Origin of the sequence: Salibacterium aidingense DSM 18341, from assembly GCF_000429685.1 — a bacterium.
Taxonomy (GTDB): Bacteria; Bacillota; Bacilli; order Bacillales; family Marinococcaceae; genus Salibacterium; species Salibacterium aidingense.
Genome location: NZ_AUCI01000011.1, coordinates 1 through 115343, shown reverse-complemented (window position 1 = coordinate 115343; position 115343 = coordinate 1). Strand labels below are relative to the sequence as shown.

The following is a 115343-nucleotide window of genomic DNA, read 5'->3' as shown; positions in this document are numbered from 1 at the left end:
AATGGGATAATTTCTTCTTCTATTCTGTTATTTGTGTCATCCGCCCTTTTGGAGCAGGAGTAGTATTGATATTTCCGCATCCGAATAATAACAGCATTAGCCTGATCAGTAGAACTGTCCATTGCTGCAAGGCCGTAAGATCAAGGCCTCCTATTGCAACAACCGATACCGCTTTTTTCCATCTTATCACAAGAATTCATTCTATTTCGTGTTAAAATATAAACATTGATAAATATAGAGGAGCACATAGTGTGATTGCAGAAATGTATAAGCGACGGGAAAATTTGGGGTATGTCTTTTTAGGGTTCATGATATTGGTTTTCGCAGGGTGGCCGTTGTTTCAGCCACCCGAGACAACAGGAGAATGGCTGGAAATGCTGGTGTTTCTGTTACCACTTGGGTTGATTTTCTCCATCATTTTCACAAGCCGTTCTCATTACAACAAAGTAAAGGGGTTGGACATTCCCAATTCGAAGCAGCTGCTGCCCGACTTAAATCATGTAGTGATCAAAAAGGATGCGGGGCTTATCCCACGGCTTCTGCTTTTTGAGAAAGACGGGAAATTTATCGGAATGATGAAGCCGCTGCACGTTTCATGGTGGATGTTACCTTTTGGCATGTTTAACGAATCACTATTTCGCCTCTTTCCATTCACATACGGATTTATCTCTCATGATAGTACAACCCAATTCACTTTCCGAAAAACAGGGTGGTTGAAGCAGGTGACGTTAACGATTTTAGACCGCGAGAATAGAGAAATCGGTACATACATCCAAGAAGAACTGAAGGCGCTGTTTCGTATTACTGGGAGGTTGTTAGACGAAAAGCAAGAGGAGATTATGACCATACAAGCGTCGGGTTTTTCCGGAGATTTTAGATGGAAGATAAAGAAGGAAATCAATGGGCTTATTTTTATAACGGCAGGTTTCCTCACGAATACACCAGCCTTTTCAGAGGTACACATAATGATATTGTCGAGTTGTCGGATCAACTATCCTATCAGAATAAAATCCGGCTTCTTGCGGTGATTGGGTATTTGTTTACAGCCCGGGTGAACCAGTGAGACCATGCGGATATTGCCTGCAAATGCCCTGTTTTCGATCGTATTCGACATGAATTCGCTCGTAATTGAACGCATGAAAGGAGGAACATGATGAAGGTTTTAATTGTTGGCGGCGGTATTGCCGGTCTAACCCTGGCCGATTGTCTGCTTCGCTCGGGACACGCCGTGACCATCGTGGAAAAAGCATCGGAGCTTCGCACGGAAGGTTATATGATCGACTTTTTTGGACCCGGATATGAAGCCGCCGAAAAAATGGGGCTGCTGTATGAACTCGAGAAAATTCACTACCCAGTCGAATCGTTGAAGTTTTTGAGCCCGAATGGGAAAGAAAAATCATCCATTCCCTACCAGTCCCTGCGAAATATGCTGCAGAACAGGCACTACAACTTCATGCGCGGAGACTTGGAACGTCTTTTATACAATCGCATCAAAGAGCATGTGGATTTTCGCCTCGGAACCACGGTTCAATCCATTACCCAGAGTCCCGAACACGTGAATGCTACACTCTCTGACGGTTCATCCCTCCCCTGTGATCTGCTGGCAGGGGCCGACGGCATTCATTCCAAGGTACGTTCGTTAATCTTTGGAAACGATCCATCTCCTCTTCATTTCCTAGGTTACAACACCGCTGCCTTCATTTTGGAGGAGCAAAGAATAGAAAAGAAATATCGTCATTCCTTTAATATGTTGATACGTCCCAATCGGCAGGTTTCGGTCTATCCCATCAGTGAGGGAAGACTGGCCACTTTTTTCTTGTATAAATCCCCTCGATTGGAGAAACCGGTGACCAGAGAAGTCATTGCCCGGGAGCTGCGGTCCCATTATGGCGATCTGGGATGGATTATACCCGAGCTGCTCGATGCGGTCGAAACAGCGTCGGACCTGTACTTTGACGAGGTTTCCCAGGTTCAGATGCCTGAATGGAGGAGAGGGCGCGTGACTTTGATAGGAGACGCCTGCCAGGCGGTTTCGTTAATTGCCGGTCAGGGGGCTTCCATGGCCATGGCCGGAGCGTGGGTTCTTTCCCGCGAAATTGAAAAAGAACCGGATCTTTCCACTGCCCTCCAACATTATGAGCGACTGATGCGGCCTGCCATTGCTGACATTCAACAATCCGGCCGCCGATATGCAAAATGGTTTGCGCCGGAAAATCATATAACCCTTTGGATCCGGGAGATCGGCATGCGGCTGGCTCTCACTCCCCCTTTCAACCGGTTCGTTAATCTGAACAGAGCAAAGCTTCCTGAATAATAAAAATTTAAATGGTTAATCCGCCATCCACGCTTAAAACCGTTCCTGTCACAAATCTCGCTTCTTCGGAGGCCAGGAAAAAATAGGCGTTAGCTATGTCTTTAGGGTCTCCGATGTCATGTAATTCGGACTTTTCCTTCATCATGCTTACTACTTCCTGCGGCATGTCTTTCACCATGTCGGTTTTTACAAAGCCGGGGGCTACAGCGTTAACACGAATGTTGTAGCGCCCGAGTTCTTTCGCCCACGTCTTGGTCATCCCATTGATGCCGGATTTGGCAGCCACATAATTGGTCTGCCCAAAATTCCGTAAAGACTGACCACAGAAGAAGCATTTAATATCACGCCGCTTTTTTGCTCTTTCATCCTCGAAGCCGCAGCCTGGCTCATGAGAAAGACGCCTTTCAGGTTAACATCTATCACGTTATCCCACTGCGCTTCCTCCATTTTTAAAACTTGCGCATCCGCTGTGATCCCTGCGTTATTTATTAAGATATCCAGGGAGCCGAAGCGGTCTATGGTGAATTCAACCGCTTCCTCCACTAAGGATTTATCGGTGACATCGGCAGCAATTCCATCTATTTCTCCCTGGTACTCTTCTAAATCAGCGACGGCTCGTTGAACATCCTGTTGATCCAAATCAAGGATGACGACATTCGCGCCTTCTTTTTTTGTGTAAGGCGGATTCGCCGTTAGCTGAAAAACAATCCATAGAACCCTCTGATTTGTCGGATCAGCATATAGTAGAGTATAGCGGAATCAACTCGAAAAGGATAGTTCGTAAATTTTTCAAAGACCATAACACCTCCATGAATTCTTTATTTGAATCCAATCAATTTGAAATTATTAAAAGAACAATTTCGGAAGGCATTGCCATCAGTTTTATTAACGGCCTCCTATTACGAAATGAACCGCGTGTTTTAAATGGAAAAATTGTCCCTCTGCCTTTAAAAAATTTCGACGACCTGGAGATCTCCTACGGATGGCTTCGTATGAAAAACACCTACTTCTCCCCTGTCGCTAAAGAATTTTTGAAATATCTAAAAAAACAGATCGAGGTTGGCGATTATTAATCCCTTCCCATTACTCTTCATATGCAACTTTTTGGTTTCTTATCATTGACAGCAACCTAATGGTTGCATATACTTGATCTATGAACGAAAACAAAGATGCTGTATTCAAAGCACTCGCCGACTCAACCCGACGTCTTATGTTAGACGAACTATCTGAACGAAATGAGCTGACATTGTATGAACTATCAGCACGGCTCATAATGAAGCACGATCTTTCCATTTCGCGGCAGGCGATCGCTAAACATCTCGCTTCCTTAGAAAACGCAGGGCTTGTCCAATCAAAACGCATAGGAAAATACCGCGTGCTTGTATTTCACAACGAACCACTGCAAAACTTACTGAAAGGATGGATAGAATAATTTGGCAGGTATTAGACCAAGCGTCATAATTAAACAAGGGAGGCAAAGAAAAGATGAAAATCATTGTTACCAGTATATTCGTGCAAGATCAAGCCAAAGCTCTGGAATTTTATACAGAAAAGCTTGGTTTTGTAAAAAAGGAGGACGTCCACGCCGGTGGAGCCAGGTGGTTAACGGTTGTATCACCCGATGATCCAAATGGTACCGAGCTTTTACTTGAACCGAATGAACATCCTGCCGCCAAAGAGTATCAGGAGAGATTAACTGCCGATGGGATCCCGGCAACCATGTTCGGCGTGGACGATATTCATGAAGAGTACAAGCAATTACTGGCAAAAGGCATGGAATTTACGATGGAGCCGACCGAAATGGGCGAGGTCACCATCGCTGTCTTCGATGATACATGCGGCAACCTTATTCAGATTGTGCAGAAGTAATGTACCCGTGAAACCCTGGTCTATGTTTAGGCCAGGGTCTATTATTCAAAACTGAAAGGATTGACATATTATGTGTCCAGATATATTATAGACATTATAACTCCTTAATAGAGGTGAATGCTCTATGAAGTATTCAAAAGCCACCAACTATGCTCTTCATACTATGCTTTATCTCGCTGTAACCAGTCCAAAGCAGCGTGTTGGCGTGCAGCCGATGGCAGAAAAGCTTGAGGTTTCTCCTACGTATTTATCCAAAATCCTGACACAGCTCGTCAAAGCCGGGATGATTGAATCTTCCCCCGGAGCGGGCGGCGGATACAAGCTGCCTTCCAATTGGGAAGAGATTTCGTTTTTGGATATTATTCATGCGATTGAAGGACCCGTCTCTATGTTTGACGGCTGTTTGAACCATAACCCCGGCTGCCTGATTCAACGTGTCATGGACGATGCGGAGGGTAAAATGGAAGAAGAATTGAAGCAGCAGAAAATTTCTGATCTTGCGGAAAAAGCACCGTCCGTTCTTTAAGCCGGTGCTATTTTTCCCACGTATTATAGATATTAATAATCTATAAAATCTATTATATCTTTATTTCAAAGGAGGAGGACCATCGTGGAGGTATTTGACTGTGCCATTATCGGAGCCGGACCTGCGGGGTTGGAGGCCGGCTTGACATTAGGGAGAGCACGGAGAACCATCGCTTTATTTGATGACGGAAGGAACAGAAACCGTGTGACTCAGGAATCTCATGGATTTATCACTCGGGACGGCATCAAGCCGGCAGAGTTCAAAACTATTGCGCTCGAGGAATTGAGGAAGTATCCATCGATTCATTTCTATCAGAAAACAGTGACCCGCGTTGCGAAACAATCAGATGATGCCTTTTTCAAGCTTACGACATCGATAGGGGAAGAGCATCTCGCAGAACGAATTATTTTAGCCGCCGGGATACAGGAAGAATTCGCGCAGATTCCGGAAATAAGAACCTATTACGGAAAAAGCCTGTTCAGCTGTCCATATTGTGATGGATGGGAATTAAGAACCTCTACTTGTCATCGCAGAAAAGGAGGAGGCCGCGCACCATATGGGAAAACTGCTTTATAATTGGTCAGAAGATTTGGTTGTGGCCACCAACGGAAGGGAAATGTCCAAATCGCTCAAAAACGATTTGGAACGCAAAGGAATCATCGTCAAAACCGAACCGATAAAAAGTTTGGATGGAACAAATGGAAATCTCGAAAAAGTGATGTTTGCTTCCGGTGTTGAAATCCATAGAAAAGGTGGATTTATTGCCCCCTCGTTTTACTTGGCCGAACCTATTTGCCGAACATCTGGATTGTGATATCCACGAGAACGGGCGAATTATAACCGACGAGCTGGGGCGCGCCTCCCAAAGAAATATTTATGCCGCCGGGGAAGGTGCCCAATTAGCTCCTTCTTCCTTAATGATAAGTGCTGCCGAAGGAAATAAGGCGGCGGGAGCAGTAAACATGGACATTACCGATGAAAGATTTTAAAAACAATGGAAGGATGCCCAATGAATGAAGAAGTTACTTTCACTTCCGAAGCAGCTCATGCCTATGAGGAAAACACCCGAATCTCGCTTCCCAGCTATGATTCGTTGTTTTCCATGGTTCAATCCTATTTCCGCGCTCACCTGGGCGAAAACGAAGCTTCCCTGCTGGTGGCAGGCGCAGGCGGCGGCAACGAACTCGCCGCCTGGGGACCGTCCAATCCGCCATGGACCTTCACCGGCGTCGATCCTTCGGAAGACATGCTGAAAACCGCGGAGGAAAAAACGAGGCAGTTGGATATAGAAAACCGTGTCCGTCTCCTACAGGGGACGGTCGACGATGTGGCGCTGCAGAACCCGCCCTTTGATGCAGCAAGCTGCATCCTCGTGCTTCACTTTATTCAGGATGAACAAGAGAAACAAAACCTTCTCACCTCCATCAGGTGTCGTCTGAAACCAGAGGCTCCGTTCGTCCTCGTCAGCGCAAACGGCGATCCCGATAGTGCTGAGCTTCACAACAGATTAAACGTCTGGGAAAGCTTCTGGCTCGATGCCGGACATGAGGCAGAACACCTCGATGAAATGATCACGAAACTCAAGAAGCATGTTTCTTTCCGGACGGACGCGCAAATCGAACAGCTTTTAACGGAAGCCGGATTTACAAATAGCAGTAAATTTTATTCCACCGGGATTATGGCGGGATGGATGTGCCATGCAACGTAAGGTTTAACCGGCAGTAGAGTCGAGAATCATGTTCTGTTAAACTCACAATAGTACTACTTAATATTGGAGTGAACGTCATGTTAGTCGGTCAAATTGAAGAAATTGTTCGTCATCCGGTCAAGTCTTTTCGCGGGGAAAGTGTAGATCAAACGAAAATCATGGAGTATGGTTTATATGGAGACCGGAGCCATGCTTATTTAGATGACACAAAAAAAGGAAATTTCTTAACCATCACGCATTTCTCGGAAATGGTCCGATATAAGGCAGAATTTATTGGGGAAGAATCAATGGACGAATATCCTGAAGTCAATGTGACGACACCGGAGGGGAAGGTTGTCGATTGGAAAGACCCTGAACTAATAGAAGAAATCGAAAACAAATCGAACCGAAAAATCTCCACCATCGATTATTCACCTTCCCATGTGCCTATAGGTCCAATTGCAGTAGAACACATTCTCCTTGCAACCGATGCATCCTTAGATCAGTTGAAAGAACTATGGGGAAAAGAAGAAGTTGATTCGAGACGTTTTCGACCTAATTTATTTATTTCATTACAGGAGAAAGTTCCTTTTATTGAAGAAGAATGGATTGGCCGGCGTATTAAGATAGGAGCGGATGTAGAATTGGAATTCGTAGGTCATTGCAAACGGTGTATGATTATTACGGTGAATCCTGATAACGCCGAACGAGATTCGAGTTTACACAAAACGGTTATACAAGAAAGAAACAACAATTTCGGGGTGTATGCTTCTGTGATAAAAACTGGGGACATCCACGTTGGTGATGAAGTTCATATTCTGAATTGAATGGTATTCAATCCTCTCAGGCCTGATAACATTCTTCTCACAATAAAAAAGCAGCCATAAGTAGGGTTCCATCCTGCTGTGGCTGCTTCGTTCTTTATCATTCATGGCTCTTTTATTCCGGAATATAAGGCAGGTCCCCGTCTTTTGGAATGTTGATCACATGGGTATCGGTGTAGGCGAGCAGACCTTCTTTTCCGTATTCCCGCCCGATGCCGGACTGTTTTACGCCTCCGAATGGAAAGCGCACATCGAGCCCTTGCACGGCTGCGGTGTTGATCATGGTTGTGCCGGCCTGGATGCGTTCGGCTACTTTTACAGCATGGTCTTCTTTTCCCCATACCGAGCTTGTCAGGCCGTATATGCTGTTATTGGCCAGTTCGATGCCTTCTTCATCTCCGTCAAAAGGCAGGATCGGGACGGTCGGGCCAAACTGCTCCTCTTCCACGATCGGATCATCATCATCCACACCAAGTACCAGTGTTGGATGAAGATAATAACCTTCGTTAAACACGTCCTCATCCAAAATGGTTCCCAGCTTCACAACCTCGGCCCCTTTATTTTCCGCCTGATCTACCAGGCTTTGCACATGGTCAGCCTGGTTTTTATTGTTCACAGCACCGATGGTCACGTTTTCGTTAAACGGATCCCCGACTCTGATCCATTTATTGGCAGCCTCAATATACTTGTCCACAAACTGATCATAAATCGAGCGGTCCACATATATTCGTTTTGCAATCATGCAGATCTGTCCGGCGGTTAAGAAATTGGAAATAACCAGGCGCCGCATCGCTCTTTCGTCATTCACATCAAAGTCATTCAAAACAACAGCTGCGTCGTTTCCGCCCAGCTCCAGTGTCATTTTTTTAATCGTATCTGCCGCAGCCTTCATAATATGCTTAGCCGTTTCTGTGCCTCCGGTAAATGCAATTTTGGCAACTTTGGGGTGAGAGGTTAGCTCTTTTCCGACCTCCGCTTCCCCGTGCACGAGGTTCAGCACGCCGTCCGGCATTTCTTCTGCGATCATTTCCACGACTTTGCTTACAGCAAGCGGTGCCAGCGGGCTTGGCTTGAGTACCATCGTGTTACCAGCTAACAGGGCCGGTGCAATTTTTATTGTAGAAAGGGATAAGGGATAGTTCCATGGAGAAATAGCGGAAACGACCCCGATGCCATCCCGGGCGATGATGGTTTTCCCGTTTTCGTCTTCTTTCACTTCATTTTTAAGGACTTCCTTTGCGTTATCGCAGGCAAATTCCATCCACGCCAGGGAGACACCAATTTCTCCCTCTGAATCATACAGGGGTTTCCCGTGTTCTCTCGATAATAATTCTTTTATCTCCGGCGTGGCATCCTTTATCTTTTGTATTGCCTTTCTCATCCGCTCTATTCGTTCATCCATGGCCATGTTTGTCCATGCCGGGAAGGCGGCATGAGCCGCATCAATCGCGCGGATGGTGTCCTCCCGGGTGTTGAGCGGGAAAAAACCGGCGGTCTGGTCAGGATGGGCAGGGTTTTCGCGGGCCTCATGTTTTTCCGATGTTATTTTCTCTCCGTTAATGATGGCCTCCACGGTGATTTCCTTTTCATACATTGGATGTCTCCCCCTTTGTGTCTGTGTATTCCTTCCCTTTATCAAAGGGTAAACTCAGTTTATACCGAGCATCCATTTGTTTCAATTCATCCGCCTGACGGTAGAAAACCATGGAATGACAAATATGAATGCCTTTTTTAATATACCCTTCCCCTGCCATTGTATAACCCTTTGCATTCCAAATCCTGTAGTAGAACTGTCAAAAATTTTTCTTCATAATAATTCTGTTATTGTTCAGGACATAATTATTCTTTAGATAAAACCGCTCTGCCGGTCCATCTCTTGACGTAATCAAGTAAATGCCAGACACCTTTTCCAACCGAAGTTTTTCTTCCAAAGCGTCTGTCAGTACTGATCCGGCGCCTTGGCCCTGGGCGGGACGGGCAATGCAAAGTTCTGCAATATAAAACACTACACCCTGAGGCGTTTGCTTTTTGTTTCCCCCGATAAAACCAGCTGGGTTCTTTCCGTCATATAACGTTAAACCACAGAATTTTGGTGTCATGTACAAATCACGCAATCGTTCTTCCGCTATTTCGTAGGACCACTCTTCGTTCCATGGTTTTGCATTAAACACGTTGACATAAAGCTCGGTACAAGGAGCGATATCGGCACGCGTGAAACTCTTTATCGTATGGTTCATCGAATTCCCCCTCTACGCTTCCTTAAGATCAATTTCTGTTAACGCTGCTTCCACGCCGTTTACGAATAACGCGATGCGGTGGATGCCGGGGTAATGTTTCCGGGTGGAAAGATCGGCCCAGTGGTGCGTCCGTTTCCCTTTTATAACTGCGCCGCCCTGGACTTCTTTATCGGTGAGCAAAAACAGTTTACGGGAGGTATTCCCCCGCGATTTCACAAAATAAATGCCGTATTCGATTCTGACTTTCACCGGCCGGCCGTTTGGAATTTTGATTTTGTAGTGAAGGGTGCTGTCTTCTCCAATGGATAGTTCGTCTGGGGTCATGGTGATGGCAGCATCCTCCGTCTCCACTGCAGGATATCCAAAAAGCTCCATGATGGCAGGGTTTGCCTGACGAATCAGGGTCCGGCTGCCGTGCCGTAAAATCCAGTCCGTGCCGATGCTCGTATGTTTCCACTTCCGCACCATCTCCACCACCACGTCCGGGTTATCCTTCGCAATATCATTAAAGTTGTTGGCAACGCTTTTCTTTACGTAGGAGGAGCTGTCGTCGAGCAGATTTTCAAGAATAGGCAGAACAGGCTCCGGATTCCGTTTGAACATCGGCAGGGCCTGTCCCCACGGAAGCCGCGGCCGGCACCCCTCGCTTGCCAGCCGCCGCACATGTTCATCCGGATCCCCAGCCCATGTCTTCATCTGCTTCATCATACGTTCCGGATCTTTCAGAATAAAAGCGCGTACTGCAAACTCCGCCGAAGACCTTTTCGTGAACCGCTCGAGCGCTGTCATTGATTCCCTCCAATTTTCTTCTGCCAGACCATACACTTCCACAAAGTCAGGAAAAAATAAATACCGGAGGCCGGTGCATTTTTCATCGATTAGGTAAAGCACGTTCAGAGCTTCTTTGAAATCAGACGGCAGATATTTTCCTAAAACCGTGCTGATGCGGCGTATTCTGTTTTTAAAGGCAAGATCCTCCCACCCGTTTCCGGTAACGTCCTCTACAAATCTCCCCGTCTCAAACACAGGATAGACACCGTGAACTTTTTTTCCGAAATTCTCGATGAACTCCAAGCTGAACCCATCTTTTAAATCCGCCACATTGCATTCTCCTCATCCTATTTATGTTTGCATGTTATACCTTCGAGTGATTCCCTCCAGCTAATAAGGGCAGGGAGCAATAATTCACGTCCGGTGCACCATTTCATTGAACATTGCTTAATGACAGGGCTTTCACCGGCTGTTACATACGAAAGGTATGCTTCATTTCACCAGCACCGTTGTTTTTTTCATTATAAGGAACGTTTGTTCTTCTTATTTTACCAGACTCCAAAAGGAAAAGGAATCCTAAAGAATTTCCCCTCCTTGTTTCTAAATGGAGTCTTCTCGCCTGAAATGATAAATTGGATACAAAAAAGCTCCCTCTAACGTCGTCAGATGCGACAAGGGAGCTTATCTTATTGCGTGGGGAATGAGTGTTATTCCGCAGGTTCAAGGTCTTCAATAGAATCGATATCCATGTACGTTGGTACAGCCAATCCGGTCTTGGCCCCTTCCAGATTGGGACCAAGGTCTTCAAAGTTTTCTTCGTGTTCTTCATAAAAGCTGGCGTGGGTTTTTGGCATCCATGGTGCCGTTGATCCATCGGCATCTCCGGAAGCAACCGCTTCGAACACCACAGATGGATCGACCGGCGTGAGCGTTACCTCATACCCTTTTTGTTCCAGTGCGAGTTTTACAACTTCTGAGGACGCCCGTTCGGAATCCCAGGGAGTCAGTGCCAGCTCAATGGACTTCCCATCCACAGATTCTACTCCGTCTATCCATTCATCTACTTTATCCTGATTGTTATCCACCCACTGCTGGGCAACTTCAGGGATCTCCATTTCCTGGGCCTCAAGCAGGAAGGACTCGGAATCTTCAAGCGTCCAATTGAATCTGTCCAAAATAGTATAGGCGCCAGGCATGTCTTCTTCCAGCCCCTGTCTCGCAATAGTTCTAATTTCCTCAGCATCTCCGTAGACATTCTGCGGGTCTTCCAAATACTTCAGATCCCATTGGGCGAACTTATAGTGGGGATTCCATCCGGTAATGATAATTGGTTCCTCATTTTCATACCTGGTTCTTAGTTCAGATAACATGGCGGCCGTTGATGCAGTATTTTGTTCCCAGCCGGAGAGGCTGTCATATTCCGATATCGCATTTTCCGTTGATTCAGTAATGCCGGCCCCCGGCTCAATGCCAGTGATGGTATAATCAACTTCTTCTCCAACACCGGCGGCAGATTCATTCTGTTCTTCCGCGCTGTCCCCTGCATTATCGTTTGTATTATCATCAGCACTATTTTCTTCCTCTTGCTGTCCACACCCTGCTGCTGCAATAGTTAGAGATAATCCAGCGGCAGCGATTATTTTTTTCCAATAAAACCTATTCACTCGTGCAAACACTCCTTCTGGGCGGTTGAGTCCTTAAATTTTTGGTAACAGAAATAATGGATCCATTTTTTATTATCTGTTAATAACTATTTTTAAATTCTAATGAATTTTCCAACCTCACTCAAATCGTGCTTGCGAAGAAATTTGTCTGTATTTCCCGTGAATCTCAGACTTTATCCAACCTTACGAGATATACGAGGAATATCTTCATTTTTTCCTCTTTATAGCCGGTACCAGTGGTTTTATTCATCCATGTCTTAATAAATGGCAGGCTGTATCATCCAGCTTTTATAAAGAGGACCCTGTCCATTCTCCTATTCCTTATCAAAAAATTTCATATGTGTTTTTTCCTGCTTGTAGTAGTCCAGTCTATCCCTCAGAGTGCCGGTATGAAATTCAAATTTATGGCCGTCCGGGTCTGTGAAATATATCGATTTTTTATCCCTTGTATCTCTTGCACGCCCCGGCAGGATGTTAACATTTAATTCTTTTAATTTTTCATACATGCTGTCAAACTCCGCTTCGTCAATCGAAAACGCGATGTGAGTATAAGAATGGTGGATGTCACGGCGAGGGATATCTTTTTCCACATTGAGTGCCAGCCACATGCCATTCAAGTCAAAATAAGCAGTGTTTCTCCCCTTTACCAGCAACTGTGCATCAAAGACATTTTTGTAAAACGCGATAGACGTTTCTAAATCTGAAACGGAAAACAAAAAGTGGTTTAATCCTTTTACCGGCACTTCAATACCCCCTCGTATCTTATCTATTTACTGTCCTTTTGCTATGTTTTCTTTCATTTCTTCTACACTTTCCACCTCAAACCCTAAGTCGGACAGCATCTTGTGATCCTCGGTCTCCTCCTGGCCGCCCGTCGTTAAGTAGTCTCCGATAAAAATGGAGTTCGCTGCATAGAGGCCAAGAGGCTGTAAGGAACGGAGGTTCTCTTCTCTTCCCCCGGCCATGCGGATTTCCTTTGCCGGATTCACAATACGGAACAGTGCTAAGGCTTTTAAACAGTAAAGCGGGGTTAATTCATCGACGCCTTCCAGCGGCGTTCCATCGATCGCATGCAAAAAATTTATCGGTATTGAATCTGCGTCCAATGACTTTAAACGATAGGCCATATCGACAACATCCTGTTTTGATTCTTTCATTCCAATAATAACCCCGGAACAGGGAGAAATTCCAGCAAATTTTGCTGTATCGACGGTATTTATTCTGTCTTCAAAGGTGTGGGAGGTGGTTATATTGGAATGATTTCTTTCGGACGTATTAATATTATGATTGTACCGATCTACCCCTGCTTCTTTCAGCCGCGATGCCTGTTCCGGTTTTAACAATCCTAAACAGGCACAGATTTTCATGCCATAGGCTTCTTTTATTTCTGCCACCGCGTCCACAACATGGTCTATCTCTTTATTGGAAGGGCCGCGGCCGCTGGCAACAATACAATAGGTACCAATATCTAAATCATATGCCCGCTGTGCTCCTTCGAGCAAGGTTTGTTTATTCACCATTTTATATGTATCGATGGGAGCTGTGGAAATCGACGACTGCGCACAGTAGCCGCAGTTTTCCGGACACAGGCCGGATTTGGCATTCATGATCATATTCAGCTTTACTTTTCTGCCAAAATATCTTTTTCTGATTTGAAAGGAAGCATGCAGGAGTAAAGGAACATCTTCATCCGGGCACTCCAGAATAGAAAGAGCCTCCTTATTCGTAATCGTTTCCCCCTCTAACACCTTCTCCGCAAGTTCGCTCCATTGATTCATTCCATCTCCTCCAATGTATCACTTAAAATGTAAACCATTTATAAAAAATAGTAAACATTTAAAATGATAGAATTGTTAACCTGTATTGTCAATGTATTAACGAAAATTTATTTTTATTTAAATATTCTATTTAAGGAATATTCTCTTTGTGGTATACTTCAAGTATGCAAAAAGTATTTCAAGCTCTTTCGGAGTCCAACCGTTACGACATCGTTGAATTATTACGTCAGCACGGCTCCTTGACGGTAGGGGAGCTTGTAGATAAAACAGACCTCCGTCAGCCCCAGGTATCCAAACATTTACGCATTTTACATGAGGCCGGAGTGGTGGAGATGCATCCCGACGCCAACCGGCGTGTATACAAACTGCGGCCTCAAGCTTTTACAGACTTGGACCATTGGCTGGCATCCTATCGTCAGATATGGGAAGACAGGTTCGATCAATTGGACGATTACCTGAATTATATTCAGAAAAAGGGGGATCGCAAGTAAGCTTCATCAAAAAATGATGGATATTCATTTCTGGGAGGGATTTCATGTCCAATCAAAAAACAGTGTCCAAGGTAGAAGGAAAAGATCTCATTCTTGAACGTGTATTCGATGCCCCGAGAGAACTGGTGTTCAAGGTTTTTACGCAATCGGACCATCTCGCCAATTGGTGGGGGCCTGAGGGGTGGACGACAACGAATTATCAAATGGATGTAAGGCCTGACGGTGTCTGGCACTTTTGCATGCGCTCCGAAGCAGGAGAAGAATCCTGGGGTAAAGTTATCTATCATGAACTTACGGACCCGGAAAAGCTGGTTTATACGGACGTCTTTTCGGACAAAGAAGGCAATACCCTTGAAAATATGCCCCAGGTACTCGTAACCCTGCACTTTGAAAATCATGACGGTAAGACAAAGCTGATCAGCCGCGCCCAGTTCCCATCCGAAGAACAGTTGAACCAAGTGCTTGACATGGGTATCATCGACGGCATGATCAGCACCTGGGATTGTCTGGAGGATTATTTGAAGGTTACTCAGTAAAGAGTATCAAAAGCACAGTTCTCAGGGAAAAGGGAACTGTGTTTTTCCCTTTCATGTCGAGGTACAAAAAAGAATTTGATATTGGCAGCTGTTCCTTTCTGTCCATCCAGCAGAGTATGTAATAATGGCGTGGTTTCATCAGACATTTCCATCGCCCTTTCGGCGTTTGCGCTTATTATATCAAATCTTCTGCCGCTCATTTTGCAGTATTGTTTTTCCCCTAAATTTTCTTTTCTGATATCCTCAACCATCATTCAGAGAATGTTAGTTGTTAGTTGTTATTTTCAGCTCTGTTTTTTAATTTTTGTGCACGGGACACAATAAAATTTCTCATATATTTCTCCAAAAACACGTGGTCGGCCAAACGTCCAATCGGTCCAAAAGGGGACGTATACTCCAACCTATCTATCATCAGGGTCCCCTCTTTTTCTTCTACAAATTGATGAGTATGGTGCAAAGAGCGGAAGGCTCCTTTTACCATAACATCTACAAACTGAACGGGCTTTTCCATTTGTATCACTTTTGCTGTCGACCTCTGTTTGATCCCGAAGTGAACAACTTCCCAGGTAACCATATCCCCTTCTTCCAGCAGTCCCTGTGTTACGCCTCCCACCGCTTTTTCCTTTGTTTCAGCTGTCGTTTTTGTATGGACCTCTACGCCTCTTGCAAGGTCAAAGCATACATCTCTGGATGCCTGGATCCATTGCTTATGTTGAATAACAGGCATCAATATCCTCCTTTCCTAAAGCAATCTGTTTGATAAGATCCGGTTAGTAACAGCTCTGGTGCTCCTTTAAAACAGCGGGGGCCGGTGCGGGCTGGCGATCAGCTGCAGCCGTTTTTCGATCATTGCATAAGTAAGCAATTGTTCTTTTTGACTCTCCAGCCATTCTTTAGTTTCTTGATGCTCCGGGTGATTTTTATCTGCTATAATTTTCAAATACTCTTCAAATCCCCCTTCTCCACCTATATCCTCGGGAGGTCTTTCCCCATTTCCATCCAGGTAGAAAGCTCTCAGCTCGTTGGATGTCACAACCTTTTCCTTAGTGATGATATGCTCCCAGGCATCTCCAAAATCATACTCATACATTGCCTCATTATTGCTGGATAAAATATCTTCCAGTGCTGTAAACCGTTCCTTCTGTATCTCAAAGGCCTCTTCATTTAGGAAATCCATCGTAGCCGGATCGTCATCCATCACGATGTTGATAGGCTTCTTTTTCTCTCTGTTCACAAAAAATTGGTGCAAATGCTCGTCCTGCCAGTTAAACACGATCTGGATGACATGATGAAGGTGTTGAAAAGAGAGCGTGGAAGGCACCTGCACACGTCTCCAAATGTCATGCTCTTCCAGATTGAGTTGAATCTTCAACTGATACAGCTTAACCTCCAGCACCTCTTCCCAGATTTCATTTTCAGCCGCTCCATAGACACGACCCAGGCCCTCAAGCAATCGCTCCACCGGATAGAAACCATCGTTTTTTCCTTCCAGCTGTACCCTCCGGCCCATCTTCATGCTGAGAAATGGCTGGATATTTCTGTCTTTATCTATATACCTCTCCAAAAACTCTACTTCACGCACCGTATTATTCATTTTTGAGATCATACTCCGATCCGCTGTTTTAGAAAAAGAAATTTCTCCGGCTTGTCTCATGTAGTGTTCGATCACTTCTTCCCGAACTCCCTCTATCCGTAAAATCTTCCGGACCGCTTCATCAATCAAACTCTTTATTTTAGAAAAATCTTTTTTAAGCATGCCATAGATTACGACAGGATACCTTGTTTCATTATTTATTAAAATAACGACGCTGCGTTTATCCATCGAGACAACATTGGCATGCCACGCCATAAAACGGCTGGGGAATTCCTGATAATCCCCAGGTGCGGCCAGTTCCCCGTCTTTTATTCCAATCTTTTCACGCAATGCTTTCGTGCATTGAATCAACATTCCTATCCCTCCATTATCGATTTTATTTACTTGTTTTCATGAACGTGGTATTGACAAATTTCGCTTTACATCTTCAAGCATCAAAAGACTGTAACAACTTTGTTGTGTCTGTAGTACTGTCCGGGATGATCTTCTTTTACGATTCATTCTTTATCATTTCCACCATAACATAACTTATTTCTCCCTATGCCACCCGTTACTTTTTTCACCTTGTTTATCACTATGTAGGCAGCCCGTGCGCCCCTTTTAAATATACCTCTGTATGTAATGTCTCATAGTGAACCCATAATTTCATCATTTACAACTAAATTAATAGAATAACGGCTACTTATGTTAAAATGAAAAAATCAAAGATTGATTTTCTATACGCGAAACATCTCAGGAGTGAACTTACATGGAAAAAAAAGACATAGCAGCGATACGCAGGCAATTGAAAGTAGATAATGATTTACTACAGATCTCCGACATCTTCAATGTATATGTTATGAAGGAAACGACAGAGATTTATCACCATCAGAGTCAGCCGTTTGAGATGCTTAACCGGGACCAGCAGGAGCTTTTCATGAACAATTTTAAAAAAGTGCTGACCGGTCAATTGGATGAAAAATTATTTGAACTAAAATTTCGGCGGGACGCGGAACATTCCAGCCAGCTGATCTTACATAAAGGACTTTTGAGCAGGGACACGGAGGACTGGAAAGAACAGATGCTGCATATGACGCAAAAGATGATTGAAGATCATCCGTATGAAAAGGATATCGTCATTACCTTCATTCGCGCGGACTACTTAAAGCCAACAAAACGTCGGAATGAGGAATCCGAGGAAAACGAGCGGGATGCGGTTTATTCGAATCCTTTTATTCTTTGCAGCATTAATAAAACAGAAGAGCCAAAAAAAGAAATGCAGTTCGACTATATCGAGAAGGAGTTTAAGTACAACATTGAGGTAGATCCGGTTATTGATCTCCAAAACCCAATGGCAGGCTTTCTTTTTCCCTCCATTACAGATGGGGCTTCCGATGTGAACCGTATTCTCTATGCGGCAGGGAAAGCAGGTGACCCGGACTACCGATTCATCGAAGAAGTCTTGAACGGAGAAGAGATCATGACAGCAAAAGAGGACAAAGCGGTATTCGATGAAGTCATAAAAGATGTCGTAGGAGAACAGGTCAGCCCTTCCACCCTCGCAACGGTATATGGAGAAATTAACCGCGTTGTTGAAGAAAATGAAGAAGAAACGCCGCCCACTCTCGATTACAAAGACGTCGAGCAAGTACTGAAACAGAGCGGGGAACAAGTCGATTCCGAAAACGTGAAAACGGCGTTCCAGCGGGCCGCCGATAATGAAACCTACGAACTGAAAGCAAGCAGCATCGTCCCGAAATACAAGTCAAAGTCGATCAAGATCAACACCAAAATAGCCAACATCTCCATCAGCCCTCAGGACCTGGAGTACGTCAGACAAGTTAACTATAAGGGGAAACGCTGTATTATGATTGAAGTGGATGAGGATGCAGAGGTGGACGGTTTTAAAATGCTGCCGGAAGCTTTTAGTGAATGAACTGTTACTGAATAATTGTACAGTTATGTATAAAAAAGCAGTGTAGAAATCTGATCCGCCCCTTTCAAGATTTTCTTATTGAAAATTTTAAGTTGCTTTCTTTAATAAGGCATACATCTTTAGTTTTCCATTATGGAACGAACCACACCTTTTAATTCCTCTTTGTCGACTTTCGTGCCGCCTACATTAAACATGGCATCCTGATATATAAAATAAAAACGATCTGCTATCTTAGGAGATTCTGTTGACTCAAAATAAAACGTTACATTATCAAAGGTTTCTTTCTCCAGGTCTTCTTTATTTGGGGGGAGGCTGGTGCCAGGACTCTGAACAATATAGAGTTCTCGCAGTTCGTCATCGTTGGAAGCATATTCCGTTTCAATGTATGACAGGTCTTTGTTATTTAACGAATCCCCTTCCTTAAGATTTGCTTCGGTGGAATTGAGACGTTCCTCTCCATTCTCTGAGATCTTATGGCCTTGGGTATTTCCCTTTTCATCAATCCCTTGAGGAAGGTCTTCTCCATCGGGAAGCAATACGGTGTTTTGGGATGTTTCTTCGTCATCGTCATCCACTGTATTATTGGCTCCATTTGTATTTTCATTTGTGTTTCCTGCTTGTTTTGGTAGGTCATTATCAGATATTCCATCAGGACTTAAAAGAAAAATCCCTGTCATTACCACAATAATTCCACCAATAATACTTGCTGCCAAAGACCTATTGGAATTCAAAGCAAACCCTTCCTTTCTATTCCTTTAGATATATTGCTTTATATAATCTCCAGTTCACTATGAATCATCACTGCATCCATTTGTCTCTCCCTGCCAAGCTTCGGAGGATTTGACATTTATGATGGAATGTAAATCTTTTATGTTTTTTTGTTTCCGTTTTTTACTATTATGGGCGATGCGTTTCTTGATACAATGCACAAAAAGAAACCAAAACCCTCTCCCTCCCATTCTTTTTCTTTACTATGTCTTCAGGACAGCATGATAATTCTATGCTTCGAATTTTCTTTCTCTCCACTGCTTGGATGAAACCATCGAAATATCAGAAAACCGACAACATTGAAGAGAAAAATGATCGTTCCCCAACGCCAGGCAGAGGCATTTTTATGGTGGACATGAATAATTCCCCATAGGAAAAATAGGATCCAGTACAGCAGGATACCTGTATAGAAAATCAAGGCAGAAAGCTCATAGAAGGTGTTTATATCCGTTTCTATTTTCCAATTCATATTTTGCTGCGCGGTAATCCCTCCCCTAAGAAAAACACTGCCTATCCCTGAAGGTTCCTGACTGAAAGAAAAACGCGGTTCTGTTTCAACCACTTTTTTTGATACAGCATCGTCAATCGGTTCTTCATTGACATGATATACGGAGAGTTCTTGGAGATAAGGGCTGTCTATTTCCTGATGAATTTGCCATTCTACCTCATCGGAAATTTCCTTGTGTTCGTCTATGATGATGTTCATTACATTGCTTGCTATCCTTGATTGTTCCATGACCATATGTTCACTGTAGTTGGAAAGACCAAATCCCCCGACGATGGAAAGGAAAAGTATCACAATCCCAGCGTATAACAGCTTATTCGCAAAGGATTTCTGCTGCTTTGAAACTTCATCCAGGATACGGGGAATAACAGTATCTCCTCCAAATCGTTGAATGGCTAATTCTTCTGCTTCTTCCTGAGAAAAACCTTTCCGCTTGATATCTTCAGCTGATTCATATAAATGATTTTTCATTTCATTCTGCAGATCCAGAATTTCCTGTTTATCCTTATTCCGTTGTTGAAACACTTGTTCTACATATGTATCAATTTGTCTCATAGGTCTGTCACCCCGCTCAAACAGCCATTCATAATGTCACTCATCAAGCCCCATTCTTTTTTCTTTTCCCGCAGTGTTTTGCAGCCCGCATTCGTTAAGGTATAATACTTTCTCCGCCCGCCTGCGCCCTGCTCATCTCCCCAATAGGAGCGTACCCACTTTTGGTTTTCAAGCCTTTTGAGAGAAACATAAAGGGTTCCCTCTTTCAATTCAAACTGGTCCATTGTTTTAATGCGAATATACTTGGCCAGTTCATACCCGTACCTATCCTGATCATGTAACAGAGCCAGAATTATCGTATCGATATTTCCCTTCATCAATTCTTTCGAAATCTGCACCAATATCGACCCTCCCTTTGTTATTTATTGTAAAAAATAATACCTCATAATACAAGGTATTTATTAATAAAAAATACATGCTTCTGCATGTTTTTAAGCTAAGTATTAAAAGACTTTGTGCTTACAAATTTTTATTTAAGATACTAATCTTGCTATAGAGTTATCGAACGACGATACTGAATAAAAGCATAAGCTCCCTATCCGATGGAAAAATAAATGCTCATATGTTCATTGATATAACAGGGGAGGGGTTTTCCAGTTCCTCCTTTTTGAATATATCTATCCCTTTTCACTTGATAAACTATTCTATGTTTTCAAATGATCCTTATGTTTCTTATAATTTGTGATTCCGAGCATAATTCCTAAAATTGTTCCAATCAGGAGGAAAGTTCCGCCAAAAATAAAATAGAGAAGAAGAAGAGCTATTCCCACTCCAAGGATATAAAGATCGATTCTCAGCTTAAGAGATAAAATTGAATTTACGTTCTGTGATAGGCTGAATCCAGCCAATAAACCAGCGATCCCAGTAACCATATGGGAGTGGGGAAGACGTTATGAACGCTTCGAAGTGATAAAGTCACCCTACTTTTGAAATAAGCACAGTAATGATAATGAACAAGGCAGGCCAAAATTCATAAATTTATAGACTACTCCTGGGACACATTCCCTTCGTCCCAAGAATAGCCTTAGAAAAATGGAGGTATAAATCTTTGTCTTGATGGCGATTATGGAAAAAAAGAGACACGGAGGGAAACACATGAAGATTAAGATGTCTGAAAAAGAGGCGAAAAAGGAGGCCGTAAAAATAAAAAAACTGGCTGACAAATATCATCTCTCAAGGAAAAAGAAAAAATAACATGGGGCTATAAATTTTTGTTACATGGTATGGAGCCAACTAAAGGGATGAAATTGTTAGTACCTAAGAGAAATTTTATACATGTAGGGGGCTAGTCTACTAAAGATTTATATAACATCCCATTATAAACGGACAGAAAGGAATGATTATCCACTTTGTTGCTGCCTGGAAAGCCAAGTGATCAATTGCTTCCGGTCAATCAGAGTGACTTTATTCTTGTAGGCTAAGCGATAGGCGTTGGATGTATAATGACTGTTAGTGATAACCCACGCTTGATCCGCTTGATAGTAATCCATTCCACTTCGGACTTCCTGGACAGCTTTCACCCCTACATTGGATTGGTATCGCTTCGCCTGAACGGCGATGGTCGTATTACCCTGCTCTAATAATAAATCCACCCCGTAATCTGCCCCCTGCGCTGTTCGTTTCACTTTATACCCTTCCTGTTTCAGCCGTTCCTCCAGGAATAGTTCAAACGTTTTCCCTTTCATGCGATCTACCCCTTTAATGCCGGAATGTCGAATCCGTTTTCTTTTGAGCACCTCCATTCCAACGATGAAAACCATGATCAAAAAAAACGCGGTAATACCTGCTGCCACCGACAACCCAAAGGACCCTGTCTGCCATAAGACGAATAGAAAGGATCCAATAACAACAAAACCTGCTAATGATTCAATATCTTTCTCTTTCAATTTTCTCCACCTGTTCTACAAAAATTTCTCATCATCGTCATGATCCATAGAGGACCAGCTTTTCGCGTCAGGATATTTAGGACCAAAAAAGTATCCTATAAACCCCCAAGCCACTTGAATATCTCTGTGGGTTACGCCCAACGTGTCCGCTTGTGCTATGTAAATATCAAATATGTCGGGATGATTATTGACCAGTTCAAGAACGTTTTTCGTGGGTAGTTGTAGGGGTAAATGCAAAATTCTAGCTATCTCACACTCTTTGAAACATGGTACACGGATTCTGCAGCAAGGTCTATTTTTGGTTAAAAAACAAAAAAAAAGAGAGCTAAAAGCTCCCTTTTCTTAACGCTCAATGTATTCAACCATTCCTCCGTTGTCTGCTAATTTAACTTCTAATCCATTCGCTGTTTCCAAGAAAAACGTACCTTGCAGCCATTCATCTTCCTCTTCTCGTATCACATCACCTTCAAGGTCCATGACTGTCATTCCGTCCTGCCTGGTGACGACGAGCTTATCCTCCAAAATGGTCATTTTGTCAATTTTGCCAGTGTACACGGTTTCTTCTTCTTTACTTAACATATCAAAGGCGACAATGCTGTTTCCATCTCGGAAAAATATTTTTGAACCAGCAAAATGTAATTGGTCACTAGAAACTTCTATGATCTCTTTCACTTCATAATTGTAATCCCCAGGAGAATGTACTTCGTCTTTTAACACGCCGTTTTCTATGAAATAAAAATGGGTGTACCCATCTTCCACGATAACGTAATTTAGATTCATACTACTGCGAGTTCCTATTATTTCTCCGTTTTTAAGCGTATATCCGTCCGTGCCTTCTTCTGTTGTAATAGGAACAGCAATATTTCCGCTGCCAAGTCCAACGCGCAAGTTAGAATCCATATCAAAATTTATCAGCTTTCTTTCTTCTTCGCTCGATTCTTTGTAAACCTCTGTATCCTCAATAGCATAGCTTTCTACTTCTTCATATTCACCGTTCTCATTCTTTTGGTATGCACTTAATGTAGAAGGATCAGACACACCATATAATAAATCATCTTTGACAACGTACTTCCCATAATCTCCTGCCATTGGATCAATAGGCTCTCTGTCTGAATCCTCGTCTGTGGATCTATGGAGAAACGTGACAAATTGCGCCCTTGTCGTTGCTTCAGAAGGTGCAAACGTTCCGTCATCTTTACCGCCTGTAATACCGCTATGTGCCAAAGCGCTTATATCTCCATAGTTCCAATAGTCAGGCTGTATGTCCGTAAAGAAGAAATTTTCATTATCTTCTAGGTCTAATGCTCTTGTCATAACGGAAGCCATTTGTGCCCTTGTCAGGGGTTCATATGGTCTGAAGTTTCCGTCTGAACCTCGCAAAATACCTGTTTCATCCATCACGTCTATGACATCCATTTGTGGGAAGTCATCTGGAATATCATTAAAGTCTCGGACTTCATCATCTTGCCTTTCTAATCCTAATTCCTTCTTAATCATAGAAGCTGCTTGAATTCGTTTTACTGGCTCATTCGGCCCGAATCTTCCGTCAGGAAAACCGCTCATGGTTCCTCTGTCTGATAGTTTATCAATGGAATCATACGCCCAAAAATCTGGTGGAACATCTGGAAATTCAACCGCCGATACCGCCGATGGAGCAATTAGTAAACCTGATAACAACGCCACCCCTGCTATTTTTTTCATATTCCTCATCCTCCTTCTATTTTCACAGTCATTGTACAAGAGAAAGATAACCTTTGAAATGTTTTTTCCCTCGAAATGAAAAAAGGCTGCTAAAGTATGTACCCTATTACAGCCTTTTGGTCTATTATACTAGTTTGCATGTTTCATATCGTTATCTTCTTCCTCTTTATCATGTAAAGAACGCCTAAACTCACCAGCTATATAGAAATTGCTAAATTCGTCTTTTATTCGGCAACCCTCTGTGATCCGCTGTTCTCGTTTTCATTCGTTTTCCGCACTCATGACAATTGACATATACCATTCCTTTTGGAACAAAATGCTTATCTTTATTTCCACAGTCGGGGCAAATATAAAAAAGTTGATACCGCTTTTCTCCTTCTATTATTTTAACGCCATATTCCCTTTTTACTTCTGGTGCATTTTCATATTCTGATGTAGGATGGTGCAATCCTTTTTTTCCATTCTCGAAAGTCTGATATCCTAATTTTGGACTTTCAAAGTCATCGCTGGACGATTCTTTCTCTTCTACTTCGTCTTGATTTGGAACGCTTTCTCTTGCAAACCGTTCCACAACAATTCAGCAATGAATTTAGAAGTGTGTTCGCTCAATTCCTGCAAACATAATTCTACTTTTTTCTCTCCGTTTTCTAGTTTCATTTCTATCTTTCCAATACAACTCACACTCCCTTGAACACCCCAACCGCCATATTCTCCTTGATACACATAGTTGTTATCTGTTCTCCAACCGTAAGTGGTACGCCAAGAAGCAGAATCGTTCGATTCCCATGTAGCAACGAGTGTTCCGGTATCAGGCGGTTCATCGTTTGGATCATCCCGATAGATACGGATACCTAATCTTCTGTCGCATGAACCCCCGTATATAGACCACCATCTGTCTCATTGAATTGTGCTGTATCCCCTCTCGCATACGTACCAGAACCAGCTACAATAGAAGCACCGCTAACACGAAAGGCATAAGCACCACCACGACCTTTCCCATCGAATACATCTACTCTTGATCCGTAAAGTGAACCAATACTAGCTGCGTCTCCGTCATGGGTATTGCAGTTACTCATTTGCAGATAAGAGTTATACGATAGAACGGTATATCCCATGTTTCGGTCAATACCGCCTTCAAAGTAACTGTTATTTACATCAACATGCGTACAACCTCTAACATAAAGACAGGACTCACGATATTCTGTGCTTGGATACGTGTACGGATTTTTGGAATAACAGTTGTTTAATACAATGTCATTCGTGCAGGAAAACACATTAAAATGACCATTTAAGAAGTTCCTCTCTGTTTGCATGTCTATTTCTATTATTCCGCCGCCGAAAAACCCTTCTATGACAACATCCTCAATATACGGTACTGTCTACGCCTTCGTCGAATATAACCACAGTCACACGTCCATTATTAAATTTCGGGATACTACTTACTGCCGCTTGAATCGTCTGCTTTGGAAAATCAAGAGAACCGTCATTATCGTCGTCACCTGTTTGCCGAACATAAATGGTGTAATCTTCTTCATTTCGATAAACAATATCGGGGCTATTAATTGTACCGACGGTGATTTCAGAGAAAGCAACCGTATCCTTATTGATCTCGGCTATATTTGTTTCATCATTTTCCATAACTAATAATGAACCGTCTCCGTGTGAACCGCCGCCTAACGTAAGTGTTCCGCCTTCTAAACGGTTGAGCAGCATGGTTCCTGCCGTGATGACACCTGCATTGATACCAGCACTATCAATCATGTTTGTGGTGATGGAACCAGCCGCTATCTTTTCTGCAATGATCGCTCCTTCAGAAGAACGCATTTATCAGTCTCTGTACCGTCCCTACTGTAAAAAATGGGTTTATTATGATTCGATGATAAATCACAGAGTATATCAAATGTATAAAATGTTTCCTCCAGCTACAGTAAACAATAAAGCTATTTGTATTAGTGGTGTTGGGTCTAATAAAGAATTTTCCGCCATTATTACCGACACTCTTCCAGACGTACAACTACAAAGTAACGGGCAATGTTTTGCATTCTATCGTTATGAAGAGAATGACTCAAAAGACACTCTTTATTTAACTCATGAAAACATTACCGATCAAACATTAAAAAGATTTAAAGATGCTTTCCCTAGTGAGAAAGTAGACAAGGAAGATGTTTTTTATTACATATACGGAATACTACATTCTCCTGATTATAAGGAGAAGTATCAAGCGAATTTACAAAAAACGTTGCCTAGAATTCCTTTAGTACAACAATTTAGGGAGTTTAGTAAAGTAGGTAGGGATTTAAGTCATTGGCATTTAAAGTATGAAGAAGTCGTGCCTTATTCCGTTGACGAAGTAGTAACCGGAACACCGGATTATCGTGTCCAAAAAATGAAATTCGGACAGAAAAAAGATAAGTCTAAAATCATTTACAACAACACCATTACCCTCGAAGGCATTCCGGAAAAAGCGTATGAATACCAAGTGAACGAACGCTCCGCTATCGAATGGATTATGGATCAATACCAAGTGAAAACAGATAAAGCCAGTGGTATTGTCCAAGATCCCAACGAGTATTCGGATGATCCGCGCTATATCCTGGATCTTTTGAAGCGGATTATCACTGTAAGCCTTAAAACATGCGAAATCATGGAATCGATGCCGCCATTAGAAGAAATCGATACAGAAGACAAAAGTTGACCCCATGACAATCATGGGTTCTTCTTATTGAAAAGTGGTCTGCTTAATCTTAGCTGCTGCATGTTTCGGAACGAACAGCTCGTTCTTTTGTATCCCCCACCGGATAATCCCTCCAAATAACCAAAGTAATCCCTGGTACACTTTCCCAACGTCCCACATCTATCTTCATCTATATTGGAGTGGGGAAGACGTTATGCCTCTTAAATAAGATATCCCATGCCGTGCTTTTCCTGTTGGTGCATTTTTAAAATATCCTATTGTAAGTGCCATTCTATTGCTCTGGACAAATAGATAACCGTCCCTTAACTCTGGGACACTTTCCTACGGTCCCAAGAATAACTGCATGTTTAAACCTTTTATGGATTGGCGAAAATGGAGGAAAAAGACGAAGTACGGAGGGGAAAACACGTGAAAGTTAAAATGTCTAAAGAAGAAGCGAAAAAGGAAGCAAAGCGAATAAAGGCTTTATCCAACAAGTATCATCTTCCATCTCAAAAACAACAGAAAAAGAAATAATGATACCGATACCACTGACGTGTAAAGGGAGCATACAAATAAAAAGGCAGGGACAACGTATTTGCCCCTACCCTATTTGATCCAATGTAAATAGCCCTTTAACGAGGGCAACAAGACTGAATGATATTTGAAACCCCAACCTTTTAGAGAGTTGCTGCTCTAAGGATGGGATTTTATTTGTTGTCTGAAAGCGATAAACAATACAGTCAGTATCACCACTATAGTCTGGTAATCAGACATTCTCCCATTTTTATTCGGTAGGGGGGTTGCCCATCCCAAAGGAGCATGTAGATTAAACACTTTCTTTATGTCTAACTAACCATGAGATGAGTTTTTCTCTATCAAATAATCGAACGTTACTTGAGATTAGGTACATTACCTATTATCATCTCAGTCATGATTCTTGAAATCTTTGAAACACTTCTTCCCCAATTTGAAGAGAACCTGTAGCTGCAGGGGATGGGGCATTACAAACATGAAGGCTGTGCTTGCCTTTTACAATGTAAAAATCATCAACAAGTTTACCGTTTAATCTTAGAGCTTGTGCTCTCACTCCTGCTGGTGCTTTTTCAATGTCATTTTCTGTGATCTCAGGAATTAATTTCTGCAAACTTTTGATGAATGATTTTTTACTGACAGATCGCACCATTTCCGCAGTACCTTCCCTGATATAAGACGAAGCCAATTTCCAAAATCCGGGGAACACCAAGACTTGTGTTAAGTCTTTGACATTCCAATCCATTTTAGAATAACCTTCCCTTTTTAATCCTAGCACTGCGTTTGGTCCTGCTTCCACTCCTCCATCAATCATTCTTGTGAAGTGCACGCCTAGAAATGGGAAATCCGGGTTGGGAACTGGATATATTAAATGTTTAACTAAATGGCGGGCTTCTTCTTTTAATTGATAATATTCTCCTCGAAAAGGCACAATTTGCATATCCATATGATAACCGGCTAATTTGGCAATTCTATCACTATGAAGTCCGGCACAATTAACCATTTTCTTGCCATTTATAGTTTGTTTCCTTGTTTTAATACTTACCTCATCATTTTCGTTAATACTGATTACTTGTTCATTAAAGAAAATGTGGTTGCCCTTCTCCTGAATTAGTACTGCTAATTTGTCACTTACTGTTTTATAGTTCACAATTCCCGTGGAAGGTACTTCGATACCGGCGACCCCCTTCACGTGTGGTTCGCGCTCCTTTAATTGGTCCTCTTCCAACCAATACACAGTTAGTTCATTGTCCTGGGCTCGTTTATATAAGTTCTGTAAGGAGGCCATTTGTTTCTCTTCTGTCGCCACTATTATTTTTCCACACTGCTCATATGGAATTTCATGTTCTTCACAAAAAGTAATCATGGAACGATTTCCATTTTTGGCGAACGCAGCTTTAAAACTTTTAGGGGGGTAATAGATCCCGGAGTGAATAACCCCACTATTGTTCCCAGTTTGATGAAGAGCTGCTGCTTCTTCTTTTTCTAGTACAGCAATAAAGGCATCAGGTTGTTTTTTTTGAATAGTATACGCAACTGATAATCCAACGATCCCTGCACCTATGATGACATAATCATACATCCACGTTATCCTCCTGATAGTACATCAAGTTTTTTATCTTTTCAGCTTCAGCTTAAAATCCATTATATTTTAATTTAAGAAATCAGATTCTTCTTTTAGAACTCGATCATACATCGGATTAAATTAATCACGCCTGCTTCAGGAAACACCACTTTAGACCAGGTTTTTCTGCCTGTGTTTCACTTAAAACCGCTGACGATTGTGAACGGATCATACAAATCTGTTTTTTGTTGTTTCTTTTTTTATCGTATAAATCGTAGTCGGGATAGGCCGGTTTTTCTATGTATATCCATGACAGAAACACCATTTTCTAATGAACGTATAACTTCATCATACGCCAATTTATCTCTACCTTTGGCACCGGGATGATATCGTTTATTTCCGCCTTTATACTTTCCCTGCTGCTACGCAATAACGATGCCTTACCCATGGGCGGTTTTTATACTTTTTCATTCTTCTTCCACCATTTAGGATAGAAGCGACAGGACAATATCGGAAACTAGCTGTCCGACGCCCTCTATTCTTCAGTTATTATATAAAAACCCTTAATAATTCCAAAGGCCAAGCGAGACTTGATTTCCTAAATTCAAAGGTGAAATGGATATTTATGTAAGTGGATATCGATGATAAAATAAGAGTAATCTGATTCGTGTCTGTTGGAAGGAGGGGGTAGCATGAAAAATACCATTATTGGCTTGTTCTTATTGTTTTTGAGTGCGATTCTATATAGTTCTACACTAATTGCTGCATCGGTCTATTCGCAAACGTTAGCAGGTAATGATGGTCAAGGATGGAATACAAATCATGGAGTTTTTGGCACGGCTATAAGAGAAATAGGAGGAGTTCCGATAACATTATCTATTCTATCGGGATTAATAGGCCTAACCTTTTTCGTTTTGTCGTTTGAAAAGGGAAAAAAATTCTTAAACACATTTGCAGCTCACAGTTTCAATGCATTCGGCAACTTGGACAATTAATACACCCAGCCTCTACTTTGCTTGAATATTTTCCATACCCGTTCCCAAGAGACCAAAGAGAAGGGTAATCCATATCATAAGAATATTTTTAACATAAAGAGAAAAAAAGAATGTGAATATTGGTTAATGTCGAAAGATAAAGGGGGTTAGGATGTGTCAAGGGGTACTCGCTTTTTATTTTCGTCCCCCCTCGAGATCCTTCTTATTGTGTCTTCGCCTCTTTTTGTTTTTTTAATTTAAACACTATAAAGTCAGCACATCTAAAATCCTCTTCAAATGAAGGGTATTTTTTTAACATTTCATTTGATGGCATTGGTTCTTCCATGCGCTCTATAATAAAGCCCGTTTTGATTAGAGTATTTATGTAACTAGTTAGTGTTCTATGGAAGAACAGCATTTTTTCTTTATCACCTAAGCCTTGTTCGTACGCACCTTCGTAAAAATACCTATCTACTCTCCAATATAACTTTTCGCCGCTTTCTGTTTTTTCCCACCCACATTCTGGAGTAACAAAACAAGGATGTAGTATTGAAAAAATAAGACTGCCACCATCTACTAATAATCGGTTCATTTCCTGAAATGCTTTTTCATAATTCGCAAGGTCCTGTATAACCATATTAGACACTATTAAATCAAAGCTTTTATCTTTTAAAATATTTAAGTCCTCACAATTGGCTTTTATGTACCTAATTAACAAATCATTTGGTGTTCTTTCTTTTGCAATTTCCACCATTCTTGAAGAGTAATCTACTGCTGTCACATTCGCGCCAAACTTAGATAAAATCCTGCTTAAATACCCTTCCCCGCATCCCGCATCCAATACTTTTTTATTCCTTAAGTCTTCCATAAATGAAAATAAAACAGGATTTAAAAAGATTTCTTTATGAAGGTCTCCTTGTTCGGTATGATTTTTTGAATAGGTATCTGCATATGCATCCCATCTTTTAATTGCTTCTTCGGTACCTGCCGTTTTTGACATTTAAATCCCCCCACACAAGTTAAATCTGTTCATACGATATCAACCCTTTATATGTTAATCGCTTGCAACCGGCTGGGGGCCTGATAACCATCGCACTGGAAACCGTCTATCGACCCCTTCTTTCCAACACTCTGTCAGATGTTTGTTTGGTTACCCTTCCATTAAGTACAGCTTTCGCATTCATACAAGTGGTCCTGCGTGGAGACCGTCTTGATGAAATGCAGGATTTCAATTTCTTCCTTCTCTGCGAATTCCACATCGGCTACGGCCTCCCGGATATTCGAAGCAGCTTCCTCCTCAGAGTTTGCAGGGATGCTGAATGTACTCTCCACTTCGGTCGAAAGATTTTTGTACGCATAAAGATAGCGCTGCATGTTCCCCCTCCTTTCATATTTTACTAGGCTTTGTTGTTTCACATAAAAACTCTATATCTCCATCATTCAATTATATTCCTCATCAAACGATGTACAATGTTTAACCTTTGTTCATTTGTGTGACTTCAGATTCAAATGCATCATACGATATTTTGCCTGACACTAACTCCATGCTTTTTATATACATCTTCTCTGTTTTGGTGTGGGTCCTCTCATGAGTATGATTTACCCGCTCCTCTTCGTTCATTAATGGCTTCCATACATGCTGCTTATTATGAAAGGCTTCAAAATATCGTAAGCCGAATTTCCTTTGGGAGATGGCATCCATATGAATACCATCAGGGTTAGAGGTTAAACCTGAAGCCGTGACAAAGTAACAATTCGCTTCGTTTAACGCAAATCTTTGTAACTCTTTATTAATGAGGGGATATTCCGTACAGTGTTTTCCAAATCCTTCCGCTCCTAAAAAATCTCCCAAACCGCCAATAATGAGGGGAACATCCGGAGCATGTAATTCTTTTCTGAGAGCCTCAATAATGGAATGTAATTTGTTGTAATAGTCTTTGTAGTGGCCATTCAAACTATCGCTTTCTCCTTGGTGCCATAGAATCCCTGTTAACTCACTGTTCTGCATCGCAAATTCTGCTTCCGTTACAGCATGTCTAAAAAGGGATTGATCTACAGCCCATTCATCCAGGGAGCTTCCCCTTCGGCACAAGGAATCAAGCCAATCGTATCTTCTTGATTTTGTCGGCACCATGCCTCTGCAAAGGAACCGGCCGGACTTATTCCTGCAACAGGACGGTCATAATTGATGGGCTCCGTCATCATCTGCCATCTCCCATTTCGCAGCATTTGTATTCGTTCATTATAATTGGAGATACATCATGAATAAACCCTCGTCCTGCCATATTCGACTGTCCTGCCATTAAAAACGATTTTACCATAGTCTTCCTCCTTTCGTTTTGTTCCATATTTACGAAGCCTAAAAAAACAGGAACCCTCCCTTTTCCCCCGCTTCTTTCAAACGCTTCTTTTAGATCTTTTTTCCAACCAGGTCACAGACTCTATATGATTCGTCTGCGGGAACATATCGACGGGCTGGATTTCTTTTGTCTCATACCCGCCGTCTTCGAGAATATTCAGATCCCGGGCGAGCGTCGCCGGATTACAGGAGACGTAGACGATTTTTTCCGGCTGCATGTCGATCATGGTTTGGAGCAGTTTTTCGTCGCAGCCTTTGCGGGGCGGATCGACAACGAACACATCGGGCTGGAGGCCGTTTGCTTTGTGCCACCACGGGACGAGTTCTTCGGCTTCTCCAACAGCAAACGTAGTGATGTCATCGAGTTTGTTCAGCTTCGCATTCCGTTTAGCGTCGCTGACGGCTTCCGGGATGGCTTCGACACCGTACACGTGCCTGGCTTTCTGGGCAAGAAATAGAGAAATCGTGCCGATGCCGCAATAGGCATCAATAACGGTTTCGTTTCCGCGGAGTTCCGCATACTCCAGCGCTTTGTCGTAAAGTACCTTCGTCTGAGATGGATTGACCTGGTAAAACGAGCGTGCGGAAATGGCGAATTTGATGTCGCCGATATAATCGTAAATATATTCGTCGCCCCAGATGACCTCTGTTTTTTCGCCGAAAATGACATTTGTTTTTTTGCTGTTGACGTTGTGCACGATCGAGGTGACATTCGGCATCGCTTCGCGGAGGTCATGGATAAGATCTTTTTTATGCGGCAGGTCCGGGCCGTTGGTCACGAGAATAATCATCAGCTGCTCGGTGGAATTGGCCTGGCGGGTAACGATATGGCGGAGCGTGCCGCGGTGCGATTCTTCGTCATAGGCCTTGATGTTGTAATGATCAGCAATATTTTTTACGATCTGCACGGCTTCGTCGTTGGCTCCCTGCTGGATGATACAGCTTTCCATATCGATGATGCGGTGGGAACGTTTTTGGAAGAAGCCGGCTTTGAGATGACCGTCGTCGCGGGTGCCAACCGGAACCTGCGCTTTGTTACGGTAGCGCCACGGGTCTTCCATTCCGATGGTGGGATGAACAGGTACATGGTCGAGACCGCCGATGCGGGTGACGGCATCCTGTACCTGTTTGTGCTTAAATCGGAGCTGCGCCTCGTATGTCATGTGCTGGAGCTGGCAGCCGCCGCAGAGATAATAGATCGGACAGGGGGCATCGGTGCGGTCTCTGCTTTCTTCTATCCGTTCGAGCATTTTTCCAAAGCCGTAGCCTTTTTTCGTTTTGAGTACTTTGATTTTGGCGGTTTCGCCGGGGAGACCGTATGGCACGAACAGGGCGTACCCGTCCACCTTTGCGACACCCGCTCCTTCATGGGTAAGGTCCTCAAATGTTGCGGTAATGATATCATTTTTCTGTACCGGGGCGTTGTTGTTTTGATTCTTTGCCATCATTGTTGTCCTTTCTCCTAACCGTTCCATTCTGCTATCCGCCATTTTAACACAAAACCCTGCCATTTAACCGGTGCTTTGCCGCTTCCTCCTAAGTATCTGGTCTGATGCTAATTACCAGCACCACCCGAGTATAATGGTATTTTTTCTTTCACTATTTCCTCTTGTTCTGTATCCCACCATTCTATCATCATATAAATAGCGTTTATGTCACCGGCAGTCAAAAAACTGTCGTTATTGTAAAAACTTGTATCTTCTTCTATGTTTCCCGTTTTTTCTTCTGCTATATCAATAGCTGCCCCCGACACAGACTTCGAATGGATTCTCCTTTTTTTATTACCGTGAACAACATACGTATCAAAATTAAAAAAATCCGTATTGTATTCTTCGGTGTTTTTCATTTGCAGGGTGCCGCGTCCTGCGGTTAATTTCTTCGGTACAATCTCTATAACGTAATCCTCCAGCTTCCACGTATCACTTTCTTTCGTGATAGACCATGTATAATGGTAATCTGCCTCGTCCTCCCTGTTACAGCCGCAAAGAACTACTGCACTGCACACGACGACAAGCAGGGATACAATACGTTTTTTCATAGTAAACATCCTTCTCTATTGTCGGGGCATCTTTCTCATCCATATTATTCCAAACCTATACCAATTGTACCATCCATTCTCAGGTCAAAAGAAATGGGTGGAGAGACTATACGGGGGTTTTTTCATTAACGCATGGGGAAGGCCCGCTCTTTCGTAAGGGAGGATTGAAAAAAGAGGGGAAGCGCTGCTTTTATTCCTTCAAGTGAAATGCTTTCTGGTAGTGTTCTCTAAGCTCTACTGCGTTGTCTTTCCATTCTATCGGTTCTCCATTAATGCATCTGGCTCAGGACATCGAGGCATCGGTGCCATCCTGCTGCCACATACATAATCATATCCTCGTCATCAAAGGTATGGATGAAAATCAATCGGCATCCTTCCTTTTCATCTTGCAAGGACATCTGGAGGTAATCATCGACTTCGCGAAAAGCAAAGGTATGGGGCTCGTCCAACTCTGTGATGACCGCTTCATAAACAGTCCCTTCCCCATCATCAAAGGCAATCTCCCCTCCTGTACGAAGGTCCATCTCCCCGGTAGCAAACGGATACCATTGAACAAAATCGTCAGGATTCGTTACGATTTGGAAAACATCTCCCGGAGAATACGGAAAATAACGTTCAAACCTTAAAGCATACCGTCCATTATCCTCATGCAGGGTTCCATAATCACTCATCTATTTTCCTCCTTTTCAGTAGTCCCAAACTAATAAATAGGTGCTTCTGCTGTCTTGCCACCGGTCAGCCGACAATATCGCTGCGGCGTTCATATAATTCAACATCGCGCCAGACACCGTTCAGCTTTCCAATCCGTTCGCGTGTCCCGACTTTACGGAATCCGGCAGCTTCATGGATTTTAATGCTTGTCCGGTTTTCCGGAAAAATACCAGCCTGGAGCATCCAGTAGCCTTCTTCTTCACTCACCCGGATCAGTTGCTTCAGCAGAGCAGTGCCGACACCTTTACCTCGTACATCGCCTCGTATGTAGATACTTGTCACGCCTACACCTGCATAGACTTCCCGGTTGGAAAACGGGGACAGCGCTGCAAAACCGAGCACTTCCTCTCCTTCCTGATCCATGACCACCAGCCGGCAGATAAGGTCATGCGTAGCCGACCAGATTTCCCATGAGGGAGCTTCGGTTTCAAAGGTAGCAATCTCTGTTTCTATTCCCATCTCATAAATTTCTTTCACCTGCGGCCAATGTTCTTTATGTAATCGTAGAATCGGATAATCCAAAAAACCACCTCCTAAGATTTCACGTCCATTTCGCTGCCCAGAGCTTCATTTCCTTCGTAATTTTGTGCAGTTCCTGGCCTTTTTCCGTTAGGGTATATTCTACTTTGGGCGGGACTGTCGGGTACACCTTGCGAGTTAAGATGTTATGTTCTTCGAGGTGGCGGAGGGTGTCCGTCAAAGCTTTTGGGCTGATCGTAGAAATAGCCCTTTTTATCTCGTTGAACCGCCGTGTTCCTTCAAATAATTCTTTCAATACAAGAAAGGACCATTTGCCGCCGATCACATCCAAGGCTTTTTCAATCGAACATTCGACACCGGCAAGTTCCGGATCCTGTGTAGCCATGAGGTTCCCTCCTTTTCTATCTCCTTTATACTAACTATAAAAATAATACTAAGTTCATTTCCGTTCATTATATATAAAAAAATTCACTTCTTCAAATGTTACCGCTTTCTCTATAAGATAAAAATAGAAAAGGAGGTCGAATCGTTTGAGAAAAGTTGTTATTACCGGAGGAAGCGGTTTGCTTGGCCCTTCTGTGGTGCAGGAATTCCTGGACCATGAGTATGAAGTCATAAACGCAGAGAGCATCAAACCGGATCAGCCCCTTTGTCGCACCGTCATTACTGATTTGACGGATCTCGGGCAGGTTTACGGAGTGCTGGAAGGTGCTGATGCGGTCGTCCATCTAGCTGCTATTCCCGTCGCCTATTCCCATCCCAACGAAGTGACCTTTCAAAATAACGTCATGGCCACGTACAATATACTCGAAGCCGCGGAACATCTAGGGATCCGCAAAGCAGCTATTACTTCGAGCGAATCATCGTACGGCATCGTTTTTTCTAAGAATGGCCTGGAGCCGCAGTATGTTCCTGTCGATGAAGATCATCCGCAGCTTCCCGAGGACAGTTACGGCCTCTCTAAAATAGTCAATGAACAAACCGCTGAAGCCGTTCACCGCCGAAGCGGGATGCAGATTGTATCACTGCGTCTCGGCAATGTGATTTCTCCAGTGAAGTATGAGAACTTCCCGTCCTTTATACATGATGCTTCTAAGCGCGCCCCCATCCTCTGGAGCTACATTGACAGCCGGGATGCGGCATCAGCCTACAGGCTTGCGGTGGAGAAAGACGGTCTCGGGACGGCAGCACTGAACATTACTGCCGACGACACCAGCATGGATATTCCGAGCAAAGAACTGATGACAAGCCAATTTCCCGAAGTGACTGATATCCGCGGGCCGATTGATCAGTATCAGACCTTAGTAAGCAATGAAAAAGCCAAAAAATTGCTTGGCTGGAAGCCTGTTCATTTTTGGCGTGATCATGTATCGTTACAATAAAGGAGGAATCTACCATGCAATATCGCAGACTTGGAAACAGCGGTCTCAAAGTAAGTGAAATCGGGCTCGGCAGCTGGCTGACCTACGGTTCGACGGTGGAAGACAGCAATGCTGCCGATATCATCCGCACCGCCTACCACAACGGCGTTAATTTTTTCGACACCGCGAATGTGTACAACCGCGGAGAGGCGGAGAAAGTCGTCGGAAAAACGCTTCAGGAGTTTAAACGTGACAGCTATGTGCTCGCGACCAAAGTTTATTTCCCCATGGGCGACGGTCCCAACGATAAAGGTCTCTCCCGCAAACATATTATCGAACAGTGCGATGCCAGCCTGCAGCGTCTGGGAGCAGACTATATTGACCTCTACCAGTGCCACCGCTATGATACAGAAACGCCCGTCGACGAAACTTTAATGGCGCTCGATGACCTGGTTAAGCAGGGGAAAATACTCTATTACGGTTTCAGCGAATGGTCCGCCGCGCAAATCACCGATGCGGTACACACTGCAAAAGACCGGAACTTGAATCCTCCGGTATCTAATCAGCCGATTTACAATATGATTCGGCGCTATATTGAAAAAGAAGTCCTTCCGGTCAGCCAGAAATACGGCCTCGGCCAGGTCGTCTTTTCCCCGCTCGCCCAGGGAGTACTCACCGGTAAGTACAAGCCCAAAGAAAAATACCCGGCCGACAGCCGCGCCGCACATGAAGACATCGGAAAATTTGTCAGCGGGTTCCTCGCTGAGCCGATTCTTGAACAAGTCGCCCGGCTCGAAAAAATCGCCCAGGATGAATTGAACATCAAACTTTCCCAGCTTGCCCTTGCCTGGATTCTGCGCCAGCCCGGAGTCAGCTCCGCCATCGTCGGAGCCAGCCGTCCGTCCCAGCTCGAAGAGAACCTGAAGGCAACAGAAGTCGAGCTGAATGATGATATTCTGGATGAAATCGAAGAAATTCTGAAAGAGCTGGAAGAACTGAAACTGTAACGCTGTCCCAGGCGGACATTTATTCCGTTATTTCTCCCAAATTCCGGTTTTTTAAAGGTGTTTCGGACATCTATTCCTCTAATCGGCAAAAACCTGTTTGTATTTGTTAAGAAAAAAGCAAATAAGGTATTAAATGTCCGAAAGTTGGTTAAATACAGGGGGATTTCCTCATATAACGGAACAGATGTCCGCCACCGCCAATCTTCAAAAAAAGGATGCCGGCTTCCTTTATCCGGCCTCCTTCTTTCTCCTCACCGCTTCCAGGGGTCCCCTGTCCCAGAGGTATTATATACTTGTTGTTCTCCATCTGCTTCCTTCGTCTCCGACACTCTTTGCACAAGGTCCGGACGTTGAAAGAATTCTTTTCTTAGTTCTATACCGTGGCCGGGCTTTTCCAGTGGTTGAATATATCCCTGTTTTACTTCAGGAATTTCTGTCACAACCTCCGTGTAATATGTCTCATAAAAAGCTCTTACTGTTTCCATCATCCACAGATTCGGAATGTTGCAGCAAATATGAGTGTTGACCGAATGCAGAACGGGACCGCCGCAGTTATGAGGAGCAAACGGCAGATGCTGCACCTCGGTCATTGCCGAAATTTTCTTGACCTCACTAATGCCGCCGGTCCATGCCGGATCAGCGATGACGATATCAGCGGCACCGGTTTTCAGCAGTTGATCGTATTCAAATCTTGTAAACAAACGTTCACTTGCAGCGACAGGAAGCGTCGTCGACTGCTTCAGCTTTTTTATCGTTTCCAGATTATCCACCAAGGTTAAATCTTCCAGCCAGCATACCTGATAGGGTTGTAATTCTTCTGCAATACGGATGGCGCTGGGGAGGTTCCACCTGCCGTGTCCTTCCAGGGCCAGCTCGATGTCCCCGCCAAACGCATTTTTGATTTTTCGAAACGGCTCTGCCCCCTTTTTTACAGACGAAGGGGAAATATAATTTCCTTGATATTCTTTGCTTAATTCATCGTAAGGCCAGATTTTTAATGTGTTTATCCCTTTTTCCAAAAATTCCTCTGCTAACGTTTCCGGCTCGTTTATAAACCGGTCTCTATCCTTATTATTTAAATAACCGACACAAGTGTTGTATACTTGTACTTTTTTCCGGGAAGCCCCGCCGAGCAGTCTGTAAAGTGGAAGATGGCTCACCTTACCCAAAATATCCCAAAGGGCGATATCTATCGCACTGAGGGCTCTCATTTCTGATCCAGAGGATCCATGATGGTTAAACGTCTGGTAAAAGGAAGACCAAATCGCTTCAATATCCAGCGGATTTCTGCCTAGAAGCAGATCGGCACCAATCGTATGAATCATCTCCTGCACTGGAGACGGTTTAGCATTTGTTTCGCCAAGTCCGGTTATTCCCTCGTTCGTGTGAATCTGTACGAGTAATTCTCTTGGATGACCGGTCATCCGGTACGATTCTATCTTCGTAATATACAAACGATTCCCTCCTCTGCCTTACAAAATATAGTGCAGGATGGACACATACATCATTCCGGCCGCATACATCGAAGCAATATACAGCCCGTTCCACCGTAACCCCACGGTGAGTGTACTTCGATGAACCACGTTGGATATAAAAATGGTAATGGCGTTGAACGGGCTGATAATCGCTGCCATAAACCAGGCAAGTAATAAAACGACAATTAGTGAAATTGGGTCAGTTCCGAGTGTTTCCGGGGTGATCTGCATAGCCAGAACAGGCACAGTAATGATCTGATGAACACCGATAAAGGCTAAACCAATAACTAACAGGATGATGAAGGTGGCCACCAGCAAAAAGGAAATCGAAGAAACGGCTTCAAACATTTGCTGAATAACGTCGGAAAATGGAGAAGCGGCCACAGCGGCCCCGAACAAACCGGCACTTAAAAACAACACCGTTTCTGTATTAATGCTGTGATCCATATTCTTCACAAACGTTTTAACATGACTGCAGAAAAGCTTCCACTTCCGGGTTATAAGAGCCCACAGCATAGGAATGATTACCGACGTCAAACTGACTAAAAGCAGCATGGAAAGCTGGGTCCATGACTCGATCCAGACGAGTGTCCCAATTAACGCAGCCAGTAACGCCACTATTTTCAAAAGCAGAGCCAGCATTGGTTCCGAACGCTGCTTTTCCTCAGCCTGCTTTTCTTTCTGTTTATACTGAAATAAAAAGAAGATAAGATTTCCCACCGCCAGCTGAAGACATGCTAAAAGAAGACCAAATAAAATATAACGACTGAATGGTATTTCCAAATAATATAAAGACAGGGCAACGGAACCGAAATAAGGAGACCACACCATCGCTGTAGAAAAGCCGACAAAATAGGCTCTTGCCAGAAACGCTGGTTCGAATTTGTTATCCTGCAGTATTTCATGAAGAATGCGTACAGAACCGAGGCTTAAGACAGGAGTGATGAGGAACAGAACAGAAGTTAAGCCTGTAAATAGTTTGTGGGGCGTGTCTTTTACCTGCTTTAAATAACGCTGAATCGAATCAATATATCCACTGTTTTTTAAAGGGATCGCTAATAAGGGAGAAAGCGTCATTAATACCAGCAAAGGCAGATTTTGCAGCATTTCTCCCATCGTGCTGATTACCGCTTCTCCATTTACTATGATGTTCATTACAATCCCGGAAACAAACAGGATACCGCCCATGACCATCGTCTTCTTATCTACCGTGGTGATCGATAATAGAAATGTTATGCAGACAATAAAGATTAAAAGCGTGTGAACGAGAGAGGAAAGGGAAAAGGCATCTATAAAATAAACAAAACACATCAGTAATAGAAAGCCTCTCTTGATACGTGCCATCGTTTGTACCCCATTTTCATCGAAGATCTATTCAAAAGGAGAGCACTGTTCCCCTTTAACGGAAAACAGCGCTGTGTCATCAATGGTACTCTTCTATATTTACTCCACACTCCTTTCCCGTTTCATTTAATGCTTCGTATACTTCTTTCCCAATATCAAATCCATGCTGTTTCCGTTCCAGCTCGGTTCTGCTTTCTATTTCCCCGGGTAAAAATATTTCTTCCACATTTTCGGCTTTGGTTGTTTCTTTGATTTCCTCTATCATTTGATCGACTCTTTGTTTAAACTGCGCTGCGGGCATAAAGGCATTAACATCTATGAACTGGAAGAAGTGCCCGACATTCTGGGGAGCTTCATAATCGCCATAAATATGACGGACCCGGGGGCCGAACCCTGCACCTGATAATACCCCACTCATGATATCAATCATGGCTGCCATCGCGTATCCCTTCGGTCCGCCAAACGGCAGTACGGTTCCCTCCAGCGCTTCTTTCGCATCTGTCGTAGCCCGTCCCTTTTTATCAATAGCCCAGCCTTCTGGAATGTCTTCCCCCCGTTGTTCTGCGGAAATGATTTTACCGCGGGCCACCACGCTGGTCGCCATATCAAAAACGATTGGAAAATGTTTGGAAGCTGGGATGCCGTAGGAATAGGGATTGGTGCCGAAATAGGGAGTTACCCCGCCCCAAGGCGCCATATTGGCAGGGGCATTGGACATAGCAAAGGCTATCACATCTTCCTCCAGTGCCTTTTTGACAAAATAACCGGCAGCGCCAAAGTGTGTCGACCTTGTCACAGCGATGTTGGCCGAACCATGTTCTTTTGCTTTTTTCACTCCTTCCGATACCGCTTTTTCTGCCACGATCTGTCCCATGCCGTCATCACCGTCTATCAACGTAGCGGCATTTGTTTCTTTAATCATTTTCACATCCGGATTCGGGGTAACAATGCCGTGTTTAAGCCTTTTAATATAAATTGGTACTCTCGTCACCCCATGCGAATCCACGCCCCGAACGTTGGCAGAAACCAGGCTTTCTGCCACAATGTAGCTGTTCGCCGCTGATAGATCAACGGTTTGAAGTACGTCCGAAACAAAGCTTACTAACTGATCGGGATAAAATTTCATTTGTTCCTTCCTTTCTTCCTGCCCCTTCGATTACTGCTTTCGAGAGTACGTTTTTTATTGTTCGCTATTTTCATAAATTTCCTGATACCGTTTCTGGGTTTCAGCAATAAATTCTGAAGCTTCTTCCGGTCCCATATATTCAGGAGATACGACATGACCATTAATTTCTTCTCTATACTCTTCATTTTCGGTTACCACTGTTTCCATCGCTTCAGAAAAAGTGTTCACAATGTTTTCAGGAGTTTCAGGCGGAAAAGCCCAGAAGAAAATTTTGTCAAACTGAACATCATATCCCTGCTCGGTAAAGGTAGGAACCTCCGGAAATTGTTCCAGTCTCTCTTCCGCCATAACGCCGAGGCTTTTCATTTCACCAGATTCAATGTATTCTCCGACAAGACCAATTTGAGTAGGAACGACATCTACCTGCCCGCCAAGCAGGGCCGTGATTTTATCGGAGGCTCCGCCGGCATCAACAATATTAAATTCCACACCCGCTTCTTCCTGCAGGGCCAGCAGCTGTAAGTGAGTGAAAGAACCCGTTTCGGTGGCTACTGCTAATTCCCCTGGATTTTCTTCCGCATACTTCACCATATCTTCTAAACTATTAAACTCTGATTCACCGCTTACCAAAAAGGAGTTCCCTTGATCGAGCACACTGATACCCGCAACTTCAAAATCGTTCACTTCATAATCGGTCAGCCCAAGCAGTTTATTAATAAGGGCTCCATCATGATACGCCAGCACTCTGTAGCCATCCGGGTCGGCATTTAAAATTTCACTCGATCCGGTACTGCCCCCAGAACCTTCGACATTCTGAACAACAAGGTCCACACCCAGCTCCCCTTCAAGATGCTGTGTTAATGTCCTTGTATTTCTGTCTGTATCACCGCCTGCCCCGGCTGGGACGACAACTTCAATAGATTCTTCTGGATAACTGCTGTCATTTGCTTCTGCGTCTTCACTATCTGTGCTGTTGTCCTCAGACTCAGCGCTGCTTCCACCTGTGTCTTCTGCGGTGTCCCCTCCGCATCCGGCCATGAAAGCAATCATACCTGCAACTGCCAATACCATAAAAAATCTCCACTTATTTACCTTCATTTACGTACCTCCTAAGGATTTTTTTTGATGATAGTTTTTCCAGCCTTTCAGCACTACAGAGAGCAGTGCGATTATCCAGAATACCGCTGCGATCGGTTCCGTTAAAAACGGCCAAAAGTTCTCCTGAGTCAACTGCAGTCCCCTCCGCAAGTTCTCTTCAGCTATCGGCCCCAGAATAAATCCTAATATCGCAGGAGCTATAGGGAATTTACCTTTAAGAAATAAATATCCAAGTATCCCAAAAAATAAAAGAGCCCAAATATCAAACAGACGATTGTTTTCTGCAAAAGCTCCCACCGCACAAAGGACTAGAATAATAGGAAGTAATATGTGCTTTGGAATGCTCAATATTTTTACGAATAATCGTATTCCCATAGAAAGAAACAGAAACATCGCAATATTAGCAATAATTAATGCTGCGAATATACCATAAACGATATCGGTATCATTGGTGAAAAACAACGGCCCCGGCTGGATACCATGAATGACAAGTCCGCCCAGCAGCATTGCTGTTACCGTGTCTCCCGGGATACCGAGCGCCATTAATGGAACAAGCGCTCCTCCAATCGCTGCGTTATTCGATGATTCCGAGGCGACAACGCCGTCTGGGATTCCGGTTCCAAATTTTTCAGGGTACCTGGATTGGTTCTTAGCTGTTGCATAAGCGATGATGTTAGCTGTACCACCTCCTATTCCTGGTAAAATACCAATGCCTACTCCCATTAAACTAGAGCGTAAATAATTCCAGCCCTGACTGAAAAATTCCGAAAGGGAAAATCCAAATCCCTTCATTTTAGGGGGAGGGGTGTTCCCTTTTGTTAAGGGACTAATTTTCCGTTCCGAGATATTTAATATCTCCCCCACAGCGAATAACCCTATTAATGCTGGGAGTAAATTGAAACCAGCATCCAACTGCCCCATGCCAAAGGTAAACCTCGGGAAGGAATCAATCGGGGCCGACCCCACCATAGCAAGCGATATACCAAGTAAAGCACTCAGCATGCCTTTTACGATCGATCCCTCGGATAAACTTGAAATCAGCGTTAATGCGAACATCGTAATAGCAAAGTATTCAATTGGGCCGAATCGTAAGGCAAATTCAGCTAATGGGGGAGATATTAAAATTAAAGCGGTAATGCTCAATATCCCACCAAGAAACGAAAAAACAAATGCTAGTCCAAAAGCTTTGCCTGCTTCCCCTTTTTGAGCCATAGGGTAGCCGTCAAATGTACTTGATATCGACGAAGGGGTTCCCGGCAGTTTTAATAGGATGGCTGGAATGAGCCCGCCTGAGACGCCGCCAATGTATAATCCCATTAACAGCGCCATGCCGGAGCCAGGATCCATCGTAAATGTGATCGGAAGACAAATCGCCACCGCCATTGTCGCTGTTAAACCGGGAATTGAACCAAACACCAGTCCCATGGCCACTCCTGTTACAATTAACAGCATGTTATAGGGAGTGAACATCGAAGAAAAACCTGCTATTAAATCAGCTGCCATATCCACACCTCCTTATCCTAAGATTCCATCTGGAAGCCTTAATTCAAATCCAAACCGAAACACGTAATACACCACAACTGCTGTGGTCACAGATAAAAAGGTGAACAGCAGAAAATTCCAGGTTTTTTTCTGTCCTAATAAACAAAACTGGACAAATAGATAAACCGTTGTGGTTATAAGGAAACCGAGTTTAGGCATCAGATAAATGTAAAGAAGAATAAGTCCGGTTGTTAAGGCAACATTCCGGTATCTTTCAACCTTTGGAGTATCTTCTTCAACGACTTCGGCCTGTTCCTGCTCGGCGTGGCCCTCTGTAACCTTCCCGCTGTTCTCTTTTTTCGCTCTTTTCCAGTCCAGCAGAGTCTGGAAAAGAAGAACAAGACTTAAAACAAAAATTCCGCCCGCTGTCAGTCTGGGGGCAAAATCCGGCCCAATCTGGGACACGGTCAATCTTTCAAAATTAAAGGTCATGAGATACATCGCAATGGAAAGTATCAGTAATAAGACCGCAGCAATTAAATCTTTTATTTTTAACAGCCCAGGCATAAAGCGAGAACCCCTTTCCACGCGTTTTTTTGCAAGCGCTTACTTTTTTAAGTAAAAATTCATTTCCGCTGCCCTGATAGGGGTGTGTTCCTTTCAGGACAGCGATTTCTTATTTCACTAGTACTGTCTTGATAGATGTAAAAAATTCAATCGCTGCTTCTCCTTGTTCTCTTGAATGAGAGCTTGACCGTTTCATGCCGCCAAACGGAGCCTGCAGTTCAACGCCGGCACTTTCTGCATTCACTCTTACCAGACCGGCTTCAATTTCATCGATAAAAGCTAGAGATTTTTGAATATTGGTGGTGAACAGCGAAGCGCTCAACCCATACTCTACGTCGTTGGCTGTTTCAAATGCTTCCTCCAGGGTGTCGACTTTCATTAAAGCCAGGACCGGTCCAAAGATTTCCTCCCTGGCAATCGTCATGTCCCTGGTCACATCGTCAAACACCGCCGGGGTAATATAGTACCCTTTTTCTTCCGGAAACGTTTCCCCTCCGGTAAGAAGTGTTGCTCCTTCTTCTTTGCCTTTTTCAATATATCCGGATACGCTATGAAACTGATTTTCACTCGCACACGGTCCCATCCAGCTGTTTTCGTGCTGCCCGTCCCCCACTTTAATACCTTTTACTTTTTGGAGCAGTTTTTGGCTGAATTCTTCATAAACTCCTCTTTGCACGATGACCCGGCTGGTGGCTGTACATTTTTGTCCTGTGGATTTCAGTCCCCCGCTGATGACAGCATCCACGGCTAAATCAATATCTGCGTCGTCAGCCACAATGACTGGATTTTTACCTCCCATTTCGAGCTGGTATTTTGCTCCTCTTGCCAGCGCCCGCTGCCCAATGTCCCGGCCAACCTGTTCCGATCCGGTGAAGGTAATGCCATTTACTTTGGAATGATCCACCAGGCCTTGTCCTATTGTCGATCCTGAGCCTGTGACAAAATTAATAACACCTTCAGGCAGTCCTGCCTGTGCCAGGCATTCTACAATTTTTGCCGCCGTTACTGCCGCTTCCTGTGCCGGTTTGAAAACCACGGTATTCCCATACACGAGGGCAGGGGCCATTTTCCATACAGGAATGGCAACAGGGAAATTCCAGGGGGTGATGACTCCTACAACCCCAAGCGGATCCCGTTTTGTAAACATGAGCGCCTCTTGATCCGTAGACGGAATCACATCACCAGTCTTGCGCATGCCTTCTCCAGCATAGTATCTCAAAATAGCCGCACCGCGCATGGTTTCTCCTTTTGCTTCCGGAAATGTTTTTCCCATCTCTCTCGTCATGGTCTCTGCTATTTCTTCGACATTGGATTCCAGAATATTCGCTGCTTTATATAAGTAACTTCCTCTTTCCGGAGCTGCCTTTTTTCTCCATTCTGTTGAAGCTTCCTGCGCCGCTTCCACCGCCTTATTCAAATCCTCCTCTGTGGAATATTGATAATAGCCGACGACTTCCTCCGGGGCCGCTGGATTGATGCTCGACCGCTGATCCCCTGAAGCCGCCGGCATCCATTTTCCTTTGATTAAATTTAAGTATTCCTGCTTTTGTACAGTAACTCCCACGCTAACCCTCCTGTTTATTTTTAAGTGGATATTTCTCCATTGCTGTTTTCAATACGTTTTCCAATTCCGTATAGTGTTCTTTTTCCACCGGTACCAAAGGCGGTCGTACCGCTTGGCCCACCGGCATTCCCATGATTTCCATCCCCGCCTTGATTAAAGATACGGCATATCCCTTTCGTTTTTTGCGAATATGATTGATCGGCAGAATCACGTCTTGATACAACTGCTGAACCTTGTCGTGCTGTTCTTTCTTTAATGCCTCAAAAAATATCCGGGAAATATGAGGAATGTAATTGGAAATAGCAGAAGAATACGTCTCGAATCCCAATTTGTAGTAGGCCGGCATCGTGACTTCCGCAAACGGCATGCCGTTCATCCATTCCAGCCTGCTGCCAAGCGTCTGGGTGATTTCGACATTCAGCTCCATATTGCCCAGCCCATCTTTCATGCCGATAAGCTGCGGAAATGCTGTTAAGCGTTCTACTGTGTCTACATCCAATACCGCATTATTTCTCTGATAAACAACAGCATTTAATTCCGTACTGCTGATAACGGTTTCAAAATAGTGATAAAGACCCTCCTGTTCTCCCTGGATCAAATAGGGCGGCAGCATTAAATATCCGTCCGCGCCAAGCTCCTCTGAGACTTCTGCCTGTTTTACTGCTTCCTTGATATTTCCCCCAACGCCTGTATAAACAGGAACTTTATTTTTGGATCCATGCACTGCTGCTTCTATTAACTGCCGGTATTCCTTTTCCCCTAAAGACTGGAATTCTCCTGACCCACAACCTATAAACAGAGCTGATACGTCTTCTTTTACTAAAAAATCAATATTTTGTTCCAACGCATTTTGATCGACTTCCCCGCTTTCCTTAAAAGGAGTTACAGGAAAACCCAATATTCCTTTTGGAAAAGATCTGCTCCCATCCTGACTCATTTTTTCCTCCTCCATTTATCATGTAGTATCATCAATTAATTTGTTTTATTGTAATTAATTTTAATTGTAAGACAAATTAAAAATTAGGTCAATTAAAAATGTTAAGATTTTTAAAATTATATCGTTTTTACCATGTATTTAAAGAGACCGATTTTTTCATTTCATTGGTGGAGTTATTACCCATTCTTTACTACATTCTCTGGTTCTTCTCCATTCATGACATTTATAATGGCATCTGCGCATGTTACGGCCATATTCTCCATCGCCTCTTCGGTCAACGCTGCCATGTGCGGAGTGACAAACACATTATCTAATTCCCACAATGGATGATCCTTACCTGGAGGTTCCTTTTCAAATACGTCCAGACAGGCCCCACGGATTTCTTTTTCTTTCAAGGCTTGTATCAGCGCTTTCTCTTTCACGATTTCTCCCCTGGCTGCATTCAGTAATATCGCTGAGTCCTTCATCATGGAAAATGCGTTCTCATTCACCAAATGATGAGTAGAAGAAAGATATGGCACGTGGAGCGTAACAATATCAGCGTTTTTAAAAATCTCGCGTTGATCCTCCGTTTTATGGACAAAGGCCGGGATGTTCCTGGCATCCAAATATGGATCATAAACGTTGACCTTCATACCAAGGCCATAATACGCTTTTTCGGCAATTAAATGTCCTATATTACCAAATCCTACAATTCCCAAGGTTTTTCCCTTCAGCTCTATTCCAAGAATTTGATTTCGTATGCTGAAATGGCCCTTCCGCAGTCCCTGATCGGCTTGAATAAACTGCCTGGCACCGGCTATCATCATTCCCATCACGTGTTCTGCCACTGCATTGATATTGGCACGGGGAACATTCGTAACATACACCCCCTTTTTTAATGCGGTATTGACATCAATGTTGTCCAGTCCGACCCCGTGTCTTGCAATAATCTTCAAGCGGGGAGCTTGTTCTATTATTTGCGAAGATAACTCCATGGTTCGAATAAGAACTGCATCGCAATTTCTTATGGTTGATACAGACAACTCCTCTGAGACGGCATCGGGAATAATTACTTCAGCACCCGCCTCTTTCAACCGTTGAATCCCTTTCTCTGCAACTGGTTGTGGAATGGCTACGCTAAATCCCATCTAACTCCCCTTCCTTTTTTGATAATTGATATCTGATATATCAATAATGATGTAAAAACTGCCTACCGCACAAGACAAGGCGTTTTACTATCAAACGTCCAGCCTGGAATTAAATACTGCATAGCTTTTGAATCATCCCGGATTCCAAGCTTCTGGTCCTTGTACAGGGTATGAGCCTCTTCTATTTTTTCTCTGTCTATGTCGATCCCCAGCCCGGGTTTATCAGGGACACTTATCTTCCCATCTTCAATGTCAAACGGTTCCTTTGTTAACCTCTGTCCATCTTGCCAAATCCAATGCGTATCGATAGCTGTAATTTTACCCGGCGCCGCAGCTGCAACATGGGTAAACATAGCCAGAGATATATCGAAGTGGTTATTGGAATGCGACCCCCAGGTTAATCCCCATTCATGGCAAAGCTGGGCAACTCTTACCGACCCTCTCATCGTCCAAAAATGAGGGTCTGCCAGCGGGATATCTACCGATTGAAGCTTCATGGCATGATTCATCTGACGCCAGTCCGTTGCTATCATATTGGTAGCGGTCGGAAGTCCTGTTGCCTGCCGAAACTCAGACATTATTTCCCGGGCGGAAAACCCTTTTTCTCCCCCACATGGATCCTCTGCATAAGCCAGGACGTCATGTTTGTCACGGCATAAACGTACAGCTTCCTCCAAGGTCCATCCTCCATTCGGATCAAGAGTAATTCTTGCTTCCGGAAATCTTTCTGCCAACGCGGTGACAGCCTCTATTTCTTCTTCTCCACTTAATACGCCGCCTTTTAACTTGAAATCTTTAAAACCATAACGCTTATAGGCGGCTTCCGCCAAATGTACTATTTTATCTGGAGTGAGCGCTTCTTCATGCCTGAGACGAAACCAGTCCTCTGTTTCTTCTTCTCCGCTTTTATAAGGGAGGTCTGTTTTATTCCGATCCCCTATATAAAATAGGTACCCAAGTACTTCCACTTCTTTTCGCTGCTGTCCGTCTCCGAGTAATGCCGCGGCCGGAACATTCAGGTATTTTCCCATTAAATCAAGCAACGCAGCCTCCAATGCTGTCACCGCATGAACTGCGATCCGTAAATCAAAGGTCTGTTCCCCGCGCCCGGCATTATCTTTATCTACAAACTGACGGTATACCAAATTAACCAAATTGTTATATTCGGCAATGGATTTTCCGACGATCCAGCTTTCAGCTTCTTCCAATGTTTCGCTAATCTGCTTTCCTCCAGGAACTTCTCCGGCCCCCGTACGACCCGAACTGTCCGTTAAAAGAACAATATTTCTTGTGAAAAATGGACCGTGTGCACCGCTTAGATTAAGCAGCATGCTATCGGTTCCTGCAACTGGAATGACCTCCATCTTGCTTACTACTGGCGTTTTATCAGCCATTGTTCCACCACCTTATTTCGAATAATATCTGCTTTTTGAAATCGCTTACGTTATTGAGTTTTATAATCTATTTGAAGAAATACCGTATCATTCCTCCTTTGTTTCTGATTCCGTCTGGCTTTGATAGAGCCGCTCTCTAACATAATTGAGATGTTGATACATGCTGGTATATGCCTGCACTGGATCCCTCTGCTTCAGCGCATTCAAAATCTCCTCATGCTGACGAATGGTGGTATCTGAGTTTCTGTAACTGATTGGAATCTGGGACCATGTTTCATCAAATAAATTCAATAAAGGTTCAGAAATGGATTCAAGCAAGGGATTGCTTGCATTACGGGCAATTATTTCATGAAACTCTCTATCGATAGACTGGTAATTTTCCGTATTCTTCATTTCCTGTAGTTTCTCTTCCATTAGCTCCAATTCATCATCTGATATTTTTTCAGCCGCCAATGTGACCAGCCCAAGTTCGAGGGAAATTCTTGTTTCAATAATGGATTGAATATTCCCTGCAGATAAAGCGAGGATCATCGTAAAGGGTTTGCTGTTAATTTGATCAGAAAAAAATGTTCCATTTCTTGTTTTTCTATTCACCACCCCGACTGCTTCTAATGATGTCAACGCTTCACGCATGACAGGACGGCTCACATCAAACATTTCCATCAATTCCACTTCAGAGGGAAGACGGTCCCCGGGTTTTAATTCCCCACTCATCAGTAAGTGAACAATTTCATCAATCACTTGTTTTGACAATGTTTTTCGATCAATTGTTTTAATGTTCACGTTTTTCACTTTCATCGCAACCTCTCTATAACGGTGTAAAGTTTTTATGAGTTTTTTTAAATTGTAAGACAAATTAAATAGAATGTCAAATTAGAATTTATGTAAAATTTATGTTTTATTCCTATCTCATTTATTTAAAACAAGAAGCATAAATGGTAAAATATAGTTTGAAAGCGATTGCAAAATTGGATGCTGGAAAGGAGCTGAATTTTTTCTCGTCTATTCGAAAACGGTCATGAATAGGTTATGGACAGGTCATTATCTCTAAATACGAAAGGGGATATCATTATGCGGTATGATGCACCAAATTCACCCGGAAGTTTCGTACAATTCAAGGATCGTTATGACAATTTTATAGGCGGGGAGTACCAGGCTCCGGCAAAAGGAGAATACTTCGAAAACGCTTCCCCTGTGACCGGAGAAGTGTTCTGCCGGATCGCCCGCGGCACGGCTGACGACGTGGAGGCGGCAGTGGATGCCGGGGAAGCAGCACGTGATGCGTGGGCGAGGACATCTCCGGCAGAGCGGGGAAATATTTTAAATAAAATTGCCGATCGTATTGAAGAGAATGCCGAAATGCTGGCGGTGGCGGAAACATGGGATAACGGGAAAGCCGTCCGGGAATGCCTGAACGCGGACATTCCACTGGCAGTGGATCATTTCCGTTATTTTGCCGGCGTAATTCGGGCTCAGGAAGGTACGATCAGCCAAATTAACGACGATACGGTGGCCTATCATTTTCATGAACCTCTCGGCGTGGTCGGCCAGATTATTCCGTGGAACTTTCCGATTTTGATGGCCACCTGGAAAGTAGCTCCCGCCCTGGCAGCCGGGAACTGCATTGTATTGAAACCGGCGGAACAGACGCCGGCTTCCATCCACGTTCTGCTGAATCTGATTAAAGATCTAATTCCGGCAGGTGTGCTGAATATTGTGAATGGTTTTGGGGTTGAAGCTGGAAAGCCGCTGGCGTCCAACAGCCGCATCGCCAAAATCGCGTTCACCGGAGAAACAACAACCGGACGGCTGATTATGCAGTATGCGTCCGAAAATATTATCCCAGTGACGCTCGAGCTTGGCGGTAAATCTCCGAACATTTTCTTTTCCGATGTCATGAAGGAAGATGATAAATTCCTCGATAAAGCGATCGAAGGGTTCGTTATGTTCGCCCTCAACCAGGGGGAAGTCTGCACATGTCCATCCCGTGCTCTGATTCATGAATCCATCTATGATAAATTTATGGAAAAAGCGCTGAAACGGGTGGAAGCGATCAAGGCCGGTCATCCGCTTGATACGGAGACGATGATGGGCGCCCAGGCTTCCCAGGAGCAGATGGAGAAAATCATTTCCTATCTCGATATCGGAAAACAGGAAGGTGCGGAAGTTCTTACCGGAGGGGAAGTTAATAAACTGGATGGAGAAATGGCCGGCGGCTATTATGTACAACCGACGATTTTCAAAGGGAACAATAAGATGCGTATTTTCCAGGAGGAAATTTTCGGTCCCGTTTTGGCGGTAACGACGTTTAAAACAAACGAAGAAGCGCTGGAGATTGCCAATGATACATTGTATGGTTTAGGAGCCGGGGTCTGGACCCGCGACATTAACACAGCCTACCGCTTTGGGCGTGAAATTCAGGCCGGCCGCGTCTGGACGAACTGCTACCATGACTACCCGGCACACGCGGCATTCGGCGGCTACAAAAAATCCGGCATCGGCCGTGAAAACCATAAAATGATGCTTGATCATTACCAGCAGACGAAAAACCTGCTCGTCAGCTATGGAGACAGCGCCCTCGGTTTCTTTTAAGTCATGATACAGAAAGGGTGGATCTCATGAAGGTAGAGAAAGTGACAGCAACAGAATCAGCCCTGGAATTCATTGAAAAGCTGAGAGAAAAACACGGCCCGCTGATGTTTCATCAATCCGGGGGCTGCTGCGACGGCAGTTCGCCGATGTGCTTTCCTGAAGGCGAATTCCGTGTCGGAGAAAGTGACGTATACCTGGGGGATATCGGAGGCATGCCGTTTTATATGTCAAAAGACCAGTATGAGTACTGGAAGCATACCCAGCTGATCATCGACGTGGTGGATGGCCGCGGCGGCATGTTTTCCCTCGAAGGACCAGAAGGCAAACGATTTCTTACCCGTTCCCGCATGTATACCGAAAAAGAACGAGAAGCCCTGAAAAACGAAGCATAACGAAAAAAACGGATGGGCTGTATACCTATCCGTTTTTTACTCCACAATAAATACCAAGCGTTCGCTTATTGCTCATTGATTTTTTTTCGGAATCATACTATTCTTGATAGTAAGTGTAAGTTCACCGATTACTTAGGAGAAAGGAGCTTCCCTCATGCCGCATTGGTTTATTATCTTCACTATTCTAGTATCTATTGGAACAGGGATTTGGTCTTTCTTTAATATTCGCAGAGGGTATTAATCCCTTGCCTGCATAGGGATAAGAACAACGCAAAACCTTTCCTCGTATATTTTCTTATCCGCGAAGAAAAAAGCGCCGTGACGGCGCTTTTTTAACAATGTAAGAACAGGAGGACGATGCAGCTTGAAGTCATTCGCCGTGCTTATATTAGGAGCCGGCCTTCTCTCTCCTTTTTCTTCTTTTTCATTTCCTAATGATTTGTTCTGGAATAAAGAGAAAGACACTCCGCCTGAGACAGAAACAACATCGGAGGAAGAATGGGAAGAGACCTGGAGTGAAGCTCAGCAGGAAGCCGAAAAAGCGGCTGAAGACAACCGGACAGAAGAAGAAAAACTGGAAGATTTTGATGAAGAGTGGCGTTCTTTTGAATCGGAGTCTCCGTTCCCAGATTTAGAATTCCTTGATTTTACTAAGTTTGGGGCGTTTGGAGACACCCGCTTTTCCGCTCCTGCTTCGGATACAGGCGCTGAAGCAGAATCATCCTTACATCATGATCCCTCTTCCTTTGAAGAAAAATGGGATCAGTTTGGAGAAACGTTTGAGGACACCTATGAAAATGAAACAAACGATTCCTTTGATTGGGAAGACTCTTTTGACAGCAGCTCGGGGACCTATGAGAAAACTAACTAGATTTCTTGGCACTCATTCTATAGTCTGGACCCAGAAAGGCGTAGCTATGAAGACAAAACCCTTGAATCTATTTGATCCCTTTCCTGAACTGGAAACCGATCGGCTTCGTTTGCGAAAATTGCTTCAAGACGACCTCCATGACGTATATAACTATGCTTCCAACCCGGAAGTGAGCCAGTACATGCTTTGGGACACCCACCAATCCATACAGGATACCCAGCAATTTTTTAATATTGCTTTTGAAAAATACAAAAAAGGAGAGCTGGCTCCCTTCGCGATTGAATATAAGTCGACCGGCCGCGTCATTGGCACGATTGATTTTGTATGGTGGGAGAGAGAAAACGCAACAGCCGAACTCGGTTATGTTCTTACCCCTTCTTACTGGGGACAGGGGTTGATCCCGGAAGCTGCCCAAAAACTTGCGGCTTTCGGCTTTCAGCATATGAATTTATTTCGGATAGAAGCACGTTGTTATGCAGATAATGCGAAGTCGATCCGGGTAATGGAGAAACTCGGCATGTCCCGGGAAGGTGTGATGCGAGGACGCCTGCAGGTGAAAGGAAGTCGCCGGGATGTGACCCTCTACGCTTTATTAAGGTCCGAGTGGGAAAAGACAGATTCTCCTAACTAAATACAAAACGGCCTGGATACTTACTTCGGCCGTTTTTTTCTGATTGTTGCCCTATTTACGGACAGAACATGTGAAGATGATGATGAAGATTCACAAATTCTGCCGGGAGAACTCCCCCGTATTCCCCATCCAAATTCAGCTCCATGTCCTCTTCCACATCAATTTTTATCCGGTTTGCCTGCATGTACATAATTTTATCATGATGCAGGTGTTCTCCATTCAAGGCCTGGCTGCCAATACGGATCAGTTCAGGGATGTTTGTTTTTTTAATCACAATCATATCAAACATGCCGTCGTTAAATTGGGCGTTTGGAACCAGCTTTTCAAATCCGCCGACGGAATTCGTATTGGAAATAAGAAACATCATGATTTCTCCTTCAAACAGTTTCCCATCGTATTCGATCCGGGCGTATTTTGGTTTTAAGAAACGGAGCTTTTCAAATCCTTTAACATAATAGGCAAACTGCCCGAGCATCGTCTTGAGCTTGCTTGGGGTGTCATACGTAAGCTCTGTCAGCTTTCCCCCGGCAGCAATATTAATGAAATATTGGTCGTTCACTTTGCCGATGTCGATCGGCTGGCTGTGGTTAGAGCAAATCACATCACATACCGACTCAATATCATTTCGATGAAGGCCAAGGGCGCGGGCCAAATCATTTGTTGTACCAGCCGGGATGATTCCTAATTTGGGACGCCTCTTCAACTCTGCCAATCCATTGATAACTTCAAAAATGGTGCCGTCGCCTCCCGCTGCCACAACGACATCAAATCCACTCTCCCCTGCCCGTCTCGCTTCATCTCTCGCTCCACCCTCGCGTTTGGTCATATGAGCGGAAGCTTCGTATCCCTCGTTTTCCAGACGGTCCAATATATAGGGAAGATGTTTTTTCGTTTGCTCTTTTCCAGACGTCGGGTTGTATATTACTCGTGCTCGTTTCATGACGGTTCTCCTATTAGTAAATTCTTGTCTCTCCCTATCCTACACGATTCCAAAAGTCCTGGCGAGTCTTCTGTTTTATTCCTGCGAAAGCTGAACTAGGATAATAATATTTCCATATAAATCTTTGACATGGACCGCCTGGTGTTCCGGGGTATCCATGATTTCCCCCATGGCTTCCGCTCCCGCCTGTTCTGCCTGCCTCAGTGCCTGTGTAAAATTGTCGGTATACAGAACCAGGGCCGGATGCGGGGTGGTCTGGTTCCCTATTTTTTCTTTCTGCTCCGGAGTGTCCGCTTTTAAAAACCAGAGACCGGTATCATCTTGTCCCGGGAGGCCTAAATGCAAAAACCGCTGCCCGGATTCCTCCCTATCCACCAGTTTTTTAAAACCAAAAGCCTGTTCATAAAAGGCGGATGCTTCGTCATAATCGTTTACCAGTATAATCATGCGGCCCAGCTTATTCATTTGTCTCCCTCTTTCTTGTTATTGTCCCCGTTTTACATTCTACAAGGAGGCAGCTGTATCCTCTTTTAGTTTTTATTCAGGTCAAAATGGGAATAACTTACTAAGGAACATAGAAAGGGAGGGGTCCTTCTGACACGTGATATTTTTATTTCAGATATACATGGTCAATTTAAAACCTTTACGTCGCTATTGACAAAACTGGAGTATGATCCGGAACAGGACCGCCTGTTTTTGCTTGGGGACTATATTGACCGCGGGCCGCAGTCGTTTCAGGTCATCCGTTACCTCCTGCAGTTAAAGGAACTGGCGGGAGATAATATTACCTTTTTGATGGGAAATCATGAAGATATGATGCTTCATGCGTTTCAACAGGAAGACAGCACAGATATCTCGCTGTGGATGCAAAATGGGGGAATGGAAACGTTAAAAAGCTACATTGGCGCAGAGCTTGTCGAAAGCCCATTTGATGAAATTGAACATGCCATCCGGCAGGATTTCCCGGAACATTTGGATTTCATAGAAAACCTGCAGCTGTATGAAGAGACACCGGAGCATATTTTGGTTCACGCCGGTATAGATCCGTATGAAGAACATTGGAAGGACGCCGCGGCTCGTACGTTTGTATGGATCCGTTCTCCTTTTCTGGAAAAACAGCATTCGGCGGACAAAACGGTAATCTTTGGCCATACACCGACCCCTACACTCCATCAGGATGCTGGAGTTTGGTTTCAGTCTGATAAAATAGGCATTGACGGTGGAGCCGGCTTTGACATGCAGCTAAACGCCCTCATTTTCGAAAACGAAGAGTACCATGTCGTCTCCATGCCGGTAGACAAGTGAATAAGAATTCTGCTCGTCTTTTGGAGATTAGTGCTTCCCCCTTTTCTTCCCGGATATGGGTTCAGAGCCGCCTCCCCAGCGAAAGAAAAGCTGCTTTTCTACAGATAGAATTCTGCAGGAAAGCAGCTTTTTGTACACTAGGCGTCCATGCCTTCGAGGATTAATTTGTTTACCATCTGCGGGTTGGCTTTGCCTTTTGTTTCCTTCATGACCTGGCCGACAAGGAAACCAAGGGCTTTGTCCTTCCCATTTTTATAGTCTTCAATCGACTGTGGATTATTTTCCAGGATTTGATCGACAATCTGCTTAAGCTCTCCTTCATCCGAAATCTGAACGAGACCTTTGTCTTGAACAATCTGTTCCGGGTCGCCGCCTTTTTCCATCAGATCGCTAAAGACAGTTTTAGCAATTTTAGTGGAGATGGTACCTTTTTCGATTAAGGTAATCAGCTTCGCCAGTCCTGCCGGCGCCAGCGCTGTGTCAGCAAGCTCCAAATCGTTGGAATTCAAATAGCCGTTCACTTCCCCCATCAGCCAGTTGGCAGCCTGCTTCGGATCTGCTCCTTCCTCAATGGTCTCCTGGAAGAAGTCTGCCATATTTTTAGACTGCGTCAGCACGGCCGCGTCATAGGCGGGAAGTTCAAATTCCTGCATGTACCTTTCCCGGCGCGCGTCCGGCAGTTCCGGTATCGTTGCTTTTACGCTGTTCTTCCAGTCTTCATTGATGTAGAGAGACACGAGGTCCGGTTCCGGGAAGTAGCGGTAATCATCAGAGCCTTCCTTCACCCGCATCAGCGTCGTTTCTTTCTTCGCATCATCCCAGCGTCTTGTTTCCTGAAGAATTTCCCCGCCGGAGAGCAGCTCCTGCTCCTGACGCTTTTCTTCAAAGGCCAGTCCCTTCTGAACATTGGCAAACGAGTTCAAGTTTTTCAATTCTGTTTTCGTTCCGAATTCTTCCTGCCCCGCCGGTTTCAGTGAAATATTTGCATCGCAGCGGAGAGAGCCTTCTTCCATTTTGCAGTCGGAGACTTCCGTATACTGCAGTACAGCCTTCAATTTCTCAAGATAAGCGTAAGCTTCTTCCGGTGTTTCGATATCCGGTTCGGATACGATCTCAATCAACGGCGTCCCGACCCGGTTAAAATCCACCAGACTGTGGTCGTCAAACTCGTCGTGCGTCAGCTTCCCGGCATCTTCCTCCATATGAATACGAGTGATCCCGATTTTCTTCGTATAGCCTTCTACTTCAATTTCAAGATGCCCGTTTTCTCCAATTGGCTTATCAAACTGGGAAATTTGGTAAGCTTTTGGGTTGTCGGGATAAAAATAGTTTTTCCGGTCGAATTTCGTTTCGCCTGCAATCTCACAGTTTAAGGCCAGTGCTGCTTTCATGGCGTATTCCACGGCGCGCTGGTTCAATACGGGCAGCACACCGGGGTGGCCGAGGCAGACTGGGCACGTATGCGTATTTGGCGGAGCTCCAAATTCCGTTGGACAGTTACAAAAGATTTTCGTATCAGTTTTTAATTCAGCATGGACTTCAAGTCCAATGACAGTATCAAATTTCATCATTTTCCCCCCTTACAGTTCCGGCTTCGCTTGATTGTGTTCGGCAGCCTGTTCGTAGGCATGAGCCACGCGGTAGACGGTTCCCTCTTCAAACGGTCTCGATATAATCTGCAGTCCGACCGGAAGCCCCTCTGAAAATCCGCACGGTACAGAAATGGCCGGAACTCCTGCAAGGTTTACTGGAATCGTCAGAATATCGTTCGCATACATGGTTAACGGATCATCCACTTTTTCTCCAATCTTAAAGGCTGTCGTTGGAGCGGTTGGCCCGATAATAACGTCATATTTCTCCAGGATTTGATCAAAATCTTGTTTGATGAGTGTCCGTACTTTCTGGGCTTTTTTGTAATACGCATCGTAGTAGCCGGAGCTGAGAGCAAAGGTGCCTAGCATAATGCGGCGTTTTACTTCATCCCCAAAGCCCTGGCTTCTTGTTTCCTTATACATGTCAATCAGGTTATCCGCATTTTGTGCTCGCACGCCGTAGCGGACACCGTCAAAGCGGGCCAGGTTGGCAGAAGCTTCCGAGGAAGCGAGCAGGTAATAGGCTGCTACAGCATACTGGGAATGCGGAAGGGATACTTCTTCCCAGACAGCGCCCTCGCCTTCCAGCACTTTTAATGCTTCAAGTAAGCGGTTTCTCACGTCTTCATTGACGCCTTCCCCGAGATATTCCTTCGGAACGGCAATTTTCAGGCCTTTCACATCTCCCGTCAGCGAAGAAAGATAATCTGAAACATCGACATCTGCCGACGTGGAATCTTTTGTACAATGACCGGCAATCTGGCCAAGAACGAGAGCATTGTCTTCTACATTTTTCGTAAGCGGGCCGATTTGATCCAGAGATGAAGCAAAAGCGACCAGCCCGAACCGGGAGACACGCCCGTATGTTGGTTTCAGACCGACTACGCCGCAGTAGGAGGCCGGCTGGCGGATGGAGCCGCCGGTATCGGAACCAAGCGAGAAGCTGACTTCTCCAGCCGCTACGGATGCTGCTGCTCCTCCGCTGGAACCGCCCGGTACATAATCGGTATTCCAAGGATTTCTTACATTTTTGAATCCGGAATTCTCATTAGATGAGCCCATCGCGAATTCGTCCATGTTTAACTTTCCGATAGTGACCGCTTCCGCTTTTTCGAGCCCGTCCATCACGGTGGCATTATGAACCGGTTCAAAATTGGCCAGCAGCTGACTGGCGCAGGTGGTACGCAGACCGCTCGTGACAATATTGTCTTTTATCCCTGCCGGCAGCCCGAAAAGAAGGCCTCTCGTATTTTCCGTTCCAAGCGCTTCATCCATCTTTTTTGCCTGGTTTTGGGCGGCTTCTTCATTCAAGGTAAGAAACGCCTGGACCTGCTCGTCTACTTCTTTAATACGGCTGAACGAAGCATCGACAAGCTCGGACACTTTCAGTTCTTTATTATGAAGCTTTTTATGTATCGATGAAAAGCTTTCTTCCAGTATCGACATTCTCTAAAGTCCCTCCTTTACTCTAAAACCGATGGTACTTTCACCTGTCCGCCTTCCTGATCTGGTGCGTTTTTCAACGCTTCTTCTCGATCCAGGGACGGGCGTTGTTCATCTTTACGCAGCACATTGTGGATATCAAGTACGTGCGTGGTCGGTTCTACATTTTCGGTCTCGAGTTCATTCAGCTGTTCTGCGAACTCAATAATAGCATCCAGCTGTTCCGTAAACGTAGCTGCTTCCTCTTCCGTCACCGACAGTCGGGCCAAATGCGCCACATGCCTTACTTGCTCCTTTGTAATACGTTCCATTATCCGTCACCTCCGTTGCGTTATCTTCACAATACCTAGATGATACCAAATAAGGAAGCGCCGGGCAACGCATGAGCGGCACCGGCTTTCCTTCTTAATAGACGTGAATATAAGGCTCTTCGCCTGGTTCTTTCACAATCAATGCTTCTGCTCCCTTGGAAGAGTTGATTTCTACTTCGACGCTGAGATCTGGAAACCGCTGTTCCACTTTATCTGTTACATGCTGGGTGAAAGCAATGATTTCAGTCTCGCTGTAAAAAGTAATTGGTATTTCCACTGACAACTCACGCCATTCTCCATTCTGATAGTAGCCTTCTCCCACCACTCCAACAAAGTTCTCGAAAAAGTCATTGACTTCGTCCCTGAACTGGTTAAATGCTTCCGCGTCTTCGCGTTGTTTTTCCGTCGCCTCAGAGGATGGAAACAGCAGATGGTCTTCATTTAGATTCTGCCAGTTGTTCACCTCTTCTTCCGGCTGAGCGGTGCCGGTCGCAATAAAGTTGCCGGGAACACTGGAATCTCTGGGAGCCTCACGGAAAACCGCAAACATGATCGGCACGCTGCGCAGCGCACCATTTTCCCTGTCTTCCCTACGCAGTCTTTCCAACACCTGCGACGCAATTTCCTTCGCAGCTTGCAGGCTTTCCTCCCTGCTGATAGCTTCCTGCAGCCAGGGGCCATAGGTGCCGTCTTCATTGTGCTTGCGGAAGTAATAAATACTGTTCATCGAGAGACCAATGACAATTCCGCCGACCTGTAGATTTCCTTCGTTATTTTCAACAACATAATTGTGTTCAATGATATTAGACAGGGGCCGGGGCTGAGAACTTTCCTGTTCTTCAAAACCTCCTTCTCCTAGCGGAGGATTGAGTCCGGCTTCGTTATCTCCTGACTGTCTCCTCACCCAGTTGTTTAATTCACTGCCGCCGATAAACTGGCCTTCCCGAAAGAAGTAATCCTCCTGATTGAATTCTTCTGTCGCTAATTCCTGCATCCCGACTTCTATTCGTTCCAGGTCCATGCGGTTATACATAACATCCCGGTGAAATTCTCTGGCTGCTCCGCTGATGTATTCTCCATCCTGCAGGATACTTCTATAATAGTTGTCAAGACTCGGTATCTCAGGGCTTACTTCTACCTCTCCATCTTCTGTTGTTTCTTCTTCCTGTTCAATATCCACGCCTTCTTCTCCATCATCCGGTTCCCATCCAGGAATACACCCGGCCAGAAGGAGGAAAGAAGCTGATGCCAGTATTGCTGATTTCCTCCACATTCTTCCATCTCCCCGTTTGTCAGAGCATTACGAATCTACTCTCATTTCTATCATAGAACGTCTGCCTTCCATTCTCAATAACATAACGTGAAACTTCCGTCAGGATTGGGGATAATCGGACAAATGACAAGTCCTATCTTATCTTCCCGCCTCAGTCTCTTCCAGAAATCTAGGTTCCTCCCAAATGTCCACTCCAAGTTCTTCTGCTTTTGTCCGTTTTGAACCTGCATCTGCTCCTGCGACAACAATGTCCGTATTTTTGCTGACGCTTCCGGTTACCTTGCCGCCAAGCGCTTCTATTCGTTCTTTAGCTTCTGTTCTTGTGAGGGCTTCCAGCGTTCCGGTTAAAACAACTGTTTTTCCGCTGAACGTAGTGTTTTCAGAGATGTCCTGTTTTTTCGGGCCTTTATATTCCATATTTAGTCCGAGCTTTTGCAGCTCATCAATCAGTTCATTAACTTCCTGCAGCTCAAAATAACGGACAACTGCTTCCGCCATTTTATCCCCAATTTCATAAACAGCCGTCAATTCTTCATACGTGGCACGGCGCAGACGATCCATTGTATCAAATTCTTCTGCCAGTGTCCGCGCTGCTTTGGCACCGACAAAACGAATGCCAAGGCCGAAAATAAGCTTTTCCAGAGAATTGGCTTTCGAAGCTTCGATGGCCGATAGCAGGTTCTGAACCGATTTTTCCCCCATTCGCTCCAGCTTCAGCAGTTCTTCTTTCTGCAGCTTATACAGATCGGAAATCCCGGCAATTAAATGGTGGCGGAACAACTGCTGAATGACTTTTTCGCCAAGGCCGTCAATATTCATCGCATCGCGGGAGACAAAGTGGATCAGCCCTTCCTGGATCTGGGCCGGACATTGCGGATTAATACAGCGCAGCGCCACCTCTTCCTCCAGGTGGACCAGTTCGCTTTCACAGGCTGGACAGGTGGAAGGCATGGTGAAATCTTTTTCCCTTCCATCCCGTAATTCTTCCAGGACCCTTACAATTTCAGGGATAATGTCCCCTGCTTTTTTCACAACGACCTGATCGCCGATTTTAATATCCTTTTCCCGAATTAAGTCTTCGTTGTGAAGAGACGCCCGCTGCACCGTCGTCCCGGCTACCTGGACAGGGTCAAGAACGGCAGTCGGCGTCACCGCTCCGGTTCGTCCAACGGATAAAATAATATCCTTGAGGGTTGTTACCTTTTCCTCGGCAGGAAATTTATACGCAATCGCCCAGCGCGGACTTTTAGCGGTGAAACCGAGTTTTTCCTGCTGAGCCAGGCTGTTTACTTTCACAACGATGCCGTCGATTTCATAATTAAGGGAGTTGCGCCGTTCCACCCATCCATTTACAAAGGAAATGACTTCTTCAATATCCCTGCAGTATTTACTTTCCGGATTGGTTTTAAAACCTAGTTCTTTCATATATTCGATCGCTTCATAATGGGTGGCTGTTCTCATTTCTTTATCGTTGCCGATCGCGTACGTAAAAATATCCAGATTCCGGTCGGCGGCAATTTTTGGATCCAGCTGCCGCAGTGATCCGGCCGCGGCATTACGAGGATTGGCAAACACTGTCTCGCCCGCCTTTTCTTTGGCTTCATTCAGCCGTTCAAAGGAGCGTTTCGGCATAAAAACCTCTCCACGTACTTCGATGTCGACCGCTTCTTTTAAACGGAGCGGAATCGAACCGACTGTTTTTAAGTTGCTTGTAATATCTTCGCCTGTAGTCCCGTCTCCCCGGGTGGCACCGCGGACAAACCGGCCGTTCTCATATGTGAGCGAGACGGCCAGGCCGTCGATTTTCAATTCACATACGTAATGGAGTTCTTCTTTTGTCCCCTGTCGCGCACGGCGGTCAAAATCGCGCAGATCCTGCTCGTTAAAGGCATTACCAAGACTCATCATCGGAATCTCATGCTGGACCTTCACAAATGCATCGAGCGGTTCCCCGCCGATGCGGACCGTAGGAGAATCTGCTGTCTGCAGTTCCGGATATTCCTGTTCGAGGTTTAATAACTCCTGCAGTTTCTCGTCGTATTCTGCATCCGGGACAATAGGATCGTCCAGCACATAATAATAATATCCGTATTTCTCAAGCAGGCTCCGGAGCTCTTTGACACGCTCTTCCGCTTTCGATTGATCCATTTCCTTCTTCGTCCTTTCTGTCCCATGCTACACTTTTGTGATGGGCGCAAACTTGGCGTAGAGCCGTTTTATCCCCTCTGTGGGAAAGGCGATATCAAGCTCTATTTCTTCGCCTTCTCCTTTAAGACTGACGACTGTGCCGGTTCCCCATTTTTTATGCTCTGCTTTGTCTCCAACCTGCCAGTCATAGCTGCCGGCCCCATGTGCGGTCGAAATCGACCGTCCGACAGGCGGGGCCACGGCTGCCTGCCTGCGGCGTTCAAACGGCGAGCTGTTCTGGCTTGTCCCGCCGGCCTTCATCCACTCCGGCTTATCTTCTTCCTCTTTATCTATCACATCCGCAGGAAGCTCTTCGATAAAACGTGACACCGGGTTGACCTGAGTGCGGCCGTACAACTGCCGCATATAGGAATGGGTCAGATGCAGCTCCTGCTCCGCTCTCGTAATGCCTACATAGGCAAGGCGCCTCTCTTCTTCCATTTCTTCATTCTCAAAGAGCGACCGGCTGTGAGGAAATATACCTTCTTCCATCCCGACCAGAAATACAGCAGGAAATTCGAGTCCTTTCGCGGAATGAAGGGTCATCATAATCACAGCACTCTCTTCTTCATCCTCATCGGCTTGATTCATATCCGCAACCAGGGCCAAATCCGTTAAAAACGCAATCAGCGAGACATCATCGTTTTTCTTTTCAAAATCCTTGGTTACCGACATGAATTCGTCAATGTTTTCCAGCCTGCTCTGGGACTCCAGAGACTTGTCTTCCTTTAAGGCATCGCGGTACCCTGTTTTTTCCAGAAGTTCTTCTACGAGTTCTGTCACCGTCAAGTATTCCTGCATTTGGATCCAGTTCCCCATTTGTTCCGCAAACGACTGCAGTTTCTTTGTCGGCCTTGGTCCCAGTCCGATCTGCTCAGCTTCCTGCAGCGCAGCAAACATGGATATATCGTGGGCATTCGCATATGCGGCAATTTTATCTACAGTTGTCGCCCCAATCCCCCGTTTCGGTACGTTAATAATACGAGATAGGCTGATATCATCATCCGGATTGGCCACGAGACGCAAGTAGGCAAGAACATCTTTAATTTCTTTACGGTCATAGAACTTTGTTCCGCCGATCATATTATAATTGATATTGGATTTCAGAAACATTTCTTCAATAATCCGCGATTGGGCATTCGTGCGGTAAAGGACAGCCATATCAGAAAAATCAAAGCGGCCGCTCTGGACAGCTTCCTTTATTCGTTCCACAATATACGCCGCTTCATCCCTTTCATCAGCGGCACGGAAATAATGAATCTGTTTCCCTTCCTCATTATCGGTCCAGAGCTTTTTCGGTTTTCGTCCCATGTTATTTTGAATGACTTCGTTAGCTGCTTTTAAAATAGTCTGAGTCGACCGGTAATTCTGTTCGAGCAGAATAGAGCGGGCTTCTTCATAATCATTTTCAAAGGAAAGAATGTTCTGGATATCGGCGCCCCGCCATTTGTAAATAGACTGATCGGAATCTCCGACTACACAAATATTGCGGCGGCTTTCCGCAAGCAGATTAACGAGGATATACTGAGCCCGGTTGGTGTCCTGATACTCGTCCACATGAATATATTGAAACTTGCGCTGATAGAAAGAAAGGACCTCCGGTACCTGCCGGAACAGTTTAATCGTCATCATAATCAAGTCGTCAAAATCCAGAGCATGATTGGAACGGAGCCGGCGCTGGTATTCCTTGTAAACGTCGGCTGCGATTTCTTCAAACGGACCGTCCGCCCGTTCTGTAAATTTTTCCGGCGTTTCGAGAACGTTTTTGGCGGAGGAAATCATCCCGAGAATACCGCGGGCATCGAATTTTTTGGAGTCAATATTTTGATCTTTCAATATCTGTTTAATCACCGAGAGCTGGTCCGAGCCGTCCAAAATTGAAAAATTCCGATTGAATCCAATACGGTCAATGTCGCGCCGCAGAATTCTTACACACATCGAGTGGAATGTGGACATCCATATGTCTTCAGCTACCGGGCCGACCAGTTCAGCGACCCGTTCTTTCATTTCCCGTGCAGCCTTGTTCGTAAAGGTTATAGCAAGAATCGAGTACGGAGGAACTCCTTTTTCGCGGATTAAATACGCAATGCGGTGCGTCAGTACTCTTGTCTTGCCGCTTCCGGCCCCGGCCATAATTAAAAGAGGGCCTTCCGTATGCTGAACTGCTTCCCGTTGTTCCGGATTCATCCCGTTAAGCATTTTTTCCACGATTTGTTTTTGCAATCCATCCACCACCTGTGAAACGTATGTTCGTTCCTTTCATTATACGTTATTTCTTTCATTGTTTCCACTATTTTTGACAGCCTTCACGGTTGTCAAAGCTGCGTTTATATCCTCGTACACAATATTTCCGACAATAACCGTATCCGCAATTGCTGCCATTTCCTCCGCCTGTTCCGCATTACGGATACCGCCCCCATAAAATAACCGGGCGTGCTGAAGAGAATCCGCAGCGGCCTTTACCATAGCAGGGCTGCCATATGTTCCACTGTATTCCAGGTAAAACACCGGCAGATGAAATAGGCGGTCAGCCATTAAAGCACTGGCTTTGACATCTTCTTCATCGTAAGAAACATCTGCTTCTGTTAATGATGCTACTTTCGCGCCTTCATTCAGCACACAGTAACCTTCCGCGATAATGTCTTCCCAGTCCATCATTGTGCCGTATTCTTTCAGGGCTTTTTGATGCATCCCCGTAATCCAGCGGGTATCACCAGCATTCAGTACCGTGGGAATCAGAAAATAATCAAATCCAGGTGTGATCGATTCAAGCGTCGAAATTTCCAGGGCACAGGCGACCGAATAACGACGGACCCTCGATAACAGCGACAGGGTATTATCGAGCGTCACATTATCACTGCCGCCTACGATCACTGCGTCCGTCCCTGATTCACAAACCTTCTCCAGCGAGTCCTCATCAATCTCCTTAGCCGGATCCAGTTTAAACGCGTGCTGCCATTCTGTATATTCAAGCATTGCTGCTCCTCCATCAAGTCATAGTGCATATCCAACGTCTAATTATAGCAAAAACAATCCTGTGCCTCAAAAGCCCGCCGGCTCTCATTCTATCTTTTATTCCCCGGTTTACCGGTTTTTCTTTGATTCCCGGAAACTAAAATAAATTTCTTCAGCGGGGGTATTCCAGTAAATCTGCGGGTTCCTCAGAATCTACGTGAATATCTCCGATTTCCACATAAGAAAGCCTTTCGTGCGTGTGTTCCTTTGTAAAAATAAGAAATATATCCTGTGATTCCCGTTGATACAACGCTCTGATCTCTCCCGTCCGGGCCTCTACATTTAACCGGTCGGGACTGCCTATCTGATGTTCAATATCCTCCAGCGGCGGCTGCCACTCCGTCATTTTTCTTCCTGCCGCATATATGGTTCCATTTTTAGCATATAAGGAACATTTTTCATCTGGATAAATAACCGTTTCTTCTGCCGGTCCGTTCTCGGTTTCTATGGTCTCCCCTTTTTCAATAGCTTCACACCCCGGGATAACCAGGCTGCTGTCAAGATCCGCTGTTTCCACTTCTTTCAGCCATGTGATCCAGTCTGAGTTTTCCATATCTTGTGCTGCTCCGCCATTTTCCCAGGTGGCGGCTTCCGGCTGGTCTTCTCTATACCACATCATCACCAATACAAGAGCTGCCAGTAAAACCACCGCTGCTCCCGACATCCAGATAGAACGGTGTTTCTTTGACGGTTGAAGCGGTGGGACAGAAGCTGTATCGGCCTCATCGAGGGGTTCGTTGTACTGCATGAGGGATACAATATCATCTTCGTGTTCTTCATTCGGTTCAGATAAAGCAGGTCCCGGAGGGCTTATCCTTTGACTCTCCTCCCGGACGGCGGGACCTGCCTCTTTTTCTGCTTCAATGACAGGCGGGGAAAGCGGGGAAGGCACCTCCTCAAAAACAGATTCTCTCCGTACCGCCATCACCCATGTATGCAGAGCCCACCTGGTCAGAGAAACAGAGGAGGACCCATTTTCTGTCACTCTTTCTATCCAGTCTGCCAGAGCGGGCTCGTCCTGCAGATCAAGGTGTTCTATCTTTTCCACCGTGCCATCTTCAAGCATTTCTGTTAATAGAATGATATCTTCCCGGTCATTTCCATAAAGCTCCTGGAGGGCGTTTTTTAAATGATGATTACGTCGGCACCAATTCAATCCAAAATGAGATACAAAGGACTGGACACTATTTGCAATATAATCATTCATACTCTTCCCTCCCTGCTTTCCTATTCCCTGTTTCCTCAGGATTCGATCCTGTAACCTGAATTGTTAAAAAAGCAGCCCTGTCTCCAACGGCGGCCAGTGCTTCCTATTTCTTCCGAACGGAAAAAAACTGCCTCCAAGATGGGATGCCGCCCATCTTGAAAGACAGTGTTCTCCTACTGCTGCTTTTCCTGTTTTTCCTGTTCCCGCACCCGTTCCAGTGTCATTTGATAGCTGTCGTTACCAAAGTTGAGGCATCGTTTCACTCTGGAAATGGTAGCGGTGCTCGCTCCTGTTTCTGTTTCAATCTTATGGTAAGTATGTCCGTGCTGCAGCATCCGTGCTACTTCCAGACGTTGAGCCAGGGATTGAATTTCATTGATGGTACATAAATCATCGAAAAATTCATAGCACTCTTCTACATCCTGAAGAGACAATATGGCTCGAAACAGCTGGTCCAATTCTTTGCCTCTTAATTTATCAATTTGCAATGCGTGAACACCTCTTTTTCAGCAGATACTTGAATGGCTTTGTTGAGTAAAGGAGCAGTTTATTCGACGCCTTGTACGCTGCCTTCGATTCCTGATGAAGAAGGGATCACATTAATCCAGGTTTTCCCCGGAGCAAACGGAATGTCCTGTCCATCTTTGACTGGAAGAATCCGTCCCTCTTCCTTCTTCCATTGTACCGTTAATGCTTTACCATTTTGAAGCAATAAACCTTCCCCGCCGCTTGATAAGTCGATCTCCCGGCGTCCTTTATCATCTATCACCCGATGCGGTGCTTCCACAATAAAAATATTTTTAACAGCCGTCTGTTCGTCAGTCGCTGTATCTATGGCGGCCGTATTGTCACTGGAGCGTTCGTATTGCTCCTCCTCTTCATCATATGAAAATTTTACAACATATTTATCCCGATACCAAATGGAGACATCTTCCGCCTCCGAAGCGGTTGAATCAGAATACCCTTCTTCTTTAAAGTGATTGGGACTAACATCCTGCTCCATCTCATACCCTTTACTGCTCAATCCCTGTAAAGCATCTTCAAATGTTATGTAGGAGTTATGAGGCGCCTGTCTCTCCGAAGAACGTTGAAACAGGGTGCCGTCATGAAACAAACCGTTAAGATAGGGAGCAGCTCCGCTCTGCAGCATCTGTTTTGCCTCCGGACTCCACCCATGAGCTACAAACAATGAATCGTAACCGGCTGCCAGATCGATAAAGTAATCTCTCGCACTGCGGACAGGACCCAGCTCTTCCGGCTGTTCGCTTTGATAAACCGCCAAAAACCTTGTCATGTCTCCTTCGGTCAACACTTCATACACAATATCTGCTTTATTAATGCCTGTCTGAGGACGCGCTTTCGGATGATTGTTAATCATCACAGCCACCGGCCGGTAAGGAGACACCTCATCTGTCCCCTCCCCGGTTAACGGCTCTGTTTCATCATACTCCTCTTCTTCCGGTTCTTCCCGGTCTGCTGATGAATTCTCCACCGTCTTTTCTTCCGGTTCGGCCTGGACAGGCTCATGATCCGCACTATCCTCCTCAGCCGGAGCCTCCGTGTTCTCTTCCGGAGAGCAGGCACTGCCCAGAAGGAAACAAAACGAACAACCGATTAGAGCATACTTTTTCATGCGTATTTCATCCTTTATTGTTTAAAATATCCTTTTACAGTTTAACGCATAATCGCCGGAAAGAGTACCGATTTTTTATGCACATCAAAAATTCCTTTTTGCGTGATGCGGATATAAGGCAAATGAGTCGAGGAGAAAAACAGCAGACTGTATATCGGATCCTCGTGCGGATAGCCCCTGTCTTTCAACGCCTTTTCCATTCTTTCATGCTGTTCGATGACATTCCCCATCGGTTCTAGCGACATCGCTCCGAAAAGTTTTAACGGAATGCTTTCGATCAACGTTTCATCCTCCACCAGAAACAACCCGCCGTCATGATTTTTGAGCTCTTGAAACGCTTTGACCATATCCCGTTTGCGTTTACCGATCAATACAATATCTCCAGTATTGGAGAACGTTGTCGCGAATCCGCCGATATTGGTCCCAAATCCTTTAATTACTGTATTGATCCGCCATTTCCCAAAGCGGTCGAGCATGACAAAGAAACATTCGTTATGTTCTTCTGTGAGTTCCTCAGTCGTGACATCAATACTGACCTGATACGGTTTTAGAATGACAGAGTTAACAAGCTCCAGACCCATCGGCATCGAAAAGTGCAGGTCATCTTCCTGCAGGTGCCAGTCAATCATGAACGGATGCACCCCGTAAGAAGACCATTTGAAATCCCGCGGCGGATAACGATTCTCTCCATCCTTCAATATCCACTGTCCTTTCGCCAATACAGCTTCCGGCACCGGATTCTTTGAATCTTCAAGGATATTCAAATGAGCCACCCGTCCCGGCGCAATCATGCCGATCTGATCATCGATTCCAAAGTGACGGGCACTGTTATAACTGGCCATTTCATAAGCCTCGATTTCCGGGACCCCTTTTTCCAGAGCGATGGCGATGGTTTTATCAATGACCCCCTGTTTGTAAAAAGAAGGGGTAGAGCCGTCTGTGTTCAATGTGAACCGGCTGTAATCGGTGATTCCCGCTTCCAGCAATTCTTCCAGAATCTGCGGCAGATCAGGCCGGATTGAAGAGTAACGGAGGGAAGTGGTCATACCCGCATCCAGACGCCGAAGGGCTTCTTCCCCGGTCATTGCCTCATGATCACCGTTCACGCCAAGCAGAGACATTTGATTAACAGTCCGGGCGGAGGCACCAGGAAGATGGCCTTCAATCGGCTTATTCAATTCCTTTGTATACTGCATCCAGTGAAGAACGGTATCATCCCCGGTCATCACCTTCGGCCAGGAGGTAAGCTCTCCCCCCTGGAGTACCAGCGGATGTTCAAGCCAGGCTTTCATATCAGATGGGGAAAAAATAGCATCTTCTTCTTCCAGTTCCGTTTGAGCGTCATATCTTGCCCACCAGAACATGGAGGTCGGCAGCTCATCAAGATCCTCAATAAGTGTAAGCGCTTTCTCTTTTTGAATATTTAAAAAGAAGAACATGTTGTCATTAACCAATGTGGTTGTTCCCCGAATCGATGCATATTCCGCAAACGTGTGGGGATTATATAATTGAAATGGATGAGCATGGGGTTCAATATAACCCGGCACGATATACTTTTCACTGCAGTCCACAATTTCTGTCCCTGTGGTTAAGGCCGGCCAGTCTTTACCGGCATATACGATCCGATCTTCATAAATCCAGATATGACCCTCAAGCCAGGCTTTGCGGGCACTGCTTAAGTACGTCGCGTTTTTCAAGACCTTCGTAGGGGCGGTTTCTCCCCGGATGACGGAAAGCTGCCTTCTTAACGTCTCTTTATTCCAGGGAAATAATTGTTGTGCTGCCAACATCATCACCTGCTTTCTGTCAACGTTGCTTATTTATTTTATTATTTCCATTGTATTCCGTTTTAATCTTGGTTTTACCTCTTTATTTTACCACATTTTAACCCGTTGCTCTATGAAAGGAAAGTGACAACAATTTTAACTATTCTAAAGAAAGGAGGGTTTTCCTTGCGTCCTAATATAGGGATCGTTAACGCGTTGCTTCGCATCACCTGTGGTCTAACTCTCATCTGCTGGGCCAACGCAAGAGCAAGCCGTATGCGCTGGAATGGCGGGAATCACCTGCTCTGCACCGTTCTTGGCGCTATGAAAGTAGCGGAAGGTATTACACGGTTCTGTCCCATGACTAAGGGAATTCAGGCCATGGTGAACGAACAGCATCATGCAGAAAACACACCGGACTATCATAACATGAATCAGACATGAGTCAAGCGGCTTTTTCAGTATAGCAGCAAGAATAATGCAGCGGTAAAAATTTCGTAAATAATCTCACACGTTTTTGGGGGGACAGTAGTTATTGATTTTATTTTATCTACTGTCCTCCATTACTATTTAAGAGGACATGGCATCAGGGCATTTTTCACTGAATTGTGTTTTCCAAATGTCCTCGAGGCTGTGCTACAGCCGCTTTCCATTATGTAGTACCTCCTGGAAGGGGAGGCGGAAAAGCAGGCTGCTTCTCGTTCTCTGCTGCGGTGCTTTTCGCTATGTTAAGTCGCGGAGTTTATAGGTAGTGTACCTCGTGGACATATATTCCGTTAAATGGCAGAGCTAGCGGCCTTTGGCGGTTTTTTCGGACATTTGTTCCGCTATCTGGACTTTGGACCACTTCTTTTGCGTAGAAAAGGGGAAATAACGGATTAAATGTCCAATTCCCCCTTCAAAACGGAAAAAACGGAAGAAATAACGGAACAAAAGTCCGCACGTTTTAGTAATCGTTAGAAAAGGGACGCCCCCAAAAAAAGCTCCAGCCACAAGGAACAGTACCTTGGCTGGGGCTTTTTATCAGCGGGAAATAATATGATGCCCGATATCTTTTCGGAAAAACAGGTGGGAGGTATCCAGTTCCTCCAGTTTTTTGTATACCGTAGTCTGTGCTTCTTCCAGGGTGGCTCCTTTTTCTGCCAGAAGGAGCACTCTGCCGCCGGCGGTGACATATCTGCCATCCTGCTCGCCGACTCCGGCAAAGAATAATAATTCCGACTCCGGAACACTGGAAATCGAGGCCCCTTTATCGTAGGGCCCGGGGTACCCCTTTGATGCGGCTACGACGCCAAGGACCGCTTCGTCCGACCAGATTAATTCAGGCGCCCCGCCCTCCATAAGCTCCAGGATAACCTCCGTCATATCCGATTCCAGCCTGGGCAGCACCACCTGGGCTTCCGGATCACCAAAGCGGGCATTGAATTCAATGACTTTCGGGCCTTCCCCGGTCATCATTAATCCGGCATATAGAATTCCGGTAAAAGAGCGGTCTTCGGCTGCCAGTCCATCAGCTGCCGGCTGCAGAATATCACGGACAGCACGATCTACCTCGGCCTCGTTGAATTGCGGAACCGGGCTGTATGCTCCCATGCCTCCCGTATTTGGGCCTTCATCACCATCATAGGCGCGTTTATGGTCCTGGGCGCCTGCCATTGGGAGGACGGTGGTGCCGTGCACAAACGCCATCAGCGACAATTCTTCGCCCTGCAGGTATTCTTCTAGTACAACCCGGGCCCCCGCCTCACCGAATGTATGATCCAGCAAAATACGCTGAAGGGCCTGGTCCGCTTCTTCCTGCGTAAAGGCAACCGTTACCCCTTTTCCGGCAGCAAGTCCATCGGCCTTAATCACAATCGGAACACCTTCTTTTTCCACATGGCGTACCGCTTCCTCATAATCTGAGGTGACTTTGTATGTACCTGTTGGGATGTTGTGACGCTGCATAAACGCTTTCGCAAATGATTTGCTTCCTTCGATCAATGCCGCTTCTTCTGTCGGGCCAAACACCCGCAGCCCGGCCTCCTCAAATCTATTGACCATACCGGCAAGCAACGGGGCTTCCGGACCTACTACGGTCAAATCGACCTGAGCGTCTTTGGCAAATTGAACGAGTCCATTAATATCGTCATCCTTGAGCTTGATGCATTCCGCCGTGTTTTTCATGCCGGGGTTCCCCGGGGCGGCGTACACTTTCTCCACCCGCGGGCTTTTGGAAAACGTCCAGGCCAGGGTATGTTCCCGGCCGCCGCCTCCAATGACAAGCACATTCATGAATGAGACTCCTCCTTCCCCAACTTCTCTTAATGTTTAAAGTGGCGCATTCCTGTAAAGACCATAGCAATCCCAAGTTCATTCGCTTTTTCAATCGATTCTTCATCCCGAATTGAACCGCCCGGCTGGATAATGGCACTGACTCCAGCCTCTCCGGCCACTTCCACAGTGTCTTTCATCGGGAAAAAAGCGTCCGAACCCATCGCACTCCCCCGGGCACTGGCTCCGGCTTGTTCGATTGCAATTTTTGCCGAGCCGACCCGGTTCATCTGACCTGCTCCAACTCCTACCGTCCGTTCATCATTCGCCAGCAGAATCGCGTTGGATTTTACGTGTTTGACTACTTTCCAGGCAAGCTTCAAGTCCTGCCATTCCTTTTCCGTCGGATCCCGATCCGTGACGACCTGAATGTCCGCATCGAGGAAGCCTTTCCGATCTTCTTCCTGCACAAGGGCGCCGCCGTGAACAGTCGTAATTTTAGAACGCTCCTGGGGTGTTTCTTCTTCCAGAGCTATCGTGAGTAAGCGGAGATTTTTCTTTTCTGTCAAAATATCAAGAGCTTCCTGCGTAAAAGAAGGGGCAATGATAATTTCAAGAAAAATTTCCCGCAATGGACGAGCGGTTTCCTCATCTAATTCCCGGTTAAAAGCGACAATCCCTCCGAAAATGGAGACCGGGTCCGCTTCATATGCTTTTCCATACGCTTCGTTGACTGATTCCCCGACTCCGACTCCGCAGGGGTTCATATGTTTCACAGCCACAGCAGCGGGCTGGCCGAATTCTTTGACGATCGATAGAGCGGCTTCTGCATCGTTGATATTGTTGTAGGATAACTCCTTGCCATGCAGTTGGATGGCGTTGGCAATGGAACTCATCGGACCAATCGGCTCTCTATAAAACGCGGCCTGCTGATGCGGATTTTCTCCATAACGGAGATCCTGCTTTTTTTCATAAGTGACCGTGTACGTTTCCGGGTATAATTCTCCGGTCCGGCTGGTTAAGTAATTGGCGACAAGTGCATCATAGGAGGCCGTATGCCGGAATACTTTGGCGGCCAGACGTTCTTTCGTCTCCTGCGGCACGTCGCCGCCTCCTTTGATCTGTTCCAAAATTATGTCATAATCTTCCGGATCGGTTATGACAGTTACATGTTTATGGTTTTTTGCTGCTGCCCGCAGCATGCCCGGACCTCCAATGTCGATATTTTCAATGGCTTCTTCAAAAGAGGTATCTGGTTTTTCGACTGTTTCCTTGAATGGATAGAGGTTGACAACCACCAGATCAATAGGTGTAATGTGATGTTCCGCTAGCTGGGTCATATGTTCATCTTTATCCCTCATGGCAAGCAGACCGCTGTGAATGTACGGATGCAGGGTTTTCACCCGGCCATCTAAAATTTCCGGAAAACCGGTAACGTCTGAAATACCAAGGACGTCCACACCGCCTTCGCTTAGTACGCGGCTTGTGCCGCCGGTAGAAACAATCTCCACTCCTTCGGCCTGCAGCTGTTTGGCAAAGGGGAGAATCCCTTCTTTATTCGATACGCTGATTAATGCTCGTTTGATGCTCATTGTAAGTTGGGCCTCCTTGCGATAGTCGCTCTTTAAGTAAGGACTGAATAGTATCCGGGTACAGGCGGTGTTCGACCGCCTGTACCGCTTTTGTCAGAGAAGCAAGGGAATCGGTTGGTTTCACGGCCACAGCTTCCTGGGCAATAATCTTCCCCGAATCCATCCCTTCATCTACATAATGCACCGTAACCCCTGTTACTTTGACTCCTGCTTCCCATGCCTGTCCAATAGCGTCCAGACCGGGAAACGCAGGTAGAAGAGAAGGATGAATATTAATAATATGTTCTGGAAAAGCGGCAAGCAGTGTTTCGCCGATCAGCCGCATATATCCTGCCAGCACAATCCAGTCTACCTCTGCCTCATGCAGCCTGGCAGTGATTTCTTTCTCAAACGCTGCTTTGTTGTCATACGCTTTCGGGCGGAAGCAAAAAATCGGAATATCGAGAGCCTCAGCCCTTTTGACCACATACGCATCCGGCTTATCGCACACCAGTAGGGAAACTTCTGCGTCCAGCCTGTTTTCCACCACGGCGTCTGCGATAGCCTGAAAGTTAGACCCGCTGCCTGAAGCAAACACAGCCAGCTTCATAATGCTTCCCCCTTTACCAGCTTCAGCTCTCCGGTATCGGTTACCTTTCCGATGCGGCAGACCGCTTCTCCTGCGCGCTGCATCGCCAAGACAGCATCCTCCGCGTCTTCCGGTGCGACAGCAGCCACCAGGCCAATTCCCATGTTAAAGGTTTTAAACATGTCTTCTTCTGTAAGGTTACCATGCTTCTGCAGGAAAGAAAATACAGCCGGCTTTTCCCAGGAAGACAAGCTTACTTCCGCGCCAAGGTGCGAGGGAAGCATTCTTGGGATGTTTTCATAAAACCCTCCGCCGGTAATATGCGCCATTCCTTTCACTTCCACGGCTCCGCGTAAGGCCTGGACGGCTTTCACGTAAATGCGGGTCGGCTCCAGCAGTTCTTCTCCAAGCGTTCGCTGAAAAGGATCATACGTCTTCTGTAGATCCAATCCTGCGTCTTCAAGGAGCACTTGGCGGACAAGCGACAGGCCATTACTGTGAATACCAGAAGATGGCAGGCCAAGTACCACATCTCCCGGCTCGATCTTTTCCCCGGTTATCAGGGAATCTTTTTCCGCAGCACCGACGGTGAAACCGGCAAGATCGTATTCGTTCGCCTCGTACATGCCGGGCATTTCAGCCGTCTCCCCGCCGATAAGCGCGCAGCCTGCTTCTACACAGCCATCGGAGATGCCTTTTACAATCGCTTCGATTTTATCCGGTTCCGTTTTCCCACACGCCAGATAATCTAGAAAATAAAGCGGTTCGGCTCCCTGCACGGCAATATCATTGACACACATGGCCACCGCATCTTTTCCAATCGTATCGTGTTTATCCATCGAAAACGCGAGCATTAATTTTGTTCCTACGCCATCGGTCCCTGAAATCAGCACAGGATTTTCAAAGGGGAGCGCCGATATATCAAACATGGCGCCGAATCCGCCCAGAGCCCCCATTACTTCCGGCCGCAGCGTTCGTTCCGTATGCTGCTTCATCCGCTCTACAGCTTCGTATCCGGCTTCCACATCGACACCGGCATTTTTATAAGCGTCCGACATACGCTTCGTCCCTCCTTGATCGTAAAGTCTTTTAGCCATTGATTACTTTGTCATGTGGATGAAGCGTATCCTCATAGATATCCGTGGGATAATTTCCGGTAAAGCAGGCAAGGCACTGGCCGCAGTTTGACTCTCTGCTGCTGCGTCCGATGCCGGAAAGCATCCCGTCTATGCTGATGAAAGAGAGCGTATCAGCCCCCATCTCCTCCCGCATTTCTTCCACCGTATAGCTGGCGGCGATCAATTCTGACTTGGTCGATGTATCAATGCCGTAAAAGCAAGGATGAGTAATGGGCGGGGAGCTGATCCGCACATGCACTTCCGCAGCCCCGGCTTCTTTTAACATTGTCACAATGCGTCGGCTTGTAGTACCTCGTACAATGGAATCATCCACCATAACGACCCGTTTTCCTTCGACAACGCCGCGCACTGGTGACAGCTTCATTTTCACGCCCTGTTCCCGCAGTTCCTGGGAAGGCTGAATGAACGTACGGCCAACATAGCGATTCTTAATCATCCCCATTTCATAGGGAATCCCGGTTTCCTCCGCATAGCCGATAGCGGCGGAAATGGAAGAATCGGGCACACCGGTAACGATATCCGCTTCCACCGGCGCTTCCTGAGCCAATTTCTTTCCGAGGTTTTTACGGGCGGTGTGCACATTAATCTGATCAATATTGGAATCAGGACGGGAAAAATAAATGTATTCCATGCTGCACATCCGTCTGTCCTGCGATTTGGCATATAGTTCCGAATGCATGCCGCTGTTGTCAAAGGTGATGATTTCTCCGGGCTGCACTTCCCTTTCATACCTGGCGCCGATAACATCAAAGGCACAGGTTTCCGAAGCAACAACATACGAGTCCCCCAACTTTCCGATACTGAGAGGGCGGAGGCCGTACGGATCCTGGGCCACAAGCAGTTTATCCTCGGTCATCACCGCGAGCGCATAAGCCCCCTCCACCATTGAAAGCGCATCGCTCAATTTATCTTCCATCCGCGGATAGATACTGCGTTTGATCAAGTGGGCGATCACTTCCGTGTCCGATGTGGATTGAAAAATACTGCCCTGATCTTCCAGTTCAAGTTTCAGATTGTGTGCGTTCACAAGATTGCCGTTATGGGCGATTGCCAGGCTGTCTGTTTGGGAACGGAACATCAGCGGCTGACAATTATCAAGACCGCCGCCGCCTGCTGTAGCATAACGGACATGCCCGAGGGCAGCATGCCCCTCCAGTTCCTCCAGATTCCCTTCTTTAAACGCATCATTCACAAGACCGAGCCCCTTATGAATCAACAGCTTTTCTTCATCGCTGACTACAATGCCGGCCCCTTCCTGGCCGCGGTGCTGCATGCTGTGCAGGCCGTAGTAGGCAAGCTGGGCCGCTTCTTTATGGCCCCACAGGGCGAAAACACCGCACTCTTCATTTAATCCCTTGATTTCACCAAGCATGGAATGGCTCCTTTCCAGGCACGTTCTAATTGTTCTGCCGCTGCCTCCAGTACTTTTTCACCTGATGGCTGATACACGTCAAGTTTTGGATCATTTGTTACCTTTCCAAGGAATGCCGCGTCCGTCACGATTGATTCAAAAGCTTCTATTTTTTCCTGCGGGACAGAAACAAGAAAACGAGACTGCGTTTCCGCAAACAAGGCTGCCGCTGTTTCTTCTTCCTGCACCGTCACACTTGCCCCAAGACCGCCTGTGTCCATCATACTCTCTGCCAGTGCGACCCCAAGTCCTCCTTCTGCCAGATCATGGGCAGAACGAACGTAGCCTTGACGGATCGCTTTAAGCAGCTCCTGCTGCCGCCGTTTTTCCACTTCCAGGTCAAGTGTCGGCGCCGGTCCGGAAATGTCACCGTCCAGCAGTTTCTGCAGTTCACTTCCGCCAAACTCCGGCTTTGCTCCGCCAATGACATAGATGGCATCCCCGGCTTGTTTAAATGACTGCGTCGTAATGTGGGCCAGGTCTTCAATTAAACCGACCATACCGACCACGGGGGTCGGATAGACAGCACCGGCCTGGGTTTCGTTATACAGGGATACATTTCCGCCGATTACCGGGGTATCAAGAGCAGAGCAGGCTTCGCTCATGCCGTCTGTTGATTTTTCCAGCTGCCAGTAGATTTCCGGGTTTTCCGGGCTGCCGTAATTAAGGCAGTCTGTCAACCCGAGCGGAGTTCCACCTGAACAAACGATATTACGAGCCGCTTCAGCTACTGCGATTTTCCCGCCGGTCTCGGGATCGAGATAAAGGAAGCGGGAATTGCAGTCCGTGGTCATGGCGAGAGCTTTGTTCTTCCCGCGCACCTTAAGAACTGCAGCATCTGAACCGGGCCGCACTGCAGTGTTGGTCTGAACCATGTAATCATATTGATCATAGACCCATTCCTTGCTTGCAATCGTTGGCTGCTGCAGGAGATCAAGCAGCGTCTGCTTCGGATTATCCACGTGAAAACGAATATCTTTGATCTGCTGATTTTTTGGGAACGCCCGGTGTTCAATGGAGTCCGGATGATATACCGGTGCTTCTTCCGCGAGGGCATCGGCTGGAATGTCCGCTGCGACTTCCCCTTGAAAAAGGAGACGGAGCTTTTGCTCCTCAATGACATGCCCTACTTCCGCAGCATACAGTCCCCAATGATCACAAATGTCGCGGATTTCCTGTTCGTGTCCTTTTTTCACCACGAGAAGCATACGTTCCTGGGACTCGGAAAGCATCATTTCATAGGGGGTCATATCCTGCTCCCGCTGAGGTACTTTATCCAAGTTCATTTCAATGCCGTAGCCGGCCTTGCTTGCCATCTCCGACGAAGAAGAGGCAAGACCGGCAGCTCCCATGTCCTGTATGCCGATCAGTGAATCAAGCTGCACCAGTTCCTGGCAGGCCTCCATCAAAAGCTTCTCCATGAATGGATCGCCGACCTGTACGGAGGGCCGTTTGCTTTCTGATTCATCACTTAATTCTTCTGATGCGAAGGTGGCTCCGTGAATCCCATCTCTGCCGGTACTAGCTCCAACATACATCACCGTATTGCCGGTACCTCTGGCGACACCTTTTTGGATATCTTCATGATTAATCAGGCCGACACACATGGCATTCATCAGTGGATTGCCTTCATAACATGGATCGAATTGGATTTCCCCGCCGATCGTTGGAACGCCGACACAATTGCCATAGCCCGCAATTCCGGCAACCACTTCCTCAAACAAGTAACGGCCCCGGGCCGTCTGTAGTTCGCCGAAACGGAGGGAATTCAAAAGGGCAATCGGCTTGGCCCCCATCGAAAAAACATCACGTAAAATGCCGCCGACCCCGGTCGCCGCCCCCTGATACGGTTCAACCGCGGAAGGGTGGTTGTGGCTTTCTGCCTTGAACGCCACCGCCTGGCCGTCCCCGATATCAATGATTCCAGCTCCTTCCCCCGGTCCCTGCAGCACCTTTTCACCTTTACTCGGGAATTTCCGTAATAATACCTTCGAATGCTTGTAGCTGCAGTGTTCGGACCACATAACGGAAAAAACGCCCGTTTCTGTATAGTTTGGAAGGCGGCCGAGAATTTTTTCCGCCATGGCAAATTCTTCCTCTGTCATTCCCATTTCCTGATAGAGTTTGTCGTCTTTAATTTGCTGCGGTGATGGCTCAAGGAGCAAGGACATGTGATTCCCTCCAGTTTTTTAACATCGATTGAAACAGCTGCAGACCGTCGGCACTTCCAAGCAGATCGGACATGGCGCGTTCCGGGTGGGGCATCATGCCGAGTACATTGCCTTTTTCATTAATGATACCGGCGATACCAGCGGCCGACCCGTTGATATCCGTCTCATACGTGAAAACAACCTGATTGTTGGACTTCAGTTTCTCCAGGGTTTTGTCGTCGCAATAGTAATTTCCATCTCCGTGTGCTACGGGAATCGTTACATTCCTGCCTTTTTCATATTCCGTTGTAAACATGGTGTTATTACTTACTACGTTCAGGGGAGTCGGACGGCAGATAAACTTTAAGTTCTTGTTTCGCTGCATCGCTCCCGGGAGCAGGCGTGCTTCCAGCAGCACCTGAAATCCGTTGCAGACACCGAGCACCGGTTTACCTTTTTCCGCTTCTTCCATGACGCTTTCCATTACCGGGGCGAACCGGGCAATAGCGCCGGAGCGGAGATAATCCCCGTAGGAGAAGCCGCCGGGAATCAGAATCGCGTCATACGCCGCGAGACTCGTTTCGGTGTACCACACTTTCTCTACCTCTTCCTCCAGGCCGTCCTGAATAGCATAAAACATGTCATCGTCGCAGTTGGAGCCCGGAAATACAATCACCGCGAATTTCATGAAGAAACCGCCTCCCCGATCGTATAGGTGTAATCCTCTATCACGGGATTGGATAATAGTTTTTCGCACATTTCTTCAATCCGCTGTTCCACATTTTTTGTGTTTTCCACTTCCAGCTCCATGTATTTACCAATGCGGACATTTTTCACTTCTTCATAATTCATCGCATGAAGAGAATTCGTTACGGCACTCCCCTGCGGATCCAATACTCCTTCTTTCAACGTCACATAAACGTGGACTTTTATCATATTCAGGCCCCTCCCAGTCTTTTTAAAATTTCGGTATAGCCTTCCTGCAGCGACCCAAGGCCATAGCGGAATACATCTTTATCAAACTTTTCCCGTGTTTTTTTATCCCACAGGCGGCAGGTATCTGGAGAAATTTCATCTGCCAGCAGCAGGCTGCCTTCTGCGGTGATACCGAATTCCAGCTTGAAATCCACAAGAAGCAGCCCGTGAGTATGAAAGTGGGTTTTCAATGTTTCATTAACAGCGAGCGCCTGTGTTCTCATCTCTTCCAACTGGTCCGGCTCAGCTGCTTCCAGCATACGGATGTGATCGTCATTAATGAGCGGGTCACCTAGTTCATCATCTTTATAGTAAAATTCCACAATAGGCTGATCGAGTTCGATTCCTTCCGCCACTCCGGTTCTGCGGTGAAGACTTCCGGCCACGATGTTGCGGACGACAACTTCAAGTGGAATAATTGTTGTTTTACGGACGAGCTGCTCGGTCTCTGACAGTTTTTTTTCAAAATGACTGGGGATATCCGCTTCAGACAGCGTCCGAAACAGCATGGAGGAAATGATATTGTTCAGACGGCCTTTGCCGGCCAGCACTTCCTGTTTTTCGCCGTTAAAAGCGGTGGCGTCATCTTTGTATTCCACCCACAAGAGTTCTGGATGTTCTGTGCCGTAAAGTTTCTTCGCTTTGCCTTCATACAGCAGTTCCCGCTTTTCCATTCCGGGCTCCTCCTTTTTATGTTTCTAAACCAGTGCGCTGAAATACCGTATCAATTTCGCGCAGGTGATGGTTGTAGTCAAAACAGCCGTCGAGTTCTTCCGGGGTTAACGTATCGGTAATACGGGAATCCTGCTCTACGATGGAACGGAAGGAAACCCCTCGTTCCCAGGCTTCCATCGCTTTCGGCTGGACAAGATCATAGGCTTCTTCTCTTGCCATCCCTTTGTTGATAAGCGTCAGCAGCACCTGCTGGGAATAAATCAGTCCGTAGGTGCGGTCCATATTGGCTTTCATATTTTCCGGGAAGACTGTTAACTGTTCTACAATTCGGGCAAAGCGGTTAAGCATATAATTGAGAGCAATCGTCGCATCTGGGAGAATGATTCGTTCCGCAGAGGAATGCGAAATGTCGCGTTCATGCCAAAGGGGAACATTTTCGTACGCTGTCATCATATGGCCGCGGATCACCCTGGCAATACCGGTCATATTTTCCGAGCCGACGGGATTGCGTTTATGCGGCATCGCAGAGGAGCCTTTCTGCCCTTTAGCGAAAAACTCTTCAACTTCCCGGGTTTCGCTTTTCTGAAGGCCGCGGATTTCGACGGCCATTTTTTCAATAGATGTAGCAATCAATGCCAGCGTACTCATGTAATGAGCATGACGGTCCCGCTGCAGCGTCTGGGTGGAAACTGGAGCCGGCTCCAGGCCAAGTTTTTCACAGACAGTGGCTTCAATGAAGGGAGGAATGTTAGCGAATGTACCGACAGCCCCGGAGAGCTTACCGACTCGTACCGTTTCGGAGGCTGCTTTAAAACGTTCAATATTTCGTTTCATTTCCTCATACCAGAGCGCGAGTTTCATGCCGAACGTGGTCGGTTCCGCATGCACACCGTGGGTCCGGCCCATCATAACGGTGTATTTGTGTTCCTGTGCTTTGGCCTTCAACACCGCCAGGAAGCGTTCCAGATCCCGGAGCAGAATGTCATTTGCCTGTTTTAAAAGATAGGAGAGAGCTGTATCCACTACATCCGTGGATGTCAGACCATAGTGCACCCACTTTCTCTCTTCCCCTAGAGTTTCCGAAACAGCCCGGGTAAAGGCCACTACATCGTGGCGTGTTTCTGCTTCTATTTCATGAATCCGCTGGACATCAAATCCAGCATTTTCGCGGATTTTTGCGACATCTTCTTTCGGAATCTCTCCATATTCCGCCCACGCTTCACAGGCGGAGATTTCCACCTCCAGCCACGCCTTAAAGCGGTTCTCGTCTGTCCAGATGGCGCCCATTTCCGGGCGCGTATACCGTTCAATCATGCGATTTCCTCCACTCTCTATCGATTATTCAGTGTCCATTCTTTCTCTCCACACTTTTTCTGTTGTTGCCATGGCCTCGTTTCTTGTCGCACCCAAGACGGTCCAGTGCCCCATTTTCCGGCCGGTTTTGGCATCCTGTTTCCCATAAAAATGAACATGGCCTTCTGCAAACTCTGCAAGGTTGTCCAAAACGTACGAAACATCCTCTCCTAAAATATTAGTCATCACCACCGGCTTCAGAAGTTCCGTGGAACCAAGCGGCCAGCCGCAAACCGCACGGACATGCTGATCGAACTGCGACGTCGCGCACGCTTCTATCGTATAATGGCCGGAATTGTGCGGCCGCGGCGCCACTTCGTTGACGTAGACGGTTTCTTCGTCCAACACGAACATTTCTACCGCCAGCGTACCTACAAGTTCGAATTTTTCTGCAAGCCTGCAGGCCATCTCCCGGGCCCGTTCTTCCGTTTCCGAAGAAATCGAAGCCGGGACGATCGTCTGGTGCAGAATATTATTTTTATGTATATTTTCCCCTACCGGGAATACGGCCGTTTCTCCGTTAGTACTTCGGGTGACAATAACAGAAATTTCTTTTTCGAACGGGATCCACGCTTCCACTACCAGATCTGTCGTCTGAGCAGCCAGTTCCTGAAAGGCTTCCTTTATCTCTGTGTCTTCATTAATAACGACTTGACCTTTACCGTCGTACCCGCCCTGACACGTTTTCAGCACAGCCGGACAGCCGATGTCCTGCAGTGCATTCTCCAGAGCTTCCACGGAGGATACAGGCCGGTAAGGCGAAACTTCCACTCCGGCATCCTGGACCGCCTGTTTTTCACGAACCCGGTGTTTCGTCGTATAAAGAAGCTTGCTTCCCTGCGGAAGATACATCGTATTTTCGAGAAAAGAAGCAGTATCGGCATCGATATTTTCAAATTCATAGGTGAGTACATCACAGTGTTCTGCCAGCTGTTTTGCCGCTTTGCGATCATCGTAAGCCGCTTCCACGGATACATCAGCGATCTGGGCGGTCGGGGCATCCGGTTTTGGTTCGAGGACCGCAATCCGGTATCCCATTTCGCGTGCGGACAGGGCCATCATCCGGCCAAGCTGGCCGCCCCCCAGAATTCCTATGGTTTTTCCAGGTTTGATCAAGCTCGTCATGACAAATCCCCCGTCTCCATTACTTTTTGACGCATATCTTCCCGGTGCTGCTGCAGCCGTTCCGCTACTTCTTCGTCGAACGCTCCTAAAAACCGGGCAGCCAGAAGACCGGCGTTAACAGCTCCGGATTTGCCGATCGCCACCGTTGCAACAGGTACTCCACCAGGCATCTGGGCAATGGACAAAAGGGAATCCATCCCATCCAATGCCTTCGACTGAACAGGTACTCCGATAACCGGAAGGATTGTTTTCGCCGCGACCATTCCAGGCAAATGGGCTGCCCCGCCTGCTCCGGCTATGATTGCCTTCAAACCTCTCTCTCTGGCGGAGGCTGCATATTCAAACATTAAATCCGGCGTGCGGTGGGCCGACACGACTTTTTTTTCATAAGAAATATTCAACTCCTCCAATACATCCACCGCGTGTTTCATTGTTTCCCAGTCCGATGTACTTCCCATAATGACGCCTACTTGTGCACCCATGTTCAGACCTACTCCTTCCATTGAACAATAAAAATACCCCGGACTTGAGCAGTTTCTGGGTCAAGAGAAAGCTGTTCCTCAGCCGGGGATGATTATCTTATCCAGTACCATACAAACAGGACAAATGACCTTCCGGCCGCCTGTCTGTCCACCGGTTCCCTGCCATACTTTCCCTCATAGTCCGGCCATTTACGGTCGCCGGGTAGAAACTATCAGGCCTTATCCCTGATCATATATGAGGCTGTTTTTTCGTATCATTACAAATACAGCTTAACAGGATGTCATGAAATCTGTCAATTAAAAATCGAACATTTCCAAGTGAAAAACAATTAATGTTCGGTTATTGAGGGTTTGCCTCAAATATAATCTGTTGTTTCACTGGAATTCTTTCCGTTTTTCCGTTTTGCTTCACTTCCTGGAACACAGGTTTTTCCATGCGCCGCACTGGAATATAGCCTTCAGCTTTCATGCGGGCGAGACAGTCTGCAATCGTTTCTCCTTCTTCCACTTCGAACCGCTTCTTTTTCGCCATGCCTCATTCTCCTTTCTTTATCCCGGAGGCAGCGTCTGCAAAACTCCAGCTTCCTGTAAGCAGGAGATAAGATCATTGAGCCTCTGCTCCTTATTATATTGGGATCTCCCCCTGCTGAGGGAAAACCCCCCCTCTATTTTCGGATACCTTTTACCCAGAATCCGCCGAAAAATGCTTTAGGTTCATGGGAAATAATAAAGGCTTTTGCATCCAGTTTTTTGACGCTGTCATACAAATCAAACTCCGAGCGCCGGGAGGTGAGGATTTCCATCATCAGACGCTCCCCTTCCCTCCCGTAAGCAATCCAGTTTGTCACCCCATAACCTTTATCCCGAAGCGCGTTTGGTATATCCGGTTCATATTCTTTTGTGATAACATTTACCGTAATATAACCTAAAGCCAGCTTTTCTTCAATTTTCATACCGACGACAATCCCCAGCCCAAACCCAATCGCATAAACGAGCAGATTCAAGATGTTGTCAATGTTATCAAGAACCAGTCCAAGGCCTGCTACATAGATGATAATCTCGACCATGCCGACACAACCTGCGGTGTAATTCTGCCCCTTCAGTGTAAAAATCATTCTAAGCGTAAACAACGAGACATACACAATATTAATGAAAAAAATAACAAGCAGCATGGACCAGGCATTCTCAAGTAACAGATTCATCATCTTTTTCACCACCGCTTTCCTTTAATCATCGCATGCAGCAATTTTCGAAAAAAATATATCACGATTCTGAGGAAGGGGGAAGTAGTAATCATTCGCCTTTTTTCGTATCCTGCCCCGCACTGACAGGGAGGGAATAACTCGAAGCATGCGGCTTGAGAGTTTATCTTTCATTTGCTAGGATTTACTTAAACGATGTTACTTTTTGGAAGAGTGAAAAAGGGGTCTTTGTCATGAATTCAATTGGACTGGTGCTCGAAGGCGGAGGCATGCGCGGGGTGTATACAGCCGGTGTTCTGGAGTATTTTTTGGAACATGATATCCATTTTCCATATGTACTGGGCGTTTCTTCCGGAGCATCGGTGGCCTGTTCTTATTTAGCCAGGCAGAAGGGACGGAATAAAAAAGTAAATATTGGCATGGCCGGAGACTCGAGGTTCCTCAGTCTTCGAAATTTATGGCGGGAAAAAAGTCTGTTTGGGATGAACTTTTTATACGACGAAGTTCCGAATCATCTTGTACCGCTGGATATGGACCAGATGAACAACAGCAGCCAGACATTTGTTATCGGCACTACAGATATTAAAACAGGCCGGCCTCATTATATCTATCACCAGAAGGAGGAGGATGTGCTGACGGCCGTACGCGCCTCCAGCAGTCTCCCCATGCTTGCCCCTGTCGTCCATTATAAAGGATTTCAGTTGTTGGACGGCGGCGTTTCCGATCCTATTCCGATCCACAAATCGATTGCAGACGGCTTTCCTTATAATGTGATCGTTCTGACCCGGCCGAGAGGCTACCGTAAAGAACCTTTTAAACTTGGAAAACTGGCACGAAAATATTACAAAAACTACCCCGGGTTCGTTCAGGCCTTAATAAATAGACCAGCTCTTTATAATAAAACGATGGCGGAAGTGGAGAAACTGGAAGAGGAGGGCCAAATCAAGGTACTGCGGCCCGGTGCTTCCCTGCATGTGCACCGCACCGAAAAAGACCCGGTGAAGTTAAAAGAAATGTATCAGGCAGGGTTTGAAGACGCCTCTCATCTTCACCACGAATTTCCGGACTGGCTGGACAATATGTATTCGTCTGCTACATAAGCCCCGCTGTTAAGGGACACCATACTTTCTGCATTATAAAGAAAAACAGATCTTGGGAAAACCCAGGATCTGTCCTTTTTTTAATGAAAAGTTTCTGCTTAACAGGGGCGATATCAAAAGTCTGCTATAAGAAAAAGACCGGACCCTTGTGATTCAACTCCGGACGCTGGCTTGGGAAAATCCGGCCCAAACTCCGTTTCATTTTATTCGCCGACAGATAGGATGGTTTTATGGAGCAGTGCTGCGCCGTCCAGGCAGTCTTTCAACTCCGTAAATTCCTCCGGGCTGTGACTTTTTCCCTGAACACTCGGCACGAAAATTAAACCGGATGGTACATATTTCCCAAGAATCATAGCATCATGCCCGGCTCCGCTTGGTAAATGAAGGTAGGGAAGATTCAGCATGTCAGCAGAAGCTTCCATTTTATGCTGGATCCACTCCGGAATAGGAACCGGCGGTATCCGGATCTGTAGATTGGTTTCGACATGCAGCCCTCTGTCGGCTGCTATTTGACGGGCTGCTTTTTCTATTCTATCCAGCATTTCATCTCTATTTTCTTCCTTTATATCTCTCACATCAACAATCAAGTCGGCCCGCCCTGCGATGACGTTGGAACCGTTTGGACTAAGGGTCATTTTACCAACAGTAGCAACTGCCGTGGAACTAATTTCGGGTGGAATCTTCTCAACAATGGTCATCCATTCTGCGGCTGCTGCGGCGGCGTCGTGACGCATGGTCATCGGCGTATTGCCGGCGTGGTCCGTCTCTCCTATGAAGGCCACTTCAATCCAGGAAGGCCCGGCGATGCCATTGACAATTCCTACACTCTTTTCGTACTGTTCAAGCTGTTTTCCCTGCTCCACGTGTACTTCTAAAAAAGCTTTAATCGATTCCGGAGGCAGGTAGCAGTGTTTCAGTTTATTAGGGGAATATCCCTGCCGCTTCATCGCCTCGGCCGCTGTCGTATCGTAATCATCCCTCATCTGGAACAAGTCTTCTTTTGTGACTTCCCCCATCACAATCCGGCTTCCAAGCAGACCGCTTCCAAAGCGGGACCCTTCTTCATCGGTAAATACCACCACTTCAATAGGATGAGTGATTCTTCCCTGCCCTTGTATAACAGCTTCCACCGCCATTAATGAGCTCACACATCCCAGTGCTCCGTCAAAAGCTCCCCCATTAGGCACTGTATCCAGATGAGACCCCGTCAATAAAACGGGAAGAGCCGGATCCGTTCCTTCCAGACGTCCGAAAAGGTTGCCGGCATGATCCTCCCGCACGGTTAGACCTGCCTGCTCCATCCATGATTGAAACAGCCGTTTTGCCTGTTCTTCCTCGTTTGTATAAACAAATCTCGTAATGCCGCCCTCTTCTGTTTTTCCAATTTCCGCTAAAGCAGCCAGCCGTTCTGCGAGAATATCTGGATCCAACGAAGGGTACTCTCTGCAGTCAGGTTTCGAAGCAAGCAGTCTCTCTTTTGTAAAGATATTCATCTTTTTCCCCCATACTCCGCTTAAGTTTTACCGTTCCACATAGTGTAGTAGAAAGGACGGTACCCTTCAACCCTATTCTATAGAGAATAGAAAATGGAAGGAGGTCCCCTCCATAAAAACAATTCATAAACGTCAGCTCCACGAATCTGGTGACAACGTCGAACGGTCCCACAACGCGCACCTCCGGGCAGCTGGGCGGTGAAGCTGAATTTCGAAAAAACCAAACTTCTACCCTTTTTATCCTCTAATAAAAAACGGCGGTTGAGAAATTTGCTCAACCACCGCCCTTATCATCGTAGAAGTTGACTGCTTTTGGAACGCCTCCGCTGCAGACGGGCAGTTGGGACGCCGCTTGTCCCCAGCTGTCCTTCGTTACAGGGTAACTACCTTTCTTCCCTGTACCTGCCCCTGTAAAATTTGATCTAGGGCTGAAGGAAGTTCCTGCAAAGAAATATAGCTTGCGATCTGTTCCAGCTTTTCCGTGTCTTTCATATCGGAAGCCAAACGGTTCCAGACCTTAACCCGGCGCGGCATCGGGCAGTTCACTGAATCAATTCCGGCCAGCGTAATACCACGCAGGATAAACGGAAATACGGTGGCCGGTACTTTGGTTCCTGCTGTTAATCCACTGACAGCCACAGCCCCGTCATACGATAAAGAGCTCAGTACATACGCGAGGGTTTCGCCTCCGACAGGATCCACAGCTCCAGCCCAGCGCTGTTTATCCAGCGGCCGTATAGTTTCAGGCTGCACATCTTCACGGGTAAGAATGTGCGAGGCACCAAGCTGCTTTAAAAAACCATGCTCCGACTCTTTCCCGGTGCTGGCCGCCACCTCATACCCGAGACTGGAGAGCATCGCAACTGCCATACTTCCGACGCCGCCTGTCGCTCCTGTGACAAGGATCGTCCCGTCTTCCGGCTGAATCCCTTCTTCCTCCAGACGCATTACAGAAAGCCCTGCCGTAAAACCAGCTGTACCGTAAATCATCGCTTCTTTCAAGGTCAGGTTTTCCGGAAGCGGCACCACCCAATCGACCGGTACACGGGCATATTCCGCAAACCCTCCAAAGTGGGAAACACCCAGCTCATAGCTGGTGACAATGACGTGATCCCCTTTGGAAAACCGGGGGTCTTTGGACTCTTCCACCACGCCGGACAGGTCAATCCCCGGTACCATCGGATATTCATTAACGATATTACCGTCAGCCATCGCAGCCATCCCATCCTTAAAGTTTACACTGGAGTAGTGTACCTTTACCAGAATTTCCCCTTCCGGCAGATCCTCCAGCGACAGATGGCGGATTTCCCTGGAAATATTATGTTCGCCTGCTTTCTCTACCATTAATGCCTGAAAACTGCTCAACGAAACAACCTCCTTTAATAAACGATACCATTTCCATTTTCCCATTTCTCCTTTCCTTCAATCCAATGATTTGCCTTCGCGCAGATGGGCAATACTAAAAAAAGCATAAGAAAAACGGATTTTTGGAGAAGTCTCCCATGTTCCATCCTTTGCACTCATCTGTTTTCCCTACTCCCGCTTTTACTCTCAGCATCCGCTTCAAACAGGACGCTATCCGCGGGCAGCAAACCAATACGATGAATGGACTGGAGTTATGCAGGAAAACTGGAGGACATTATAGTGTAATTTCTTAGACCTCACAAGCCCCATGGAGAGGTTGGAGGCCAGTAGGTTTCTTCCCTTTTTTGCTCGCGGCCTCCAAAAGCATTTGGGGGCCGATCCTCCCTCTTTTCTACCTGCCGATGGGTTCCGAATCTAATTTGGAGAACGATAAGGGGTTCGTTTCAATCATTCGTGTCCTCCACAACTATGACCGGCTCTTGAGGTGTGCCTATGAACCTCCGGCCGGAACTGAATATCAAAACGTAACATCTTACGAATGAGAAAACATAGCTTGGAAAACCGCCTGGACTAAGGAATATACTGTACGGCCCAGTCTCCAGGCGTCCATTTTCCGTTCAGATAAACCTTTTAAAGTTTCATCATGATTCACAAACACCTTCCGATATTCCGCTATGGCGGTCATTATTTTTCTAAATCTGGAAGAAAGGAGCACCATTCTATGAGACAGTGGCTGCACGGCCTGCGTTTTTCTAATTTCCTGATTATTACGCTGGGTGCTTTTATTTTTGCTTTTGGGATTATTCATTTTAATTTACAAAATGGACTGGCCCACGGGGGATTTACCGGGCTGAGCCTGATTATTTATTATCTTCTCTCGATACCCCCCTCGGTGTCCAACCTGGTGTTAAATGTACCGTTATTTATTATTGGCTATAAACTGCTGGGGCGGAAGGTTTTTATCTACAGCCTTTATGGGACGGTTATGGTTTCTGTTGCCCTTTCCTTTTTTGAAAATTACTGGCATGCCGACGTTTTTCTACAAAACGATATGATACTTGTTTCTTTGTTTGCCGGCGTATTTGCTGGTTCCGGTCTTGGCATCATTTTTCGGGCAGGCGGCACCACGGGCGGCGCGGACATTATTGCCCGACTCGCTGAGAAATACTTAGGCACCGGAATTGGCTCCGCGATGTTTTTCTTTGACGCCTTTGTTATTACCTTCTCGCTTGTGCATTTAACACTGCCGCAGGCGATGTATACCCTGGTCGCTGTTTTTGTGGCTGCGCGTGTGATTGACTTCATCATTGAAGGAGCCAATGCCGCAAAATCAGCAATGATTATCTCCAATCACACGGATTCTATTTCAGATGCGATTATTCAGCGCATGCGCCGTGGTTCCACCGTTTTAACTGGAAAAGGAAGTTTCACAAAAGATGAACGTAATGTTCTGTATTGTGTGGTGAACCGCAACCAGCTCATTCAGCTGAAGTCGATTATTTCCGATGTCGATCCTTATGCGTTTGTCTCTGTCCACGACGTGAAAGAAGTAGCCGGAGAAGGTTTTACCTACGATCCGGAATAACATAATTGATTTTTTGCTTGACCTATTTGTATATACAAGTTAAACTTTAAGAGAAATTAAATTTGTATATACAAGTTAATTTGCAAGCGGTTATTTTTTTATTATTTATTCCGCTCTTTTTCTTTTCATCATTTGAAAACGTTTGCAAGGAGGTGCCTTTTGTGGCCAAAGTCAGCAAAAAATCTGTCGAACACATTCTGGAGGCCATTGGCGGGCAGGAAAACATCAATTCGGTTACACACTGTGTAACGAGACTGCGGTTTGCTCTTCACGATGAAAGTAAAGTAGATCAGGAAAAGCTGGAAAGTATCGACGTGGTCCGTGGTGCTTTTTCCACCAGCGGGCAGTTCCAGGTGATTATCGGACAGGGAACCGTAGAAAAAGTATATAAAATCTTAACCGATATCACCGGGATCGAAGCATCTTCCAAAGAGGAAACGAAAGAAGCCGCCCAGCAGAATATGAACCTGCTGCAGCGGTTTGTCAAAATGCTCGGTGACATTTTTATTCCGATTCTGCCCGCCATCGTAACGGCAGGGCTGCTGCTCGGTATTAACAATATTTTAACCGGGCCTGACATTTTTTATGATGGACAGTCCGTGGTGGATGTGCATACCCAGTGGGCCGATTTTGCCAACATTATTAACGTCATTGCCAGTACGGCATTCACCTTTCTCCCTGCTTTGATCGGCTGGTCAGCGGTCCGTCAGTTTGGAGGGAACCCGCTTCTTGGTATTGTCATGGGTCTTGTTCTCGTTCACCCTGAGCTGTTAAGTGCTTACGGCTATGCAGATGCCAAAGAAGCAGGGGACGTCCCGACGTGGAACTTATTCGGACTGGAAATAGAAAAGCTGGGCTATCAGGGCCAGGTTCTGCCGATGCTTGTGGCTTCGTATATTCTCGCAAAAATTGAAATCTTTTTATCGAAACGGGTACCTGATGCCATTTCTATGTTAATCGTTGCTCCCGGCGCGCTGTTAATCACTGGCTTTCTCGCGTTTGTTGTCATTGGACCGGTAACGTTTGCGCTCGGAAATGTGATTACGGACTTTTTCATTGCTACCTTTCAAAGTTTCTCCGCCCTTGGCGGTTTATTGTACGGTCTTTTATACGCCCCGATGGTTGTTACCGGGCTGCATCATACCTTCCTGGCTGTCGATATCCAGCTTATCAACAGCGACCTGGAAGGAACGTTTTTGTGGCCGATTCTCGCTTTGTCCAACATTGCCCAGGGCGCGGCTGCGTTTGCAATAATGATGGCCTCCAAAGATGAAAAATTACGCGGGCTGTCGTTTTCTTCCGGCATTTCCGCCTTTTTAGGAGTAACAGAACCGGCAATGTTCGGGGTGAACATCCGCTATCGTTTTCCATTCATCTGCGCCATTATTGGTTCGGCTATTGCGGCTGTTTTCATTACAATGAATGATGTACTCGCCACCTCCATCGGGGTCGGCGGCGTTCCCGGTATTTTCTCGATTTATCCGCAGTTCTGGTTTGTATTTGCCGTCGGCATGGGGATTTCCATTGTCGTACCGTTTGTTCTAACCTATCTTTATGTTAAATTTAAAAAGGTTGAAGTCTAAAGGGGGAGTTGGGCTGACCCGTAGGAAAAGGCGCGGGCCGGTCCATTTCCCTTATTTCTCAAGGAGGGGTGTGTTATGCAGGAGTGGTGGAGAAAAGCCGTCGTCTACCAAATCTATCCAAAAAGCTTCAATGATACGACCGGCAGCGGGACTGGCGATATTCAAGGGATCATCAACAAGCTGGATTACATCAAGACACTTGGTGCCGATGTCATCTGGCTTACTCCCATCTATGCTTCCCCCCAAAAAGATAACGGCTATGATATCAGCGATTATTTTTCCATTCATGCCTCCTTCGGTACGATGGAGGATGTGGAGCGCCTGCTGCAGGAAGCTCATCAGCGAAGCCTAAAAATTATTATGGATATCGTAGTCAATCATACATCGACCGACCATCCCTGGTTCCAGGAAGCCAGAAAGGCGAAGGATAATCCATACCGTGATTATTATATCTGGAAGGACCCTGTCAACGGGGCAGAGCCGAACAACTGGGAGTCCAAATTCGGCGGTCCGGCCTGGGAACATGATAAACGGACGGAGCAGTACTATCTTCACTTATTTGATACAAGCCAGGCTGACCTGAACTGGGAAAATCCAGAACTGCGCCAGAAGTTGTATGACATGATGAATTTTTGGTTTCAAAAAGGAGTCGACGGGTTCCGACTGGACGTCATTAACCTGATATCCAAACACCAGGATTTTCCGAGTGATGACTACGGCAGCGGAAAAAAATTCTACACAGATGGGCCGCGGGTGCATGAATTCATGCATGAAATGAACCGCCGGGTGTTTTCCCGCTATGACATTATGACCGTTGGGGAAATGTCCTCCACGACCATCGATCATTGTATTAAGTACACAAGACCAGACCGCCGGGAGCTGAATATGACATTTAACTTCCATCATTTGAAAGTAGACTATCCTGCCGGTGAAAAATGGGCACTGGGCGATGTGGATTTTCTATCATTAAAGAAAATACTGGCAGAATGGCAGGAAGAAATACAGAAAGGCGGCGGCTGGAATGCCCTGTTCTGGTGCAACCACGATCAGCCCCGTGCCGTATCCCGATTCGGCGATGATGGGGAGTATCACGCGGAATCAGCGAAAATGCTCGCCACTGTCCTGCATTTTCTTCAGGGAACCCCTTATATCTACCAGGGGGAAGAAATCGGCATGACCAATCCCGATTTCGCAGACATTGATCACTATAGAGACGTCGAAACCCTGAACCATTACCGGCAGCTGCTGGATCAGGGCATGGACGAATCCAAAGTGATGGCCGTGATTCAGCAGAAATCCAGGGACAACGCTCGAACACCGATGCAATGGACCGCGGAAAAACATGCCGGTTTTTCTACAGACGAGCCCTGGATTCCTGTCTCCTCCAATTATGATAAAATTAATGTAGAAACCGTCATGAAACAGCAGAATTCGATTTTTCACCATTATCAGGTCTTAATCAATCTGCGAAAAACCCAGGAAACGATAACGACCGGCCGCTTTGAGCTTCTGCTGGAGAACGATCCCCGGCTTTTTTGTTATGTGCGTGCCGGGGACGGCGAAGACATCCTGGTGATCAACAACTTTTATAAAGAAGAAACCGCTTTTCACCTGCCCGCGTCTCACGCCTTTCTGGCCGAAAAACAACCGGAACTGTTAATTTCCAACTACGAAGATACAGCCGGGCGGATTGATCAGCTTCCTCTGCGGCCCTATGAGTCTGCCGCTTATCTTCTCAAGTAAATGAATCGGTGATGGATAATGAAAAAAATATATTTGAGCATTTATGAAGACATTGCGTATAAAATCGAAGGCGGAGACTACCAGACGGGGGACATTCTCCCTTCGGAACACGAGCTGCTTTCTATTTACCACACGTCACGTGAAACCATCCGGAAAGCGTTGAATTTATTATCCGAACACGGGTACATTCAAAAAATCCAGGGAAAAGGTTCCGTGGTGCTGGATATTAACAAGGTCTCCTTCCCTATTTCCGGGCTCGTCAGTTTTAAAGAACTCGCCGGCAAAATGGCAGGCCCTGTGGCCACTGCCGTGCAAACCTTTCGGGACATAACACCCGGCCGGGGGATCCGCACCAAACTAAAGCTCTCCGGAGAAACCCCGGTCTGGGAAATCAAACGAGTCCGCCGCATCGAAGGAGAAAACATCATTCTCGATAAAGACTATATTATTAAAGAGACGGCACCGGGATTAACGGAAGAGATATGTCAGAATTCCATCTATGAATATATCGAGCATACACTCGGCTTGACCATCAGCTTCGCCAAAAAAGAAATTACGGTCGAGGAACCGACACAGGAAGACCGCGACCTGCTGGATCTTGAGGACTTTTCCAGTATTGTCGTCGTGAAAAACGATGTCTACCTGGATGACACGACTCTCTTTCAATACACTGAATCCCGCCATCGTCCGGACAAATTTAAATTCGTCGATTTTGCGAGACGGAACCGGTAACAGCCGCCGTCCTTTTTCTTTCAGCTTCCGGACATACAAAAGCCGCTTCCGCTCGAGTTCGGAAGCGGCTTTTCTGTTTTAAACTCCTAAAAACGCAAAATAAAGGATAAATACAAAGAAGAGAATATACATAATCGGGTGAATGTCCCGGGTTCTCCCCTTTAACAGCATGGTGATCGGATAAAAGATGAAGCCAAGCGCGATCCCGGTAGCGATACTGTAGGTCATCGGCATGGCGATGACGGTTAAAAATGCCGGAAGTGCCATTTCCAGGCGGTCCCATTCAATCAGCCGGAGGGAGGAAGCCATCAGCACGCCGACAATAATAAGAGCCGGGGCTGTCACTTGATCCGTCACTACCACAAGAAGCGGTGAGAAAAACAGAGCGAGAAGGAACAAAACCCCTGTAATAATGGAGGCAAACCCAGTACGTCCACCAGCTGCCACCCCGGAAGAAGACTCAATGTATGCGGTCGTGGTGGAAGTTCCCAGTACCGCTCCTATGGAAGTGGCGGATGAATCTGCCAGCAAGGCCCGTCCGGCCCGGGGAAGTTTGTTGTCCTTCACAAAGCCAGCCTGATTGGCTACCGCATAAAGCGTCCCCGCCGTATCAAAAAAGTCAACAAATAGAAAGGTAAGCACAACAATCAGCATCTGGCCGAACATCTGCCCGGTCCACTCTATTTCACCCAGAAAGGTAAAAGCAGAGCCGAACGTTGGAGCCAGGCTTGGAACAGACCCAATAACAGCATCCGGAATTCCAATCAAACCAAAGATGATACCAGCAGCTGCTGTAATGGCCATCCCATAAAAGATTCCTCCTCGATAGCCGAGTACCATAAGCACAGCCGTCACGACCAGGCCGAAACAGGCCAGCACCGTCGTCGGTTCTGTCATGTCCCCGAGAGCTACAGCAGTGGATTCATCAGGAACCACGATGCCGGCGTTCTGAAGACCAATAAAGGCAATAAATAAACCAATACCAGAGGCTGCTGCGTATTTCAGCTGAGCCGGGATCGCGTTAATAATTTTTTCGCGGATTCCAAGCAGTGTAATAAAAATAAAGATAAGACCTGAAAGAAATACACTGAACAGAGCCAGCTGCCACGGAATCCCCATCGTTAGTACCACCGTGTAGGTAAAAAAGGCGTTTAACCCCATTCCAGGTGCCAGCGCAATCGGATATCTGGCGAGAAGGCCCATAATTAAGGTACCAACTGCGGCGGAAACAGCTGTAGCAGTAAAGATGGCCCCTTCATCCATCCCGGCTTCCGCAAGGATACTCGGGTTTACAAACAGAATATAGGCCATGGCCAGGAAAGTGGTCAATCCGGCCAGACTTTCCTGTTTATAGCCTGTGCCCCATTTTTTAAATTCAAAATAACGCTCCACACGTCATTCCCCCATTTTAGATTTAATAAGCATACGGATGTTCCTATGCATCCGCTGCAAAAGCGACGTTCTACATGTTTCTGTCTAATAAATAACTCCAGACAGTTTTTTCCACCGTCTGGAGCTTCTACACCAATCCCCGGCGGGGAGAAGCCTTCTTCCCGCCTCGATTATCGTAGTCAAGCTATTTACGGCAGCCTGTAGAAACTAGCGGACCTTATTTCCGCTATTATACGAATTGCTTGTTGTATTTTTCTTGTACCAGCAGACCTTTATTCCGTTATTCCCTTGGGAACTCCGAATGAAAGCCGTCACCCGGACAAATAGAGGAACAAACGTCCGATACCTCTGTGAAAAACCGGTATTCCTGCAATTTAGCGAGAATACATGTCCGAAAAAAGACCATCCGCACCACGGCTCCCCGTTTTACTCCCACTCGATGGTGGAAGGCGGCTTGGAGGTGATGTCGTACACGACCCGGTTTACATGCTGCACTTCGTTTACGATACGAGTGGAAATTGCCTCAAGCACTTCATACGGAATCCGTGCCCAGTCAGAAGTCATCCCATCGACAGACGTTACCGCACGAACGCCGACAGTGTAATCATACGTTCTCGCATCTCCCATGACGCCGACACTGCGCATATCAGGAAGCGCTGTGAAATACTGCCAGATTTCACGGTCCAATCCGGCATTTTTAATTTCCTCCCGCAAAATCGCATCGGACTCCCGGACAATCTCCAATTTTTCTTCGGTGATTTCTCCTAGCACCCGGATCCCAAGACCTGGTCCAGGGAAAGGCTGGCGCCAGACAATCTCATCCGGAACTCCCAGTTCTGTTCCGAGCTGGCGGACTTCGTCTTTAAATAATGTATTGAGCGGTTCTATTAAATCCATATTCATATCTTCCGGGAGCCCGCCAACATTATGATGGGACTTGATCGTCTGCGCTGTATCCGTCCCGCTTTCAATCACATCCGTATACAGCGTGCCCTGAGCGAGAAAATCCATGTTTTCCAGCTTTTCCGCTTCTTCTTCAAACAGGTAAATAAACTCATTGCCGATGATTTTGCGTTTCTGTTCCGGGTCCGACACGCCGTCCAATTTTTGAAGGAACCGGTCCTGGGCATCAATTTTTACCATATTCATATTAAAATCCCCGGCAAAGGTATCCATTACACTGCGTGCTTCGCCTTTTCGAAGCAGGCCGTGATCAATAAACATGCAGGTGAGCTGGTCCCCGATGGCACGGTGGATCAACGCCGCCACCACAGAAGAATCCACGCCTCCGCTTAACGCGCACAGCACATGTTTTTCTCCTACCTGCTCGCGGATAAAAGCCACCTGCTCGTCAACAAAATTACTCATCGTCCATTGACCGCTGCATTCACAGATGGCAAATGCAAAGTTTTTCAGCAGGTCGTCACCGTATTCCGTGTGCCGTACTTCCGGGTGAAACTGAACGCCGTACATTTTCCGCGTTTCATTGCTCATCCCGGCAACAGGGCAGGAAGCATTCCCGGCATCCGTTTTAAATCCGTGCGGAGGAGCTGTGATCAAGTCGCCATGGCTCATCCAAACGGTCTGCTCGTCCGGCAGACTTTCATAGAGGGCGGAACGGTTCTGAACCTGCAGGGTTGCTTTGCCGTATTCCCTGTGATTCGAAGCTTCCACTTTTCCACCAAAATGCTGGGTCAGCAGCTGCATCCCGTAGCATATTCCAAGAATCGGGACTCCCAACTCATATATTGCCGGATCTGCGGATGGAGCTCCTTTGGCATAGGCGCTCCCGGGTCCGCCGGAAAAAATAATACCGGCAGGAGCCATCTCTTTGAGCTGCTCCGCTGTCGTCGAGCCGGGATGCAGCTCACTATAGACGCCGAGATCCCGGATCCTGCGCGTAATCAATTGATTATACTGTCCTCCGAAGTCAAGCACGACGATCCTTTCATTTTCATTGGCCATGTCCTCATTCACCTTTCTCCTCATAATAAAAAACCCGGAACCCCTCCCCGCATGAAAACGAAGACAAATTCCGGGCACCCGCAACTCCCGCCTGCTCGCCTTCGTAGTCCAGTCTGAGGCAGACCGGGTAGAGACTCTTCTTAATCGAAGATATACGAAGCATGATGTTTCATTTCTTAAACATGCCTATCATTTTAGCAGTCGCTCCTGAGACGGTCAAGCTTTGATACGGTTCACCATATTCATCCAGATACTTAAAGCATTCGACCAGTTTCCATCCTCTTTTAAAGCCCCGTAATGGATTTTTTCGTATTCATATACCAGGGTTGACATTTCCTCTGTCTCAAACACCTCATCCATTCGCATGCCATACTCCCGCAGCGTTTCTCCATTTTTACGTCCAAAGCCCGCATAACGGAGAAAGGTTAATAGAGAAAGAAAAGCTTTTGTAAAGGCGGCCGGATCACGCACATGTCTAAACCGAAATATCATGGCCCGTTTAATGAGAGGAAAACGCAGCATATAAGCAATGCCCAGGAAGACAATAGCTCCGCTGAGATAAATCGGCCACCCCGGAAGGCTGAAACCAGCTGCCGACGCTTCACTGTCCTCTTCCTGCTCCTCTGTTTCCTCTTCCTCTGCCTCTTCTTCTTCCTCTTCTGTTTCTTCCTCCGTTTGTCCCGCAGTTTCCTCATTGTTACCGGACTCTTCTGCGGCATACGTATAGTCAAACTCTGAAGTAAACCCTCTGGTAGGCTCAAAGGGAACCCAGCCTACATCAGGAAAATATACTTCCACCCAGGAATGAGCGTTGGCACTGGTTACTTCATATACTGTTTCTTCCTGATCCACACGGGTTTCATTTCCTTTCGTAAAACCCTTCACCCAGCGGGTAGGAATATCCAGTGTACGGAGCATTACGGCCATAGAAGTAGAAAAGTTATCACAGTATCCCCGTTTGGTGTCAAACAGAAACTGTTCAACATAATCTTCCCCTTCTTCCGGAACTGCAATGTTGGACGTATCATAAGTGAATTCCGGACTGTTCAAAAATCGTTCCACCGCCCGGACTTTATCGTACCGGTTTTCCTCTTCAGCGGTAATATCTTCGGCAAGCTCCCCGATCGAGGTAGGAAGATCCTCCGGGAGTCCGAGGTAATGATTAGTAACTTCTTCCGGATCCTGCGGCGAACGCTGCTGCATGGCGTCAATCGGAAATTCAGGATACGCATAAGTAAGGGAATACGATGAAGCTTCATAAGGGTCCCCATCAGCTACCGCAGCTGCTTTTCCCGAATAACGATCCACCTGCAGGCGGACATCTTCTTCCGGCACCTGAATATCTTTAATACTGCCCGGGTAAAAAGCAAAATCAAAGGCATGGGAATCCGCGATCTCTACGTCTACTTCCTGTTCCTCCACAGGCACTGCCTCGTCAAAAAAGTCACTTTCCGGACGGCTTTCGTCCGGGGTATCCGATGTCCAGCCCTGCCCGGTATAAACATTTTTCGAATCTCCGCGCCAATAGCCGACTTCACCGCCCGACGCCGTAAACACCGGGGTTTCATCCATCTCAAAACCTCCGCCCAGCTGTTCGTCATTATCCCCGTATCCAATTTTGCGGACCGTCTCATTACCAATGCCGGACGTGCCCTCAATTCCTGCCGCCGCTTCCATATACGGAAGCGGATCGGGCCACTGCGGTTCTGCCTTCGGTGCGAGCATGCCTACTCCCGCTGCGGCAATAAGGAAAATAACAGCCAGCACTGTCCATCGCAGCCACACATATTTGTGCTTCACGGCTCCGGGAAAATAGCCGGACAGGCGGTCCCACTGCAGCAGCGCCATCAGGACAAATCCCAGAATAAAAATACGCACAATCGCAGAACTTCCATCATAAGGAAAAAAAGTATCAATCACTCCGACATATAACACCGTGAACAGAAAGAAAAACAGAATACGACGGGCGTGTACAATCCAGAAGTAAATTAGATAGCTCATAATCCCAAGGAGCATCAAAAATAACAAGCTCCGAAATAAATCGCTTAAACCATACCATTCCCCTTGAAACATGTGGGTCAGGTTCATGTTAATTTCCGCCAGGAAGGCCCCCCACCATTGTAAACTGAGAAATGTATGCTCTATAAAGATCGTATGAATTCCAAACAGCAAGCCTCCACCAATAAGCAGCAGAGACGCCCACCACGGAAACTGAAAAAACATCACCAGAAAAAAGAAGCCCGAGGCCGCCATAAACACAGGGACATATCCAGTCTGCGTAATTTCCGGAAGCGGAATTAACCACTCCATTAACAGCAGGTAGCCGAGCATATACATAAGAAAAAGTTTTGGCGTCTGCGGCGACGTTTGCATGTGGGACCTCCTTTCATGAAGTTAAATCAAAAGCAGAGTCACCCGGCAGAACATACATAATATCTGCCCCCTGCCTACGCAGCATATCCAACTGCTCGCGATGGATCTCCTCTGTCTTATCATACCTGCACATGGCTATTACCAGTTCATTCCGCTGCCGTAACAGACGCAGCAGTTCCTCTGCCCGCTGCGGCGACATGAAGGAAGTAATATAGACGATCGAGGAGCGGCTCTGCGGCTGTCTGAAATACAACGCGGAATCAAAGGTTCTTTCCCTTATTTCCAACTTGGCTAATTCCTGATATATTTTCTGGAAGTGCGTCCGTTTTGTCCCCTCTTCCAGTAATGTTTCTTCCGCTGTCGACACGCCGAACCCAGCTGGGATTGCCTGCTTATAACAATGATCGATCAACGAGGCCGCAAATTCCACCATTTCTTCAAAGGCCTCGCGCGGCTGTTCCCTTGTATTATCCATAATAACGGTCCAGCCCTTTCCTTCCTGCGATTCAAATTCCTTCGTGACCAGCTTTCCTGTCCTGGCACTTATTTTCCAGTCCACGCTCGTCATTTTATCTCCTGGAATATAATCCCTGACGCCGGCAATCGAAAAGGTTTCTTCCATCATTTTAGCAGTGACAGGAACCGTTTCCTGCTGATCATTCCATAGAGCGTTCCAGCGCTTAAGGGGGCGGAGGCGAGGTAATACGGTTAACGATTGGGGAAGATGCACCTGATATTCTTTTTGAAAAAAACCGAACAAATCCCCGGTCCTCAAGGTTACCGGAGCGAACCAATATTCCCCCCGCCTTCCTCCTCTGATTTCATAAGAATAGGTCAAATGCCTGGAGCCTGCCATAAAATAAATCGTTCCGGGAGCCTGGCCCATTCCTTCCAAACCCGGCGGAACTTCGTCTTCAACACTTAAGAAAAGGAAAGGAAACGGAAGGTTCTTTTTCACGTGTAAGGTCACGTTCAATTTTTCATTATAGGAAAGCATCTGCCGGCTGCACTGGCGTTCGACAGTTAACCGCCGCAAGGGATAGAGAACGAGCAGAATGTTACATACCATGACGAACAGAACACTGTAAAACAAAAACCAGCTGACAAACCCTCCCTGAAACATAGCATAGGCGTATAACGCTGCCATCAGGCCAAGCAGTATCATCCCTTTTCCTGTTTTGACAAGCAGTCGGCCCAGCTTCATCTACTGCACCGCTTCCTTGTTGGATAATGGTACACGCAAGGTGGAGACGATTTCGCGGATGACGTCTTCCCCATCCTTTTCTACCATCTGCAGATCAGAACGAAGAATAATACGATGAGAAAGCGTCACCGGGGAAAGATGCTTTACATCATCCGGAATGACGTACTCCCTTCCCTGAAGGAATGCATAGGCCTGCGAAGCCTTCATCAGCGCAATCGAACCACGCGGGCTGACGCCGAGCTGAACATCGCGGTGGGTTCTTGTTTCGTTTACGATCGAAATAATATACTGTTTTACTGCGTCATCTACGTAGACACCTGCTGTGTTCTTCTGCATCTCCAATATATCAGTCAGCGATAATACTTCGGCCAGTTCCTCAATGGGATGCTTCTGCTCTACCCGATTTAACACATCCAGCTCTTCCTCATAAGACGGGTACCCCATTTTCAGTTTAAAGAGAAACCGGTCCAGCTGCGCTTCCGGGAGCGGATACGTACCGCCATACTCAATTGGATTCTGTGTTGCCATCACAAAAAACGGTTCTTCCAGCTTGCGGGTCTGGCCGTCTATCGTCACACTGCCTTCTTCTAAAGCTTCCAACAGCGCCGATTGGGTTTTTGGCGACGTCCGGTTAATCTCATCAGCCAATACGACATTCGACATAACCGGTCCTGCGCGAAATTCAAAGGATTGGGTCTTCTGATTATAAATCGAAACACCGCTCACATCCGACGGAAGCAGGTCCGGGGTAAACTGGATTCTTTTAAAATCGGCTCCTATTGACCGGGCAATGGCCCGCACCATCATCGTCTTCCCCACTCCCGGCACATCTTCCAGGAGTACATGGCCTTTGGCCAAAAGCGCCGTCAGGCTTAGTTCTATTTCTTCGCGCTTGCCTACCACAACGCGTTCAATATTTTCTATCACATTATGCAAAACTGAATGCTGCTTTTCCACTTTCATTCCTCCCAAAGCTGTACCCACTCATTCCTTTTCATATTATCATATATTGAGATGATTTGTGGGAACGACAGCTCTTTTCCATCTTTTGTATATTTCATGAGTCTCTCCATCCATCATTTCTGCTTATGGGTGGAAATTTTATCATCATTCCTTCCTACTATTGGTTTTCATATCGATAGTTTTCTGGTAGCATTTTCCTTGCGAGAATTTTCAGGAAAATAAGAGAGAGGAGAGATCGTGTGGAATACTCAACACGCAGCTGGTATCGTCCGGGAATGATTTCCCTTGTCACTGCTCTTGGTCTGACGTGGGCAGCCTCCGCCGAAGCACAGGAAAATTCAGCAGCGGAATCCCAGCAGGTCATTATCAGCGAAGAAGGAAGCAGTGTTTCCGAAACGGGGCAGGAGGATGCCGTAAGTATGCGGCAGGCGGACCCGGAGGAAGCGGATATCTCCGAACAGGAAGCCATTGAAAAATTACAAACGGTACTGCCTGTACTAAAAGAAGCAGAAGCAGATCAGGTGGAATTAAGGTATAATTCCCAGCCGTCTTCCTCCGGAGAAAAGCTTGTCTGGTCCATTCATTGGAATTATCAAAAAGCCAATACCAGCTATGGTTTTTCAAGTGAAGTGGATGCGAACTCAGGAGATATCCTGCATGCAAGCGTGCACGGCCCGCTGATGGAAGAAGAGGACGCTTTTTATCCACCCGAGATTTCTGAGGAAGAAGCGGTAGAAAAAGCCAAAAAAACCATTAGAACTGCAGCCCCATCGGTTGATATGGAAGAATTGGAGCTGGATAACAGCCAAGCCTATAATACCCAGTCGCTGTTCGGAACAGTTGGTTACAGCATGAACTTCGTGCCCTACATAGACGGGGTCCCTGTTTCCGGGGAAGAGATTCGTGTTGAGATGACCGGAGCAGGAGAACTCACCAGCTTTCAAAATAGGCTGCAGCAGAATGACTATCCATCCGCAGAACCCGAAATAAGCGAAAAAGAAGCCGTAAACAAATTTAAGGAAGATGTAAACCTGACTCTTTCGTATTTCACCATTAATCAGGGCAGGGAAGAAAAAGTGTTTCTTGGCTGGAAACCGGATGAAAATACCTCCTCTATGTATCTTGATGCTGTGGAGAACGAATACCTGAATAGCGAAGGGGAGCTGTTAGAATCCGGAAATTCAGGCTATGAGGAATTGGAAAAGGAAGCAGCCTTTGAACCAATCACTCCCGGTGAAAACGGCAGAATATCGGAAGAGCAGGCGCTGGCAGCGGTAACGGAATATACAGACATCGAAGAAAACGACGAACCAGATAACGTAGCATTTCGGGAAAATCCTAATAATTATGAAGATCCCGTCTGGGAATTAAGGTGGCATCCGCAAACGCCTCAGGATGGAACGGTGCAGGCAACCGTTAATGCACAATCAGGACAGATTCTTTCCATCAACCAATATTCGCCAGGGGTGAATGCAGACGAGGAAGAATCCCAGGAGGCTAACAACGGCCTCTCCAAAGAAGAATTAAAGGAAAAAGCCGTATCATATCTGGCTTCTCTCTATCCTGATGCCGGGGATCACTTTAAATTAGCCAAAAATAATACAATGACGTATTTGGCAAACAACGGCGATTCTACTTTTGAGTTTCAGCGTTTTGAAAGCGATATCCCTGTCCAGAACGACCGCGTCTATATGACTTTAAACGGGGAGGGGGACATTACGCAATACAGGGTTAATATCACTCCCGGACTAACCGATAAAATAGACGGCTTAAGGGATGAAATCGGAAAAGAAGCAGCAGCAGCTGAATTTGATAAAGAAATAAAGGCTAAACTCCAGTTCCAAGCTTTCCCTCTTACCGCAAGTATGGGAACAGAAGAGCCAGAATTAAGATTGACCTATCTCAGACAGATTTCAGATCAACGTCCTGTCGAGATGGTTCTGGATGCGGAAACAGGAGAATGGAGATCTCCGGTTGGGACCTCTTTACTGCAAAATCCGCAGCAGCCGGAGCGCAGCCCGGAGGATATTGAAGGCCACGAAGCAGAAGACGCTCTGCAGACCTTGGTAGAATACAATGTACTGGCCCCGGATTCTGAAGGAAACATCCATCCCAATGAAGAAATCACCTACGGAAACTGGCTGCAAATAGCAGGCCAGGCCGTGTCTCCTGACTACAATAGAGTACTCAGTAATCAGGAAAACAAAGCAGTGAAAAATTTAGAACCAGACGAAGAATATTATAAAGCTGTTCGATTTGCCGATGAACAGGGATGGCTCGATGAAGAAGTCGAGGCAGTTGATGTCGACAGCACCTTAACGAAAGAACAGCTTCTTTCCTCTATGATCCGTATTCTCGGCTATGATCAGTTTGCCACGCATATGGAGGAAGAACCTCCATTTGATGATGCGGCTTCGATAGAGAACAAAGGCGCGGTAAACACAGCCTTACAGCTTGGTCTTATTAATAACGACGGCTCCTTCCATCCGGAACAGGAGATCACAAGAGCGGAGGCAGCGGTTCATATGATGAACCTCGTGGACATTCAGGACAGTATCGATCAAAGAATTCAGGGAAATCGATATCGCTAGCATCATAAACCAAAGACCTAATCTGCGGACACAAGATCCAGCCCGGACTCTGTGTCCGCTTTCTCCTCTGTTTTTCACCTGAAAAAATAAACCCGGCAGCCTGTGACCAGCCTGCCGGGTATCTTCCGCTTTTATTCCATTCTTTTTTCCCATTCCCCTTTAATATCAACACCGGTGGCTTTAGCAGCGTCTTCCAGCTTCTTAATATCCTGTTCAGTTAACGTCACGTCTGCAGCGGCAGCAGCTCCATCCACATGCCGTGGTTTGGTCACACCTATGATAGGCACCGTCCCTTTGGCAATCGCCCAGGCTATCGCTACCTGTGCCGGTTCCACGTTGTGCGCCTCTCCGATGGTACCCATCATCTCAAGCAGACTGTCCAGCTTTTCCATTACTTCCACGTTAAAGGCTTCCCCTCTTCTAGTACCGGACTGGAGAGGGTTGCTGGCGCTGTATTTTCCTGATAATGCACCCTGCTCCAATACCATATAGGAAAAGAACACCACCTCATGCTGCCGGCACCAGTCGATAATACCGGCCTCTTCCGAAGAACGATAAAGCAGACTGTAATGGTTCTGCACCGCTGACAGCTGCAGTCCTTCTGCTTCTAAAATCGAAGCTGCCTGCTTCACTTCCTCTAGATTATGATTAGACACCCCCGCGTGTTTTACTTTTCCGCTTTTCATGAGGGGGAGCAGCTCTGACGTCCACTTTTCTACATCATTGGGATTATGAATCCAATAGATATCGGCATGCTCCGCTCCCAGACGGCTCAGGCTTTGATCCAGCGATGCCTCCATCGGTTCCTCACTGACCCCCGGCGTAAATTTAGTCGAAAGAAAGATGTCGTCCCGGCCTTTAATACATTGGCCTACTATCGTTTCGGAGGCTCCCATTCCATAAACAGCCGCTGTATCCCAGAGGGTAAATCCAGCATCTGCCGCCCGTTCGAAAATAGGCTGCAGCTCCTCTTCTGTCAGATGGTTCCCGAAAATATCCTCGCCGCTGTTGGCCCCGGTTCCCCACGACCATGTCCCGAATGCAATCGAAGGAATCTTTTCCTGCTTTAATGAAATAGCTGTCATATGTAACGCTCCTCTCTTAACATAAGAATTTAATTTCGATGTGCCAATGTACCACTATCTAAAGCTTATCTCAAGAAAAACAACTTGTGGTCGGGACGGGGGCAGTTGATATAGGGGCCTTTGATTCATAGGCTGTCCATTAAAAAAATGGTTATTATTTTTTCATAGATAAAAGAAAAAGACCTTATCTCCCAGGTCTTGAAAAGGTTTCGGATATCCCTCTGGCAAAGTCTTCTACATTTTTATTTCTAAATTCTGCTGTTCCTTTCGGCGTCTCGATCTTCACTTTCCTATTCGCTCGAACATTTCCCTTTTCTTGCTGGGCGGCATGCTGGAATAACCGTTTTAACTGCCTTTCATACAATGCAGCTTCTCTTGGAGAAGAAGCATGATTCATTCTATGACAGAGGTACTCGGCTTTTTTCAGCTCCCTTGGGCTTAAATGTTCCGGATTGATGGACTGATTAAATGTCATTACCTTCTCTCCTCTCCCCGTTTATTTGACTGCCTTCTGTATGGATATTCCTGTCAGGATTCTGTTATTCAGGGAAAATACACGAGGACAAACAGTTTTATCCTTTTGATGCCGCCTGCATCCCTCCCCGACTCGAGCCGGCTTTTCTTTTTCCTCTACCCGCTGTTTCATTTCTCCACCGTCACAATAACTCCGCCGACGTTGTCTCCGGAAATGGCATAATCGCCATCCTCCGGCAGATCAATTGTTTCGGTTTGAGCGTCAGGGTAATAGGAGACCGTATATTTTTTATCCTCCACTTCCGCAGTAATCGTCTTTTCTTCCTGCAAGTATTCGAGATACTCTTCCAGCACCATTTTTCGGTCATACATAATCGCGCTATGCGGAAGACCGACGTATCGGATATGCCATGGTTCATAGGAGATTCCCGTAATTTCCTTTTTATCCTTAGGATAACGTAAGACAAAACCGTGTTTCCAAGCGTTATTTTCGATCCATTTTCCTTCGGGCGCTGTTCTCATTTCTCCCTGAGACGACCCGACATCGAGGGATAAACCGAGGTTATGTTCGCTGTGTCCTGCCGGCAGTGCATAATCTGAGGCCATTTCTTTATATAATTGCCCCTGCTCTTCAAAACTTCGATACCCGCTGCTGATTAAAAACCGATGGACCCCTTCTTGCTCTGCAGCAGCCACCATAGAAGAGAATTTTTCGGCTATCTCTGCTGACAACTGAATATCTGCATCAAGCAGAACGTAATTCTCTGTTAAATCCGGATGATTGTATACATCTACGATGTCTTCTCTGATGCTCCCCCGATGAACGGGATGGTTTTCGTTCACTAATAATAAATCTCCCTGATATATCTGTCTCTCCTCTATCTCTTGCTCAACAGTATTATGTACTCCATCTTTTGTATTTTCTTCAATATTTACTTCGTTTTGAAAAAACGGCAGCACCTGATCTGCCCCAACATAACCTGCAATAAAAATAAACATCAGTACTATACCCCACTTCTTCATGACGGTGCCTCCTTTTCCTGCAATAGGTATAGAATAGGAAGAACTCTTTAAAAAAAAAGTGCGGTAAAGTTTAAATATTTCTTAAAAATTCGGCCAAACGTTAAATCTGTTCTTTGTCATCTTGATGCTGGGGCAGTCGTACTTCAAACACAGTACGAATCACATTACTGTCTGCGGAGATTATCCCGTGGTGCTGCTCGACTAAATTTTTGGCGATGAACAAACCAAGACCTGTACTGTTTTCCTGAGACGTCCGGACTTCATCTCCCTTGTAAAACATTTCAAAAAGGTATGGCAATTCTTCTTCCGAGATACTATCCCCGTAATTTATCACTTGAACAACGACCTCCCCCGCTTCCAGCCAACTGTGAATATCGACAAACTGCCCATCTATTCCATAACGGATGGCATTGCTCAGAAGATTTTCAAAGACTCGTGCCAGCAGCTCGCCGTCACCTAAAATAGGTAGATCCTCCGCAACATTGAGCCTGGACGTTAAATGATTTTGTTCAAATACTGGATAGAGTTCCTCGTTCAACTGGTTCAATAAATTACTTAAATTGATTGGGTTTTTTTCAATAGTTAACATGCCATAATTCATTCTTGTTATCTCGAATAATTCATCAATCAATTTTTCCAAACGCTGGGATTTGGTAAAAGAAATCATGATATAATGTTTGATTTGCTCCTCTGTCAAGCTGTCATCTTTCAGAATTAATTCCAGATAGCCTAATACAGAAGTCAGAGGTGTGCGTAAATCGTGAGCCAGGTTTACCACCAGCTCATCCCTGCTGCTTTCTGAAAAATCTCCTCTTTCGATCGCTTCTATCAGTTTGCCGCCAGCTAGATTAATATCCTTCGCTATATCACCGAACTCATCCTTTGTATCGATAGTAACCCGGTGTTGAAAATCCCCTTGGGCAAGAGAATGGATCCCTTTGGATATTTCATTAAAATACGTGACATAAGGCTTTGTAAGAAAGTAGAAAATTAAAATGGCCAGCGGGATAAATATCATTAAAAAGAAGTATATATCTCCAATATGGAGCATAAACGCACGAAAACCTGCAAGCAGATCTTGATAATCGACCGCGGTATGGTAATAATATTGCAGGCCTTTATAGATGGCATACGTTATGAATCCAGATAGCAGCATACTTAATCCAAACAACATGATCATTTTTGATCGAAAACTGCGTAGATAATCACCCCTGAAAGGCATAGCCGACGCCCCACACTGTTTTTATGAATTTATTTTTCCTCTTGTCTTCTTTCAGCTTTTTCCGCAGCGTGCGGATATGAACCATCACCGTATTCGCTCCTTCGAAATAGCCTTCAGCCCAAACGTGATAAAAAATATTTTCGACACTGAACACCTTCGTCGGATGACTGGCCAGCAAATACAGAATATCAAATTCCTTTGGGGTCAGCTCGATCGTTTCTCCATATAGAGAAACATGATGCTGATCCGGTGAAATCACAAGGCCTCCATATTCCAAGCTCGAGGAATGATTTGGTTTCGGTTGGTTCAGTGTCATATACCGGCGCAGCTGTGCGTTCACACGAGCAGCCAATTCAATCGGGGTAAAAGGTTTCGTCATATAATCATCTGCTCCGAGTACCAATCCCTGCACCTTATCAAAATCTGACGTCTTGGCACTCAAAAAAATAACGGGCATATTATAAGCTTCACGAATTTGATGGACTACCTCATATCCATCCATTTCCGGCATCATGATATCCAGGATTAAAAGATCAACGGGTTGCTCCCGTACAATATCCATAACCTCCCGGCCATCTGCTGCCTTGATGATGTGATTGCCTTCTTTTTCCAGATGAATCGCAACCAGATCGGCAATTTCTTCCTCGTCATCCGCAATTAAAATAGAAACATCCCGCATCGTTCTTCCTCCAAACAAATACACATATTCCCAATATGATCTTATCATAAATCCCCAAATAACTTCTGAAAAAGTCTGTATAATAGAGAAAAGGAAAAGAAGAAAGGAAGCTGGAATTAGAAAAGAAAGGTTTTTATAGAAGGAGGAGAACGTATGGATATTCAAAGGCAGCGGAAACTGTTTGACCGTCAGGCAAAAAAATACGCCAAACGTGCCAGGAAGCGGGGCCCTGATCATCAGTGGCGGCAGCGTCTGCTGGCTTCAGCAGAAGGAGACATTTTGGAAGTATCGGCCGGGGCGGGGACAAACTTTTCGTATTATCCCGAGGATGCATCGATTACAGCGGTTGATTTCAGTCCGGCTATGCTGGAAAAGGCCAGAGAGACGGCGCAAGAAGAAAATAAGGAGGTGGCGGAATTTATTTTTGGCAACGTAGAAACCTTGGATCTCCCAGAGCATTCGTTCGATACTGTCGTTTCCACGTTGTCCATGTGTGCTTATCCGAATCCAGATCATGTGCTGCGTCTTCTGTCCAAACTGTGCCGGAAAGATGGTCAAATCCTGTTACTGGAGCATGGATTAAGTTCCAATCGTGTTTTGGCTAAGCTGCAGAATATATTTGATCCTCTCTTTAAAAAGAAGGTGGGCTGTCATGTAAACAGGGATTTCATGAAACTGATACATCAAGCACCTGTGGTCGTTCAGCGGGAAGAACACACCGTTTTCGGAGCGGTCCATCTGGTATGGGCAAAGCCGCAGCCTTAGAAACAGGTTCTCTGAAAACTTCACTCGTATTACAAACGAAAGAAAAACAGCTTTTCAGCAATCTATAAGAAATCAAAACAGAATCAAAATGAGACAATAAATACTAATAAGTTAGGAGGAATAACGATGACAAAAACAAATCAAAACGTCGTTCCGCATTTGTGGTTTGACAAGGAGGCGGAGGAAGCAGCAGCATTTTATACTTCCCTTGTCCCGGACTCAAGGATTACGAATACTGTAACACTCCACGACACCCCATCAGGCGACGCCCATCTAGTCTCTTTTGAGTTGTGGGGGCAGAAGTTCATGGCCATCAACGCAGGACCTTTTTTCACATTTAATCCATCGGTTTCTTTCATGGTTCATTTTGATCCATTGCAACAAAAAAACGCAAGAGAAAAAATAAATGAAGTTTGGAACAAATTGTCCGAAGGCGGGACCGTATTAATGCCGCTTGATCAATATCCCTTTAGCGAGAAATATGGCTGGATTCAAGATAAGTATGGTCTGTCGTGGCAGTTGATCCTTACCAATCCAGAAAATGAAGAACGTCCTGCGATCATGCCGTCGCTAATGTTTGTTGGTGATAATTGCGGGAATGCGGAAAGGGCAATGAATTTTTATTTATCTGTATTTCAGAACTCAACCCAGGGCCAGAGGGCGCGCTATCCTCAAGGCATGGAACCTGACAAAGAAGGAACCATCATGTATTCTGATTTCATACTTGAGAATCAGTGGTTTGCCGCAATGGACAGCGCAAGAGATCATAACTTCCATTTCAACGAAGCCATCTCATTCATGGTATATTGTGATACCCAAGAAGAGATTAATTACTACTGGGATAAACTGTCTGCGGTTCCTGAGTCTGAGCAATGCGGTTGGCTGAAAGATAAGTATGGAGTGTCCTGGCAGATTGTGCCCAGGGAAATGGAAGAGATGATGGGCAGCAATAGCACACGAGAACAAATCGTGCGAGTCAGTAAAGCTACACTTAATATGAAGAAACTTGATCTTGCGGAATTACAAAAAGCATACCGGGGATAAGAAAATCAGTTCGGTATGGAAACGGCGAGTTATTTGAACAACGGACAGACAAGACAGATAATATTCCAGCTAAAAAAAGGCACTCTTTAAAAGAGGCCTTCTTATAAAAAGATTATTTCTCTTACCCTTTAATGGTACCTGCATCAGCCGGGTGTACGCCATGACGGTAGAAATCGGCATGGACGGGTTTCAGCGGGTCGCGTCCCAGGATGAGGTCCGCTGCCTTTTCTGCCAGCATTAACACCGGTGCATGAATGTTGCCGTTCGTGATATAAGGCATGGCAGACGCATCAACCACCCTCACATTGTCGAGCCCGTGAACCTTCATGGTATTCGGATCTACAACAGCCATAGGGTCTGAAGCCGGCCCCATTTTTGCAGTACATGACGGGTGAAGCGCCGTTTCCGCATCTTCCTTCACCCATTCCAAAATCTCCTCTTCCGTTTGAACGGAAGGTCCGGGTGAAATTTCTCCTGAATTATAAGGGGCAATGGCTGACTGAGACATAATCTCCCTGGTCACTCGTACTGCTTCCACCCACTCACGCCGGTCCTTCTCCGTTGATAGATAGTTGTAGACCATGCTCGGATGCTCTTTCGGGTCTTTCGAACGAATCTTTAAGGATCCCCGCGCATCCGAGAACATAGGTCCGACGTGTACCTGGAATCCATGATCCGTATCCGCCTTTTGACCGTCGTAGCGCACCGCTACCGGAAGGAAGTGATACATCAGGTTAGGATAAGGAACGTCCTCGTTCGAACGGACAAAACCGCCGCCTTCGAAATGGTTTGTCGCTGCCGGTCCTTTGCGTCCCAGCAGCCACTGCAGACCGATCCACGGCATCCGTGATTTCTTTAAGTTAGGCTGCTCCGAAACAGGTTCCGGGCAATTGTATTGAATGTAGGCTTCAAGGTGGTCCTGAAGGTTTTCACCGACGCCCGGAAGATCAACGACCGGTTCGATACCAACAGAGCGCAGGTGTTCCGCTTTGCCCACACCTGACAGTTGAAGCAGCTGCGGTGTATTGATAGCCCCGCCGGCAAGAATGACTTCCCCTGCCGAGACTTGATGCGTCTTTCCATTTCGTTGATAGGTCACACCATCAGCCCGGGTACCATTGAAATCAATGCTTTTCACAAACGCACGTGTTTTCACCGTCAGATTTTGGCGCTTCATCGCCGGACGCAGATAAGCCCGCGACACAGACATCCGTCTGCCTTTGTACACATGCTTATCAAACGGTGCGAATCCCTCTTGGCGAAAACCGTTTACATCAGGTGTTCGGGAGCACCCAGCTTCAACAGCTGCATCAAAGAAGGCTTGGAACAAAGGATTTTTAGCTGGTCCACGCTCTAATTTAATTGGACCGTCATGACCGCGGTACTCATCATCCGGCTCTGCTGCCAACGCATTTTCCAAGCGTTTAAAATACGGAAGACAGTGTGCAAAATCCCACGTTTCCATACCTGGATCGCCCCCCCAGCGTTCATAGTCCATTGGATTGCCGCGTTGGTAAATCATGCCGTTGATGGAGCTCGAGCCTCCGAGCACCTTTCCCCGGGCATGCTTCACACGTCGTCCATTCATATAAGGTTCCGGGTCCGATGCGTATTTCCAGTCGTAGAGGGATTTCCCAGCGGGAAACGGTAAAGCTGCCGGCATTTGAATTAACAGGTCCCATGGATAATCACTGCGTCCTGCTTCCAGAACAAGCACACTGCGTGTCCCATCTTCACTTAGACGGCTGCCGAGTATAGACCCGGCACTGCCGCCACCAATGATAATAAAATCATATGTTTCACTCATCTTATAGACCCCCTTGGATATTGCGAATGGAGTGAAGTGATTAAAACTATATAGTTTTTTTTACGAACAGGCCTCCATCCATTCCCTGTTGAATTAATATCTCACTTACTTGATTAACTTTGTTAAATTATTATTTAACGTTTTTAATATTTTTAAATTAACACAGCATATTTCTTTTGTAAAGGCGGCAGAAATTCATTTCAATATTTTTATCAAATTATTAGGGAACACGTAGGGAAGAAGAACCGGGAAAAGAATGGAATCAACGTGCCGAACAAAAATTTCCAAATCGTGGAATCGTTGAAGAAATTACTTGTCATTGTCAGCCCAAACTGGATTATTTTCTAGAAAATATGATGGAATACTTGGAAACACGATCCGATACCACACGGAAAAAAGAAGCTACACAGAAGTTCAGTGAACTAACGAGAAGCCTCAATGAATACCCTCCATGTCAGCAAAATGTCAACATTTCACTCTTAAATGATAGGGTGAATCTTTGTAAAAATAAGGAAGCCGCAGCCAGGTGCTAAACAGACCGGCCGTTTTTCAGAAATACTTTTTTAATATCTATACGTGAGATCAGGACTCCTGCCATCACGAGTGCCGCTCCGAGGGATGCTTTTGCTGTTAATTCCTCCCCGAGCATAAAAATGGCAAAAACAGGTTCAAAAGAAAAAATCAGCCCTGTATTAGTCGGAGTTTATCGGATTTATTATCTTATTTTTCGTCGCACCCTTTGCAGGTGGTTGGGCATCTGCTGGAATTATATTTATTACCAGTTTGATTTTCACTCTAATTAAAGCTATTACATTCAACGCAAAGTAATCTATTTCATCTAAAAGTACAGGTAGTCATATATGGTGCTGCTAAAAAGGGAGCTATATCAAAAGGTATAGCTCCTTTACTTTAACAAAGAGAATCCAACCACGGGCAAAAGCGAAAGGCGGCGACTCCAGGCCGCAGGATGAGAGGCCTTACCTAGTATTGCTTTTAACGGATTTTTGAGACAGCCCCTCGTCGATTATCGAAGAACGCTCAATGCTTCGCTCCAGGAAATAACCTGCTCAACCATCTTATGAACCGATTTCTCCTGAAAGGCAGCTGGCTTACATTCACGAAATTCTCAAAATCGGTGAAGAGCGAAAGTCGAACTTGAGCACGTACGTCGGCGACCTCCAGCTCAGCCATCATCATCCTAAAATTTTCAACCGCAGTCGCAGCCCCGGCTGCTCCGTATCCAACAAAACCAGCGGCCTTATTGTTCCACTCCCTCTTTGTAATTAATTATCCTTCCACATGTTCTTGTTTTCTCCGAATTTCTAACCTATCAGTTATCACCAGATAGATTCATTCCCACCTCACGGACACATATATTGTTATTTATAACAATTTGAACCAGTTTGGATTCCTTCCAACTGCTCGAACAGGAATTTGTTGGTAAATTATTATATGACCGTGCTCTTGGTAATCACCCACATCGCACATGGTCGCTAACCCTCCCATATATCACTGGATGGGTGTCCATACATTCCTTCGTCCGGCGTATCCATGTGGTGGGGGGCGGCTAAGCTCCTTAGCTGGGTCTGGGCCCGAATGGAAAAAATGAACGCCGCCTCGGCACTAGTGGTG

104 protein-coding genes, 3 pseudogenes and 2 riboswitches are annotated in these 115343 nt (G+C 46.0%); of the genes and pseudogenes, 30 read left to right on the top strand and 77 right to left on the bottom strand.

Translation table 11 applies throughout. The annotated features are described in order from the left end of the window. Positions 1 to 251 precede the first annotated feature (251 nt). Entirely contained in the window at positions 252 to 1028 is a 777-nt protein-coding gene (locus G475_RS24945; protein ID WP_051302467.1) for a hypothetical protein, read from the top strand. Between the two features lie 125 nt (positions 1029 to 1153). Next, on the top strand, positions 1154 to 2314 hold the full coding sequence (locus tag G475_RS24940) for an FAD-dependent oxidoreductase (protein WP_035711084.1): 1161 nt from the start codon (positions 1154 to 1156) through the stop codon (positions 2312 to 2314). 7 nt (positions 2315 to 2321) lie between these two features. Here the strand turns inward: G475_RS24940 and G475_RS27545 are convergent. Next, positions 2322 to 2953 (bottom strand): annotated as a pseudogene (locus G475_RS27545) (SDR family oxidoreductase). 32 nt (positions 2954 to 2985) lie between these two features. Here G475_RS27545 and G475_RS0112410 point away from each other — a divergent pair. The 7 genes and pseudogenes from G475_RS0112410 (at position 2986) to G475_RS0112380 (ending at position 7223) form a co-directional block, all read left to right on the top strand. Beyond that, the gene (locus tag G475_RS0112410) at positions 2986 to 3387 is read left to right on the top strand and encodes a LysR family transcriptional regulator substrate-binding protein (RefSeq protein WP_026701582.1); all 402 of its coding nucleotides are present in this window, start codon (positions 2986 to 2988) and stop codon (positions 3385 to 3387) included. Between the two features lie 80 nt (positions 3388 to 3467). Continuing rightward, the gene (locus G475_RS0112405) at positions 3468 to 3746 is read left to right on the top strand and encodes an ArsR/SmtB family transcription factor (protein ID WP_026701581.1); all 279 of its coding nucleotides are present in this window, start codon (positions 3468 to 3470) and stop codon (positions 3744 to 3746) included. 53 nt (positions 3747 to 3799) lie between these two features. Continuing rightward, positions 3800 to 4183 carry a VOC family protein gene (locus G475_RS0112400; protein WP_026701580.1) on the top strand — a complete coding sequence of 128 codons (384 nt, stop codon included), beginning with the start codon at positions 3800 to 3802 and terminating at the stop codon, positions 4181 to 4183. Between the two features lie 124 nt (positions 4184 to 4307). Next, a complete protein-coding gene (locus tag G475_RS0112395) occupies positions 4308 to 4709 on the top strand; it encodes an Rrf2 family transcriptional regulator (protein WP_026701579.1) in 402 nt (133 codons plus the stop codon). An 84-nt stretch (positions 4710 to 4793) separates the two neighbouring features. Next, a pseudogene (locus tag G475_RS24930) lies at positions 4794 to 5698 on the top strand (NAD(P)/FAD-dependent oxidoreductase). A gap of 20 nt (positions 5699 to 5718) precedes the next feature. After that, on the top strand, positions 5719 to 6417 hold the full coding sequence (locus G475_RS0112385) for a class I SAM-dependent methyltransferase (protein ID WP_026701578.1): 699 nt from the start codon (positions 5719 to 5721) through the stop codon (positions 6415 to 6417). A gap of 77 nt (positions 6418 to 6494) precedes the next feature. Beyond that, on the top strand, positions 6495 to 7223 hold the full coding sequence (locus G475_RS0112380) for an MOSC domain-containing protein (protein ID WP_026701577.1): 729 nt from the start codon (positions 6495 to 6497) through the stop codon (positions 7221 to 7223). A 112-nt stretch (positions 7224 to 7335) separates the two neighbouring features. Here the strand turns inward: G475_RS0112380 and G475_RS0112375 are convergent, their stop codons facing one another. From G475_RS0112375 to bioB, 6 genes are all read right to left on the bottom strand, one after another. After that, positions 7336 to 8814: an aldehyde dehydrogenase family protein gene (locus G475_RS0112375; protein WP_026701576.1), complete on the bottom strand. Its 1479-nt coding sequence runs from the start codon at positions 8812 to 8814 to the stop codon at positions 7336 to 7338. 199 nt (positions 8815 to 9013) lie between these two features. Continuing rightward, entirely contained in the window at positions 9014 to 9457 is a 444-nt protein-coding gene (locus tag G475_RS0112365; RefSeq protein ID WP_026701575.1) for a GNAT family N-acetyltransferase, read from the bottom strand. 12 nt (positions 9458 to 9469) lie between these two features. Beyond that, a complete protein-coding gene (locus G475_RS0112360) occupies positions 9470 to 10558 on the bottom strand; it encodes a DNA alkylation repair protein (protein WP_026701574.1) in 1089 nt (362 codons plus the stop codon). 377 nt (positions 10559 to 10935) lie between these two features. After that, complete coding sequence (locus tag G475_RS0112355) at positions 10936 to 11892, bottom strand: glycine betaine ABC transporter substrate-binding protein (protein WP_026701573.1); 957 nt, start codon at positions 11890 to 11892, stop codon at positions 10936 to 10938. A gap of 314 nt (positions 11893 to 12206) precedes the next feature. Further along, complete coding sequence (gene fosM, locus G475_RS0112350) at positions 12207 to 12635, bottom strand: FosM family fosfomycin resistance protein (protein ID WP_026701572.1); 429 nt, start codon at positions 12633 to 12635, stop codon at positions 12207 to 12209. Between the two features lie 27 nt (positions 12636 to 12662). Beyond that, positions 12663 to 13670, bottom strand: coding sequence for a biotin synthase BioB (gene bioB, locus G475_RS0112345; protein WP_026701571.1), 1008 nt, complete (start codon positions 13668 to 13670; stop codon positions 12663 to 12665). A 164-nt stretch (positions 13671 to 13834) separates the two neighbouring features. On the opposite strand from bioB, the gene G475_RS0112340 reads away from it, so the two are divergent. Together G475_RS0112340 and G475_RS0112335 are read left to right on the top strand one after the other, a co-directional pair. Continuing rightward, positions 13835 to 14161 carry an ArsR/SmtB family transcription factor gene (locus G475_RS0112340; protein ID WP_026701570.1) on the top strand — a complete coding sequence of 109 codons (327 nt, stop codon included), beginning with the start codon at positions 13835 to 13837 and terminating at the stop codon, positions 14159 to 14161. A 44-nt stretch (positions 14162 to 14205) separates the two neighbouring features. After that, a complete protein-coding gene (locus G475_RS0112335; RefSeq protein ID WP_026701569.1) occupies positions 14206 to 14697 on the top strand; it encodes an SRPBCC domain-containing protein in 492 nt (163 codons plus the stop codon). A gap of 271 nt (positions 14698 to 14968) precedes the next feature. On the opposite strand, the gene G475_RS0112325 is transcribed toward G475_RS0112335, so the two are convergent. Both G475_RS0112325 and G475_RS0112320 read right to left on the bottom strand, forming a co-directional pair. Continuing rightward, positions 14969 to 15424 (bottom strand): SRPBCC family protein, encoded by a 456-nt coding sequence (locus G475_RS0112325; RefSeq protein WP_026701567.1) that lies wholly within the window; start codon positions 15422 to 15424, stop codon positions 14969 to 14971. A 66-nt stretch (positions 15425 to 15490) separates the two neighbouring features. Next, a complete protein-coding gene (locus G475_RS0112320) occupies positions 15491 to 16645 on the bottom strand; it encodes a plasmid pRiA4b ORF-3 family protein (RefSeq protein WP_026701566.1) in 1155 nt (384 codons plus the stop codon). Positions 16646 to 17039: 394 nt separating this feature from the next. Here G475_RS0112320 and G475_RS0112315 point away from each other — a divergent pair, with 394 nt between their 5' ends. Further along, the gene (locus tag G475_RS0112315; protein ID WP_026701565.1) at positions 17040 to 18206 is read left to right on the top strand and encodes a DUF4317 domain-containing protein; all 1167 of its coding nucleotides are present in this window, start codon (positions 17040 to 17042) and stop codon (positions 18204 to 18206) included. Between the two features lie 119 nt (positions 18207 to 18325). Here G475_RS0112315 and G475_RS0112310 read toward each other — a convergent pair whose 3' ends face one another. The 8 genes from G475_RS0112310 to G475_RS0112260 form a co-directional block, all read right to left on the bottom strand. Continuing rightward, a complete protein-coding gene (locus G475_RS0112310) occupies positions 18326 to 18937 on the bottom strand; it encodes a hypothetical protein (RefSeq protein WP_026701564.1) in 612 nt (203 codons plus the stop codon). Positions 18938 to 19185: 248 nt separating this feature from the next. Beyond that, positions 19186 to 20034 (bottom strand): permease prefix domain 1-containing protein, encoded by an 849-nt coding sequence (locus G475_RS26355; RefSeq protein WP_051302460.1) that lies wholly within the window; start codon positions 20032 to 20034, stop codon positions 19186 to 19188. Beyond that, complete coding sequence (locus tag G475_RS0112300) at positions 20031 to 20372, bottom strand: PadR family transcriptional regulator (RefSeq protein ID WP_026701563.1); 342 nt, start codon at positions 20370 to 20372, stop codon at positions 20031 to 20033. The genes G475_RS26355 and G475_RS0112300 overlap by 4 nt, the downstream gene beginning before the upstream one ends. A 1002-nt stretch (positions 20373 to 21374) precedes the next feature. Further along, a complete protein-coding gene (locus G475_RS0112285) occupies positions 21375 to 21920 on the bottom strand; it encodes a restriction endonuclease (protein WP_026701561.1) in 546 nt (181 codons plus the stop codon). A 342-nt stretch (positions 21921 to 22262) separates the two neighbouring features. Then, a complete protein-coding gene (locus tag G475_RS26350) occupies positions 22263 to 23621 on the bottom strand; it encodes an S-layer homology domain-containing protein (RefSeq protein WP_026701559.1) in 1359 nt (452 codons plus the stop codon). 677 nt (positions 23622 to 24298) lie between these two features. After that, positions 24299 to 24442, bottom strand: coding sequence for a hypothetical protein (locus G475_RS27205; RefSeq protein WP_156911681.1), 144 nt, complete (start codon positions 24440 to 24442; stop codon positions 24299 to 24301). A gap of 30 nt (positions 24443 to 24472) precedes the next feature. Next, positions 24473 to 24934, bottom strand: a complete 462-nt coding sequence (locus tag G475_RS27200; protein WP_156911680.1) for a hypothetical protein — start codon at positions 24932 to 24934, stop codon at positions 24473 to 24475. Positions 24935 to 24983: 49 nt separating this feature from the next. Beyond that, positions 24984 to 25445, bottom strand: coding sequence for a hypothetical protein (locus G475_RS0112260; protein ID WP_026701556.1), 462 nt, complete (start codon positions 25443 to 25445; stop codon positions 24984 to 24986). Between G475_RS0112260 and G475_RS0112255 the strand changes: the two genes are divergently transcribed. Further along, the gene (locus G475_RS0112255) at positions 25333 to 26316 is read left to right on the top strand and encodes a type ISP restriction/modification enzyme (RefSeq protein ID WP_324603215.1); all 984 of its coding nucleotides are present in this window, start codon (positions 25333 to 25335) and stop codon (positions 26314 to 26316) included. The genes G475_RS0112260 and G475_RS0112255 overlap by 113 nt on opposite strands. 910 nt (positions 26317 to 27226) lie before the next feature. Here G475_RS0112255 and lhgO read toward each other — a convergent pair. Next, positions 27227 to 28411: an L-2-hydroxyglutarate oxidase gene (gene lhgO, locus G475_RS0112240; RefSeq protein ID WP_026701554.1), complete on the bottom strand. Its 1185-nt coding sequence runs from the start codon at positions 28409 to 28411 to the stop codon at positions 27227 to 27229. A gap of 674 nt (positions 28412 to 29085) precedes the next feature. Between lhgO and G475_RS24910 the strand changes: the two genes are divergently transcribed. After that, positions 29086 to 29388: a hypothetical protein gene (locus G475_RS24910; protein WP_051302458.1), complete on the top strand. Its 303-nt coding sequence runs from the start codon at positions 29086 to 29088 to the stop codon at positions 29386 to 29388. A gap of 202 nt (positions 29389 to 29590) precedes the next feature. Here the strand turns inward: G475_RS24910 and G475_RS0112230 are convergent, their stop codons facing one another. The 8 genes and pseudogenes from G475_RS0112230 to G475_RS0112195 form a co-directional block, all read right to left on the bottom strand. Next, positions 29591 to 30367 carry a class I SAM-dependent methyltransferase gene (locus G475_RS0112230; RefSeq protein WP_026701553.1) on the bottom strand — a complete coding sequence of 259 codons (777 nt, stop codon included), beginning with the start codon at positions 30365 to 30367 and terminating at the stop codon, positions 29591 to 29593. 161 nt (positions 30368 to 30528) lie between these two features. Further along, entirely contained in the window at positions 30529 to 30741 is a 213-nt protein-coding gene (locus G475_RS0112225; protein ID WP_026701552.1) for a hypothetical protein, read from the bottom strand. A 100-nt stretch (positions 30742 to 30841) separates the two neighbouring features. After that, positions 30842 to 31688: pseudogene (locus tag G475_RS24905) on the bottom strand (sialate O-acetylesterase). Between the two features lie 76 nt (positions 31689 to 31764). Then, a complete protein-coding gene (gene rlmD / locus G475_RS0112215; protein ID WP_233275772.1) occupies positions 31765 to 33201 on the bottom strand; it encodes a 23S rRNA (uracil(1939)-C(5))-methyltransferase RlmD in 1437 nt (478 codons plus the stop codon). Between the two features lie 80 nt (positions 33202 to 33281). Beyond that, positions 33282 to 33764 (bottom strand): hypothetical protein, encoded by a 483-nt coding sequence (locus G475_RS0112210; protein ID WP_026701550.1) that lies wholly within the window; start codon positions 33762 to 33764, stop codon positions 33282 to 33284. A 269-nt stretch (positions 33765 to 34033) separates the two neighbouring features. Next, the gene (locus tag G475_RS24900; protein ID WP_233275771.1) at positions 34034 to 34435 is read right to left on the bottom strand and encodes an SRPBCC domain-containing protein; all 402 of its coding nucleotides are present in this window, start codon (positions 34433 to 34435) and stop codon (positions 34034 to 34036) included. Between the two features lie 64 nt (positions 34436 to 34499). Beyond that, positions 34500 to 34934: a GNAT family N-acetyltransferase gene (locus tag G475_RS0112200; RefSeq protein ID WP_407636204.1), complete on the bottom strand. Its 435-nt coding sequence runs from the start codon at positions 34932 to 34934 to the stop codon at positions 34500 to 34502. An 82-nt stretch (positions 34935 to 35016) separates the two neighbouring features. After that, entirely contained in the window at positions 35017 to 35340 is a 324-nt protein-coding gene (locus G475_RS0112195) for a winged helix-turn-helix transcriptional regulator (protein WP_026701548.1), read from the bottom strand. 145 nt (positions 35341 to 35485) lie between these two features. Here G475_RS0112195 and G475_RS0112190 point away from each other — a divergent pair, with 145 nt between their 5' ends. Next, positions 35486 to 36337 (top strand): NAD-dependent epimerase/dehydratase family protein, encoded by an 852-nt coding sequence (locus tag G475_RS0112190; RefSeq protein ID WP_026701547.1) that lies wholly within the window; start codon positions 35486 to 35488, stop codon positions 36335 to 36337. A gap of 14 nt (positions 36338 to 36351) precedes the next feature. Continuing rightward, positions 36352 to 37323, top strand: a complete 972-nt coding sequence (locus G475_RS0112185) for an aldo/keto reductase family protein (RefSeq protein ID WP_026701546.1) — start codon at positions 36352 to 36354, stop codon at positions 37321 to 37323. Positions 37324 to 37574: 251 nt separating this feature from the next. On the opposite strand, the gene G475_RS24895 is transcribed toward G475_RS0112185, so the two are convergent. From G475_RS24895 to G475_RS24885, 11 genes are all read right to left on the bottom strand, one after another. Then, a complete protein-coding gene (locus G475_RS24895) occupies positions 37575 to 38777 on the bottom strand; it encodes a mandelate racemase/muconate lactonizing enzyme family protein (RefSeq protein ID WP_051302455.1) in 1203 nt (400 codons plus the stop codon). Positions 38778 to 38795: 18 nt separating this feature from the next. Beyond that, positions 38796 to 40142, bottom strand: coding sequence for a hypothetical protein (locus G475_RS0112175; RefSeq protein ID WP_026701545.1), 1347 nt, complete (start codon positions 40140 to 40142; stop codon positions 38796 to 38798). Between the two features lie 79 nt (positions 40143 to 40221). After that, positions 40222 to 41268, bottom strand: coding sequence for an Ldh family oxidoreductase (locus tag G475_RS0112170; protein ID WP_026701544.1), 1047 nt, complete (start codon positions 41266 to 41268; stop codon positions 40222 to 40224). 54 nt (positions 41269 to 41322) lie between these two features. Next, positions 41323 to 42366: a tripartite tricarboxylate transporter substrate binding protein gene (locus G475_RS0112165; protein ID WP_026701543.1), complete on the bottom strand. Its 1044-nt coding sequence runs from the start codon at positions 42364 to 42366 to the stop codon at positions 41323 to 41325. Then, positions 42367 to 43869 carry a tripartite tricarboxylate transporter permease gene (locus G475_RS0112160; protein ID WP_026701542.1) on the bottom strand — a complete coding sequence of 501 codons (1503 nt, stop codon included), beginning with the start codon at positions 43867 to 43869 and terminating at the stop codon, positions 42367 to 42369. A 12-nt stretch (positions 43870 to 43881) separates the two neighbouring features. Then, positions 43882 to 44415, bottom strand: coding sequence for a tripartite tricarboxylate transporter TctB family protein (locus G475_RS26340; RefSeq protein WP_051302453.1), 534 nt, complete (start codon positions 44413 to 44415; stop codon positions 43882 to 43884). Between the two features lie 109 nt (positions 44416 to 44524). Next, positions 44525 to 45979 (bottom strand): alpha-ketoglutaric semialdehyde dehydrogenase GucD, encoded by a 1455-nt coding sequence (gucD, locus tag G475_RS0112150; RefSeq protein WP_026701541.1) that lies wholly within the window; start codon positions 45977 to 45979, stop codon positions 44525 to 44527. Between the two features lies 1 nt (position 45980). Further along, the gene (gene kdgD / locus G475_RS0112145) at positions 45981 to 46916 is read right to left on the bottom strand and encodes a 5-dehydro-4-deoxyglucarate dehydratase (protein ID WP_026701540.1); all 936 of its coding nucleotides are present in this window, start codon (positions 46914 to 46916) and stop codon (positions 45981 to 45983) included. A 176-nt stretch (positions 46917 to 47092) separates the two neighbouring features. Then, positions 47093 to 48046 carry a hydroxyacid dehydrogenase gene (locus G475_RS0112140; protein ID WP_026701539.1) on the bottom strand — a complete coding sequence of 318 codons (954 nt, stop codon included), beginning with the start codon at positions 48044 to 48046 and terminating at the stop codon, positions 47093 to 47095. A gap of 62 nt (positions 48047 to 48108) precedes the next feature. Further along, positions 48109 to 49440, bottom strand: coding sequence for a glucarate dehydratase (gudD, locus tag G475_RS0112135; RefSeq protein ID WP_026701538.1), 1332 nt, complete (start codon positions 49438 to 49440; stop codon positions 48109 to 48111). An 87-nt stretch (positions 49441 to 49527) separates the two neighbouring features. Further along, positions 49528 to 50238 (bottom strand): FadR/GntR family transcriptional regulator, encoded by a 711-nt coding sequence (locus G475_RS24885; protein WP_035711075.1) that lies wholly within the window; start codon positions 50236 to 50238, stop codon positions 49528 to 49530. A gap of 273 nt (positions 50239 to 50511) precedes the next feature. Between G475_RS24885 and adh the strand changes: the two genes are divergently transcribed. The 4 genes from adh to G475_RS0112110 all read left to right on the top strand — a co-directional run bounded on the left by adh (position 50512) and on the right by G475_RS0112110 (position 53926). Continuing rightward, entirely contained in the window at positions 50512 to 52032 is a 1521-nt protein-coding gene (gene adh, locus G475_RS0112125) for an aldehyde dehydrogenase (RefSeq protein ID WP_026701537.1), read from the top strand. A gap of 26 nt (positions 52033 to 52058) precedes the next feature. Then, entirely contained in the window at positions 52059 to 52424 is a 366-nt protein-coding gene (locus tag G475_RS0112120) for a DUF779 domain-containing protein (protein WP_035711070.1), read from the top strand. 364 nt (positions 52425 to 52788) lie between these two features. After that, the gene (locus tag G475_RS0112115) at positions 52789 to 53295 is read left to right on the top strand and encodes a hypothetical protein (protein WP_026701535.1); all 507 of its coding nucleotides are present in this window, start codon (positions 52789 to 52791) and stop codon (positions 53293 to 53295) included. A gap of 46 nt (positions 53296 to 53341) precedes the next feature. Beyond that, complete coding sequence (locus tag G475_RS0112110) at positions 53342 to 53926, top strand: GNAT family N-acetyltransferase (RefSeq protein WP_035711066.1); 585 nt, start codon at positions 53342 to 53344, stop codon at positions 53924 to 53926. A gap of 55 nt (positions 53927 to 53981) precedes the next feature. Here the strand turns inward: G475_RS0112110 and G475_RS0112105 are convergent, their stop codons facing one another. Both G475_RS0112105 and G475_RS24880 read right to left on the bottom strand, forming a co-directional pair. After that, complete coding sequence (locus G475_RS0112105; protein ID WP_026701533.1) at positions 53982 to 54866, bottom strand: diacylglycerol kinase; 885 nt, start codon at positions 54864 to 54866, stop codon at positions 53982 to 53984. Positions 54867 to 54941: 75 nt separating this feature from the next. Continuing rightward, positions 54942 to 55331, bottom strand: coding sequence for a VOC family protein (locus G475_RS24880; RefSeq protein ID WP_035711061.1), 390 nt, complete (start codon positions 55329 to 55331; stop codon positions 54942 to 54944). A gap of 129 nt (positions 55332 to 55460) precedes the next feature. Between G475_RS24880 and G475_RS0112095 the strand changes: the two genes are divergently transcribed. After that, positions 55461 to 56171 (top strand): metallophosphoesterase family protein, encoded by a 711-nt coding sequence (locus tag G475_RS0112095; protein ID WP_026701532.1) that lies wholly within the window; start codon positions 55461 to 55463, stop codon positions 56169 to 56171. 137 nt (positions 56172 to 56308) lie between these two features. Here the strand turns inward: G475_RS0112095 and gatB are convergent, their stop codons facing one another. From gatB to G475_RS0112040, 11 genes are all read right to left on the bottom strand, one after another. Next, positions 56309 to 57739, bottom strand: coding sequence for an Asp-tRNA(Asn)/Glu-tRNA(Gln) amidotransferase subunit GatB (gene gatB / locus G475_RS0112090; RefSeq protein ID WP_026701531.1), 1431 nt, complete (start codon positions 57737 to 57739; stop codon positions 56309 to 56311). Positions 57740 to 57751: 12 nt separating this feature from the next. After that, complete coding sequence (gene gatA / locus G475_RS0112085) at positions 57752 to 59209, bottom strand: Asp-tRNA(Asn)/Glu-tRNA(Gln) amidotransferase subunit GatA (RefSeq protein ID WP_026701530.1); 1458 nt, start codon at positions 59207 to 59209, stop codon at positions 57752 to 57754. Positions 59210 to 59226: 17 nt separating this feature from the next. Then, entirely contained in the window at positions 59227 to 59517 is a 291-nt protein-coding gene (gatC, locus tag G475_RS0112080) for an Asp-tRNA(Asn)/Glu-tRNA(Gln) amidotransferase subunit GatC (RefSeq protein WP_026701529.1), read from the bottom strand. A 94-nt stretch (positions 59518 to 59611) separates the two neighbouring features. Next, positions 59612 to 60790 carry a CamS family sex pheromone protein gene (locus G475_RS0112075; RefSeq protein WP_026701528.1) on the bottom strand — a complete coding sequence of 393 codons (1179 nt, stop codon included), beginning with the start codon at positions 60788 to 60790 and terminating at the stop codon, positions 59612 to 59614. A gap of 138 nt (positions 60791 to 60928) precedes the next feature. Beyond that, entirely contained in the window at positions 60929 to 62938 is a 2010-nt protein-coding gene (gene ligA, locus G475_RS0112070) for an NAD-dependent DNA ligase LigA (protein ID WP_026701527.1), read from the bottom strand. A 27-nt stretch (positions 62939 to 62965) separates the two neighbouring features. After that, positions 62966 to 65176 (bottom strand): DNA helicase PcrA, encoded by a 2211-nt coding sequence (gene pcrA / locus G475_RS0112065; RefSeq protein ID WP_051302477.1) that lies wholly within the window; start codon positions 65174 to 65176, stop codon positions 62966 to 62968. A 63-nt stretch (positions 65177 to 65239) separates the two neighbouring features. After that, the gene (pcrB, locus tag G475_RS0112060; RefSeq protein ID WP_026701525.1) at positions 65240 to 65953 is read right to left on the bottom strand and encodes a heptaprenylglyceryl phosphate synthase; all 714 of its coding nucleotides are present in this window, start codon (positions 65951 to 65953) and stop codon (positions 65240 to 65242) included. A 151-nt stretch (positions 65954 to 66104) separates the two neighbouring features. Continuing rightward, complete coding sequence (locus tag G475_RS0112055; RefSeq protein WP_026701524.1) at positions 66105 to 67199, bottom strand: hypothetical protein; 1095 nt, start codon at positions 67197 to 67199, stop codon at positions 66105 to 66107. A 173-nt stretch (positions 67200 to 67372) separates the two neighbouring features. Continuing rightward, complete coding sequence (locus tag G475_RS0112050) at positions 67373 to 67687, bottom strand: YerC/YecD family TrpR-related protein (RefSeq protein ID WP_026701523.1); 315 nt, start codon at positions 67685 to 67687, stop codon at positions 67373 to 67375. 59 nt (positions 67688 to 67746) lie between these two features. Further along, positions 67747 to 68832 carry a DUF3048 domain-containing protein gene (locus G475_RS0112045; RefSeq protein WP_026701522.1) on the bottom strand — a complete coding sequence of 362 codons (1086 nt, stop codon included), beginning with the start codon at positions 68830 to 68832 and terminating at the stop codon, positions 67747 to 67749. Positions 68833 to 68873: 41 nt separating this feature from the next. After that, positions 68874 to 70625: an adenine deaminase C-terminal domain-containing protein gene (locus G475_RS0112040; RefSeq protein WP_156911679.1), complete on the bottom strand. Its 1752-nt coding sequence runs from the start codon at positions 70623 to 70625 to the stop codon at positions 68874 to 68876. Between the two features lie 159 nt (positions 70626 to 70784). Here G475_RS0112040 and G475_RS0112035 point away from each other — a divergent pair, with 159 nt between their 5' ends. Beyond that, complete coding sequence (locus G475_RS0112035) at positions 70785 to 71042, top strand: YgaP family membrane protein (RefSeq protein ID WP_026701520.1); 258 nt, start codon at positions 70785 to 70787, stop codon at positions 71040 to 71042. Between the two features lie 579 nt (positions 71043 to 71621). Here the strand turns inward: G475_RS0112035 and purD are convergent. The 14 genes from purD to G475_RS0111955 form a co-directional block, all read right to left on the bottom strand. Then, the gene (purD, locus tag G475_RS0112020) at positions 71622 to 72872 is read right to left on the bottom strand and encodes a phosphoribosylamine--glycine ligase (RefSeq protein WP_026701518.1); all 1251 of its coding nucleotides are present in this window, start codon (positions 72870 to 72872) and stop codon (positions 71622 to 71624) included. Between the two features lie 29 nt (positions 72873 to 72901). Next, the gene (gene purH / locus G475_RS0112015) at positions 72902 to 74443 is read right to left on the bottom strand and encodes a bifunctional phosphoribosylaminoimidazolecarboxamide formyltransferase/IMP cyclohydrolase (RefSeq protein ID WP_026701517.1); all 1542 of its coding nucleotides are present in this window, start codon (positions 74441 to 74443) and stop codon (positions 72902 to 72904) included. Further along, positions 74406 to 75035: a phosphoribosylglycinamide formyltransferase gene (gene purN / locus G475_RS24875; protein WP_051302448.1), complete on the bottom strand. Its 630-nt coding sequence runs from the start codon at positions 75033 to 75035 to the stop codon at positions 74406 to 74408. The genes purH and purN overlap by 38 nt, the downstream gene beginning before the upstream one ends. Continuing rightward, the gene (gene purM, locus G475_RS0112005) at positions 75029 to 76069 is read right to left on the bottom strand and encodes a phosphoribosylformylglycinamidine cyclo-ligase (RefSeq protein WP_026701516.1); all 1041 of its coding nucleotides are present in this window, start codon (positions 76067 to 76069) and stop codon (positions 75029 to 75031) included. Before purM ends, purN begins: the two co-directional genes overlap by 7 nt. A gap of 31 nt (positions 76070 to 76100) precedes the next feature. Continuing rightward, a complete protein-coding gene (purF, locus tag G475_RS0112000; protein WP_026701515.1) occupies positions 76101 to 77522 on the bottom strand; it encodes an amidophosphoribosyltransferase in 1422 nt (473 codons plus the stop codon). Continuing rightward, positions 77498 to 79732: a phosphoribosylformylglycinamidine synthase subunit PurL gene (gene purL / locus G475_RS0111995; protein ID WP_026701514.1), complete on the bottom strand. Its 2235-nt coding sequence runs from the start codon at positions 79730 to 79732 to the stop codon at positions 77498 to 77500. The genes purF and purL overlap by 25 nt, the downstream gene beginning before the upstream one ends. Next, the gene (purQ, locus tag G475_RS0111990; protein ID WP_026701513.1) at positions 79716 to 80399 is read right to left on the bottom strand and encodes a phosphoribosylformylglycinamidine synthase subunit PurQ; all 684 of its coding nucleotides are present in this window, start codon (positions 80397 to 80399) and stop codon (positions 79716 to 79718) included. Before purQ ends, purL begins: the two co-directional genes overlap by 17 nt. Beyond that, a complete protein-coding gene (gene purS / locus G475_RS0111985; RefSeq protein WP_026701512.1) occupies positions 80396 to 80647 on the bottom strand; it encodes a phosphoribosylformylglycinamidine synthase subunit PurS in 252 nt (83 codons plus the stop codon). The genes purQ and purS overlap by 4 nt, the downstream gene beginning before the upstream one ends. A 2-nt stretch (positions 80648 to 80649) precedes the next feature. Beyond that, on the bottom strand, positions 80650 to 81360 hold the full coding sequence (gene purC, locus G475_RS0111980) for a phosphoribosylaminoimidazolesuccinocarboxamide synthase (protein WP_026701511.1): 711 nt from the start codon (positions 81358 to 81360) through the stop codon (positions 80650 to 80652). 16 nt (positions 81361 to 81376) lie between these two features. After that, positions 81377 to 82675, bottom strand: coding sequence for an adenylosuccinate lyase (gene purB, locus G475_RS0111975; protein WP_026701510.1), 1299 nt, complete (start codon positions 82673 to 82675; stop codon positions 81377 to 81379). Between the two features lie 24 nt (positions 82676 to 82699). Beyond that, positions 82700 to 83839 (bottom strand): 5-(carboxyamino)imidazole ribonucleotide synthase, encoded by a 1140-nt coding sequence (gene purK, locus G475_RS0111970; RefSeq protein WP_026701509.1) that lies wholly within the window; start codon positions 83837 to 83839, stop codon positions 82700 to 82702. Continuing rightward, the gene (purE, locus tag G475_RS0111965) at positions 83836 to 84321 is read right to left on the bottom strand and encodes a 5-(carboxyamino)imidazole ribonucleotide mutase (protein WP_026701508.1); all 486 of its coding nucleotides are present in this window, start codon (positions 84319 to 84321) and stop codon (positions 83836 to 83838) included. The genes purK and purE overlap by 4 nt, the downstream gene beginning before the upstream one ends. Positions 84322 to 84478: 157 nt before the next feature. After that, positions 84479 to 84580: riboswitch (purine riboswitch) on the bottom strand. An 81-nt stretch (positions 84581 to 84661) separates the two neighbouring features. Then, complete coding sequence (locus G475_RS0111960; RefSeq protein WP_026701507.1) at positions 84662 to 84853, bottom strand: NETI motif-containing protein; 192 nt, start codon at positions 84851 to 84853, stop codon at positions 84662 to 84664. 133 nt (positions 84854 to 84986) lie between these two features. Continuing rightward, complete coding sequence (locus G475_RS0111955; RefSeq protein WP_026701506.1) at positions 84987 to 85526, bottom strand: DUF2179 domain-containing protein; 540 nt, start codon at positions 85524 to 85526, stop codon at positions 84987 to 84989. 230 nt (positions 85527 to 85756) lie between these two features. Between G475_RS0111955 and G475_RS0111950 the strand changes: the two genes are divergently transcribed. After that, positions 85757 to 86623: a patatin-like phospholipase family protein gene (locus G475_RS0111950; protein ID WP_026701505.1), complete on the top strand. Its 867-nt coding sequence runs from the start codon at positions 85757 to 85759 to the stop codon at positions 86621 to 86623. A 203-nt stretch (positions 86624 to 86826) separates the two neighbouring features. Here the strand turns inward: G475_RS0111950 and G475_RS0111945 are convergent, their stop codons facing one another. After that, positions 86827 to 88116 (bottom strand): Zn-dependent hydrolase, encoded by a 1290-nt coding sequence (locus G475_RS0111945; RefSeq protein ID WP_026701504.1) that lies wholly within the window; start codon positions 88114 to 88116, stop codon positions 86827 to 86829. Positions 88117 to 88488: 372 nt separating this feature from the next. Further along, positions 88489 to 89481 carry an NADPH:quinone oxidoreductase family protein gene (locus G475_RS0111940; RefSeq protein WP_026701503.1) on the bottom strand — a complete coding sequence of 331 codons (993 nt, stop codon included), beginning with the start codon at positions 89479 to 89481 and terminating at the stop codon, positions 88489 to 88491. Between the two features lie 721 nt (positions 89482 to 90202). Here G475_RS0111940 and G475_RS0111925 point away from each other — a divergent pair. The 4 genes from G475_RS0111925 to treR all read left to right on the top strand — a co-directional run bounded on the left by G475_RS0111925 (position 90203) and on the right by treR (position 95124). Further along, positions 90203 to 91066 carry a YitT family protein gene (locus G475_RS0111925; protein ID WP_084414100.1) on the top strand — a complete coding sequence of 288 codons (864 nt, stop codon included), beginning with the start codon at positions 90203 to 90205 and terminating at the stop codon, positions 91064 to 91066. A gap of 161 nt (positions 91067 to 91227) precedes the next feature. Next, on the top strand, positions 91228 to 92649 hold the full coding sequence (gene treP / locus G475_RS0111920) for a PTS system trehalose-specific EIIBC component (protein ID WP_026701501.1): 1422 nt from the start codon (positions 91228 to 91230) through the stop codon (positions 92647 to 92649). A 75-nt stretch (positions 92650 to 92724) separates the two neighbouring features. Then, entirely contained in the window at positions 92725 to 94392 is a 1668-nt protein-coding gene (treC, locus tag G475_RS0111915; RefSeq protein ID WP_026701500.1) for an alpha,alpha-phosphotrehalase, read from the top strand. Positions 94393 to 94410: 18 nt separating this feature from the next. Further along, positions 94411 to 95124, top strand: coding sequence for a trehalose operon repressor (treR, locus tag G475_RS0111910; protein ID WP_026701499.1), 714 nt, complete (start codon positions 94411 to 94413; stop codon positions 95122 to 95124). A 78-nt stretch (positions 95125 to 95202) separates the two neighbouring features. Here the strand turns inward: treR and G475_RS0111905 are convergent, their stop codons facing one another. From G475_RS0111905 to G475_RS0111885, 5 genes are all read right to left on the bottom strand, one after another. Beyond that, on the bottom strand, positions 95203 to 96516 hold the full coding sequence (locus G475_RS0111905; protein WP_026701498.1) for an NCS2 family permease: 1314 nt from the start codon (positions 96514 to 96516) through the stop codon (positions 95203 to 95205). A gap of 156 nt (positions 96517 to 96672) precedes the next feature. After that, a riboswitch (purine riboswitch) is annotated at positions 96673 to 96773 on the bottom strand. A 169-nt stretch (positions 96774 to 96942) separates the two neighbouring features. Continuing rightward, positions 96943 to 98481: a glutamine-hydrolyzing GMP synthase gene (guaA, locus tag G475_RS0111900; protein ID WP_026701497.1), complete on the bottom strand. Its 1539-nt coding sequence runs from the start codon at positions 98479 to 98481 to the stop codon at positions 96943 to 96945. A gap of 216 nt (positions 98482 to 98697) precedes the next feature. Further along, positions 98698 to 100854, bottom strand: coding sequence for a transglutaminase family protein (locus G475_RS24865; RefSeq protein ID WP_035711052.1), 2157 nt, complete (start codon positions 100852 to 100854; stop codon positions 98698 to 98700). A gap of 13 nt (positions 100855 to 100867) precedes the next feature. Next, a complete protein-coding gene (locus G475_RS24860; RefSeq protein ID WP_035711049.1) occupies positions 100868 to 102058 on the bottom strand; it encodes a DUF58 domain-containing protein in 1191 nt (396 codons plus the stop codon). Further along, positions 102059 to 103015 carry an AAA family ATPase gene (locus G475_RS0111885; RefSeq protein WP_233275770.1) on the bottom strand — a complete coding sequence of 319 codons (957 nt, stop codon included), beginning with the start codon at positions 103013 to 103015 and terminating at the stop codon, positions 102059 to 102061. 245 nt (positions 103016 to 103260) lie between these two features. Here G475_RS0111885 and G475_RS0111875 point away from each other — a divergent pair, with 245 nt between their 5' ends. Then, entirely contained in the window at positions 103261 to 105612 is a 2352-nt protein-coding gene (locus tag G475_RS0111875) for a YcdB/YcdC domain-containing protein (RefSeq protein ID WP_026701495.1), read from the top strand. A 131-nt stretch (positions 105613 to 105743) separates the two neighbouring features. On the opposite strand, the gene G475_RS0111870 is transcribed toward G475_RS0111875, so the two are convergent. From G475_RS0111870 to G475_RS0111845, 5 genes are all read right to left on the bottom strand, one after another. Next, positions 105744 to 106697: an aldo/keto reductase gene (locus tag G475_RS0111870; protein ID WP_026701494.1), complete on the bottom strand. Its 954-nt coding sequence runs from the start codon at positions 106695 to 106697 to the stop codon at positions 105744 to 105746. 184 nt (positions 106698 to 106881) lie between these two features. Continuing rightward, the gene (locus G475_RS0111865) at positions 106882 to 107172 is read right to left on the bottom strand and encodes a hypothetical protein (protein ID WP_026701493.1); all 291 of its coding nucleotides are present in this window, start codon (positions 107170 to 107172) and stop codon (positions 106882 to 106884) included. A gap of 167 nt (positions 107173 to 107339) precedes the next feature. Beyond that, entirely contained in the window at positions 107340 to 108194 is an 855-nt protein-coding gene (locus tag G475_RS0111855) for a D-Ala-D-Ala carboxypeptidase VanY (RefSeq protein ID WP_026701492.1), read from the bottom strand. Positions 108195 to 108294: 100 nt separating this feature from the next. Then, positions 108295 to 109416 carry a HAMP domain-containing sensor histidine kinase gene (locus tag G475_RS0111850; RefSeq protein WP_051302446.1) on the bottom strand — a complete coding sequence of 374 codons (1122 nt, stop codon included), beginning with the start codon at positions 109414 to 109416 and terminating at the stop codon, positions 108295 to 108297. Next, entirely contained in the window at positions 109400 to 110095 is a 696-nt protein-coding gene (locus G475_RS0111845; protein WP_026701490.1) for a response regulator transcription factor, read from the bottom strand. The genes G475_RS0111850 and G475_RS0111845 overlap by 17 nt, the downstream gene beginning before the upstream one ends. 153 nt (positions 110096 to 110248) lie before the next feature. Here G475_RS0111845 and G475_RS0111840 point away from each other — a divergent pair, with 153 nt between their 5' ends. Next, positions 110249 to 110860, top strand: coding sequence for a class I SAM-dependent methyltransferase (locus G475_RS0111840; protein WP_026701489.1), 612 nt, complete (start codon positions 110249 to 110251; stop codon positions 110858 to 110860). A 126-nt stretch (positions 110861 to 110986) separates the two neighbouring features. Beyond that, positions 110987 to 111904, top strand: a complete 918-nt coding sequence (locus G475_RS0111835) for a VOC family protein (protein ID WP_026701488.1) — start codon at positions 110987 to 110989, stop codon at positions 111902 to 111904. Between the two features lie 121 nt (positions 111905 to 112025). Here G475_RS0111835 and betA read toward each other — a convergent pair whose 3' ends face one another. After that, the gene (gene betA, locus G475_RS0111830) at positions 112026 to 113711 is read right to left on the bottom strand and encodes a choline dehydrogenase (RefSeq protein WP_026701487.1); all 1686 of its coding nucleotides are present in this window, start codon (positions 113709 to 113711) and stop codon (positions 112026 to 112028) included. Positions 113712 to 115343: the final 1632 nt, after the last annotated feature.

Excerpts from the sequence above, each read along its gene's own strand:
- G475_RS24940 (WP_035711084.1), top strand. The coding sequence starts at position 1,154 with ATGAAGGTTTTAATTGTTGGCGGCGGTATTGCCGGTCTAACCCTGGCC.
- G475_RS0112405 (WP_026701581.1), top strand. The coding sequence starts at position 3,468 with ATGAACGAAAACAAAGATGCTGTATTCAAAGCACTCGCCGACTCAACC.
- G475_RS0112400 (WP_026701580.1), top strand. The coding sequence starts at position 3,800 with ATGAAAATCATTGTTACCAGTATATTCGTGCAAGATCAAGCCAAAGCT.
- G475_RS0112395 (WP_026701579.1), top strand. The coding sequence starts at position 4,308 with ATGAAGTATTCAAAAGCCACCAACTATGCTCTTCATACTATGCTTTAT.
- G475_RS0112385 (WP_026701578.1), top strand. The coding sequence starts at position 5,719 with ATGAATGAAGAAGTTACTTTCACTTCCGAAGCAGCTCATGCCTATGAG.
- G475_RS0112380 (WP_026701577.1), top strand. The coding sequence starts at position 6,495 with ATGTTAGTCGGTCAAATTGAAGAAATTGTTCGTCATCCGGTCAAGTCT.
- G475_RS0112375 (WP_026701576.1), bottom strand. The coding sequence starts at position 8,814 with ATGTATGAAAAGGAAATCACCGTGGAGGCCATCATTAACGGAGAGAAA.
- G475_RS0112365 (WP_026701575.1), bottom strand. The coding sequence starts at position 9,457 with ATGAACCATACGATAAAGAGTTTCACGCGTGCCGATATCGCTCCTTGT.
- bioB (WP_026701571.1), bottom strand. The coding sequence starts at position 13,670 with ATGAATCAATGGAGCGAACTTGCGGAGAAGGTGTTAGAGGGGGAAACG.
- G475_RS0112340 (WP_026701570.1), top strand. The coding sequence starts at position 13,835 with ATGCAAAAAGTATTTCAAGCTCTTTCGGAGTCCAACCGTTACGACATC.
- G475_RS0112335 (WP_026701569.1), top strand. The coding sequence starts at position 14,206 with ATGTCCAATCAAAAAACAGTGTCCAAGGTAGAAGGAAAAGATCTCATT.
- G475_RS0112325 (WP_026701567.1), bottom strand. The coding sequence starts at position 15,424 with ATGCCTGTTATTCAACATAAGCAATGGATCCAGGCATCCAGAGATGTA.
- G475_RS0112320 (WP_026701566.1), bottom strand. The coding sequence starts at position 16,645 with ATGTTGATTCAATGCACGAAAGCATTGCGTGAAAAGATTGGAATAAAA.
- G475_RS0112315 (WP_026701565.1), top strand. The coding sequence starts at position 17,040 with ATGGAAAAAAAAGACATAGCAGCGATACGCAGGCAATTGAAAGTAGAT.
- G475_RS26355 (WP_051302460.1), bottom strand. The coding sequence starts at position 20,034 with ATGAGACAAATTGATACATATGTAGAACAAGTGTTTCAACAACGGAAT.
- G475_RS26350 (WP_026701559.1), bottom strand. The coding sequence starts at position 23,621 with ATGAAAAAAATAGCAGGGGTGGCGTTGTTATCAGGTTTACTAATTGCT.
- G475_RS27205 (WP_156911681.1), bottom strand. The coding sequence starts at position 24,442 with ATGAACCGCCTGATACCGGAACACTCGTTGCTACATGGGAATCGAACG.
- G475_RS27200 (WP_156911680.1), bottom strand. The coding sequence starts at position 24,934 with ATGCAAACAGAGAGGAACTTCTTAAATGGTCATTTTAATGTGTTTTCC.
- G475_RS0112255 (WP_324603215.1), top strand. The coding sequence starts at position 25,333 with ATGGTTCCTGCCGTGATGACACCTGCATTGATACCAGCACTATCAATC.
- G475_RS0112260 (WP_026701556.1), bottom strand. The coding sequence starts at position 25,445 with ATGCGTTCTTCTGAAGGAGCGATCATTGCAGAAAAGATAGCGGCTGGT.
- lhgO (WP_026701554.1), bottom strand. The coding sequence starts at position 28,411 with ATGTATGATTATGTCATCATAGGTGCAGGGATCGTTGGATTATCAGTT.
- G475_RS24910 (WP_051302458.1), top strand. The coding sequence starts at position 29,086 with ATGAAAAATACCATTATTGGCTTGTTCTTATTGTTTTTGAGTGCGATT.
- G475_RS0112230 (WP_026701553.1), bottom strand. The coding sequence starts at position 30,367 with ATGTCAAAAACGGCAGGTACCGAAGAAGCAATTAAAAGATGGGATGCA.
- G475_RS0112225 (WP_026701552.1), bottom strand. The coding sequence starts at position 30,741 with ATGCAGCGCTATCTTTATGCGTACAAAAATCTTTCGACCGAAGTGGAG.
- rlmD (WP_233275772.1), bottom strand. The coding sequence starts at position 33,201 with ATGGAACGGTTAGGAGAAAGGACAACAATGATGGCAAAGAATCAAAAC.
- G475_RS0112210 (WP_026701550.1), bottom strand. The coding sequence starts at position 33,764 with ATGAAAAAACGTATTGTATCCCTGCTTGTCGTCGTGTGCAGTGCAGTA.
- G475_RS24900 (WP_233275771.1), bottom strand. The coding sequence starts at position 34,435 with ATGAGTGATTATGGAACCCTGCATGAGGATAATGGACGGTATGCTTTA.
- G475_RS0112200 (WP_407636204.1), bottom strand. The coding sequence starts at position 34,934 with ATGGGAATAGAAACAGAGATTGCTACCTTTGAAACCGAAGCTCCCTCA.
- G475_RS0112195 (WP_026701548.1), bottom strand. The coding sequence starts at position 35,340 with ATGGCTACACAGGATCCGGAACTTGCCGGTGTCGAATGTTCGATTGAA.
- G475_RS0112185 (WP_026701546.1), top strand. The coding sequence starts at position 36,352 with ATGCAATATCGCAGACTTGGAAACAGCGGTCTCAAAGTAAGTGAAATC.
- G475_RS0112175 (WP_026701545.1), bottom strand. The coding sequence starts at position 40,142 with ATGGCACGTATCAAGAGAGGCTTTCTATTACTGATGTGTTTTGTTTAT.
- G475_RS0112170 (WP_026701544.1), bottom strand. The coding sequence starts at position 41,268 with ATGAAATTTTATCCCGATCAGTTAGTAAGCTTTGTTTCGGACGTACTT.
- G475_RS0112165 (WP_026701543.1), bottom strand. The coding sequence starts at position 42,366 with ATGAAGGTAAATAAGTGGAGATTTTTTATGGTATTGGCAGTTGCAGGT.
- G475_RS0112160 (WP_026701542.1), bottom strand. The coding sequence starts at position 43,869 with ATGGCAGCTGATTTAATAGCAGGTTTTTCTTCGATGTTCACTCCCTAT.
- G475_RS26340 (WP_051302453.1), bottom strand. The coding sequence starts at position 44,415 with ATGCCTGGGCTGTTAAAAATAAAAGATTTAATTGCTGCGGTCTTATTA.
- kdgD (WP_026701540.1), bottom strand. The coding sequence starts at position 46,916 with ATGAGTCAGGATGGGAGCAGATCTTTTCCAAAAGGAATATTGGGTTTT.
- G475_RS0112140 (WP_026701539.1), bottom strand. The coding sequence starts at position 48,046 with ATGGGATTTAGCGTAGCCATTCCACAACCAGTTGCAGAGAAAGGGATT.
- gudD (WP_026701538.1), bottom strand. The coding sequence starts at position 49,440 with ATGGCTGATAAAACGCCAGTAGTAAGCAAGATGGAGGTCATTCCAGTT.
- G475_RS24885 (WP_035711075.1), bottom strand. The coding sequence starts at position 50,238 with ATGAAAGTGAAAAACGTGAACATTAAAACAATTGATCGAAAAACATTG.
- adh (WP_026701537.1), top strand. The coding sequence starts at position 50,512 with ATGCGGTATGATGCACCAAATTCACCCGGAAGTTTCGTACAATTCAAG.
- G475_RS0112120 (WP_035711070.1), top strand. The coding sequence starts at position 52,059 with ATGAAGGTAGAGAAAGTGACAGCAACAGAATCAGCCCTGGAATTCATT.
- G475_RS0112110 (WP_035711066.1), top strand. The coding sequence starts at position 53,342 with ATGAAGACAAAACCCTTGAATCTATTTGATCCCTTTCCTGAACTGGAA.
- G475_RS0112105 (WP_026701533.1), bottom strand. The coding sequence starts at position 54,866 with ATGAAACGAGCACGAGTAATATACAACCCGACGTCTGGAAAAGAGCAA.
- G475_RS24880 (WP_035711061.1), bottom strand. The coding sequence starts at position 55,331 with ATGAATAAGCTGGGCCGCATGATTATACTGGTAAACGATTATGACGAA.
- gatB (WP_026701531.1), bottom strand. The coding sequence starts at position 57,739 with ATGAAATTTGATACTGTCATTGGACTTGAAGTCCATGCTGAATTAAAA.
- gatA (WP_026701530.1), bottom strand. The coding sequence starts at position 59,209 with ATGTCGATACTGGAAGAAAGCTTTTCATCGATACATAAAAAGCTTCAT.
- gatC (WP_026701529.1), bottom strand. The coding sequence starts at position 59,517 with ATGGAACGTATTACAAAGGAGCAAGTAAGGCATGTGGCGCATTTGGCC.
- G475_RS0112075 (WP_026701528.1), bottom strand. The coding sequence starts at position 60,790 with ATGTGGAGGAAATCAGCAATACTGGCATCAGCTTCTTTCCTCCTTCTG.
- ligA (WP_026701527.1), bottom strand. The coding sequence starts at position 62,938 with ATGGATCAATCGAAAGCGGAAGAGCGTGTCAAAGAGCTCCGGAGCCTG.
- pcrA (WP_051302477.1), bottom strand. The coding sequence starts at position 65,176 with ATGCTTAACGGGATGAATCCGGAACAACGGGAAGCAGTTCAGCATACG.
- pcrB (WP_026701525.1), bottom strand. The coding sequence starts at position 65,953 with ATGCTTGAATATACAGAATGGCAGCACGCGTTTAAACTGGATCCGGCT.
- G475_RS0112055 (WP_026701524.1), bottom strand. The coding sequence starts at position 67,199 with ATGAATGATTATATTGCAAATAGTGTCCAGTCCTTTGTATCTCATTTT.
- G475_RS0112045 (WP_026701522.1), bottom strand. The coding sequence starts at position 68,832 with ATGAAAAAGTATGCTCTAATCGGTTGTTCGTTTTGTTTCCTTCTGGGC.
- G475_RS0112040 (WP_156911679.1), bottom strand. The coding sequence starts at position 70,625 with ATGATGTTGGCAGCACAACAATTATTTCCCTGGAATAAAGAGACGTTA.
- purD (WP_026701518.1), bottom strand. The coding sequence starts at position 72,872 with ATGAATGTGCTTGTCATTGGAGGCGGCGGCCGGGAACATACCCTGGCC.
- purH (WP_026701517.1), bottom strand. The coding sequence starts at position 74,443 with ATGAGCATCAAACGAGCATTAATCAGCGTATCGAATAAAGAAGGGATT.
- purM (WP_026701516.1), bottom strand. The coding sequence starts at position 76,069 with ATGTCGGACGCTTATAAAAATGCCGGTGTCGATGTGGAAGCCGGATAC.
- purF (WP_026701515.1), bottom strand. The coding sequence starts at position 77,522 with ATGCTTGGTGAAATCAAGGGATTAAATGAAGAGTGCGGTGTTTTCGCC.
- purL (WP_026701514.1), bottom strand. The coding sequence starts at position 79,732 with ATGTCCTTGCTCCTTGAGCCATCACCGCAGCAAATTAAAGACGACAAA.
- purQ (WP_026701513.1), bottom strand. The coding sequence starts at position 80,399 with ATGAAATTCGCGGTGATTGTATTTCCGGGCTCCAACTGCGACGATGAC.
- purS (WP_026701512.1), bottom strand. The coding sequence starts at position 80,647 with ATGATAAAAGTCCACGTTTATGTGACGTTGAAAGAAGGAGTATTGGAT.
- purC (WP_026701511.1), bottom strand. The coding sequence starts at position 81,360 with ATGGAAAAGCGGGAACTGCTGTATGAAGGCAAAGCGAAGAAACTTTAC.
- purB (WP_026701510.1), bottom strand. The coding sequence starts at position 82,675 with ATGATTGAACGGTATACGCGCCCGGAAATGGGCGCCATCTGGACAGAC.
- purK (WP_026701509.1), bottom strand. The coding sequence starts at position 83,839 with ATGACGAGCTTGATCAAACCTGGAAAAACCATAGGAATTCTGGGGGGC.
- purE (WP_026701508.1), bottom strand. The coding sequence starts at position 84,321 with ATGGGTGCACAAGTAGGCGTCATTATGGGAAGTACATCGGACTGGGAA.
- G475_RS0111960 (WP_026701507.1), bottom strand. The coding sequence starts at position 84,853 with ATGGCGAAAAAGAAGCGGTTCGAAGTGGAAGAAGGAGAAACGATTGCA.
- G475_RS0111955 (WP_026701506.1), bottom strand. The coding sequence starts at position 85,526 with ATGATGAATCTGTTACTTGAGAATGCCTGGTCCATGCTGCTTGTTATT.
- G475_RS0111950 (WP_026701505.1), top strand. The coding sequence starts at position 85,757 with ATGAATTCAATTGGACTGGTGCTCGAAGGCGGAGGCATGCGCGGGGTG.
- G475_RS0111945 (WP_026701504.1), bottom strand. The coding sequence starts at position 88,116 with ATGAATATCTTTACAAAAGAGAGACTGCTTGCTTCGAAACCTGACTGC.
- G475_RS0111925 (WP_084414100.1), top strand. The coding sequence starts at position 90,203 with ATGAGACAGTGGCTGCACGGCCTGCGTTTTTCTAATTTCCTGATTATT.
- treC (WP_026701500.1), top strand. The coding sequence starts at position 92,725 with ATGCAGGAGTGGTGGAGAAAAGCCGTCGTCTACCAAATCTATCCAAAA.
- treR (WP_026701499.1), top strand. The coding sequence starts at position 94,411 with ATGAAAAAAATATATTTGAGCATTTATGAAGACATTGCGTATAAAATC.
- guaA (WP_026701497.1), bottom strand. The coding sequence starts at position 98,481 with ATGGCCAATGAAAATGAAAGGATCGTCGTGCTTGACTTCGGAGGACAG.
- G475_RS24865 (WP_035711052.1), bottom strand. The coding sequence starts at position 100,854 with ATGCAAACGTCGCCGCAGACGCCAAAACTTTTTCTTATGTATATGCTC.
- G475_RS24860 (WP_035711049.1), bottom strand. The coding sequence starts at position 102,058 with ATGAAGCTGGGCCGACTGCTTGTCAAAACAGGAAAAGGGATGATACTG.
- G475_RS0111870 (WP_026701494.1), bottom strand. The coding sequence starts at position 106,697 with ATGACAGCTATTTCATTAAAGCAGGAAAAGATTCCTTCGATTGCATTC.
- G475_RS0111865 (WP_026701493.1), bottom strand. The coding sequence starts at position 107,172 with ATGACATTTAATCAGTCCATCAATCCGGAACATTTAAGCCCAAGGGAG.
- G475_RS0111855 (WP_026701492.1), bottom strand. The coding sequence starts at position 108,194 with ATGAAGAAGTGGGGTATAGTACTGATGTTTATTTTTATTGCAGGTTAT.
- G475_RS0111850 (WP_051302446.1), bottom strand. The coding sequence starts at position 109,416 with ATGCCTTTCAGGGGTGATTATCTACGCAGTTTTCGATCAAAAATGATC.
- G475_RS0111845 (WP_026701490.1), bottom strand. The coding sequence starts at position 110,095 with ATGCGGGATGTTTCTATTTTAATTGCGGATGACGAGGAAGAAATTGCC.
- G475_RS0111840 (WP_026701489.1), top strand. The coding sequence starts at position 110,249 with ATGGATATTCAAAGGCAGCGGAAACTGTTTGACCGTCAGGCAAAAAAA.
- G475_RS0111835 (WP_026701488.1), top strand. The coding sequence starts at position 110,987 with ATGACAAAAACAAATCAAAACGTCGTTCCGCATTTGTGGTTTGACAAG.
- betA (WP_026701487.1), bottom strand. The coding sequence starts at position 113,711 with ATGAGTGAAACATATGATTTTATTATCATTGGTGGCGGCAGTGCCGGG.